The 112482-nt window shown below is 68.0% G+C and carries 113 protein-coding genes, 1 tRNA gene and 2 pseudogenes (2 of these 116 running past the window's edge); 59 read left to right on the top strand and 57 right to left on the bottom strand.

Annotated elements, in window-relative coordinates:
• Together MXB53_RS07180 and MXB53_RS07175 are read left to right on the top strand one after the other, a co-directional pair.
• Positions 1-309: the 3' portion of a phosphohexomutase domain-containing protein gene (locus MXB53_RS07180; RefSeq protein ID WP_248896703.1), read on the top strand. It extends 1041 nt beyond the left edge of the window; 309 of the gene's 1350 nt are visible here — the last part of the coding sequence; the start codon falls outside the window, past its left edge; its stop codon occupies positions 307-309.
• Positions 310-387: 78 nt separating this feature from the next.
• Entirely contained in the window at positions 388-1755 is a 1368-nt protein-coding gene (locus MXB53_RS07175) for a geranylgeranyl reductase family protein (protein WP_248896702.1), read from the top strand.
• A 91-nt stretch (positions 1756-1846) separates the two neighbouring features.
• Here the strand turns inward: MXB53_RS07175 and MXB53_RS07170 are convergent, their stop codons facing one another.
• Both MXB53_RS07170 and MXB53_RS07165 read right to left on the bottom strand, forming a co-directional pair.
• Positions 1847-2197 (bottom strand): DUF4234 domain-containing protein, encoded by a 351-nt coding sequence (locus MXB53_RS07170; RefSeq protein ID WP_248896701.1) that lies wholly within the window; start codon positions 2195-2197, stop codon positions 1847-1849.
• Positions 2198-2291: 94 nt separating this feature from the next.
• On the bottom strand, positions 2292-3578 hold the full coding sequence (locus tag MXB53_RS07165; RefSeq protein ID WP_248896700.1) for an amidohydrolase: 1287 nt from the start codon (positions 3576-3578) through the stop codon (positions 2292-2294).
• Positions 3579-3670: 92 nt separating this feature from the next.
• On the opposite strand from MXB53_RS07165, the gene MXB53_RS07160 reads away from it, so the two are divergent.
• Both MXB53_RS07160 and MXB53_RS07155 read left to right on the top strand, forming a co-directional pair.
• Entirely contained in the window at positions 3671-5209 is a 1539-nt protein-coding gene (locus MXB53_RS07160; protein WP_248896699.1) for a Na+/H+ antiporter NhaC family protein, read from the top strand.
• Positions 5206-5466 carry a DUF7513 family protein gene (locus tag MXB53_RS07155; protein WP_248896698.1) on the top strand — a complete coding sequence of 87 codons (261 nt, stop codon included), beginning with the start codon at positions 5206-5208 and terminating at the stop codon, positions 5464-5466. The genes MXB53_RS07160 and MXB53_RS07155 overlap by 4 nt, the downstream gene beginning before the upstream one ends.
• 36 nt (positions 5467-5502) lie before the next feature.
• Here the strand turns inward: MXB53_RS07155 and MXB53_RS07150 are convergent, their stop codons facing one another.
• Positions 5503-5835 carry an uS10/mL48 family ribosomal protein gene (locus MXB53_RS07150; RefSeq protein ID WP_248896697.1) on the bottom strand — a complete coding sequence of 111 codons (333 nt, stop codon included), beginning with the start codon at positions 5833-5835 and terminating at the stop codon, positions 5503-5505.
• A gap of 218 nt (positions 5836-6053) precedes the next feature.
• Between MXB53_RS07150 and MXB53_RS07145 the strand changes: the two genes are divergently transcribed.
• Both MXB53_RS07145 and MXB53_RS07140 read left to right on the top strand, forming a co-directional pair.
• On the top strand, positions 6054-6524 hold the full coding sequence (locus MXB53_RS07145) for a bis(5'-nucleosyl)-tetraphosphatase (protein WP_248896696.1): 471 nt from the start codon (positions 6054-6056) through the stop codon (positions 6522-6524).
• A 45-nt stretch (positions 6525-6569) separates the two neighbouring features.
• Complete coding sequence (locus tag MXB53_RS07140) at positions 6570-7559, top strand: DUF5787 family protein (protein WP_248896695.1); 990 nt, start codon at positions 6570-6572, stop codon at positions 7557-7559.
• Here MXB53_RS07140 and MXB53_RS07135 read toward each other — a convergent pair whose 3' ends face one another.
• On the bottom strand, positions 7560-8051 hold the full coding sequence (locus MXB53_RS07135) for a DUF5797 family protein (RefSeq protein ID WP_248896694.1): 492 nt from the start codon (positions 8049-8051) through the stop codon (positions 7560-7562).
• A gap of 150 nt (positions 8052-8201) precedes the next feature.
• Between MXB53_RS07135 and MXB53_RS07130 the strand changes: the two genes are divergently transcribed.
• The 4 genes from MXB53_RS07130 (at position 8202) to MXB53_RS07115 (ending at position 10082) form a co-directional block, all read left to right on the top strand.
• The gene (locus tag MXB53_RS07130; RefSeq protein ID WP_248896693.1) at positions 8202-8975 is read left to right on the top strand and encodes an enoyl-CoA hydratase/isomerase family protein; all 774 of its coding nucleotides are present in this window, start codon (positions 8202-8204) and stop codon (positions 8973-8975) included.
• Positions 8976-9129: 154 nt separating this feature from the next.
• Complete coding sequence (locus MXB53_RS07125; RefSeq protein ID WP_248896692.1) at positions 9130-9387, top strand: DUF5789 family protein; 258 nt, start codon at positions 9130-9132, stop codon at positions 9385-9387.
• Positions 9388-9436: 49 nt separating this feature from the next.
• Entirely contained in the window at positions 9437-9754 is a 318-nt protein-coding gene (locus MXB53_RS07120) for a transcription factor S (protein WP_248896691.1), read from the top strand.
• Positions 9755-9779: 25 nt separating this feature from the next.
• Positions 9780-10082 carry a DUF6517 family protein gene (locus MXB53_RS07115; protein WP_248896690.1) on the top strand — a complete coding sequence of 101 codons (303 nt, stop codon included), beginning with the start codon at positions 9780-9782 and terminating at the stop codon, positions 10080-10082.
• A gap of 18 nt (positions 10083-10100) precedes the next feature.
• Here MXB53_RS07115 and MXB53_RS07110 read toward each other — a convergent pair whose 3' ends face one another.
• The 6 genes from MXB53_RS07110 to MXB53_RS07085 all read right to left on the bottom strand — a co-directional run bounded on the left by MXB53_RS07110 (position 10101) and on the right by MXB53_RS07085 (position 13130).
• Positions 10101-10457, bottom strand: a complete 357-nt coding sequence (locus tag MXB53_RS07110; protein WP_248896689.1) for a peptide ABC transporter ATP-binding protein — start codon at positions 10455-10457, stop codon at positions 10101-10103.
• Positions 10454-10669 (bottom strand): hypothetical protein, encoded by a 216-nt coding sequence (locus MXB53_RS07105; RefSeq protein WP_248896688.1) that lies wholly within the window; start codon positions 10667-10669, stop codon positions 10454-10456. Before MXB53_RS07105 ends, MXB53_RS07110 begins: the two co-directional genes overlap by 4 nt.
• 58 nt (positions 10670-10727) lie before the next feature.
• Positions 10728-11453, bottom strand: a complete 726-nt coding sequence (locus tag MXB53_RS07100; protein ID WP_248896687.1) for a methyltransferase domain-containing protein — start codon at positions 11451-11453, stop codon at positions 10728-10730.
• The gene (locus MXB53_RS07095) at positions 11450-11848 is read right to left on the bottom strand and encodes a nascent polypeptide-associated complex protein (protein WP_248896686.1); all 399 of its coding nucleotides are present in this window, start codon (positions 11846-11848) and stop codon (positions 11450-11452) included. Before MXB53_RS07095 ends, MXB53_RS07100 begins: the two co-directional genes overlap by 4 nt.
• A gap of 96 nt (positions 11849-11944) precedes the next feature.
• Positions 11945-12715 carry a creatininase family protein gene (locus MXB53_RS07090; protein ID WP_248896685.1) on the bottom strand — a complete coding sequence of 257 codons (771 nt, stop codon included), beginning with the start codon at positions 12713-12715 and terminating at the stop codon, positions 11945-11947.
• A gap of 64 nt (positions 12716-12779) precedes the next feature.
• Complete coding sequence (locus tag MXB53_RS07085) at positions 12780-13130, bottom strand: SHOCT domain-containing protein (protein ID WP_248896684.1); 351 nt, start codon at positions 13128-13130, stop codon at positions 12780-12782.
• 150 nt (positions 13131-13280) lie between these two features.
• Here MXB53_RS07085 and MXB53_RS07080 point away from each other — a divergent pair, with 150 nt between their 5' ends.
• The 4 genes from MXB53_RS07080 to menE all read left to right on the top strand — a co-directional run bounded on the left by MXB53_RS07080 (position 13281) and on the right by menE (position 17269).
• Positions 13281-14957: an acyl-CoA mutase large subunit family protein gene (locus MXB53_RS07080; protein ID WP_248896683.1), complete on the top strand. Its 1677-nt coding sequence runs from the start codon at positions 13281-13283 to the stop codon at positions 14955-14957.
• Between the two features lie 102 nt (positions 14958-15059).
• Positions 15060-15359 carry a hypothetical protein gene (locus MXB53_RS07075; protein WP_248896682.1) on the top strand — a complete coding sequence of 100 codons (300 nt, stop codon included), beginning with the start codon at positions 15060-15062 and terminating at the stop codon, positions 15357-15359.
• A gap of 39 nt (positions 15360-15398) precedes the next feature.
• On the top strand, positions 15399-15785 hold the full coding sequence (gene mce / locus MXB53_RS07070) for a methylmalonyl-CoA epimerase (RefSeq protein WP_248896681.1): 387 nt from the start codon (positions 15399-15401) through the stop codon (positions 15783-15785).
• Positions 15785-17269, top strand: a complete 1485-nt coding sequence (gene menE / locus MXB53_RS07065; RefSeq protein ID WP_248896680.1) for an o-succinylbenzoate--CoA ligase — start codon at positions 15785-15787, stop codon at positions 17267-17269. The genes mce and menE overlap by 1 nt, the downstream gene beginning before the upstream one ends.
• On the opposite strand, the gene MXB53_RS07060 is transcribed toward menE, so the two are convergent.
• Together MXB53_RS07060 and MXB53_RS07055 are read right to left on the bottom strand one after the other, a co-directional pair.
• Positions 17266-18531, bottom strand: a complete 1266-nt coding sequence (locus MXB53_RS07060) for an MFS transporter (protein WP_248896679.1) — start codon at positions 18529-18531, stop codon at positions 17266-17268. The genes menE and MXB53_RS07060 overlap by 4 nt on opposite strands.
• A gap of 143 nt (positions 18532-18674) precedes the next feature.
• Positions 18675-20972, bottom strand: coding sequence for a nitric-oxide reductase large subunit (locus tag MXB53_RS07055; RefSeq protein WP_248896678.1), 2298 nt, complete (start codon positions 20970-20972; stop codon positions 18675-18677).
• A gap of 149 nt (positions 20973-21121) precedes the next feature.
• Between MXB53_RS07055 and MXB53_RS07050 the strand changes: the two genes are divergently transcribed.
• On the top strand, positions 21122-21790 hold the full coding sequence (locus MXB53_RS07050) for a helix-turn-helix domain-containing protein (RefSeq protein ID WP_248896677.1): 669 nt from the start codon (positions 21122-21124) through the stop codon (positions 21788-21790).
• Between the two features lie 73 nt (positions 21791-21863).
• Here the strand turns inward: MXB53_RS07050 and MXB53_RS07045 are convergent, their stop codons facing one another.
• Entirely contained in the window at positions 21864-22190 is a 327-nt protein-coding gene (locus MXB53_RS07045) for a DUF5789 family protein (protein ID WP_248896676.1), read from the bottom strand.
• A gap of 92 nt (positions 22191-22282) precedes the next feature.
• On the opposite strand from MXB53_RS07045, the gene MXB53_RS07040 reads away from it, so the two are divergent.
• Positions 22283-22495 (top strand): ribbon-helix-helix domain-containing protein, encoded by a 213-nt coding sequence (locus MXB53_RS07040; RefSeq protein ID WP_248896675.1) that lies wholly within the window; start codon positions 22283-22285, stop codon positions 22493-22495.
• Here the strand turns inward: MXB53_RS07040 and MXB53_RS15795 are convergent.
• The 5 genes from MXB53_RS15795 to MXB53_RS07015 form a co-directional block, all read right to left on the bottom strand.
• Complete coding sequence (locus tag MXB53_RS15795; RefSeq protein WP_248896674.1) at positions 22492-23367, bottom strand: bifunctional 5,10-methylenetetrahydrofolate dehydrogenase/5,10-methenyltetrahydrofolate cyclohydrolase; 876 nt, start codon at positions 23365-23367, stop codon at positions 22492-22494. The two genes, MXB53_RS07040 and MXB53_RS15795, sit on opposite strands and share 4 nt — an antisense overlap.
• A gap of 37 nt (positions 23368-23404) precedes the next feature.
• The gene (locus tag MXB53_RS07030; protein WP_248896673.1) at positions 23405-23845 is read right to left on the bottom strand and encodes a JAB/MPN domain protein-containing protein; all 441 of its coding nucleotides are present in this window, start codon (positions 23843-23845) and stop codon (positions 23405-23407) included.
• Complete coding sequence (locus tag MXB53_RS07025) at positions 23842-24522, bottom strand: hypothetical protein (RefSeq protein WP_248896672.1); 681 nt, start codon at positions 24520-24522, stop codon at positions 23842-23844. Before MXB53_RS07025 ends, MXB53_RS07030 begins: the two co-directional genes overlap by 4 nt.
• A gap of 58 nt (positions 24523-24580) precedes the next feature.
• The gene (locus tag MXB53_RS07020) at positions 24581-24874 is read right to left on the bottom strand and encodes a DUF5779 family protein (RefSeq protein WP_248896671.1); all 294 of its coding nucleotides are present in this window, start codon (positions 24872-24874) and stop codon (positions 24581-24583) included.
• Positions 24875-24985: 111 nt separating this feature from the next.
• Positions 24986-25357: a cupin domain-containing protein gene (locus MXB53_RS07015; RefSeq protein WP_248896670.1), complete on the bottom strand. Its 372-nt coding sequence runs from the start codon at positions 25355-25357 to the stop codon at positions 24986-24988.
• A 207-nt stretch (positions 25358-25564) separates the two neighbouring features.
• Here MXB53_RS07015 and MXB53_RS07010 point away from each other — a divergent pair, with 207 nt between their 5' ends.
• The 8 genes from MXB53_RS07010 to MXB53_RS06975 all read left to right on the top strand — a co-directional run bounded on the left by MXB53_RS07010 (position 25565) and on the right by MXB53_RS06975 (position 33890).
• Complete coding sequence (locus MXB53_RS07010) at positions 25565-26794, top strand: LeuA family protein (RefSeq protein WP_248898084.1); 1230 nt, start codon at positions 25565-25567, stop codon at positions 26792-26794.
• A 318-nt stretch (positions 26795-27112) separates the two neighbouring features.
• Positions 27113-28876, top strand: coding sequence for a biosynthetic-type acetolactate synthase large subunit (ilvB, locus tag MXB53_RS07005; protein ID WP_248896669.1), 1764 nt, complete (start codon positions 27113-27115; stop codon positions 28874-28876).
• The gene (ilvN, locus tag MXB53_RS07000; protein WP_248896668.1) at positions 28873-29463 is read left to right on the top strand and encodes an acetolactate synthase small subunit; all 591 of its coding nucleotides are present in this window, start codon (positions 28873-28875) and stop codon (positions 29461-29463) included. Before ilvB ends, ilvN begins: the two co-directional genes overlap by 4 nt.
• A 2-nt stretch (positions 29464-29465) precedes the next feature.
• Positions 29466-30500, top strand: coding sequence for a ketol-acid reductoisomerase (gene ilvC, locus MXB53_RS06995; protein ID WP_248896667.1), 1035 nt, complete (start codon positions 29466-29468; stop codon positions 30498-30500).
• A gap of 74 nt (positions 30501-30574) precedes the next feature.
• A complete protein-coding gene (gene leuC / locus MXB53_RS06990; protein ID WP_248896666.1) occupies positions 30575-31993 on the top strand; it encodes a 3-isopropylmalate dehydratase large subunit in 1419 nt (472 codons plus the stop codon).
• Positions 31990-32610: a 3-isopropylmalate dehydratase small subunit gene (leuD, locus tag MXB53_RS06985; protein WP_248896665.1), complete on the top strand. Its 621-nt coding sequence runs from the start codon at positions 31990-31992 to the stop codon at positions 32608-32610. The genes leuC and leuD overlap by 4 nt, the downstream gene beginning before the upstream one ends.
• Positions 32607-33593, top strand: a complete 987-nt coding sequence (locus tag MXB53_RS06980) for an isocitrate/isopropylmalate dehydrogenase family protein (protein ID WP_248896664.1) — start codon at positions 32607-32609, stop codon at positions 33591-33593. The genes leuD and MXB53_RS06980 overlap by 4 nt, the downstream gene beginning before the upstream one ends.
• A 147-nt stretch (positions 33594-33740) precedes the next feature.
• Positions 33741-33890 (top strand): DUF7557 family protein, encoded by a 150-nt coding sequence (locus MXB53_RS06975; protein WP_248896663.1) that lies wholly within the window; start codon positions 33741-33743, stop codon positions 33888-33890.
• On the opposite strand, the gene MXB53_RS06970 is transcribed toward MXB53_RS06975, so the two are convergent.
• Positions 33887-34327 (bottom strand): DUF5799 family protein, encoded by a 441-nt coding sequence (locus tag MXB53_RS06970; protein WP_248896662.1) that lies wholly within the window; start codon positions 34325-34327, stop codon positions 33887-33889. The genes MXB53_RS06975 and MXB53_RS06970 overlap by 4 nt on opposite strands.
• Positions 34328-34578: 251 nt before the next feature.
• Here MXB53_RS06970 and MXB53_RS06965 point away from each other — a divergent pair, with 251 nt between their 5' ends.
• Together MXB53_RS06965 and psmB are read left to right on the top strand one after the other, a co-directional pair.
• Positions 34579-34752 carry a hypothetical protein gene (locus MXB53_RS06965; RefSeq protein ID WP_248896661.1) on the top strand — a complete coding sequence of 58 codons (174 nt, stop codon included), beginning with the start codon at positions 34579-34581 and terminating at the stop codon, positions 34750-34752.
• 56 nt (positions 34753-34808) lie between these two features.
• Positions 34809-35540, top strand: a complete 732-nt coding sequence (psmB, locus tag MXB53_RS06960; protein ID WP_248896660.1) for an archaeal proteasome endopeptidase complex subunit beta — start codon at positions 34809-34811, stop codon at positions 35538-35540.
• A 19-nt stretch (positions 35541-35559) separates the two neighbouring features.
• Here the strand turns inward: psmB and MXB53_RS06955 are convergent, their stop codons facing one another.
• Positions 35560-37104, bottom strand: coding sequence for a glutamate-cysteine ligase family protein (locus MXB53_RS06955; protein ID WP_248896659.1), 1545 nt, complete (start codon positions 37102-37104; stop codon positions 35560-35562).
• A 419-nt stretch (positions 37105-37523) separates the two neighbouring features.
• Here MXB53_RS06955 and ligA point away from each other — a divergent pair, with 419 nt between their 5' ends.
• Entirely contained in the window at positions 37524-39191 is a 1668-nt protein-coding gene (gene ligA / locus MXB53_RS06950) for an ATP-dependent DNA ligase LigA (RefSeq protein ID WP_248896658.1), read from the top strand.
• A gap of 1 nt (position 39192) precedes the next feature.
• On the opposite strand, the gene MXB53_RS06945 is transcribed toward ligA, so the two are convergent.
• Positions 39193-40281, bottom strand: a complete 1089-nt coding sequence (locus MXB53_RS06945; protein WP_248896657.1) for a DNA topoisomerase IV subunit A — start codon at positions 40279-40281, stop codon at positions 39193-39195.
• Positions 40278-42692, bottom strand: a complete 2415-nt coding sequence (locus MXB53_RS06940) for a DNA topoisomerase VI subunit B (RefSeq protein ID WP_248896656.1) — start codon at positions 42690-42692, stop codon at positions 40278-40280. Before MXB53_RS06940 ends, MXB53_RS06945 begins: the two co-directional genes overlap by 4 nt.
• A gap of 205 nt (positions 42693-42897) precedes the next feature.
• Here MXB53_RS06940 and gyrB point away from each other — a divergent pair, with 205 nt between their 5' ends.
• Together gyrB and gyrA are read left to right on the top strand one after the other, a co-directional pair.
• Entirely contained in the window at positions 42898-44814 is a 1917-nt protein-coding gene (gene gyrB, locus MXB53_RS06935) for a DNA topoisomerase (ATP-hydrolyzing) subunit B (RefSeq protein WP_248896655.1), read from the top strand.
• The gene (gene gyrA / locus MXB53_RS06930; RefSeq protein ID WP_248896654.1) at positions 44811-47270 is read left to right on the top strand and encodes a DNA gyrase subunit A; all 2460 of its coding nucleotides are present in this window, start codon (positions 44811-44813) and stop codon (positions 47268-47270) included. Before gyrB ends, gyrA begins: the two co-directional genes overlap by 4 nt.
• Here the strand turns inward: gyrA and rocF are convergent.
• Both rocF and MXB53_RS06920 read right to left on the bottom strand, forming a co-directional pair.
• Complete coding sequence (rocF, locus tag MXB53_RS06925) at positions 47267-48154, bottom strand: arginase (protein ID WP_248896653.1); 888 nt, start codon at positions 48152-48154, stop codon at positions 47267-47269. The genes gyrA and rocF overlap by 4 nt on opposite strands.
• Positions 48155-48253: 99 nt before the next feature.
• A complete protein-coding gene (locus MXB53_RS06920) occupies positions 48254-49204 on the bottom strand; it encodes an NAD-dependent epimerase/dehydratase family protein (RefSeq protein ID WP_248896652.1) in 951 nt (316 codons plus the stop codon).
• 121 nt (positions 49205-49325) lie between these two features.
• On the opposite strand from MXB53_RS06920, the gene MXB53_RS06915 reads away from it, so the two are divergent.
• Positions 49326-49859 (top strand): Rrf2 family transcriptional regulator, encoded by a 534-nt coding sequence (locus MXB53_RS06915; protein WP_248896651.1) that lies wholly within the window; start codon positions 49326-49328, stop codon positions 49857-49859.
• Here MXB53_RS06915 and MXB53_RS06910 read toward each other — a convergent pair whose 3' ends face one another.
• From MXB53_RS06910 to cdd, 4 genes are all read right to left on the bottom strand, one after another.
• Positions 49860-51038 (bottom strand): NAD(P)/FAD-dependent oxidoreductase, encoded by a 1179-nt coding sequence (locus MXB53_RS06910; RefSeq protein WP_248896650.1) that lies wholly within the window; start codon positions 51036-51038, stop codon positions 49860-49862. It abuts the gene before it with no gap.
• Between the two features lie 59 nt (positions 51039-51097).
• On the bottom strand, positions 51098-51904 hold the full coding sequence (locus tag MXB53_RS06905; RefSeq protein WP_248896649.1) for a nucleoside phosphorylase: 807 nt from the start codon (positions 51902-51904) through the stop codon (positions 51098-51100).
• 64 nt (positions 51905-51968) lie between these two features.
• A complete protein-coding gene (locus tag MXB53_RS15625) occupies positions 51969-52100 on the bottom strand; it encodes a hypothetical protein (protein ID WP_283102241.1) in 132 nt (43 codons plus the stop codon).
• A 45-nt stretch (positions 52101-52145) separates the two neighbouring features.
• Positions 52146-52604: a cytidine deaminase gene (cdd, locus tag MXB53_RS06900; protein WP_486606376.1), complete on the bottom strand. Its 459-nt coding sequence runs from the start codon at positions 52602-52604 to the stop codon at positions 52146-52148.
• A 71-nt stretch (positions 52605-52675) separates the two neighbouring features.
• Here cdd and MXB53_RS06895 point away from each other — a divergent pair, with 71 nt between their 5' ends.
• Positions 52676-52891: a DUF8142 family protein gene (locus tag MXB53_RS06895; protein ID WP_248896647.1), complete on the top strand. Its 216-nt coding sequence runs from the start codon at positions 52676-52678 to the stop codon at positions 52889-52891.
• A 92-nt stretch (positions 52892-52983) separates the two neighbouring features.
• On the opposite strand, the gene MXB53_RS06890 is transcribed toward MXB53_RS06895, so the two are convergent.
• On the bottom strand, positions 52984-53568 hold the full coding sequence (locus tag MXB53_RS06890) for a GNAT family N-acetyltransferase (RefSeq protein WP_248896646.1): 585 nt from the start codon (positions 53566-53568) through the stop codon (positions 52984-52986).
• Positions 53569-53666: 98 nt separating this feature from the next.
• Here MXB53_RS06890 and MXB53_RS06885 point away from each other — a divergent pair, with 98 nt between their 5' ends.
• Entirely contained in the window at positions 53667-53867 is a 201-nt protein-coding gene (locus MXB53_RS06885; protein WP_248896645.1) for an FmdB family zinc ribbon protein, read from the top strand.
• Here the strand turns inward: MXB53_RS06885 and MXB53_RS06880 are convergent, their stop codons facing one another.
• A complete protein-coding gene (locus tag MXB53_RS06880) occupies positions 53868-55049 on the bottom strand; it encodes a hypothetical protein (RefSeq protein ID WP_248896644.1) in 1182 nt (393 codons plus the stop codon).
• Between the two features lie 156 nt (positions 55050-55205).
• Between MXB53_RS06880 and MXB53_RS06875 the strand changes: the two genes are divergently transcribed.
• Positions 55206-56045 carry a M14 family metallopeptidase gene (locus MXB53_RS06875; protein ID WP_248896643.1) on the top strand — a complete coding sequence of 280 codons (840 nt, stop codon included), beginning with the start codon at positions 55206-55208 and terminating at the stop codon, positions 56043-56045.
• On the opposite strand, the gene MXB53_RS06870 is transcribed toward MXB53_RS06875, so the two are convergent.
• The 3 genes from MXB53_RS06870 to sucC all read right to left on the bottom strand — a co-directional run bounded on the left by MXB53_RS06870 (position 56042) and on the right by sucC (position 58791).
• A complete protein-coding gene (locus tag MXB53_RS06870) occupies positions 56042-56674 on the bottom strand; it encodes an RNA 2'-phosphotransferase (RefSeq protein ID WP_248896642.1) in 633 nt (210 codons plus the stop codon). The two genes, MXB53_RS06875 and MXB53_RS06870, sit on opposite strands and share 4 nt — an antisense overlap.
• A 19-nt stretch (positions 56675-56693) precedes the next feature.
• Positions 56694-57563 carry a succinate--CoA ligase subunit alpha gene (gene sucD, locus MXB53_RS06865; RefSeq protein WP_248896641.1) on the bottom strand — a complete coding sequence of 290 codons (870 nt, stop codon included), beginning with the start codon at positions 57561-57563 and terminating at the stop codon, positions 56694-56696.
• Between the two features lie 82 nt (positions 57564-57645).
• Positions 57646-58791, bottom strand: coding sequence for an ADP-forming succinate--CoA ligase subunit beta (sucC, locus tag MXB53_RS06860; protein ID WP_248896640.1), 1146 nt, complete (start codon positions 58789-58791; stop codon positions 57646-57648).
• Positions 58792-58909: 118 nt separating this feature from the next.
• Here sucC and MXB53_RS06855 point away from each other — a divergent pair, with 118 nt between their 5' ends.
• From MXB53_RS06855 to MXB53_RS06825, 7 genes and pseudogenes are all read left to right on the top strand, one after another.
• Complete coding sequence (locus MXB53_RS06855; protein WP_248896639.1) at positions 58910-59872, top strand: NADPH:quinone reductase; 963 nt, start codon at positions 58910-58912, stop codon at positions 59870-59872.
• 42 nt (positions 59873-59914) lie between these two features.
• Positions 59915-60622 (top strand): SDR family NAD(P)-dependent oxidoreductase, encoded by a 708-nt coding sequence (locus MXB53_RS06850; protein WP_248896638.1) that lies wholly within the window; start codon positions 59915-59917, stop codon positions 60620-60622.
• A gap of 146 nt (positions 60623-60768) precedes the next feature.
• Entirely contained in the window at positions 60769-62106 is a 1338-nt protein-coding gene (locus MXB53_RS06845; protein WP_248896637.1) for a sodium-dependent transporter, read from the top strand.
• Positions 62106-63518 (top strand): sodium-dependent transporter, encoded by a 1413-nt coding sequence (locus tag MXB53_RS06840; RefSeq protein WP_248896636.1) that lies wholly within the window; start codon positions 62106-62108, stop codon positions 63516-63518. The genes MXB53_RS06845 and MXB53_RS06840 overlap by 1 nt, the downstream gene beginning before the upstream one ends.
• A gap of 78 nt (positions 63519-63596) precedes the next feature.
• Positions 63597-65141 (top strand): acyl-CoA carboxylase subunit beta, encoded by a 1545-nt coding sequence (locus MXB53_RS06835; protein WP_248898083.1) that lies wholly within the window; start codon positions 63597-63599, stop codon positions 65139-65141.
• Between the two features lie 10 nt (positions 65142-65151).
• Positions 65152-65397: pseudogene (locus MXB53_RS06830) on the top strand (DUF8022 family protein); the annotation flags it as partial.
• 53 nt (positions 65398-65450) lie between these two features.
• Positions 65451-67001: an ATP-binding protein gene (locus MXB53_RS06825; protein WP_248896634.1), complete on the top strand. Its 1551-nt coding sequence runs from the start codon at positions 65451-65453 to the stop codon at positions 66999-67001.
• 57 nt (positions 67002-67058) lie between these two features.
• On the opposite strand, the gene MXB53_RS06820 is transcribed toward MXB53_RS06825, so the two are convergent.
• The 7 genes from MXB53_RS06820 to cofD form a co-directional block, all read right to left on the bottom strand.
• A complete protein-coding gene (locus MXB53_RS06820; protein ID WP_248896633.1) occupies positions 67059-67256 on the bottom strand; it encodes a 30S ribosomal protein S17e in 198 nt (65 codons plus the stop codon).
• 169 nt (positions 67257-67425) lie between these two features.
• Complete coding sequence (locus tag MXB53_RS06815; protein ID WP_248896632.1) at positions 67426-68586, bottom strand: ABC transporter substrate-binding protein; 1161 nt, start codon at positions 68584-68586, stop codon at positions 67426-67428.
• A 49-nt stretch (positions 68587-68635) separates the two neighbouring features.
• Entirely contained in the window at positions 68636-69529 is an 894-nt protein-coding gene (locus MXB53_RS06810; protein ID WP_248896631.1) for an NAD(P)/FAD-dependent oxidoreductase, read from the bottom strand.
• 60 nt (positions 69530-69589) lie between these two features.
• A complete protein-coding gene (locus MXB53_RS06805; RefSeq protein WP_248896630.1) occupies positions 69590-70201 on the bottom strand; it encodes a DUF447 domain-containing protein in 612 nt (203 codons plus the stop codon).
• On the bottom strand, positions 70198-71049 hold the full coding sequence (locus tag MXB53_RS06800) for a triphosphoribosyl-dephospho-CoA synthase (RefSeq protein WP_248896629.1): 852 nt from the start codon (positions 71047-71049) through the stop codon (positions 70198-70200). Before MXB53_RS06800 ends, MXB53_RS06805 begins: the two co-directional genes overlap by 4 nt.
• Positions 71046-71819 carry a tRNA-dihydrouridine synthase gene (locus MXB53_RS06795; RefSeq protein WP_248896628.1) on the bottom strand — a complete coding sequence of 258 codons (774 nt, stop codon included), beginning with the start codon at positions 71817-71819 and terminating at the stop codon, positions 71046-71048. Before MXB53_RS06795 ends, MXB53_RS06800 begins: the two co-directional genes overlap by 4 nt.
• Positions 71819-72811, bottom strand: coding sequence for a 2-phospho-L-lactate transferase (gene cofD / locus MXB53_RS06790; protein ID WP_248896627.1), 993 nt, complete (start codon positions 72809-72811; stop codon positions 71819-71821). Before cofD ends, MXB53_RS06795 begins: the two co-directional genes overlap by 1 nt.
• Before the next feature lie 172 nt (positions 72812-72983).
• On the opposite strand from cofD, the gene MXB53_RS06785 reads away from it, so the two are divergent.
• The 9 genes from MXB53_RS06785 to MXB53_RS06745 all read left to right on the top strand — a co-directional run bounded on the left by MXB53_RS06785 (position 72984) and on the right by MXB53_RS06745 (position 85402).
• Positions 72984-73727: a proteasome assembly chaperone family protein gene (locus tag MXB53_RS06785; RefSeq protein WP_248896626.1), complete on the top strand. Its 744-nt coding sequence runs from the start codon at positions 72984-72986 to the stop codon at positions 73725-73727.
• A 48-nt stretch (positions 73728-73775) separates the two neighbouring features.
• Complete coding sequence (locus tag MXB53_RS06780; protein ID WP_248896625.1) at positions 73776-74378, top strand: nucleotide exchange factor GrpE; 603 nt, start codon at positions 73776-73778, stop codon at positions 74376-74378.
• A gap of 176 nt (positions 74379-74554) precedes the next feature.
• The gene (gene dnaK, locus MXB53_RS06775; protein ID WP_248896624.1) at positions 74555-76462 is read left to right on the top strand and encodes a molecular chaperone DnaK; all 1908 of its coding nucleotides are present in this window, start codon (positions 74555-74557) and stop codon (positions 76460-76462) included.
• A gap of 53 nt (positions 76463-76515) precedes the next feature.
• Complete coding sequence (gene dnaJ, locus MXB53_RS06770; RefSeq protein WP_248896623.1) at positions 76516-77670, top strand: molecular chaperone DnaJ; 1155 nt, start codon at positions 76516-76518, stop codon at positions 77668-77670.
• A complete protein-coding gene (locus tag MXB53_RS06765; protein WP_248896622.1) occupies positions 77671-78375 on the top strand; it encodes an AMP-binding protein in 705 nt (234 codons plus the stop codon).
• Positions 78376-78529: 154 nt separating this feature from the next.
• Positions 78530-78793, top strand: coding sequence for a hypothetical protein (locus tag MXB53_RS06760; protein ID WP_248896621.1), 264 nt, complete (start codon positions 78530-78532; stop codon positions 78791-78793).
• Between the two features lie 64 nt (positions 78794-78857).
• Positions 78858-79913, top strand: coding sequence for a sensor histidine kinase (locus MXB53_RS06755; protein ID WP_248896620.1), 1056 nt, complete (start codon positions 78858-78860; stop codon positions 79911-79913).
• A gap of 33 nt (positions 79914-79946) precedes the next feature.
• Positions 79947-82532 (top strand): PD-(D/E)XK nuclease family protein, encoded by a 2586-nt coding sequence (locus tag MXB53_RS06750; protein ID WP_248896619.1) that lies wholly within the window; start codon positions 79947-79949, stop codon positions 82530-82532.
• Positions 82529-85402 (top strand): UvrD-helicase domain-containing protein, encoded by a 2874-nt coding sequence (locus MXB53_RS06745; protein WP_248896618.1) that lies wholly within the window; start codon positions 82529-82531, stop codon positions 85400-85402. The genes MXB53_RS06750 and MXB53_RS06745 overlap by 4 nt, the downstream gene beginning before the upstream one ends.
• Positions 85403-85530: 128 nt before the next feature.
• Here the strand turns inward: MXB53_RS06745 and MXB53_RS06740 are convergent.
• Positions 85531-85605 (bottom strand) — tRNA-Arg (locus MXB53_RS06740).
• Positions 85606-85710: 105 nt separating this feature from the next.
• On the opposite strand from MXB53_RS06740, the gene MXB53_RS06735 reads away from it, so the two are divergent.
• From MXB53_RS06735 to MXB53_RS06725, 3 genes are read left to right on the top strand one after another with little or no spacing between them, the layout of a single operon-like run.
• Positions 85711-85944 carry an Rdx family protein gene (locus tag MXB53_RS06735; RefSeq protein WP_248896617.1) on the top strand — a complete coding sequence of 78 codons (234 nt, stop codon included), beginning with the start codon at positions 85711-85713 and terminating at the stop codon, positions 85942-85944.
• Positions 85945-85994: 50 nt separating this feature from the next.
• Positions 85995-86942, top strand: a complete 948-nt coding sequence (locus MXB53_RS06730; RefSeq protein WP_248896616.1) for an ABC transporter ATP-binding protein — start codon at positions 85995-85997, stop codon at positions 86940-86942.
• The gene (locus tag MXB53_RS06725; RefSeq protein WP_248896615.1) at positions 86939-87691 is read left to right on the top strand and encodes an ABC transporter permease; all 753 of its coding nucleotides are present in this window, start codon (positions 86939-86941) and stop codon (positions 87689-87691) included. The genes MXB53_RS06730 and MXB53_RS06725 overlap by 4 nt, the downstream gene beginning before the upstream one ends.
• Here the strand turns inward: MXB53_RS06725 and MXB53_RS06720 are convergent.
• The 4 genes from MXB53_RS06720 to MXB53_RS06705 all read right to left on the bottom strand — a co-directional run bounded on the left by MXB53_RS06720 (position 87638) and on the right by MXB53_RS06705 (position 91655).
• Positions 87638-89227 carry a PH domain-containing protein gene (locus MXB53_RS06720; protein WP_248896614.1) on the bottom strand — a complete coding sequence of 530 codons (1590 nt, stop codon included), beginning with the start codon at positions 89225-89227 and terminating at the stop codon, positions 87638-87640. The two genes, MXB53_RS06725 and MXB53_RS06720, sit on opposite strands and share 54 nt — an antisense overlap.
• Positions 89224-89685 carry a PH domain-containing protein gene (locus MXB53_RS06715; protein WP_248896613.1) on the bottom strand — a complete coding sequence of 154 codons (462 nt, stop codon included), beginning with the start codon at positions 89683-89685 and terminating at the stop codon, positions 89224-89226. The genes MXB53_RS06720 and MXB53_RS06715 overlap by 4 nt, the downstream gene beginning before the upstream one ends.
• A 74-nt stretch (positions 89686-89759) precedes the next feature.
• Complete coding sequence (locus tag MXB53_RS06710) at positions 89760-90860, bottom strand: aminotransferase class V-fold PLP-dependent enzyme (protein ID WP_248896612.1); 1101 nt, start codon at positions 90858-90860, stop codon at positions 89760-89762.
• A 45-nt stretch (positions 90861-90905) separates the two neighbouring features.
• Entirely contained in the window at positions 90906-91655 is a 750-nt protein-coding gene (locus MXB53_RS06705) for a DUF7260 family protein (protein ID WP_248896611.1), read from the bottom strand.
• A gap of 163 nt (positions 91656-91818) precedes the next feature.
• Between MXB53_RS06705 and MXB53_RS06700 the strand changes: the two genes are divergently transcribed.
• Positions 91819-92718 (top strand): DUF4349 domain-containing protein, encoded by a 900-nt coding sequence (locus MXB53_RS06700; RefSeq protein ID WP_248896610.1) that lies wholly within the window; start codon positions 91819-91821, stop codon positions 92716-92718.
• A gap of 6 nt (positions 92719-92724) precedes the next feature.
• On the opposite strand, the gene MXB53_RS06695 is transcribed toward MXB53_RS06700, so the two are convergent.
• Positions 92725-94623 (bottom strand): DEAD/DEAH box helicase, encoded by a 1899-nt coding sequence (locus MXB53_RS06695; RefSeq protein WP_248896609.1) that lies wholly within the window; start codon positions 94621-94623, stop codon positions 92725-92727.
• Positions 94624-94672: 49 nt separating this feature from the next.
• Entirely contained in the window at positions 94673-96031 is a 1359-nt protein-coding gene (locus MXB53_RS06690) for an NtaA/DmoA family FMN-dependent monooxygenase (protein WP_248896608.1), read from the bottom strand.
• Between the two features lie 146 nt (positions 96032-96177).
• Between MXB53_RS06690 and MXB53_RS06685 the strand changes: the two genes are divergently transcribed.
• The gene (locus MXB53_RS06685) at positions 96178-97734 is read left to right on the top strand and encodes a BCCT family transporter (RefSeq protein WP_248896607.1); all 1557 of its coding nucleotides are present in this window, start codon (positions 96178-96180) and stop codon (positions 97732-97734) included.
• A 46-nt stretch (positions 97735-97780) separates the two neighbouring features.
• Here MXB53_RS06685 and MXB53_RS06680 read toward each other — a convergent pair whose 3' ends face one another.
• Positions 97781-98986: a pyridoxal phosphate-dependent aminotransferase gene (locus MXB53_RS06680; RefSeq protein WP_248896606.1), complete on the bottom strand. Its 1206-nt coding sequence runs from the start codon at positions 98984-98986 to the stop codon at positions 97781-97783.
• The gene (gene ribH / locus MXB53_RS06675; protein WP_248896605.1) at positions 98983-99393 is read right to left on the bottom strand and encodes a 6,7-dimethyl-8-ribityllumazine synthase; all 411 of its coding nucleotides are present in this window, start codon (positions 99391-99393) and stop codon (positions 98983-98985) included. The genes MXB53_RS06680 and ribH overlap by 4 nt, the downstream gene beginning before the upstream one ends.
• 109 nt (positions 99394-99502) lie before the next feature.
• Here ribH and MXB53_RS06670 point away from each other — a divergent pair, with 109 nt between their 5' ends.
• From MXB53_RS06670 to psmA, 5 genes are all read left to right on the top strand, one after another.
• Positions 99503-101290: a flippase activity-associated protein Agl23 gene (locus MXB53_RS06670; RefSeq protein WP_248896604.1), complete on the top strand. Its 1788-nt coding sequence runs from the start codon at positions 99503-99505 to the stop codon at positions 101288-101290.
• Positions 101291-101362: 72 nt separating this feature from the next.
• Positions 101363-103822, top strand: a complete 2460-nt coding sequence (gene folP, locus MXB53_RS06665; protein ID WP_248896603.1) for a dihydropteroate synthase — start codon at positions 101363-101365, stop codon at positions 103820-103822.
• A gap of 40 nt (positions 103823-103862) precedes the next feature.
• The gene (locus tag MXB53_RS06660) at positions 103863-104645 is read left to right on the top strand and encodes an NRDE family protein (RefSeq protein WP_248896602.1); all 783 of its coding nucleotides are present in this window, start codon (positions 103863-103865) and stop codon (positions 104643-104645) included.
• Between the two features lie 57 nt (positions 104646-104702).
• On the top strand, positions 104703-105053 hold the full coding sequence (locus MXB53_RS06655) for a helix-turn-helix transcriptional regulator (protein ID WP_248896601.1): 351 nt from the start codon (positions 104703-104705) through the stop codon (positions 105051-105053).
• Between the two features lie 282 nt (positions 105054-105335).
• On the top strand, positions 105336-106097 hold the full coding sequence (psmA, locus tag MXB53_RS06650) for an archaeal proteasome endopeptidase complex subunit alpha (protein WP_248896600.1): 762 nt from the start codon (positions 105336-105338) through the stop codon (positions 106095-106097).
• Between the two features lie 57 nt (positions 106098-106154).
• On the opposite strand, the pseudogene MXB53_RS06645 reads toward psmA, so the two are convergent.
• From MXB53_RS06645 to dapA, 8 genes and pseudogenes are all read right to left on the bottom strand, one after another.
• Positions 106155-106502 (bottom strand): annotated as a pseudogene (locus tag MXB53_RS06645) (Rpp14/Pop5 family protein); the annotation flags it as partial.
• A gap of 12 nt (positions 106503-106514) precedes the next feature.
• The gene (locus MXB53_RS06640; protein ID WP_248896599.1) at positions 106515-107198 is read right to left on the bottom strand and encodes an RNase P subunit p30 family protein; all 684 of its coding nucleotides are present in this window, start codon (positions 107196-107198) and stop codon (positions 106515-106517) included.
• Positions 107199-107236: 38 nt separating this feature from the next.
• Positions 107237-108364: a M20 family metallopeptidase gene (locus MXB53_RS06635; protein ID WP_248896598.1), complete on the bottom strand. Its 1128-nt coding sequence runs from the start codon at positions 108362-108364 to the stop codon at positions 107237-107239.
• Positions 108361-109242 carry a diaminopimelate epimerase gene (gene dapF, locus MXB53_RS06630; RefSeq protein WP_248896597.1) on the bottom strand — a complete coding sequence of 294 codons (882 nt, stop codon included), beginning with the start codon at positions 109240-109242 and terminating at the stop codon, positions 108361-108363. The genes MXB53_RS06635 and dapF overlap by 4 nt, the downstream gene beginning before the upstream one ends.
• Positions 109239-110486 carry a diaminopimelate decarboxylase gene (gene lysA, locus MXB53_RS06625; protein ID WP_248896596.1) on the bottom strand — a complete coding sequence of 416 codons (1248 nt, stop codon included), beginning with the start codon at positions 110484-110486 and terminating at the stop codon, positions 109239-109241. The genes dapF and lysA overlap by 4 nt, the downstream gene beginning before the upstream one ends.
• Entirely contained in the window at positions 110483-111316 is an 834-nt protein-coding gene (locus MXB53_RS06620) for a 2,3,4,5-tetrahydropyridine-2,6-dicarboxylate N-succinyltransferase (RefSeq protein WP_248896595.1), read from the bottom strand. The genes lysA and MXB53_RS06620 overlap by 4 nt, the downstream gene beginning before the upstream one ends.
• The gene (gene dapB, locus MXB53_RS06615; protein ID WP_345779697.1) at positions 111313-112068 is read right to left on the bottom strand and encodes a 4-hydroxy-tetrahydrodipicolinate reductase; all 756 of its coding nucleotides are present in this window, start codon (positions 112066-112068) and stop codon (positions 111313-111315) included. The genes MXB53_RS06620 and dapB overlap by 4 nt, the downstream gene beginning before the upstream one ends.
• Positions 112065-112482 carry the end of a 4-hydroxy-tetrahydrodipicolinate synthase gene (gene dapA / locus MXB53_RS06610; RefSeq protein ID WP_248896594.1) on the bottom strand. It continues 485 nt past the right edge of the window, so 418 of the gene's 903 nt are visible here — the last part of the coding sequence; its start codon lies off the right edge, out of view; its stop codon occupies positions 112065-112067. Before dapA ends, dapB begins: the two co-directional genes overlap by 4 nt.

The following is a 112482-nucleotide window of genomic DNA, read 5'->3' as shown; positions in this document are numbered from 1 at the left end:
GAGGGCCTCGACGCCCTGCGTGCGCCGGTGACGGAACGGCCGTACCGCAAGGTGAGTGTGTCCTGCCCGGACGAGGCGAAGACGGCGGCGATGGAGCGACTACGGACGACGCTCCCCGAGGCGTTTCCGGACGCGACGGTCGACACCGACCACGGGGTGCGACTCGAACGCCCCGACGGGTCGTGGGTGCTGGTCCGGCCGAGCGGGACGGAGCCGTACGTCCGCCTGTACGCCGAGAGCGAGGCCGTCGACGACCTGGTGGCGACCGTCGAGGCGGTCATCGAGGACGCCGTCGAGGCGGTGTCGTAGGCAGTCAGTCGTTTCGTCGACCGCCGAACGACAGGACAGGGATAAAGAGTTTTGCCACCGCGGGAGCGACACCCACCAATGACCACCCACGAGTGCGACGTCGTCGTCGTCGGCGCGGGGACCGCCGGCTGTTACGCCGCGGCCACCGCCGCTCGCGCCGGCCTCGATGTCGTCGTCGTCGAGCGGAAAGACGAGTCGGAGGCGGGCCACATCGCGTGTGGCGACGCCCTGAAGGGGGCCGACGCCTTCCCCGATGTCATCCCGAAATCGCAGATCGAAGCCTCGTTCACCAACACGGGCGTCGACCACGGCCGGTTCGAACTCCCGGCCCACGACACGGTGCTCGACATCCCGGTGCCGGGCGAACTCGCCGTGATCGACCGCTGGGAGTACGGCCGCCGCATCATCGACGGCGCGGAGGGGGCCGGCGCCGACTTCCACTACGACACCGTCGTGCAGGACGTGTTACAGGACGGCGCCCAGGTAACCGGCGTCCGCGGCATCCGGAAGGGCGACCCCGTCACCTACGAGGCGCGCGTCACCGTCGACGCGGCGGGCGCGCTCTCCATCCTGCAGGACAAGGCCGACCTCGGAGAGACGACCTTCGACACAAACGTCTCCTACTCGCAGTTCTGTTCGGCCTACCGCGAAATCGTCGAGGTGCCCGAACCGGTCGAGTGGGACGACGCCCTCGTCTTCAAGCCAACCGAGCGCGCGGCGGGCTACCTCTGGTATTTCCCGCGGACGAGCACGACCATCAACGTCGGTCTCGGCTTCCAGATGACCGAGGAGCCGATGAAACTGGTCCACGACCTGCGGCGGGACCTGGAGAACCGTCCGGAGTTCGCGGGCGCGGAAGTGACGGACAAACTCGGCGCGGCGCTGCCGACCCGCCGCCCCTACGACTCGGCCGTTGCGCCGGGCTTCGTCGCCGTCGGCGACGCCGCCGGCCACGTCAACCCGACGACCGGCGGCGGCATCGCGGGCGCGGCCTACGCCGGCACCTACGCCGCCGAGGCCATCGTCGACGCCCTTGACGACGGCGGCCCCACCGAGGCGGCGCTCTGGGAGTACAACGAGCGCGTCATGGACCACTTCGGCGCGCGGTACGCCGGCCTCGACGTCTACAACGTGCTCTCGACGGCGGTGGACGTCGACGATCTCATGGGACTCCTGGCGTCGCTCCCCGGCGAGAAACTCGCCGAGGCGCTCTACTCCGGCTCCACCTCGATGGGGCTCGGTCTGAAGCTCAAGAGCGCGGTCAAGAGCTTCGGCTACTGGGGGACGATCCTGGATTTCTACCGGACGAAGCAGCTCGCGGAAGAACTGATGGGTCGCTACGACGCGTATCCGAGCGATCCGTCGGGGCTGGACGCGTGGCAGCGCAACCGCGATTCGCTGATGGAACGGGTCTACGAGACGACGGGCGCGGAGCCGAAGTACTAGTCGGAAGTATCGGAAGTCACCATAGATTCTCGCCGTGACGGGTCGGCGAGAATCTATCGACAGTTACGATAAGCCCTATAGCGCCGCCCGATCAGCCCCGTTCCGCGACGTCGTTGATCCCGGACTGGACCAGATACCAGAAGGCTGGCACGAAGACCAACCAGAGGAGGAACAGGACGACGCCGTCCTGATCGGTCACCGCTTCGCAGTCCTGGCTCGTTTTCCACATGACGACCAGATTGTATATCGGGACGAACAGCCCGACCGTCCGCAAGGTAGGGTTGAACTCGGCGTCGGTCCCGGCGGCGAGCTGTTTGTGGGTCACGTGAACCCAGTAGATGCAGTACAGGGAGAGCGTGACGACCGAGAGGATGACCTGTTTCGCGAGCGAGCGGGGCTGGAACGCCGCGGGATCGGAGACCTGTGGCGGGCTGTCAGCCATACGCCCAGATGTAATCAGTATAACAAATAGGTCCCGGCGACGGTGTCGCCGCCCACAGGTGGCAACTCGCGCTGGTGACGGACAGCCGGCGGTATCACGCGATACCGGCCGGGTCGTCGTCGAGAGTCCGTATCGTCCCGGACAACACGTCGACGGCGATACTGATCGTCTCCTCGTCGACATCGAAGGCGGACGTGTGGTGGCCGCCGGGATGGTCGGTGCCGACACAGACGTAGGTGGCGAGACCGCCGCGTTCCTGGACGTGTCGCATGAGATACGTGGCGTCTTCGCTGCCGCCCAGGTCGTCGCTGTCGAGGATGGAATCGACGCCGGGCGTCGACGCCGCGGCCGCGGCGACGAGCGAGGCGAGTTCCGTATCGCTCTCGGCGCTCGGGGCTCGACCCGCGTATTCGACCGCTACCTCGCAGTCGTGCATGTCGGCGGCCGACCGGAGGATGCGCTGGGCGTGGTCGTCCATGTACTCCATCAGTTCGGTGGTCTCGCCCCGCACCTCGCCCTCGATGAAGGCGTCCTCGGGGACGATGTTCGAGGCGGTGCCGCCGCCGACGCGGCCGGCGTTGATCCGCGTCGCGCCGTCGTCGTGGCGTGGGATGGAGTAGAGGTTCTGGACGGCGGTGGCCATCGCCTGCACCGCGTTGCGCCCGCGTTCTGGATGGCCGCCGGCGTGGGCGGAGTCGCCGCTGAACGACGCGTCGAAGTGACTCACCGCGAGGAAGCCGTCGACGCCGGCCACCACCTCGCCGGTGGGGTGGTCGAGGCCAACGTGAAGCGCGAGCAGGTAGTCGACATCGTCGAGGTGGCCGCCCTTGGCCATCGGTTCGCCCCCCGAGACGGCCTCCTCGCTCGGCTGGAAGAACACCTTGAGCGTGCCCTGGAAGTCGCTCTCGGCGATGGCGTCGATGACGCCGACGCCGATGGTCGCGTGGGCGTCGTGGCCGCAGGCGTGCATGTACCCCTCGTTTTCGGACCGGAAGCCGGCGTCGGCGGGGCGGTGCTCCGGGTCGTCGGCCTCGGTGATAGGCAGGGCATCGATGTCGACACGGAGGCCGACGGTCGGGCCCTCGCCACGCCGGAGAACGGCGACGAGGCCGGTGTAGCCACCGCGGAGGCGGTCGACCATGTCCTCGCGCGCGCCGGCGTCGATAGCCCGCTGCGCCCAGTCGTCGAGTTCGTCGTCAGGGGGGACACCCCGGCGGTCCGCGGCCAACACTTCGGGGCCCACGTGGAGTTCGTCGAGCGGCCGCGTTTCGAGTTCGTCCACGAGGCGGGCGGTGGTGTAGAACTCCCGCCACGCAGGCTCGGGGTGCCGGTGGAGATCACGTCGCAGTGCGAGCAACTCGTCGGTACCATCCGCACTCATACCGGAGCGATACGCGGCGGAGACGATAAGTTGTCGGGCGCGAGCGGCGCGTTTCGAGTGGTTTAATCGGCCGTCCCCCGGACATAGGGGCGATGAGCGACCACGATCCACCGGAGGCACCACCCGACGCGTCCCGAATCGACTTCTACGGCGGCCGCGCGATGAGCGCTCTCCCACTCGCCGTGTTCGTCGTCTGGGCCATCGTTCAGAGCGGGCTGCTCGGCATCGGCGACACCGCCGGCCTCGTCGTCGGCATGCTCGTCGGGCTCATCGTCGGCATGCTGTTCGTGCGCGGCGACTGGAAGACGTACGCCGATGTCATCTTCGAGGGGATGACCCAGCGGGTGGCCGCGACGGCCGTCGTGGCCTGGCTCTGGGCCGGCATGTTCGCCGAAACCATCCAGGCCGGCGGGTTCGTCGACGGCCTCGTGTGGGCGTCGAGCGCGGCGAACGTCGGCGCGGCGCTGTTTCCGGCGCTCACCTTCCTCTTTGCCGGCCTGCTGGCGACGGGCATCGGCACGGGCTACGGCACCGCCGTCGCCTTCACCAGCCTGGTCTTCCCCGCCGGCATCCTGCTTGGCGCCGACCCCGTGCTCATGTTCGGCGCCATCCTCTCGGGCGCCGTCTTCGGCGACAACCTCGCGCCCGTCTCCGACACGACCATCGTGAGCGCGGTGACACAGGACGCCGACATCGGCGGCGTCGTCGCCTCGCGATTCAAATACGCCCTCGTCGCCGCGGTGCTCGCGCTCGCGAGCTACCTCGTCGCCGGGAGCGCCATGGCGGGCGAGCCGCTCGACGTGACCACTGAAGCCGCCTCCAGTGTCGGCCCGCTCGGTCTCGTTCACCTCGCCTCTATCGCCGTCGTCATTGGCACCGCCATCCAGGGCCGGCACATCATCGAGGCCATCTCGTGGGGGCTGCTCGTCTCCGCGGCTCTGAACCTCGTTCTCGGCCTCGCGCCCGCGTCGGCGATGCTCGTCTTCCGGTCCTCGGCCGAGTCGGGCCTCGCGGCGACACTCGACGGCCTCCCCCTGATCGGTGCCGTCGTCGAAGTGTCGCCCGACGCGACGAGCGCGGTCGGCGGCAGTCTCTATACGGGCGCCGTCGGCTTCTTCCCGCTCATCGTCCTCGTCCTCCTCATCGTCGGCGCGGCGCAGGTGATGCGGGCCGGCGGTGGCTTCGCCGCCATCGAGGAGTGGCTGCTCGAACACGTCGCCACGACCGTTCGGCGGGCGGAGACGACGATGGTCCTCGGCACGGCCATCGTCAACGCCACTATCACCATCAACACCGCGGCCGAAATCGCCATCGCGCCGTTCATCCGTACGCTCGGCCAGCGGTTCAACATCAACGGCTACCGCCGGGCCAACATCCTCGACGCCAACACGTCGGCGCTCGGCTACATCTTCCCGTGGGGCGGTGGCGTGCTGGCCGGATACGCTGCAATGTTACAGCTCCCCGACCAGTTCGGCTGGTTCACCGAGGCGATGCTCGTCAACCCGGCGGCGGTGTGGCCCTACGTCTTCCACGGGTGGTTCCTGGTGGCCGTGTTCCTGCTCGCCGCGTGGAGCGGCTACGGCCTCGAATACGTCCCCGACCGGCAGAGCGAGGAGGTGGCGCGCGTATGACCCTCAGCAAACTCCTCGCGGGGTGGTCGTTCCGGACGAACAAACCGACCTACGACGCTGGCGACGAACTCACGGCGTTCGTCACGGGCTACGAGGACGGCGAGGCGCGCGTGCGCATCGGCGATACGATCATCACGCTCCCGGACGCGGAACCGGGACTCGTCGACCGACGCGTGCGACTGCGGGTGACGGAGTTCGATACGGAGACTGCGGTCGGGCAGGGAGAAGTGCTGGAGATCGTCGATCCGGCGGCGTGAACGGTGGCTTTCGCCTCGCTACCGCTGTAACGCGGCCTACGTGTTCCCCTGACCGAGCGGTTTCTTGCGGTCGACTTCGATTTCGACGTGGACGCTCTCGGGGAACTCCATGTGACCGACACGGCGGGCGACATCGTCGTTGCCGTGGATTTCGAGGCGGCGCGAGTAGACGGTGTAATCCCAGGGGGTGAACTGATCGCCCGGCTGGAGGGTGCGATACTGCGGGACGCTGAACCGCTCGGGCGGCGAGGAGTGGGGTCCCTTGCATTCGGCGCCCTTGCGCTCGACCATCCGCTTGATGTCGGTGACGAGCGACTCCAGCGCTTCGCGGTCCCCGCTCTGGAACGTGAGTTTGGTGACGAAGGCCATCGGTTACTCATCCCTGCGCGCTCGACGGGCAAAAACGCATCTCTCCATCGGCCGGCCTCGATCCGGATCTGTCACGCCCGTTCGGTGGTGTGAATTATAGGGGGTGACACCTGTCGAGCGGTTCTCGCCGGGCCATTTTGGCGAGAATCCCTGCGGACGGCCGATGCCCCCTACACTCCCTCGAAGACCCTATAACCCATGACCGCTTACTGCGGGTAATGACGGTTGAAGCGACCAGTGCTGGAGCCATCCTCTTCCGCGACACCCGTGGCCATCGGGAGTACTTGCTCCTGAAGAGCCGACCGGGGGACTGGGAGTTCCCCAAGGGCGGGGTCGAAGGCGACGAGGAACTCCAGCAGACTGCGATCAGAGAAGTCACCGAGGAGGCCGGCATCGAAGACTTCCGGCTCATCGACGGCTTTCGCGAGGAGTACGACTACGTGTTCGAGGCAGGCGGCAACACCATCCACAAGACGGTCCACCTGTTCATCGCCCGGTCGTTCGAGGCGAGCGCCGAGCTCTCGAACGAACACCGCGACCTGCAGTGGCGCGACTACGACCAGGCGATCAACACGATCACCCAGGACGGCCCCCGCCAGATCCTCGAGGACGCCCACGACTATCTCGACGACCTCGTGACCGAGGTCGATGCGGAGGAAGCGGACCGCGAACGGACCTATCTCGGGTAGGCCGCCACCGACACGCATTAGCCCCGCGGTCGCGGAGCGACGGGTGTGACCGGCTTCCCAGGCGACGCCGAGTTCGGCTTCGAACTCGTCACCTGCCGGTGGGCCGAGCGCGCGTGGCCACCCCACCGCGAGGCGGACACCGTCCCGATCGTCGCCCGCCAACTCGGCACCCGGAAGCGACGCTGGGACACCGTCGTCGTCGAGGCCGACCCCGAGGGGCTCGCGGCCCGGGCCGCCTTCGGCGCGGAGACGCTCGACTCGGACCGCCTGCATATCGTCCGCAACGCCTCCGACGAGTGGGCGTGGTACCGCGACGCGCTGCCCGACCCGGGCTACCCCTGGCGGTACGTCCGCGAGGCGATCCACCGGGCCGACGCGCGGGGCGCCGTCGAGACGCGCCGCGACGGCAACCGCATTCAGATCCGGCAGGTCGCGCCCTACCCCGACTGGGTGCGCCGCATCGTCGCCATCGAGAACAAGCCCGACCTGTCGGCGAGTGCGGCCCGTCGCCTCGGCGACCAACTCGACCACGACGTGTCGACGGCGCTGGCCGACGAGGTGTGGGTCGCCACCGCCGCGACGGGCGAGACGGTCGAACCCGCGCTGCTCGAAGACCTCCCCGTCGAGGCGGGCGTGCTGGCGCTGTCGGCCGACGGCGACCACCCGATTCCCGACGCCGACGTGACCTGGTTGCCCGCGACCCTCGACCCGACGACGGATACCACGCTGCCGGCAGCGGAGAAAGCCGAGAAACGGTTACGGCTGGCGGAGCGGGCCTACGGCGCCGGGTGGCGGTCGTACGTCGAAACGATGCGCCCCGACTGTCGGTCGTTCGAACTCCGCGAGCGCGCGAGTGCGTTCGTCCCCTGGTGTGACGCGAAGGACTGCCACCAGACGGCGGCGGAATGTTCCGGCTCCTGTCCGTCGTTCGCACCGGAGCCGCCGGCCTGGCGCACGCGTGGCTGGCCCATCGAGGGCGGGCCGGGCAAGGCGATCCAGCGACTGCTCGCGCGTCGCCGTCGCCGGCACCGCTGACTACAGCGTCTCGACGTCGACGCTGTCGCGCTCGACGGCGAGTTTGAACGTCGGCACGGTGCGGTAGACGACGTCGACGACGCCCTTCTGGCGCAGGCTTTGGAGCGCCTCCCGCACCGCGTCGACATCGGGGTCGGCGTCGAACCGCTCGCGCACCTTCTGGAGGACACTCACGACGCTCTCGGAGCGGTCATCGGGACCCGCCACGACCGCGAACACCTGCGCTTCGAGTTCGGGGACGCGGATGACCTGTGGGCCGTCCTCGCCACCCTCAAGACCTGGTTCGACGCCCGTGATATCCGCCGCCTCGGGCGTCGCGCAGATGTAGCTGTTCTCGTTGCGGTAGTAGTAGTCACTCAGATGCTCTTCGAGATACGAGTGGACCTCGCTGCCGCTGTCGAGCCCCCAGCGCTCCTGGAGTTCGCTGTTTTTCGTCGGCTGGAGACGGACGATGTCCGCCAGTCGGTCGCGTTCTGCTGCTGACAGCGTCATCGCCCCGCGATTCGAGGGTCTCCCATATGCGTGTTCCGTTCGACTACGGCCGTCGCGGGCGAGGGCGACGCCCGTGGGGTTCGACTCGGGCCAAGCATGGGAACCGCCCCCAACCGAACGATTAACCACTTGGCTGTCGTCGGCCCGGGCATGTCATGGAACACCGTTACGCTGGATATCTCCGATGGTGTCGCACGCCTCACGGTCGACCGCCCCGACGCGCTGAACGCGATGAACCCCGAGACGCTGGAGGAACTCGAAGCCGCCATCAGGGAGGCAGAACGCGAGTCGGCGCGCGTTCTGGTCCTGACGGGGGCCGGCGACGATGCGTTCATTGCCGGCGCCGACATCGACTACATGCGGGAGTTCTCGACGCCCGAGGCCCTGGCGTACGCCGAGCGCGGGCAGAACATCGTCCGGAACCTCCAGGAGTTCCCGGGTGTCACCATCGCGGCGATCAACGGCTACGCCTTCGGCGGCGGCTGCGAGTTCTCCCTCGCCTGCGACCTCCGCGTCGCGAGCGAGCGGGCCATCATCGGGCAGACGGAGATCGACCTGGGCATCATTCCGGGGTGGGGCGGGACACAGCTCCTCCAGCGTCTCGTCTCCGACGAGGTGGCGCGCCGTTTGGTCTTCTTCGGCGAGCGCCTCGACGCCACCGACGCCCACGAGCACGGACTGGTCGGCGAAGTCGTCGCCCACGACGAACTGTACGACCATGTCGACGAGATGGCGGCGGAACTCGCGTCCAAACCCCGCCACGCGCTCTACGCGGCCAAGGAGGCGCTCAACGCCTTCCACGAGACGGGCGGCGAAGGCGGCCTCACCGTCGAACGCCGGGCCTGGAGCGGGCTGTTCGGCACGCCGGACCAGCGCGAAGGGATGGCGGCGTTCGTCGAGAAGCGCGAGCCGGACTTCGAGTAGGAGGGGTTATCGGAAGTCGTCAGCGGTCCTCGCGGGACCGTCCCTGCGAGGATCGCCGGGCAGTGACGATGATCCGAGGCGCCGGGTCGCTGTCGCCGACGAAGTTCCGGGTCGGTCAGCCACCACTAAGTACCGAGGGGCCGTAGACTGTGTTATGAGTGAACGCGTGAAACTGAGCCGCGTCGAGTCGGCGTTCGAGCGGCTCGATTATCCGGTGACCCGCGACGACGCCGCCGCCGAATTCGTCGACGTGACCGTGACCTTTGCCGACGGCGAAGCGAACCTCGGCGAACTCGTTTCGGAACTCGGCAGCGACTCGTTCCACGGCCCAGAGGAACTCCGCGCCGAACTGCAGAACGTCCTCCCGGTGGAGGCCGTCGGCGAACCCGGGCAGTCGGACGGAGACGCCTAGTCGCCTATCCGTGGGTTAAAGACGGTCGACCACCTTTCTTAAGGCCACTATGGAGTTTTGCGACGAATGCGGCTCGATGATGCAGGCAGAAGACGGGATGTGGACCTGCACCCAGTGCGGTCACGAGAAACCGCGCAATGCCGAGACGGAGGCACAGATGGTGACGACCCAGTCCCAGGAGGAATCGGAGATCATCGAATCCGGCGGCGGCTCTAGCGGTCTCCCGACGACCAGCGCCAACTGCCCGGAGTGTGACAACGACACGGCGTACTGGTACATGCAACAGATTCGGGCGGCCGACGAGTCGGAGACACGATTTTTCGTCTGTACCGAATGCGAACACAAGTGGCGCGAAGACGACCACTAACCGCGTCGCCGAGAGGGTGTGAGCGATGGTCGCGCCGCCCGCAGTTCCGAGCGAGCGACTGACCGACTGGCGTCAGGCGAGCGACGGGACCGAGACGCCGTTTTCGGCGGCCGGCGTCACCGTCACTGCCCACGTTCTGGTGTGCGAGGACGACACCCTCCGCGAAGCCATCGAACGGCGGACCGGCGTCGACCGCAGTTGGCGCTTCTTTCTCGCCCCCGTCTCGAACTCACCCCCTCGCCACCCATCACCGACGCGCTCCGGCGACCGGATCGATCCGTCCGGCTTTCGGTCGGCATTGCTCGCGCTGATCCGGCAGACGCGGTAACGAGACGGCCGGGCGGCGTTACGAACGCGTCGCCAGCGCCGCGAGAAGGAGGCCGCCGACGCTGAGACGCGCTGGCGCGAGACCGAGCGTTCGGGAGAGCGGACCGGGGCCGTCGCCGGGCACCACGCGGGCGATACTCCGTCCCTGCACCCGGCAGTCGAGGGTCACGTCGGCCGCCGATAACTGGTCGAGCAGGGGACCGGCAGTGCGGGCGAGCGACCACGCGACGCCGACCGACGGCGCCGAGACGACGATCAGATCGCCGTAGCCGCGGATCGACACTGTCTCGCCGTCGACATCGAGCGTCAGATCGGCGTCGATGTCGAGCGGACGATCGGTCGGCGGTCGGTCGCCGGCGGACGGCGCGTCGGTCACTCGCGGTCGGACTCGCGGGTTCGGATGCGGACGGTCCCGTCGAGTCGCCACCGCGCGTGGTCGGCGTCCGCCCCCATTCGATCCGGCACGCGCACCTCCAGGTCGTCGAACTCGTACGTGATCTCGGCGCCGCGACCGGTGAGTCGCTCGTAGAGACCGACTGCCAGTTCCGGCCACGTCTGCACGTCGTCGACGCCACGCTCCCGGCTCATATCTCAGGGTTCGCTCGCCACCCACTTATACGGTCGGACGGGGTGACCGGCGAGAAAGTTACCGGCGCGCGACGGTCAGATACCCCGTGTGGCCGACGCCGCGCGTGTCGGGCCGGGAGCCGCGGTCGTCGAACTGCATCGATCGCTGGATGGTTTCGTAGGTCGTCACGTCGGTCAGACCCGTCTCCTCCGCGGCCGCGACGGCGTCGCGCGAGCCCTCGATGAAGGGGGAGTAAACGACGACGAACCCGCCGCTGACGACCAGGTCCGGCGCGCGCCGGACCACCGTCGACGCGTCCTCGGTGTCGAGCGTCAGCACGTCGAAGCCCGGGCCGTCGGCGAGCGCGTCGAGTTCGTCGGTCACGTCGCCGGTGTGAACGTCGACCGCGTCCTCGACGCCCGCGAGACGCATGTTCTCGCGGGCGACGTCGGCGAAGTCGGGATCGCGCTCGTAGGTGTGGACGGCCGCGCCGATGCGGCCGAGATACGCCGCGAGGACGCCCGTGCCGGTGCCGGCGTCGAGGATGCGGTCGTCGGCTGCGGCGCCCGTGAAGCCCACGATGAGACCGACGTCACGGGGCATCATCGGCGCGCCCGTGCGCTCGAAGTGGTCGAACAGGTCGGGGCCGCGTGGCTCGCGGACGACGAACTCCGTGCCGAGATGGGTCTCCAGGCGGTCGCCGGGTTCGACGTCCTCCGGCACCGTCAACACGCCGAGGTCGGTCTGGAGCTCCTCACCGGGCGCGCGGAGATACTCCCGGTCGTCGTGGACCAGGAGGATCACTCGAGGCTGGCGATGGCCGCCGCCAGATCGCCGTCCGCGTCCTCGAGCGCCTCGCGGGCCGCGTCCTTGCCCACACCGGCGCGCTGGGCGACGAGTTCGACATCCTCGTCCGGGATGCCGCCCGATTCCGTCGATTCCTCGGCTTCCGCCGCTTCCTCACCGGCCTCGACGGCGCCCGCTGCTCCGCCCGCTTCGCGGTGTTCGGGGTCGCCGACGACCTGGTACGTCTCCTGACCCTGGGCGTCCATGCGAGTCACCTGGACGTCCGAGAAGACGAGTTCCTCGTCTCCGGTCCGGATCACGACCTCTTCGGCATCGAGTTCGGTCACGTCGATGCCCATCTGTTTCATCATCTGTTTCATCTTCCGCGGATTCATGCCGCCGCCACCAAACATAGCCGAGGAGAGGGTGTGTGACGGCAAAAGGGTGGCGAAGCCGGGTCTATCATCTCCCCGGGTGCTGACTCCGAAACGAGACCCCCACGACCGTGGTTAGACGTGCGATTTCGGCATGAGGTCCTCGAACGCCTGTGCATCGAGCCACCCACAGAGCTGACAGAGCTGGTCGACCGCCGCATCGAACAGCTCCTCGCCTTTCGCTGCGGTCGCGTCGGTCTGATCGCCGAGGACGCCGTTTTCGGTGTTGTCGATGGCGTCGTAGAACGTCCGGGAGCCGTGTTTGACGGTGCCCGCCGCGTTGACATCGGAGACGCCGCCGTCACGCGCATCGTCGAGGCGGTCCTCCCGGACCAGTTCGGGCCGGAGATGCTGGATCATGGCCGTCTCCTTCGGCCCGCCGTGTGGCCCGTTCTGTGCGAACAGGTCGTCGACGAGTTCGGGGATGCTCTCGTCCCACATCCACTCGATGGCGTAGAGGGTTTCGTCGTCGCGGAGGCGACGGCCCACCTCGCGCAGGTGGTCGACGTTGCCGCCGTGGGCGTTGACGTAGACGACGCGGTCGATGCCGTGGTACGCGAGATTGCGAGTAACTGACTCCACGTAGTCACGGAAGGTGGGGGCGTCCGCCCACATCGTGCCGTGGAACTGCTTGTGGTGCGGACTGACGCCGACGTTGATCGTCGGCGTGCAGAGAGTGCCGGTTCGGTCGGCCGCCTCGCGAGCGAACGCCTCGGCGATCAGGTGATCCGTCGCCAGCGGCAGGTGCGGCCCGTGCTGTTCGGTCGATCCCAGCGGGACGAGCGCTAGCGACTCGTCGGCGAAGTAATCCTCCAGTTCCGGCCAGGTCTCGTCTGCGAGATACATGTTGTCTGCATGGCGGTCGGGCGGCCCCTTGAATCTGTGTTCCGTCGCGAAAAAGAGGATCGGGTCACCCCGTCTTCTGGAGTCGAGTCAGCCGACGCTCGAACTCCTCGTCGTCGACCTCGCCGGTCGCGTACCGCTCACGGAGTGTATCGAGCGCTCGGTCTCCCTCCTCGTCGGCGCCGACATCACGGGCGTCCACGGTCCGGACCGCGTACAGGAGCACCGCTGCGACGACGACCAGGAGGAGGACGACCAACAGGAGGGTGAGCAACCAGCCGCCGCCAACACCGACACCGGCCCCGGTGCCCATTCCCGTTCCGGCACCGCCCCAGTGCGGGCCGTGTGGACCGGGTCCGTGGGGGCCGGGATGCCACTGTGCGAGGGGTGCGAGACCGGACAGCGTTGGGAGTTGCATCGTTCTCACCTCTATCTAAAGGGAGGGGCGCTCACGGCATGAGTGCCGCGCCGATTCTCCGTTTCCGGGAATCGCGGTCGGGCGTCGTGACTCAACGTCACGCGGACGCACAGCCAACAGTATAAGTCGGCGGCGTACCTCGAGTCGGCCATGTTCGACCCCGACGACCTCGAAGCGATCCGCGAGGGCAAAGCCCAGTGGGAGGCCGAGACGTACGGCCCCACCGTGGACCGCTTCGGCGAGCGAAAGGAGGCGTTCACGACCGACACGGAGGGGCAGTCGGTCGACCCGCTCTACACGCCGGCGGATGTTGCTGACCTCGATTACGACGAGGACGTGGGTTTCCCGGGCGAGGAGCCGTACACGCGCGGCGTCTACTCGACGATGTACCGCGGGCGGCTGTGGACCATGCGCCAGTACGCGGGCATGGGCACCGCCACCGAGACCAACGAGCGGTTCAACTACCTGCTCGACGAGGGCCAGACCGGCCTCTCGATGGCCTTCGACCTGCCGACGCAGATGGGCTACGACTCCGACGCCGCGATGGCGGCGGGCGAGGTGGGGAAGTCGGGCGTCGCCATCGACACCCTGCGCGACATGGAGACGGTGTTCGACGGCATCCCGCTGTCCGAGGTGTCGACCAGCATGACCATCAACGCGCCCGCGGCCATCCTGCTCGCGATGTACGTCGCCATCGGCGACCAGCAGGGTGTCGACCGGACCGAACTCCGGGGGACGATCCAGAACGACATCATGAAGGAGTACATCGCGCGCAACCTCTACATCTACCCGCCGGAACAGTCGATGCGGCTCATCACGGACATCTTCGAGTTCTGTGCGGACGAGGTGCCGAAGTTCAACACCATCTCCATCTCCGGCTACCACATCCGCGAGGCTGGCTCCACCGCCGCCCAGGAGATTGCGTTCACCCTGGGCAACGGCATCGAGTACGTCAACGCCGCCCTCGACGCCGGCCTCGCTGTCGACGAGTTCGCCCCACAGCTCTCCTTTTTCTTCAACGCGCACAACAACATCTTCGAGGAAGTGGCGAAGTTCCGCGCCGCCCGCCGGATGTGGGCGACGATCATGACGGAGCGCTTCGGCGCCGAGAACCCGAAATCCAAGCAGTTGAAGTTCCACGCCCAGACGGGCGGGTCGACGCTGACGGCCCAGCAGATCGAAAACAACGTCGTCCGGGTGTCCTACCAGGCGCTCGCGGCGGTCCTGGGTGGGACCCAGAGCCTTCACACCAACGGCAAGGACGAGGCGCTGTCGCTCCCGACCGAACAGAGCGTGCGGACGGCGCTGCGCACCCAGCAAATCCTCGCCCACGAGTCGGGGGCGGCCGACACCATCGACCCCCTCGCCGGGAGCTACTACGTCGAATCGCTGACCGACGACCTCGAACGGGAGGCGTTCGACCTGCTAGACGAAATCGACGAGCGCGGCGGGATGCTGGACGCGGTGAAATCCCAGTGGGTCCAGGGGCAGATCCAGGACGTCGCCTTCGACCGCCAGCAGGAAATCGAGGAGGGCGAGCGAATCATCGTCGGGGTCAACGAGTATCAGGTCGACGAGGACCCCGAGGTGGAGTTGGAGGAAGTGACCGAGGAGGACGAGCGCCGGCAAGTGGATCGCCTGGAGACGGTTCGCGCGGAGCGCGACGACGAGGCGGTGGAGGCGGCGCTCGCCGCCCTCCGCGAGACCGCGCGCGGCGACGACAACCTCCTCCCGCCCATCGTCGACGCCGTCAAGGCGTACGCGTCGGTCGGCGAGATATCGAACGTGCTCCGCGACGAGTTTGGCGAGTACCAGCCGGGTCGGTAGCGGCTCGGCACGGTCAGTCGCGACGGCCATCGACGAAGGGTATGAATTGTGGTCTGACACGACAGGGACACTGTTTAGTGACCCCCATCCATTCTCCGGGTGATGAGCGAGTCCGACTTCCCGCACGAGAAACTGGACCGGGACACCGTGACCGGTGACGAACTAGCCAACTGGCTGAACAAGTATGGATCGGAGTGGGCTCTCAAGATCGAGCCGCTGGGAGAGGATCCCGAGTACGTCGGCGTCGTCGACGGCCGGTTCACGAATTCGACCGAACGCGGCCTCAATCACGTCGCGCTCGGCTACCTCGCCGACATCGCCGAGCGGGCGCGACGGATCGACTACGTGCCACGTGAGGACTCCCCCTTCGCCGCCGACGAGAACGACGAGGACGACGCGTAAGCTCGAAAGTATATAGGCGCGCGCGCCGCGACTGGACGTATGCGCTTCGATCATCTCGGCGTCGCCACGCGTGACGGCGACGCGCTCGCGGACCTGTTCGGGCGGTTGTTCGACGCGTCGGTCGCGCACCAAGAGACGGTCGACGACCTCTCGGTCACGTTTCTGGACCTGGGGAACGGCTATCTCGAGCTGCTCGAGCCGCTCACCGACGAGGGACCGACCGCACGGTTCCTCGACCGTGACGGCCCGGGCATTCATCATGTCGCCCTAGCGACAGCGGACGTGGCGGCCGCCCTCGACGCAGCGCGCGAGTGTGGCGTCAAACTCATAGACGACACACCCCGTCCGGGTGCCTGGGGACACGACGTCGCCTTCCTCCACCCCGAATCGACCGGTGGCGTCCTCGTGGAGTTCGTGGAGCACTGATGGACGACCCGCTCACGTACCGGGCGGACAGCACCCCGGACGCGACGGCGCTGATCGCCGCCGACCGCGACGACCGCTGGTCGGTCGCCGACCTCGATGTGGCCGTCGAGCGAACCGCCGGTCGCCTCGCCGCCCTCGGCGTCCGGCCCGGCGACCGCCTCGGCATGTGCCTCCCGACGCGTCCCGCTGCCGTCCGGATCGTTCACGCGGCGCTCCGACTCGGGGCCGTCCTCGTGCCGCTCGGCCCCCGGCTCACCGCGCCGGAACTCGCTGACCGGCTGGATCGGGCAGATGTCACGACGCTCGTCTGTGGCGCCTCGACAGCGGCGACGGCGGCCGAGGCGACGGCCGACGAACCGTCACTCCCCGTCGTCTCCGTCGACGACGCCGACAGCGACCGCGTGACTGCGCTGGGATCGCGGACGCCCGACGCGGTCGTTCCTCACGACTGGCGCCTCGAAACGACGCTCGTCGCCCCGTTCACGTCGGGGACGACGGGCGCGCCGAAGGCGGTGGCGCTGACGCTTCGCAACCTCCTCGCGAGCGCCGTCGCGGCCGCGTTCCGCATCGGGTTCGCCCGCGACGAGACCTGGCACGTCGCCCTCCCGATCCACCACGTCGGCGGTCTCACGCCGCTCATTCGGATGCCGCTGTACGGCATGACGGTCGTCCTCCGCGAGTCGTTCGACGCCGACGCCATCGCCGACGACATCGAGGCGTACGACGTGACGGCCACGTCGCTCGTCCCGACCACCCTCTCGCGACTCCTCGATGCGACGAGCGGATCGCTCGGCCCGTCGCTCCGGGCGGTGTTGCTGGGGGGCGCGCCCGCGTCCGAGGCCCTGCTCAACCGGTGTCGGGATCGCGACGTGCCGGCCTTCCCCACCTACGGCATGACCGAGACGGCCTCCCAGATCGCGACGGCGACGCCGGCGGAGGCGGCCGCCCGTCCCGGCACCGTCGGTCGGCCGTTGCTCTGGACCGACCTCTCCGTTCGCGACGATGCGGGCGACGAGTTGCCGCCCGGCGACATCGGCGAGTTCGTCGTCTCGGGGCCGACGGTGTCGCCGGGCTACCTCGACGCGGAGCGGGACGTGTTCGGCCCGCACGGCCTGCGGACGGGCGACGTGGGCTACCGCGACGAGGACGGCTACGTGTGGGTCATCGGGCGCACCGACGATCTGATCGTCACCGGCGGAGAGAACGTCGCGCCCGACGAGGTGACGGACGCGCTCCTGAGTCATCCCGACGTGGCCGACGCGGCCGTCGTCGGACTCCCGGACGACGAGTGGGGCGAGCGGGTCGCCGCCCTGGTCGTGCCACGTGCCGGCGCGGCGCTCTCGGCGGGGGATATCGAGTCACACTGCCGGGAGCGGCTGGCGGGGTACAAGTGTCCACGGACGATCCGTCTTGCCGACGCTGTGCCCCGCACCGATTCAGGGACGGTCGACCGCGACGCAGTGCGGAAGCGACTCGTCGATTAGTCGACGCCGCCGTTCTCGGCGGGCGACACGCGGCGTTCGAGCGCCAGCAGGCCGACCGCGAGGCCGCCACAGGCGACGATGAGCGTCGGCCAGAGCAGGCCAACGAGGCCGAAATCGAAGAAGGCGCCGCCGAGGGCGGCCCCGAGACCCATCCCGAGGCGCTTGGCGATCTCGATGAGCGAGAGGCGTGACCCGCGGTCGTCGGCGGGGCCGAGGTCGCTCGCGAGCGACGTGACGAGCGGCGAGTGGAGCACTTCGCCGACGGTCCGCAGGACGAGGAAGGCGCCGACGAGGCCGACACCGACGGCCATGGGTTCCCAGTCGAGCGCGAGTCCCGAGGCGGCCTGGCTAAGTGGATCCAGCGCGAGGATCGCGCCGAAACTGACGGCCCAGAACGCCGTCGAGGCGACGAGCCCGCGGGTGCGCCGCCAGTCGTCGACGGCGGCGAGGACGGGCATCTGGAAGAGCACCAGCACGAGCGGGTTCAACACGTAGAGCGTGCCGATCTGAGCGGAGTCGAGGCCGAGCGTCTCGCTGGCGACGACGGGGACCGTCGCCTGCATCTGGGCGTACATGACGGCGAAGCCGACGTTGAGGAGGGCGAGGGCAACTAGACGGGGACGAGAGATGGCCCGGCTCCAGTCGCCGACGCTCTCGGAGAGCGTGGCGTCGGCCCGCCCGTCGTGGATCTCGGGCAGGGCAACGAGGAGGACGCCAGCGACGACGGCGGAGGTGAGGCCGTCGGCGACGAAGACGGCGGTGTTGGCGAACTCGTAGAGGACGCCGCCGACGACGAACCCGGAGCCGAAGCCGACGTTGCTGGCGACTTTCAGCAGACCGTAGCCGCGTTCGCGCTCCGCGGCGTCGGTGAGGTCGGCGATCATCGCTTGACTCGCGGGGGCGTACAACCCCATCGTCAGGCCGGCGGCCGTCGCCACCGCGACGAATCCCGCGCCGGTGGTGACGAGGGCGTAGGCTGCGAGGGTGACCGCCGAGAGGGCCATGCTGCCGACCATCACCGACCGTCGGCCGTAGCGGTCGGCGAGGTAGCCGCCGACGGCCGTCCCCGCCGCCGTCGCGACGTTGTTGGCGAGGAGGCCGAGGCCGACGATACTCAGCGGGATGCCGACCTGAAGGTGGAAGTGGATGCTGGCGAAGGGGTAGACCAACCCGGACCCGAAGACGTTGATGAGGCGGCCACCCGCGACGGCGTAGACGGGGCGCCGAAACCCGCGGACGGCGTCGAGCGTCGACCCAAACACGCCAGTGAGTCGGTGTCGCCCCTCCGTCAACGGTTCGTTTCGGGGCCGGTGTGCGAGCCGGCCTCAAGGGATTATTGTAACTGTCCATAGATTCTCGCCGGACCGTCACGGCGAGAACCGATGATGGCTTCCAATAATCCCGATCAGTCGTCGTCCTCGGCGAGGACGCGACTGGAGACGATGCTGGAGCCAGGAATGCTCGACGGCGCGGTGGTGTCACGGAGTGCGAACCGCTGTTTCACCGTGTCGTAGGCGAAGACGGCGGTGCCGAGGATGAGCATGGTGTCCCCGGGCAGCCGCGCCCAGAACAGGAACTGGATGAGGTCGCGGTTGTAGAACGCCAGGCTGCGGGCGGCGTCGTAGCTGACGGTGAACGCGGTTTCGAGTTGCAGGAAGCCCACCGGCAGGACGGAGCCGAACACCATCACCGCGAGGCCGACGTTCCAGAGCCAGAACGACCATTTCAGGCGCGTGGGGTTCCACTGGGCGGGGTCGACCGCGATGCGGAGCATGTAGGTGACCATCCCCAGTGCGAGGAAGCCGAAGGCGCCGAACATGGCCGCGTGGGCGTGGCCGACGGTCAGGTACGTCCCGTGCTCGTAGTAGTTGATGATGGGGAGGTTGATGAAGAACCCGAGCACGCCCGCGCCGACGAAGTTCCAGAAGCCCGACGCGATGATGAACGCGAACGGGAGCGAGTAGGGGAAGGATTCGCCGGCCGTCGCGAGCGCGCGGTACTCGTTGAGGGCCTCGAAGAGGATGAGCACGAGCGGGATGAGTTCGAGCGTGGAGAACACGGAGCCGAACGGAATCCACACGTCGGGCTGGCCGATCCACCAGTAGTGGTGGGAGACGCCGATGACGCCCGACCCCATCACGAACAGCGCCTGGAACATGACCGCCTTCTCGGCGGAGCGGCGCTTGAGCAGGTTCATCGACACTAGCGTGATACCGATTGTGGCGACGATGAAGAACTCGAAGGCGCCCTCGACCCACATGTGAACCACCCACCAGCGCCAGAACTCGGTGACGACGATGTTGGTCTGGGGGGTGTAGAACAGCCCTGCGGTGAAGAGCAGGGCGATGGAGCCACCGGCGTAGAGGATCATGTGAGCGAGGCCGTAGGGCTGCTCACGGTCGAGCAGTGGCTTGAAGCCGCGGGCGACGAGCGCCGCCCAACCGACGAACCCGGCGAGGAGGCCGAGTTGCCAGACGCGGCCGACCTCCAGATACTCCAGGCCCTCGTTGCCGAGGAGCCACCAGAGCGGGCCGTCGATGTAGCCGTTAGCGCCGAGCCAGATGCCGGCGAACCCGCCCACGACGACGACGAGCAAGGCGCCGATGAGCGCGTGGATGTACCGCGTCTGGTTCGCGGGCTCCGTCCCCGTCAGGAGCGGCGGGAGGAACAGGCCGGCGCCCAGCCACAGCGTCGCGATCCAGAGGATGCCCAGATCGAGGTGGTACGTCTTGGCGAGGGCGAAGGGAAGGATGCCCAGCACGTCGACGCCGAGGAGTTCGCCGACGCCGAAGAAGCCGTCACGCTCGACGTAGTAGTGGGCGAGCAGTCCCCCGAGTAACACCTGCGCGAGGAAGAGGGCGGCCGCGACGGGGATAAAGCGCGTCGCCGCCCGCTGGCTCGGCAGGAGGTCGATGTCGTCGGGATGGGGCACCGAGACGCCGTGGGTCTCCGGTTCGGGGAGTTCGACCGAGCGGTAGAGCCAGACGCCGATGCCCGCGCCGGCGACGAGCAACACCATCGCGACGACGCTCCAGGTCATCGTGCCAGCAGTGGGTTCGTTGCCGGCGAGGGGAGCGTACGGCCAGTCGTTGGTGTAGGTGTGGTCGGTGCCTGGGCGCTCGGTGTGGGAGATCCAGGCGGTCCAGAGCGCGAAGTCGGCGAACAGCCGGGCCTCGTCGGCGGAGTCGATGGTGTTCGCCGGCAGACCGTGTTCGCGACTCCCCTCGTGGTACAGTTCGACGTAGTCCGCGCGGACCTGCTCGTGAGCGTAGACCTCGGCCGCGGAGTATTCGACCGGCTCCGTGGTGTCCGTCGACGCGAGGTCCTCCTCGACGAGGCTATCGACGGCGGCCTGTTGGGGGCCGTCGAGCGCGTCGTACTCGCTCCCGTACCGCTCCTGGGCGTAGTACGACTGCATGTACCGCGTCTTGCGATCCAACGCGTCGGCGGTGTAGTCGCTTCCGAAGTACGCGCCGTTGCCCAGGATGGAGCCGTGGTTCATCAGCGCGTCCGACTGGAAGACCGTCTTGCCTTCGCGTATCTCATCGCCCGTTACGACCGTCTCCCCGTCGGGTCCGACGAACTCCTGGGGGATCGGCGGTGCCTGCTGGTAGGAGTACCAGGCGCCGGCGCCCATCACGATGAGGTTGCCGACGAAGACGACGAGCAACAGTTTCGCGAGCGTCTGTCTGCGTACTTTCATACCAGTTTGGTGTCGCGCCAGCGTCCTGTTGGGCGTTGGTCCGAACGTGTTCGGGGACGTTCCCGGCGTGTGGGGACTTGACAGCGCTGATACGAATATGTTCGGGGGAATCCCCGTGCAGGAGGCTCCCATAGGATCGTTCACGCGCCATGCCCTACGCCAAACTCACCATCGAGCTGCCCGCAGCCATCTGGATCGGGGAGGTGTCCCGGGAGTTCCCGGAGACGACGTTCCGGGTGCTGTCGGCCGTCCCCACGGGCGATTCGGGGTTCGGGCTGCTCGAAATCGATGGGGACTCGCTCCCCGCCGTCGTCGAGGCCGTCCAGGAGCGACCGGACATCTCGTCGCTAGAGGTGATGCAACACACCGACGGCGCCGCCATCGTCCAGTTCGAGACGAGCGAGCCTCTGCTCCTGCTGTCGATTCAGGAGTCGGGCGCTCCGATCGAACTTCCCGTGACCATCCGTGACGGGGACGCCGTCATCGAACTCACGGCCTCGCGGGACCGGCTGTCGGAGTTCGGCCGTCAACTGGAGGCGTTCGGCATGTCGTACACGCTCAACCGAGTGTACGACCAGGCCGACCAGTCGGATCTCCTCACCGACCAGCAGCGAGAACTGCTCGTGACGGCCGTCGAGATGGGGTATTACGACACGCCACGGGAGTGTACCCTCACCGAACTCGCAGAGGAGAGGGCGCTCGCGAAGTCCACGGCGAGCGTCACGCTCCACCGTGCCGAGGAGTCGGTGATCAAGGAGTTCGTCGCCGAGCGCCTCGGAACGACGACGGAGGAGCCGATGGGTGTCGTTCCGGAGTGACTATCATAACTGTCCAGAGCTTCTCGCGGGGACCCTCACCGCGAGAATCTCTGCCGACTTCCAACACCCCCTCTCAGAAGGGGAGGATCGACCGGAGACGACCGAGTAGGCTGCCGCTGGCGGAGACGCGGTACTCCTCGAACACCGGGTGGAGGAGGTCGAGCAGTTCCGATTCGGACTCGAACTCCTGCTTGGGGAGCGCCTCCATCGCCTCCGAGAGCGCGACGGTGTTCCCCGCGGCGTCGTAGGGCACCTCCGGGTCGCCGAGCGCGCGGACGATCTCCTCGCGGGTCGCGGGATACTCGATATCGGCGCGGTCGAGATTGCCGACCAGCGCGGCGATACCGAACTCGATCGCGTCCGGAGACGACGAATCCTGCTGCGGCGGCCTGGCTGCCATTACCGGGCGTTGTTACTGCACCACTAAAAACGACCGCCATTCGCTCGCCGTTGTCACCGAGCATATTTCCGCCCACACCGCCTGTGGCCGGTATGACCGAATACACGACCGTCTCGATCCCGAAGGAACTCGGCGACCGCGTCGAGGACACCATCGAAGGCACCAGTTTCTCCAGCACCAGCGACCTCGTCCGGTTCCTGCTTCGGAGCATCGTCATCCAGTACCAGCGCCGCGGCGAGTTGACCGAAGCGGAGTTCGAAGAGATCACCCGCCAGTTGACCGATCTCGGGTATCTGGACGACTAGCCGTTCGTCGCGCCCGCCGCGGTGACGGCGACGACGTTCCGCAGGAGCATCGCCATCGTCAGCGGGCCGACGCCGCCGGGGACGGGCGTCATCGCCGCCGCCTTCGTCCCGACGCTCTCGGCGTCGACGTCGCCGACGAGGGTCGTACCGTCGTCGTCCTCGACTCGGGTGACGCTCACGTCGACGACGACGACGCCCTCGCTGACCATCGATCCGTCGACGAGGCCGGGCGTGCCGGCGGCGGTGAGCAGTAGGTCCGCCGTCCGGGTCTTGGCCGCGAGGTCCCGCGTCCGCGAATGGCAGACGGTGACCGTGGCGTCGCGGCGACAGCAGAGGTGGGCGAGCGGAACGCCGATGGTGGGCGTCCGGCCCACGACGACGGCGTCGCGGCCGGCGACCGTGACGTCGTGCGCCGAGAGTAGTCTGTCGACCGCCTGTTCGGTGACGGGACGGACGCGCGGGTCTCCCCGGAGCAGTCGGCCCAGGTTCTCGGGGTTGAAGCAGTCGACGTCCTTCTCGGGCGGCACGCAGCGACGCACTTCGGTCGCGTCGACGTGATCGGGGAGCGGTACTTGTACGAACAGCGCCGTGACCGCCGGGTCGTCGCCGAGATCGGTGACCGTCCGGTAGACGCGTTCGGCGGGCGCATCGGCCGGGAGGTCGACGCGTCGGGTGTCGATCCCCACCTCGGCACACAGGTCGTGTTTGCGATCCATGAACCGCTCGTCGTCGGAGGCGTCGCTGACGAGCACCGTCGCCAGCAGCGGGTCGACGCCCGCGCGGCGGCAGTCCTCGAGGCGGTCGAGCGCCTCCCGACGGACGGCGGCCGCGGGGTCGTCACCGGCGAGTCGCCGGGGCGATGACTCGGACACAGGCCCACGGACGGGCGGGATCGATAAAGCGGTTCGGTCACTCCGGCAGCGACTCCACCGGGGGTTCGGCGTCGAGGACGGTGAGCGGAAGGCGCCGCCCCTGTCGGTCGAAGGCGGTGAGCGTCTCCGTGCCCCAGGGCGGCACTGCGAGCAACACGACGCCGGCGAGGTCGTCCCGCCGCGTGAGTTCGGCGGGGCCCTGCGGATGGGTGAGAAAGCGGGCGCGCCCCCGGCCCGCGGGCGTCCCGAGGTCGACGCCGAAGACATCGCTGACGGCGCGCCCCGCGGGGAGATAGAAATGCGTCAACACCGGCGTCGCGGGGTCGACACCGAGATCGGCGTCGAACTCACCGGCCGGCGTCGCGTCGAGGACGACGTTCTCGCGGGCGGGATCGGCCGCGGCGGCCCGTTCGAGGAGCAGGTCGATGAGTCCCTGGGTCGCGTAGACGCGCCGAGACTCGTCGTCGGAACGGGTCACCCGAACACCAGCTCGCGGAGCATCTTCGCGTACGCGGCCGGCAGGCGGCGGCGCGCCCCCGCGAGCGCGTCGTCGAGGGCCGCGGTCGCGTCGTCGGCGATGCCCTCCCCGTGCCCGACCAGAATCCGGTCGGGCGAGCAGTCACCGAGCGCATCCCGGGGCGGGATGGGACGGAGCATCGGATGGACGCCGAGGCGTTCGTCGCCGGCGCGGAAGAACGAGGCCGTGCCCACCGCTTCGGGAACGAGCAGCGTCTCGTCGGGGCGATAGAGGGCGGCCTCCTGCCACGGCGGGATCGACGTATTGCGAACGCGCCGGACGCGGTAGCCCGAGTCGCCGAGTTCGTCGCCGAAGCGTTCGACCGGCGCGTCGAGGTTCGCCGCCACGCCGTCCATCCAGTCGGGGACGAACGCGGGAACGTCGTGACGGGTCGCGACCGTCGCCGCGTCGCGTTCGTGTCGGTCGAGACAGACCGCGACGCCGGCGACGGCACCGAGGTCGGCCAGCAGGTCGTCGACGCCGGGCGCGTCGACTGGATCGACCACCCAGACCCCGTCGTCGCCGACGAGGGCGTGGCTCGCCCGTTGCATCCGTTCGTCGGGATGGGCGATCCAGCCGACGCCGCCGCCCCAGCGGTCGATCTCGCGCAGGTCGGCGCGGCCGCCTTTTAGTGGCATGCTCACAGGTGGGGCGGAAAGCGCATAAAACCTCGACGCGGGAGGGCAGGAAACGCCGTCAGGCGAGGCGGTCGGTGTCGATGCCGACGCCAGGTGGGGTCACGACCAGGAATCCGCGAAACCGCATGAGGGTTCCGCCCTCGTCCCGAACCTCGCGGGCAAAGCCCGCGGCCAGTCGGTTCAGGTCGCCCTCGACGTTCAAGACGAGTATCTTGCCGGCCTCGATGCTCTCGATCCACTCGGCGGGATCGGTGCTGCCGTCGAGAACGCCGAGGACGACTTCCGACCCGCCCTCGCTCGTTCCCTCGAGTTGTTCCTCCGCGTTCCGGAGGTCGAGGTCGAAGTCGCTCATGGCGTGATGGTCGCGCGGCCGAGAGAAAAGCGTTCGGGGCTCCTGACAGCGGGGAGTGGAACGCATCGGAGGTCCTCGCCAGGGGGCCCGGCGAAAATCTCTCGACAGACCCTATTCGGGGTCGAACGTCCCCGTCCGGAGCCCCCGCCGCACCGGGTCGTGTTCGGCGTCCGTCGGTGGCGGCGCCGTCACCAGCAGGGCTTCGAGACGGGCGGCGGCGGCTTTGACGCCGCGGTCGACGCCCGCCGGCACGACGACCACGTCACCGGGTTCGACGTGGTGGGTCGTCTCGCCCTCGCGGACGACGCCGGTTCCGGACTGCACCGCGACGACGACGTCGCTGTCCGGGCCGTGGACGGGGATGAACTGGCCGGGTTCGAAGTAGCCACAGACGACTTTCGTCCGGTCGCTCTGAAAGATGCCGTGGGCGGCGAACTGGTCGTCGTCGTAGGCGCGCTCGGCGTCGAAATCAGTCGCGGGCATACGCGGAGGTCGGTGACCGGCGGCCCAGAGGGTTGTCCCGAACGTGTTCTTCGGGGCGCACCGAAGGGCCCTCTCGACAGAAGTTGCACGTGTTCGGTGGCCGATAGCTAGAAACCGGTGGGTGGTGGTTCAGTTCGAACATTCTTTCCACCTGTCTGACACTGACGGCGACAGGGATAGTTTTATATATAACGGAGGTACTCTGCTATTGTACAATGTCTCACGACATGGAGGATTCGTCGGATACCCCGGCGGATCGAGTTCTTCCAGGGCACGTTGGCCCGCACCGGCGAAATTGACGGTGTACGAATTTTCGACACGACGCTCAGAGACGGCGAGCAGTCGCCACGCACGTCGTTCAGTTACGACGAGAAGCGAGACATCGCCGAAGTACTCGACGACATGGGCACGCACGTCATCGAGGCGGGGTTCCCCGTCAACTCGGACGCGGAGTTCGACGCAGTGCGTGACATCTCGAACGCCACCGACACGACGGTCTGTGGCCTCGCCCGTGTCGTCGACAAAGACGTCGAAGCGGCGCTCGACTCGGGCGTGGGACTGGTCCACGTCTTCGTGAGCACGAGCGACGTGCAACTGCAGGACTCCATGCACGCCTCCCGCGAGGAAGCGGTCGAGCGCGCGGTCAGTTGCGTGGAGCGCATCAAGGAGGCGGGTGTGGAGTGTATGTTCTCGCCCATGGACGCCACCCGGACCGACGACGACTTCCTCGTCGAGATGGTGGAGGCGGTCAGCGAGGCAGGCACCGACTGGATCAACATCCCGGACACGTGTGGCGTGGCCACCCCGACGCGGTTCATGGACCTGGTGCAGATGGTCCGTGAGAACACCGACGCACGGGTGGACGTCCACGCCCACGACGACTTCGGCCTGGCGACGGCGAACGCGATGGCCGGCTTCGAGGCCGGCGCCGCGCAGGCGCAGGTGTCGGTCAACGGCATCGGCGAACGCGCCGGCAACGCCGCCTTCGAAGAGGTGGTCATGGCCTCCGAAGCGCTGTACGATGTCGACACCGGTATCGACACCACCCGGATCACGGAGCTGTCCCGGATGGTCGAAGAGTACAGCGACATCCCCAACCCGCCGAACAAGCCCGTCGTGGGACGCAACGCGTTCTCCCACGAGAGCGGCATCCACGCCGCGGGCGTCATCGAGAACTCGGACACGTTCGAACCGGGCGTCATGACGCCCGAGATGGTGGGTGCGACTCGCGAGTTCGTCCTCGGGAAACACACCGGGACGCACTCGGTTCGCAAACGCCTCGAAGAAATCGGCTACGATCCGACCGACTCCGAGGTCCGTGCAGTCACGCGTCTCGTCAAGGATTACGGTGCCGACAAGGAGCGCGTGACGATGGCCGACCTCCGGCGGTTCGCCCGCGAGGAGAACGTGACTCGCGAGGAGGAGGTCCGGGCCTGATGGGAGCGCCTCCGTCCGCTCCACCCGGGGCGCGGCGGGTGGCGCTTCCGACGGCCGGCGGCGACGGAAACAGTTATACGCCAGGAGTGGCACCCAACGAGTACGATGCGAGGGCTCGATCCCATCCGCAGGACGACCGCGAGCGCCGCCCCAGCGGCGACGATCCGCGGAGTCGACGGTTCGATCGGCCCGATTGTAGGGGCGCTATAGCCCCTCACTCCATCCTCCTCGAATCCGACCGTACCACACACATAGGGAGTCAGACGACCACGCAACTATGACCCATCCACACCGACAGCGACCGAGGTATCACAGCCCATGAGTGAACGCACGACCCAGCCACCGGAGGCCGAGGAGTCGACCGACAGCGACGAGTCCGCATCGGAACCGACGGCGGTGTCGTCCGGCGCCACGTCGACGGTTCGCGCGCTCGAAAACGCCGGCATCGACGTGATGTTCGGCGTGCAGGGCGGCGCGATCATGCCCGTGTACGACGCCCTCTGGGGATCGGACATCAACCACGTCATGATGGCGCACGAACAGGGCGCGGCCCACGCCGCCGACGCCTACAACGTGGTATCGGGCGACCCCGGCGTCTGTCTGGCAACGTCCGGACCCGGCGCGACCAACCTCGTGACGGGTATCGCCGACGCCAATATGGACTCCGACGCCGTCGTAGCGCTGACCGGACAGGTGCCCCAGAGCATGGTCGGCAGCGACGCCTTCCAGGAGACGGACACGACGGGGATCACCGCTCCCATCACGAAGAACAACTACTTCGCGAGCGACCCCGACACCGTCGGCGACACCGTCGGCGAGGCGGTGGCGCTCGCGAGCACCGGTCGGCCCGGACCGACGCTCGTCGACCTCCCGAAGGACGTCAGCAACGCGGAGACGGAACGCGAGCCCGGCCCGCCGCAGACCCCGGAGACGTACACGCCACAGGACGAGGCCGACGACGACGCCGTCGAGACGGCGGCCCGCACTATCGAGTCGGCCGAGAAGCCGCTCCTGCTGTTCGGCGGGGGCGTCGTGAAGGCGGACGCGTCCGAGGAGGCGCGTCACTTCGCGACCGAGTACGAGATTCCAGTCGTGACGACGATGCCCGGCATCGGCACCATGCCCGAGGACCACGACCTCTGCCTGTCGTGGGCGGGCATGCACGGCACCGGCTACGCCAACCTGGCGATTAACCACACCGACCTGCTGATCGCGGTCGGGACGCGGTTCGACGACCGCCTCACGGGCGGTATCGAGACGTTCGCGCCCGGCGCGGAGGTCATCCACATCGACATCGATCCCGCGGAGATCAGCAAGAACATCCACGCAGACTACCCGCTCATCGGCGACGCCGGTCGCGTCCTCGAACAGCTCGACGACGAGATGACCGAGGCGCCGGACGCCGCCGCGTGGCGCGAGCAGTGTGACACCTGGGTCGAGGAGTATCCGATGGACTACGCCGCCCCGGACGACGAGCCGCTCAAACCGCAGTTCGTCGTCGAGGCGCTGGACGAGGCCACGAGCGACGAGGCGATCGTCACCTCGGGCGTCGGCCAGCACCAGATGTGGGCGTCGCAGTACTGGACGTTCCGCGACCCGCGGAAATGGATCTCCTCGCACGGCCTCGGGACGATGGGCTACGGCCTGCCCGCGGCCATCGGCGCGCGCCTGGCGGCCGACGACGGCGAAGAGGTCGTCTGCGTCGACGGCGACGGCTCCTTCCTGATGACGGTCCAGGAACTCTCGGTCGCGGTGCGCGAGGACCTGGACATCACCGTCGCTATCCTGAACAACGAGTACATCGGGATGGTGCGCCAGTGGCAGGACGCCTTCTTCGAGGGCCGACACATGGCCGCCGGCTACAGCTGGATCCCGGAGTTCGACAAACTCGCGGAGGCGTTCGGCGCCCGCGGCTGGCGCGTCGACGACTACGACGAGGTGGCCGACGCCATCGAGGAGGCGCTGGCGTACGACGGCCCGTCGGTCATCGACTTCCATATCGACCCGTCGGAGAACGTCTACCCGATGGTGCCCAGTGGCGGCGCAAACGACAAGTTCGCACTCTCGGAGGAGCAACTATGAGCGGTGGACTGGAAGGCCCAGAACCAGAGGAACGCAAGACGCCCGAGGGGCGACGCAACGCCCAGGGCATTCGTATCGACCCCGAAGTCGAGGCGGAGCCGGAGCGCAAGCGAGCCGTCCTCTCGGTGCTCGTGAAACACGAACCCGGCGTGTTGGCCAACGTCTCCGGTCTCTTCCGGCGGCGTCAGTTCAACATCGAAAGCCTCACCGTGGGGCCGACCACTGATCCCGACCGGGCACGAATCACCCTCGAGATCGAGGAAACCGAGCCGGGTATCGAACAGGCGAAAAAACAGCTCCAGAAGCTCGTTCCGGTCATCGCCGTGACCGAACTCGAATCCACCGCGATCCGGCGCGAACTCGCGCTGATCAAGGTGGACGGCACCGCACCGGATCAGGTCGGCGCCGTCGCGGAGATGTACGACGGCAAGACCGTCGACGTCTCGCGCGAGTCGGTGACGGTCGAGATTACGGGCAGCGAGCAGAAGATCGACGCCGCCGTCGAGACGTTCGGCCGATTCGGCATCCACGAGATCGTTCGGACCGGGACGGCAGCGCTCGAACGCGGAACCCAGAAGACGACATAACCATGACAGACGAATTCACCACCCCAGTGTACTACGACGACGACGCGGATCGTGACGCAATCGCCGGCAAGACCGTAGCCGTCCTCGGCTACGGCAGTCAGGGCCACGCCCACGCGCAGAACCTCGCGGACAGCGGGATCGACGTGATCGTCGGTCTCCGGAAGGATTCCGACTCCTGGTCGCAGGCCGAAAACGACGGCCTGCGCGTGGCGACGCCGGACGACGCGGCCGCCGAGGCCGACATCGTCTCGATGCTCGTCCCCGACACCGTCCAGCCGGCGGTGTTCGAAGCCATCAGCGACGGGCTTGAGGCCGGCGACACCCTCCAGTTCGCCCACGGCTTCAACATCCACTACAACCAGATCCAGCCGCCCGAGGACATCGACGTGACGATGATCGCCCCCAAGACGCCGGGGCATCTCCTCCGCCGGAACTACGTCGAGAACACGGGCACGCCGGCCCTGCTCGCCGTCTACCAGGACACCACGGGCGAGGCACAGGAAGAGGCGCTGGCGTACGCCCAGGCCATCGGCTGCACCCGCGCGGGCGTCGTGGAGACATCGTTCCAGGAAGAGGTCGAGACGGACCTCTTCGGCGAGCAGGCCGTCCTCTGTGGCGGCATCACGTCGCTCATCAAGAAGGGCTACGAGACGCTGGTCGACGCGGGCTACAGCCCCGAGATGGCGTACTTCGAATGTCTGAACGAGATGAAGCTCATCGTCGACCTGATGTACGAGGGCGGGATGGCCGAGATGTGGAACTCGGTCTCCGACACCGCCGAGTACGGCGGCCTGGCCGTCGGCCCCGAGATCGTCGACGAGGGCGTCCGCGAGAACATGGACGAGGCGCTGGAAGCGGTCCAGAACGGCGAGTTCGCCCGCGAATGGATCGCGGAGAACCAGGCCGGGCGACCGTCCTACACGCAGCTCCACCGCGCCGACCGGAACCACGAGATCGAGGAGGTCGGCGAGCGCCTGCGAGCGCTGTTCTCCTGGGCCGAGGAGTCCCAGGAAGCAGAGGCACCGGCGGATGACTGAGCGGATGGACGTAGAGAGCTACGCCGGCGCCGCCAGCGCCGCCGCGACATCCGCAGTACGAGGGCCGAACGACGATGAGTGAGGGCACGCTCTACGACAAGGTGTGGGACCGACACAAGGTGGCCGACCTGCCCAACGGGCAGGACCAGCTGTTCATCGGCCTGCACCTCATCCACGAGGTGACGAGCCCCCAGCCGTTCTCGGAGCTGCGCGAGCGGGGCATCGAGGTGCCGTACCCCGAGCGCAACATCGCGACGGTGGACCACATCGTCCCGACCCGTCCCGAGGGCCGCCAGCGCCCGCTGGCCGACCAGTCGGCAGAGGGGATGCTCACGGCCCTAGAGCAAAACACCGAGGAGGCCGGCATCCAGTTCTACGGCCTCGACTCGGACAAGCAGGGCATCACCCACGTCGTCGCGCCCGAGCTCGGCCTCACCCAGCCCGGGATGACCGTGGTCTGTGGCGACTCTCACACCGCCACCCACGGCGCCTTCGGCGCCATCGCCTTCGGCATCGGCACGAGTCAGGTGCGCGACGTGCTCGCCTCGCAGTGTGTCGCCGCCGACAAGGCAGCGGTTCGGCGCGTCGAGGTCGACGGCACGCTCGGCGAGGGGGTCCACTCGAAGGACCTCATCCTGAAGATCATCGCCGAACTCGGCGTCGACGGCGGCGTCGGCTACGTCTACGAGTACGGCGGCGAAGCGGTGCGCGACCTCTCGATGGAGGAGCGGCTCGCGGTGTGCAACATGTCCATCGAGGGCGGCGCCCGCGCGGGCTACATCAACCCCGACGAGACCACCTACGAGTTCCTGGAGGGCCGCGAGTTCGCCCCCGAGGGCGACGCCTTCGAGGAGCGCAAGGCGTACTGGGAGTCCATCCGGAGCGACCCCGACGCCGACTACGACGACGTGGTCCATCTCGACGCGAGCGACCTGGACCCGATGGTCACCTGGGGGACGAACCCCGGGCAGGCCGTCGGCATCTCCGATCCCGTTCCCGCGCCAGAGGACCTGCCGGAGGACGAACGCGACGCCGCTCGGACCGCCCAGGAACATACGGGCGTCGAACCGGGCGAGACGATGGCGGGCTACCCCATCGACGTTGCCTTCCTCGGCACCTGTACGAACGGCCGCGTGAGCGACTTCCGCGAGGCCGCCGCGGTGCTGGACGGTCGCGAAGTCGCTGACGACGTGCGCGCGCTCGCGGTCCCCGGCTCTCAGACGGTGAAGTCGAAACTGGAAGCCGAGGGTATCGACGACGTGTTCCGTGCGGCCGGCTTCGACTGGCGCGAAGCGGGCTGTTCGATGTGTCTGGCCATGAACGACGACTCCCTGGAGGGCGACGAGCGGTGTGCGTCCTCGTCGAACCGCAACTACGTGGGCCGACAGGGGAGCAAGGAGGGCCGCACCGTGCTGATGAGTCCGGCGATGGTCGCCGCGGCGGCCGTCGAAGGCGAAGTGTGTGACGTGCGCGACCTGGAGGGAGACGTATGAGCGACGACAGCGTCGGCGTCGAGGAGATGAAGGTGCGCCGCGTGGCCGGCACGGGCGTCCCCCTCCGCGGCGACGACATCGACACCGACCAGATCATCCCCGCCCGGTTCCTCAAGACGACGACCTGGGAAGGGATGGACAAGTACGCCTTCTACGACGCGCGACGCGACGAAGACGGCGAACTCAACGACCACCCGTTCAACGAGTACAAGGGGGCGAACATCCTCGTCGTCAACGAGAACTTCGGCTGTGGCTCCTCGCGTGAGCACGCACCGCGCGCGCTCGCTCGGTGGGGCGTCGAGGCCATCATCGGCGAGTCCTTCGCCGAAATCTTCGCGGACAACTGCAAGTCGCTCGGCATCCCGGCGGCCACGACGGACGCCGAGACGGTCGAAGACCTGCAGTCGTTCATCGAAGAACACCCCGACGCGGGCATCGAACTCGACGTGGTCGATAAGACGGTCACGTACGATCAGCGGACCGTCGACATCGATATCGACGAGGCGATGCACGGCGCGCTCGTGCAGGGCATCTGGGACACCGTCGCGCTGCTCCGCTCGAACATGGACGCCATCGACGAGACGGCGGCGGACCTCCCGTACGTCGAGTCACGATGAGCGGCGACGAACGCATCGCAGTGATCCCGGGCGACGGCATCGGCCACGAAGTCGTCCCCGCAGCCCTGCGCGTCCTCGACGAAGTCGCCGACTTCGAGTACGACCACGTCGAGGCGGGCGACGCCGTCGCGGAACGGACGGGGGACCCCCTCCCGGCGGAGACCCTAGAGGCGGTCACGTCGGCCGACGCGACGCTGTTCGGCGCGACCGGCGAGACATCAGCCGATGTCATCCTGCCGCTCCGCGAGGCGGTCGGCTCGTTCGTCAACATCCGCCCCGCCCGGACGTATCCGGGCGTCGACGCCGTCCAACCGGAGACCGATCTGGTCATCCTGCGCGAGAACACGGAGGGCGTGTACGCGGGCATCGAGAACCGCCTCTCCGAGGACGTGTCGACGCTGACGCGACTGGTCACCCAGACGGCGTCCCGTCGCCTGGGCGAGTTCGCCTGCGACTACGTCGCGGCGGACGGGACGAACGAGTTCACCATCGCCCACAAGAACAACGTGATGCGCGTGACCGACGGTTTGTTCGTCGACACCATCAGCGAGGTGGCGGCCGACCGCGGCGTCGACATCGACACCGCGTACATGGACGCGATGGCGACCCATCTCGCGATGGATCCCGCGCAGTACGACGTCATCGTCTGCCCCAACCTGGCCGGCGACGTGCTGTCAGACCTGGCGGCGGGCCTGGTCGGCGGGCTCGGCCTCCTGCCGAGCGCGAACGTCGGCGCCGAGCGGGGCATCTTCGAACCCGTCCACGGCTGCGCGCCCGACATCGCGGGCGAGGGTATCGCCAACCCGGCGGCGACCATCCTCTCGACGGCGATGCTGCTGGAGTTCCTCGACTACGACGACGCGGCGGCGGACGTGCGAACGGCCGTCGAATCGGTGCTGGCCGACGGGCCGCGGACGCCCGATCTCGGCGGGTCGGCCTCCACCGAGGCCGTCGCCACCGCGGTCGTCGACCGGCTCCCCTGATGCGGGTTGAGTGGCTTTTGTCAGACAGTGTACGCCCGATCGCTGGACGGTGTGCAAACATTCCAGACGCGACGATACCGAGTTCTCGGCGGTCGCCTTACAACCCTCTGCATGAGTGTTAAGGGGGTGCGGCGCCCTTCTTCGAATATGCCGCAAGTGCATCTCGACGAGGGGACGCTCGAACGCCTCGATGGCCTGCGACAGGACGACGAAGAGTACGACGAGATCATCACGGAACTGATCAATATCTACGAGGCCGAAGAGCTCACGCTGTTCCACAGCGGCGACGAAATCTAGTCCTCGTACGCGTCGCGAACGTCGTCCCATTTGCCGGTCTCTTCCAGACGCTGTTGTAACGCGTCGGCGTACTCGTCGACGAGCCGCTCGGCCGCGTCGAGTTTGTCCTCGTCGTCCGAGCCGCCCATCCCGAGCGCGCTCCGGATGGTGTCGAAGACGCCGCCGCCACTCCCGCCGCTGTTCCCACCTTGTGTCGGACCACCGGGACCCATCTGCCCGCCCACCTTCTCCAGCTCCGGAATCATCTGCGGAAGGTTCTCGGTGTCGGGGACGATACGGGCCTGCTCCGGGTCGTCGGCGTGTTCGATTTCGAACTCGACGGCAGTCATGATCAGACCCCACTCCTGGTTCGTGAACTCGGAGGCACGGACCCGATCGCTGAACTCCCGGTCGACGGCCATCCGGTCGCTGACGATCCTATCGGTCCAGTTCGACATGGGGGAGGCTATGATGAGACGACGTATGATCCTGGCGGTTCGACCGATGTGCGTACGTCCCCTCGACGATAGCCATAACGTATGCGTAGGACGCCGGGAAGCCACGTCCAGTATCGGCGTGGGTCGCCGGACGGCGGGTGTGCGGAGGTCGCAGGTGAGGTGTTGGGGTGATCGATGGATGGCGTCGGGATGATTCGCACCCGGAAGCAGGAAAGCTTATATACACCGACCACCCGTGCTCGGCTACGCAGATGTTCGGGTCACTGTATCGCGCTGGCGTGTTCACCCTGTATCAGACGACCCTGGTCCTCGGCATCGTCCTGATGCCGTTGGTCCTGATGGCCCGCCATCTCGGCGTCCGCATCCCGCTTGGCGACCTCGTCGAGGCGACGACTCGGGCCTACGAGAACGCGAAGGCGAAGTGATGGGCTGACGCAGGGGAAGGGTTGCATTTATCAGCGACCCTCTGTAAGGGCAGGTGATGCGTACCCCTACGAACGAGGACTTTTCACGAACGCAGGAACGGCTTGACGGCGATCAGCCGGTGTTCGGGCCGGAGATCGGCGAATTCACCGACACCGAGCAGCGCCGCTCCGCCGCCGCCGGGGACGAGGAGATGAAAACCGGCACCACGACGGTCGGTCTCTCGACCGAGAACGGCGTCGTGATGGCGACCGACATGCGCGCGAGCGCCGGTCACATGGTCTCCAGCAAGGACGTCCAGAAGGTCGAACAGATCCACCCGAACGCCGCGCTCACCATCGCCGGCTCGGTGTCGGCCGCCCAGTCGCTCATCCGGTCGCTCCGCTCGGAGACCAGCCTCTACGAGACCCGGCGCGGGAAGGACATGAGCATGGAAGCGCTGTCGACGCTCACGAGCAACTTCCTCCGCTCGGGCGCCTTCTTCATCGTCTCGCCGCTGCTCGGCGGCGTCGACGAAGACGGAGCGCACGTCTACAGCCTCGACCCCCTCGGCGGGATGATGGAAGAGGACTACGCCGTCTCCGGCTCCGGGAGCCAGTACGCGCTCGGTGTCCTCGAACAGGAGTACGACGTGGACCTCTCGATCGACGAGGCGAAGTCCGTCGCCGCCCACGCCATCCAGAGCGCCGTCGAGCGCGACCTGGCCTCCGGCAACGGGATCAACGTCGCCGTCGTCACCGACGAGGGCGTCGAGATTACGAAGCACAAGGACTTCGAATCGCTGCTGTAAGCCGGTCTCTCTCTCTTCTCTACGATTCCCAGTCGACGAACGCCCCGTCGAGCAGCGTCTCCGTCTGGTTGGCGACGTATTCTCGTTGCATTGCGGGGATTGCCCGCCCCAGCGGCTCGCCCGCGTCGATCCGGGTTCGGACCCGGTCGCGTTTCCACGCCGCCGGCGTGACGCCCGATTCGGCGCGTGCCCGCAGTGGTGCGACGTACGCTTCCGCCTGCTCGGTCGAACAGCCGGCGCCGCGGAGTCCTTCGACCGCGTGTGAGAGCAGGTCGTCGTAGATCCGCTCCGGATCCGTGGTCTCGTGACCCGCGTTGGTGATCCAGCGCTGCTCGCTTTCGGCGCCGTGGCGAGCGGCGGCGTAGAAGTTCTCCTCGGCGATATCCCAGTCCAGGCCGATGACGGGGTGTTCGTGTTGCGGGAGGCTCTCCATCAGGCCGGCGAAGGTCGCCATGAACGCCATCGAGTCGCGGACGGTCGGCTGAGCGGCGATCGGCCGGAACTCGATACGGGCGTTGGCCGACGAGCGATCGGCGCCGTCAAAGACCGGCCGGACCCACCGCCAGAACGTGCCGTGTTTGCGCCGGAGCGTCGCGAACTTGTCGTCGAAGCGGTCGCCCTCGCTGACCGGCATGGGGACGACCGTCGGATCCCGCGCGACCCGGTCGACCGCTTCTTCGACCGTCTCGAGGTCGCGCGGGAAGCGCACTTTCTCCGCGTCGTCGTCGTTGAGGACGGACTCGAAGACGAAGATGCGGTTCTCGGCGCGGGCGTCGTCGACGACGGCGGTCGGATCGACGTCCTCGTCGTAGAGGTCGGGCGGGAAAAACGGGGAGTTGACGCCGAGCGCGAGTAGCGGGCCGGCGACGCGCAGCGCGTAGTTGTGGTAGATGGGCAGGTCGGAGGCGTGGGGGACCTGGTAGTGGGGCTGGATCGAGGTGATGAGGCTCTCGGGCATCACGGTGTCGGCCTCGAGGCTCACGTGTGGCGCGTCGAGGACGAACGGCGTCGGCGCGTTCTCCCCGTTGGCCATCGCGTGATACCGCACCGCGTCGGTCATGTTCGTCGCCACGCGCACGCCCTGATCGGTGATACTGTCGGTCAGATAGCGTCGCGCCGTCTCGCCGGAGGGCGGGATGGTCCACATGCCGTCGCTGACGAGACGCATCCCCTCGATGCGGGTCGTCTGGAGGGCGGATTCGAGATGCGAACGGACGCCCGCCGCCTGCGCCCGAAGCCCTTCGGCGTTCAGCGGTTGCGGACTCGTCGTCAACTCGGCGTTGTGGAGGCCGAGTTCCTTCTCGAAACGGATGAGTTCGAGCAGTCGGCGCGGCACCCGCACCAGCTCCGCACCCGCCTCGTCGGTGTCGCTCTCCTGTCGCCAGCGGCCGTCGGCGACGGCGTAGAACTCGTACTCCAGACCGACGATCGAGCGGTGGTTGTCGAAGGTGCCGTCTCTGAGTTCGGTCTTGACGACCTCGGCATCGGCCTGTGCTTGCGCGCGAAACTCCTCGACATCCACGTCGAGTACGTCCCGGACGCGCGCCGCCAGGTCTCCGTCCATACCCCTCCCTGGACAACACATCGTCTTCAATCCGGTGACTCCGACACGGGTAGTATTCAGATAAGCAGATGAGGTTGGGACCACCTCGAAAGCCCCCGTCGTCTCGGCGAACCTGGACGACGCAAGCACCGCAACGAAGTGAGGAGCGCAGCGAGTCCCGGGAGCCGAGACGACGGCCCCTTTCAATCCCACCCAGCGGCGGCCGGTCGGTCAGTCGATATGGGTGGGACTGAAAGGGGCGCTTCGCTGGAGGAAGGCGGCCGACGCAAGCACGCGAGCGAAGCGAGCGCGCACAGCGAGGCCCCCGACTCCAGCGAAGCGGGGCTTTCGAGATGTTTTCAATTCAATCGTCCCAATCTGAACGGTTTTCCGACACGAACCCGTCGCGCTTAACCGGACCGCGAACGCACCCCGAACCGATGGACTTCGCCGATTTCGCCGACCGCGTCGCCGACATCGAGGCCGAGACGGCCGACCTCGAAATCACGACGCTGGTCGCGACGCTGTTTGCCGACGCGGACGACGACCTGCCGGTCGTGGCTCGACTGCTGCTCGGGCGGGTGTTCCCCGCCTGGGACTCGACCACGCTCGACGTCGGGCCGGCGCTCTGTCACGCGGCGCTCGCGCGCGCCGCAGGGCCGAACGTCACCCCCGACGACGTGGCCGATCGCCTCGCCGATGCCGGCGAAATCGGTGCGGTCGCGGAGTCGCTCGACCTGGGCGGCCAGCAAGGACTCGGCGCGTTCGGCGCCGGGGGTCGTGACCCGCTGACCGTCGCCGAGGTGAACGACCGCCTCCGGGACCTGGCCGCCGCCGACGGATCGGGGAGCCAGGACCACAAGGTCGACGTGCTCTTCGACCTGTTCAACCGAGCCGACCCCCCGGCGACGCGGTATCTCGCGCGACTCGTCCTCTCGGAGATGCGGATCGGCGTCGGCGAGGGAACCGTCCGCGACGCCATCGCCGAGGCGTTCGACGTGCCCGTCGACGCCGTCGAACGCGCCCTGCAGGTCGAAAACGACTACGGCGCGGTCGCGGTCCGGGCCCGCGACGAGGGCGTACCGGGACTGACGGACGTGACCCTGACCGTCGGGCGGCCGGTACGGGCGATGCTCGCCCAGACGGGGACCGCCGCCGACGCCGTCGACGCCTGGGGGACCGTCGCCGTCGAGACCAAATACGACGGCGCGCGGGTGCAGGTCCACCACGACCCCGCTGGCGAGACGCGGATTTTCTCCCGGAACATGGAGGACGTGACCGACGCCCTCCCGGAAGTCGTCGAGTTCGCCGAGACCGAACTCGAGGTACCCGTCATCCTCGACGGAGAGGTGGTCGCGGTCGACGACGACGGCGACCCCCTGCCCTTCCAGGAGGTGCTGCGGCGCTTCCGGCGCAAGCACGACATCGAACGGATGCGCGAGGAAGTCGCCGTCGAACTCCGGACGTTCGACTGCCTCCACGTCGGCGGGACGGACCTGCTGGACGCCTCGCTTCGCGAGCGCCGCGAGCGGTTGGCCGACACGCTCGCGACACACGTCTCGCCGCTCACCCTCACCGACGACGTGGACGACATCGCCGACCGCGAGGCGGCGGCGCTGTCGGACGGCCACGAGGGCATCATGCTCAAGAACCCCGAGTCGGCGTACACGCCGGGCAAGCGGGGGCAGAACTGGCTGAAGCGAAAACCCGACGTGGAGACGCTCGACCTCGTCGTGACGGGCGCGGAGTGGGGCGAGGGCCGGCGGGCGAACCATCTCGGCACCTTCCTCCTGTCGGCCCGCGTCGAGGACGGGGGCGGAAGCGGAGACGGCGGGTTCGCCACCATCGGCAAGGTCGCGACGGGGATCACGGACGAACGATTGGCCGAACTGACCGACCTGCTCGAACCGCGGATCGAGGGACGGGACGGCACCGAGGTCGACATCGACCCCGCGGTGGTGTTCGAGGTCGGCTACGAAGAGATTCAGGAATCGCCCACCTACGAGTCGGGGTACGCGCTCCGGTTCCCCCGGTTCGTGGCCGTCCGTGACGACAAGTCACCCGCGGACGCCGACTCGCTGTCGCGGATCGATCGCCTCGTCGAGTGACCTACAGAACGCCCATTTCGCCCAGCCGTTCGGGCAGGTACTCGTCGGTAACGAAATCCAGGCCACGGGAGGCGAGCGCCTGCTGTTCGGCCTTCTTGCCGATGTCGAGCTGGAGTTCGATCTGCTCTTTCCAGTAGTCGGTCGTGAACCGGGGGTCGTCGAGTTCGGATTCGAGGGCGTTCACGTCCGAATCCGCGAGCGGGTCGGTCGGCAGGTCGTACTCCACGATGTCCTCGGGCTGGATACCGACGAACTGCGCCTCGGGCGTGGCGAGGTATTTCGAGAGGTGGGCGCTCTTGATGGAGCCGTAGGCGACGGAGCCGTAGATGCGGTACGACCAGGGGTCGCCGTCGGTGAAGACCACGACGGGCAGGTCGAGTTCGTCGTGGAGACGCTTGACGATGCGGCGGGTTGCCCGTGCGGGCTGACCCTTGAGGTGAACGACGAGGGCGTTGTGGTCGGTGTCGAAGCCGTTCTCGACGAGGCGGTCCCGCATCCCACCGGTCTCGACACAGAGGATGAAGTCGATGTCGTGGTCGAGAAAGTCGATGGTGTCGGGGTTGTTCGGAATCTGGTAGCCGCCCTCGCCGACGTCTTTCTGACAGTGGATTTCACGCTCGCCGCGCCGGGTCTGCTCGCGCAGCTCCAGGGGCCCCATCAACGTCGCGCCCGACTCCTCGGGGCGCATGTGGAAGTCCTCTCGGGTCACGTCGGAGACGATTTCGAGGTCCTCGATCAACTGGTTGGACTCGTCCTGATCCGAGAAGCCGGCCTCGTCGGCGTCCCACGACTCCGAGAGGTAGTAGAGTTCTCGGAGCGTCGAGGAGCGCCCCTCCTCCAGTTGCCGGACGAGGAAGTCGATGGTGTAGGTCGCCTTGAGCAGTTTGCGGGCGCCCCGCACCGAGTTGGCAGAGCGGGTCGAGGTGCGGTCGCCGTAGACCCACACGCCGCTTTCCTCGTCGTACTCGATGTTGCTTTTCGTCCGGGTGGGGAGCGTCATCTCGGGGACGTCGCCCCGTTCGAACTGCTCGTAGAACTCCGCCGCCAGGTCGATCAACTGCTGTCGTGCGCGCTCGTCCTGTGTGCTCATGTATCCACCGTGAGTTTCTCCGCCTCGACGCCCTCGACATCGATGTCGAAGGTCGTCTCCGTGCTCACCTCGTAAGTGAGCGTCGCCGTTTCACCCGCCGACACCGACGGGGACCACTGCACGAACCATTCGCCGTCGAGGTCGACGACCGACGCGCCGTCGCTCACGGCCGTCGGTTCCGCGGTGACGATGTCCGTCACCTCCAGCGTCTCCGTGCGGTCCGAATGGTTCCGCACCGCAAGTGTGACCGTCCCCGCATCGACCGACCGTTCGACGACCACGTTGTTCATGATGCGTCCGAGGGCACCGTCGATGTTCGGGCGCTCGCGGTCCGTCACCTCGGCGAGTTTGTCGGCCATCTCCGGCAGGATCTGTCCGAGGACGTCCTGCTTGCGCCGGCGCTTCTCCAGCGAGCGCCGCCGGTTGAGATACGACTTCAACTCGCGGGCGGCCTCGCGGATGGCGAGTTCGATCTCGTCCTCGATTGCCGGGACGTTGGCCACCGCGTCCTTCGATTCGCTGGTGAAGGGGACGTTCGTCGAGGCGACGTGTACCATCACGACGGCGGGACCGGAGGGGAGGCCACTTCCGCCCGGTTGGTCGAGGCCGTAGTTGCGCCAGCCGATGTCTTTCACCACGTCGGTGATGGCACACGCCCCGCGCTGGTAGACGAGGGGGACGCGGTTGGCAAAACGCATCACCTGGGCCGATCCGTCGCTCGGCAGGTCGCCGCCGTAGGCGATGCCGGCCTCCACGATGAAGGGGTCGCCACCGTGGACCTCGGCGTCGCGGGTCGCTGCCGCAAAGAAGTCGGCGTCGAACTCCTTGCGCAGGCCCGCCTCGACCAGGTCGGCGGTGATGGGCGAGAGGGAGTCGGTCGGGGGCGCGAGGATGTCCGTCTCGCGCATCGCCTCGAGGAGTTCGGAGGCGGTGTCGCGGTCGCCGGCCGCCGCTTTCACCTTGGGAAGGTCGTCGGGGACGGTCCACATGACCGCCCAGAGCGACTCGACGACGTTCTCGCGGGCGGTGTCGCCGAAGGTGGCCTCGGTCGCCTCCGCGACGCGGTCGGCCGAGCGGTCGACGTAGCCGGCGAGTTCGTCCCGGGTCGCCCGGTGGCGCGGGTCGTCGGCCTCGGCGAACTTCTCGGCCACCCGTTCGGCCAGGCCCTGAATCGCCGCGTCGTCCTTCCGCGTGCTCGTCGCGTCGTCGATGCGTTCGTAGAGCGACGCCGTCAACAGGTCGGGGTGGGTGAGTTCGTCCCAGGCCGCGGCGACGGCGTTCTCGCGAACGGTGTCGCCGAACGTCTCGTCGAACTCGTCTTCGGCCGCGTCGGCGACGTTGCCGACGATTTCCACGAGGACATGGTGGGCGATGCGCTCGCGGTCACCGACCGTTTCGGTCACCTGCTCGGCGAACCAGTCGGTCGCGTCACTGCTCTTGTTGGCCACGGCGTCGACGAGGGCGTCTTCCACGTCGATATCGTCCACGGTGCCAGGGGCCACGCTCGGCGTCGCCCACGCCATCTCCCGGCCGTAATGCCGGTCGCGGAACCGGTCACAGACCTTGGTCGACGTCTTGCCGCCGACGCGGGTGAACTCCCCCTGCAGGAACCCGGACACCGAGTACGACTCCGTCGCCTCGAGCATCTTCAGCAGGGTGCCGAGTTCGACGCCGTGGGGGTGGGGGCGGATCTCCTCGGTTTCGGCGGGCAGCTGGTCGGTGCCGCGCTCGAACTTCAGCGGTTCGTCAAGTCCGGGTTCGCGGAGTTCGACCCGGGCGTGCGGGTTGACGACCGCCGTGTGCTTGATGTAGTCGTGGAGTTGAGCGCGCGCCCGCATGTTCGCCTCCATCTCGAGTTCGATGCGGGTCCCGTGGGGACGGTCCCACGAGGTGGTTTGCTCGCTCCTGATTTCGGGTTCGTTGTCGTCGGTGTCGACGACGAGTTCGAAATACTGCGCCTCGTCGCTGCCACGGGTTCGGCTGGTGATCTTCGCGGGTTTGCCGGAGGTGAGTTGAGAGTAGAGAACCGCCGCGGAGATACCGATACCCTGCTGGCCACGGGACTGTTCGCGGGCGTGAAACCGGGAGCCGTACAGCAGTTTCCCGAACACACGAGGGATCTGTTCCCGCGTGATGCCGGGGCCGTTGTCCTCGACGATGAGCCGGTAGTAGTCGCCCGCCTCCGCGATCTCGACGTAGATGTCGGGCGCGATGCCGGCCTCCTCCGTGGCGTCGAGGGCGTTGTCCACCGCCTCCTTGACGGCGGTCACCAGCCCCCTGGCCCCGGAGTCGAAGCCGAGCATGTGTTTGTTCTTCTCGAAGAACTCGGCGATGGAGATGGCCCGCTGATTCTCGGCCAGCTCCTCGGCGATGCCGGCCTCCTCGCCGAGCGTCGACTGGAACGATGTCATCCTGTGGTAGGCGTACCGGGACGACGTTTAAAAGGCCACCGCCAGCAGGGTGGAAGTGAAGCGTGGCGAGGGGCGTGAGCCGTCGAACCGAAAGTCGGCTTGGTGAACGCCGAGCGGAAGTTTCCGTTTCGGGAACTCAGTCTTTTCGTCGCGCGCACGCGTGCGAGAGTTTAAGGGGGGCGGCCTACTAGAGCGAATACGTTCTATGGCTGACGAACAAGAGTACGGAGCCGGGCAGATACAGGTTCTGGAAGGCCTCCAGGCCGTCCGGAAACGCCCGGCGATGTATATCGGTTCGACGGACGATCGCGGACTTCACCATCTCGTCTACGAAGTCGTCGACAACGCGATCGACGAGGCACTAGCGGGCTACTGTGACGCCATCGGGGTAACCGTCCACGACGACGGGTCCGTGAGCGTCACGGACAACGGGCGGGGGATCCCCGTCGACATCCACGAACAGTACGACCGGCCGGCGGTGGAGGTCATCATGACCGTCCTCCACGCCGGCGGGAAGTTCGACAGCAAGTCCTACCAGGTGTCCGGCGGCCTGCACGGCGTCGGCGTCAGCGTCGTCAACGCGCTCTCCTCGACGCTCGAAGTCACCGTCAAACGCGACGGCGCCGTCTGGGAACACCGGTTCGACCACGGCGAACCCGTCCCCGACGCCTTCGAGCGAGTACGTGACCTCGAGGACGACGAGGAGACGGGGACCACCATTCGCTTCTGGCCCGACGAGGACATCTTCGAACACACCGACTTCTCCTTCGAGACGCTCGCGACCCGGCTCCGCGAACTCGCCTTCCTCAACTCCGGCGTCGAGATCTCTCTCGACGACGAACGCGACGGCGAGTCCGTCGAGTTCCGCTACGAGGGTGGGATCCGCGAGTTCGTCGAGTATCTCAACGAGACCAAGACCGCCCTCCACGACGACGTGATCTACTTCTCGGACGACGAGCAGGACATCACCGTCGAGGTGGCGATGCAGGCCACCGACGAACTCCAGGGGTCGATCCACGCCTTCGCCAACAACATCAACACGCGCGAGGGCGGGACCCACCTCACCGGGTTCAAGACGGCGCTCACGCGCGTCGTCAACGACTACGCCACCGACAACGGCTTGCTGGGCGACATCGACGGCACCCTCAAGGGCGAGGACGTTCGCGAGGGGCTGACGGCCGTCATCTCCGTGAAACATCCCGACCCGCAGTTCGAGGGACAGACCAAGACTAAACTCGGCAACTCGGAGGTCCGCGGCATCGTCGAGAGCGCGGTCCACCAGGAGCTCGGGACCTTCTTCGAGGAGAACCCTGACACCGCGCGCGCCATCGTCGGCAAGGCCGTCGAGGCGGCGAAGGCCCGGAAAGCGGCGAAGAAGGCGGAGGAACTCACCCGCCGCAAGAGCGCCCTGGAGTCGACGGCGCTCCCCGGCAAACTCGCCGACTGCCAGTCCAAGGATCCCACCGAGTCCGAACTGTTCGTCGTCGAGGGGGACAGCGCCGGCGGCAGCGCGAAACAGGGGCGTGACCGCAAGAATCAGGCCATCCTCCCGCTCAAGGGGAAGATCCTGAACGTCGAGAAACACCGGCTCGACCGAATCCTCGAGAACGACGAGATTCGCGCCCTCATCACCGCCATCGGCACGGGCATCGGCGAGGAGTTCGACATCGACGACGCGCGCTATCACCGCATCATCCTGATGACCGACGCCGACGTGGACGGTGCCCACATCCGAACGCTCCTGCTGACGCTTCTCTACCGGCACATGAAGCCGCTGCTGGAAGCGGGCTACGTCTACGCGGCCAAGCCGCCGCTCTACCGGGTTCGCTACCGTGGCGAGACGTACGACGCCATGAGCGAGGCGGAGCGCGACCGCATCATCGAAGAGAAATGCAACGGCAACCCCGATCAAGTCCAGCGATTCAAGGGACTCGGCGAGATGAACCCCGATCAGCTCTGGGACACGACGATGAACCCCGAAAACCGGATCCTGAAGCGCATCACCGTCGAGGACGCCGCGGCCGCGGACCGCATGTTCTCGGTGCTGATGGGTGACGCGGTCGAACCGCGCAAGCAGTTCATCAAAGAGCACGCCGGCGACGCGGAGTGGGTCGATATATGAGCTCTGACGCTCCCGACCACGACCAGGACGTCCCGGCCTCGCGCGTCGAGACGGCGCGCATCGAACAGGAGATGGAGCAGTCCTACATCGACTACGCGATGTCCGTCATCGCGGGACGAGCGCTCCCGGACGCACGGGACGGCCTGAAGCCCGTCCACCGGCGCATCCTCTATGCGATGCACGAGGCTGGCGTCACCGCGCGCGCCTCCCACCGGAAATCGTCGTCCGTCGTCGGCGAGACGATGGGTGACTTCCACCCCCACGGGGACAGCGCCATCTACGACGCCCTGGCGCGGATGGCCCAGGACTTCTCGATGCGCGAACCGCTCGTCGACGGCCAGGGCAACTTCGGCTCCATCGACGGCGACCCGCCCGCAGCCATGCGCTACACCGAGGCCCGGATGTCGCCCATCGCCGAGGAACTCCTGGCGGACATCGGGAAAGACACCGTCGACTTCTCGCCGAACTACGACGGCCGCAAGCAGGAACCCGACGTGTTGCCGGCGGCGTTCCCCAACCTCCTCGTCAACGGATCGTCGGGCATCGCGGTGGGCATGTCGACGAACGTCCCGCCGCACAACCTCGGTGAGGTGATCGATGCGACGATCCACCTCATCGACAACCCCGACTGCACCGTCGAGGACCTGATGGAACACGTCGTCGCACCGGACTTCCCGACCGGCGCGAACATCGTCGGCCGCAACGCCATCTACAAGGCGTACAAGACGGGGCGCGGCCGCCTGCGCGTGCGGGCGGAACTCGAGACGAGCGAGGACCGCATCGTCATCACGGAACTGCCGTACCAGGCGAACAAGTCCCGCCTCATCGAGCGCATCGCCGACGACGTGAACGACGGCAAACTCGACGGCATCCGCGACCTGCGCGACGAATCCGACCGCGACGGCATCCGCATCGTCGTCGAACTCAAACGCGGGGCGAACCCGGACGTGGTCGAGAACCAACTGCTCGAATCCCACCTCGAAACCACCTTCGGCGTCATCAACCTCGCCCTCGTCGACGGCCAGCCGAAGGTGCTCGACCTCAAGGAGACCCTGGAAGTCTACCTCGACCACCGCCGCGAGGTGGTGCGCCGCCGCAGCGAGTACGACCTCGAAGAGGCCGAGGACCGCGCACACATCCTCGAAGGGCGGCTCACCGCCCTCGAAAACGCCGACGACGTGGTCGAACTCATCCAGGACGCCGAGGACCGCGACGCCGCGAAAGCGGCGCTCAAGGCCGCGTACGGCTTCTCGGACGATCAGGTCGACCACATCGTCGCGATGCAGCTCGGTAGCCTCACGTCGATGGAGACGGCCGCCATCGAGGAGGAGTACGAGTCGGTCCAGGAAGAGATCGACCGCCTGGAAACGATCCTCGAGAACGAATCGGAGCTCCTCGGCGTCATCAAAGACGAACTCCGCGAGATCAAATCGTCCTACGCCGACGAGCGCCGCACCCGCATCATCGAGGACACGGGCGAAGTGACCGACGAGGACCTCATCCCCCAGGAGGACACCCTCGTCGTCGTCAGCGAGGACGACTACATCAAGCGGATGTCGCTGTCGACGTTCAAGGCCCAGAACCGGGGCGGCAAGGGGATCATCGGCGCCGACCTCAAGGAAGACGACCGCGTCTCCTCCGTCTTCCTCGCGAACACCCACGACTACCTGCTCTGTTTCACCAACCAGGGCCAGGTGTACAAGCTCAAGACGTACCAGGTGCCGGAGATGAGCCGCACCGCCCGCGGCAAGTCGGCGGTGAACCTGCTCGATCTCGACGAGGGCGAGGAGATCGAGGCGGTCGTCGACTGCGACGACCTCGAAGCCGGCACGGGGCGCTATCTCACGATGGCGACCCGGAACGGCCGGGTGAAACGCACCGCCGTCGAGGAGTTCGGCAACATCCTCTCGACCGGCATCCGGGCCATCCGCCTCGCCGAGGACGACGCGCTCGTCGACGTCGAGTTGACCGACGGCGACACGGATCTGGTCGTCGCCAGCGCCGGCGGCATGAGCATTCGCTTCGCGGAGTCGGAAGTCCGGTCGATGGGCCGGGACGCCCGCGGCGTCGGCGGCATCAAACTCGCGGCCGACGACCACGTCGTCGGGATCGCCGCGATCGGTGACGACCACGACTGGTTGCTCACCGTCACCGACAACGGTTACGGGAAGCGGACGCCGGTCGACGCCTACCGCCAGCAGTCACGGTACGGCAAGGGCCTGATCGACATCAAAACGTCCGATCGCAACGGTCCCGCCTGCGCCATCGACGCCGTGACACCGGGCGATCAGCTCGTCGTGATGAGCGAGGACGGCCAGATCATCCGCACGCCCGTCGAGGATATCTCGACGGTCGGCCGCAACACGATGGGCGTCATCGTGATGTCGCTCGACGCCGGCGATTCGGTCGCCTCCGTCGCCGTGATCCCGTCCGACCGCGCGGAGAGTAGCGACTAGAGGATCCGTTTTCCGAGCGCGCTCGCGGCGAGGTCCACCGCGAGTGCCGCCGTCCCGTTGTGGTCGTCGAGGATCGGATTCACTTCCACCAGCTCCAGCGAGCGCACTTCGCCCGCCGTCGCGACCCGTTCGAGCGCCGCGTGCGCCTCGCGGTAGGTGACGCCGCCGCGCACGGGCGTTCCGACGCCCGGCGCTTCGGTCGGATCGAGCCAGTCCAGATCCAGACTCACGTGGACGCCGTCGGTGCCGCGGATGGTGTCGAGGGCGTCGTCGACGACGGGGGTGATCCCCCGCTCGTCGATGTCGCTCATCGTGAACGCGGTGACATCGCTCTCCCGAATCGCCGCCCGTTCCTCGGTATCCAGGTCGCGGAGTCCGACGAGGGCGACCTGCTCGGCGTCGAGTCCCGGGGCCTGCGCCCAGGGCAGCGACGCGAACTCGCCGCGGCCGAGCGCCGCCGAAAGCGACATGCCGTGGACGTTGCCACTCGGCGTCGTCGCGGGCGTGTTGAAGTCGCCGTGGGCGTCGAACCAGAGGACGCCGACGTCGGCGTCGCGGGCCGTCCCGGCGAGCGTGCCGATGGCGATGGAGTGGTCGCCACCGAGGACGAGCGGCGTCTCGCCGTCGGCGATGGCGTCGCTCACGTCGTCGGCCAGACGGGTACAGACCGATTCGATGGCCGGGAGATACTTCGCGTCGGGCCGGCCGGGGTCGGTGCGCTCTGTCTTCGGGACGGCCAGGTCGCCCGCGTCCCGTGCGTCGATACCGAGGTCGGCGAGCGTGGCCGCGAGACCCGCGTAGCGGACGGCCGACGGGCCCATGTCGACGCCGCGGCGACTCGCGCCGTAGTCGGTGGGGACGCCAATGAGGCGAACGGAGGTCACGGGCGTCGGTTGGATCGGACGCGGTAAAAAGCCGCCCGGGCGTCGGGCGGTCGGAAGGCAGTAATGTCGGTTGGACGCCGAGGCCGGGGTGGCGAACGGTCAGTCCGTGTAGGGCGCACACACCCGCGAAACGCCGTCCTCGAAGTCGATTTGGGGCTCCCAGCCCGTCGCCTCGTGCAGTTTCGAGGCGTCGGCCATGGTGTCGTGGACGTAGACGGGGAGCGGGTTCTCGATGTACTCGGGATCGATGTCGGTGCCGAGTGCGTCGTTGATCATCTCGACCATCGTGTTGAAGTCGTAGCTCTCGCCGGTGCCGACGTTGTACACCTCGTCGAGTTCGTGGTCGGCCGCGAGTTCGATGGCCCGCACCACGTCGCTGACGTGGGTGAAGTCGCGGGTCTGCGTGCCGTCGCCGAAGAGGACGGGTGCCTCGCCGTTGGCGATGGCGTCCGCGAACTGCGCGACGGTGTTGGCGTACTCGCCTTTGTGTTCCTCGGCGCCGCCGTAGCCCTGGTACACCGAGAAAAAGCGCAGGCCGGCGGCGGTGATGTCGTAGTGGTTGCTGAAGTATTCGGCGTAGCGCTCGCGGGCGAGTTTCGACGCCTCGTAACAGGTGTGGGCCTCGACGGCCATCTCTTCGGGCGATGGTTCGGTTCGAGAGCCGTAGATGGAGGACGTCGAGGCGTAGACGACGGTGTCACAGCCGTCCTCGATGGCCTGTTCGACCGTATTGACGAACCCCTCGACGTTGACGCGCGTCGCCTCGCGTTTGTTCTCCTCGGCCATCGTGTATGAGGAGTAGGCCGCGAGGTGGAAGAGCACATCAACGTCGGTGGGCAGGTCGTCGTCGAGGACGCTTCCGTCGACGAACTCCACGGCGTTCTCGGCGTCGGTTGGGTTGCCGTCGGCGTCGACGCCGTCGAGATTCTCCGGCGTACCGAGGTGGCAGTCGTCGAGTGCGATAACCTCGTTGTCGGCAGCGAGATGGTTCGCGAGGTTCGACCCGATGAACCCCGCCCCACCCGTGACGAGGACGCGCTTGCCGTTCATACCCACGTCGAATCCCGACGGATGCAAAGTCGTATCGCTTTCGTATCGACACGAAGGATGGAATTACGGCGTGTTTCGAACATCCATCGATTTTAATAATGCGAGACGCCAACTCGAACGTATGTCATCAATCGAACTGACATCGAGTCAGAAAACGATCCTGACGGCCCTCATCAATCTCCATCGCGAAACCGAAGACGCGGTCAAGGGTGAGGACATCGCCGAAGAGGTCGACCGAAACCCGGGAACGATCCGCAACCAGATGCAGAGTCTGAAAGCACTCCAACTGGTCGAAGGTGTACCGGGGCCGAAAGGCGGCTACAAGCCGACGGCCAACGCCTACGAGGCGCTCGACGTCGAGCGGATGGACGAACCCGCCGCCGTCCCGCTGCTTCACGACGGCGAGCCCGTCGACACCGCAAACGTCGACGAGATCGACCTCTCGTCCGTCCACCACCCTGACCTCTGCCGCGCCGAGATCCACATCCAGGGCTCAGTCAAGGAGTTCCACGAGGGCGATAAGGTGCGCGTCGGGCCGACGCCGCTCTCGAAACTCGTCATCGAGGGGACCGTCGACGGCAAGGACGACACCGACAACGTCCTCATCCTCCGCATCGACGACATGAAGGCGCCGGCCGAGGAGCCGACCCACTGATCACATATCGGACCAGGCGTCGATCGCCCGGCCGACAGAAGAAACGTCCGCGATCCACCGCGCCGCAACGAACTTTTTGAGGGTCGTCGCGCCGACACCCCCGAACGTATCGATTGGTAGTGGATCGACGCCGTGGGCGACGGCCTTCTCACCGACCGAGACGAGCGTCCCCTTGTCGTCGTACGTCCACGTCCGGAGCGACTGCCCTTTGGCCGCACGCACCAGGTTTTCGCCGGCGACATCGGCGGCCTGCCAGGCGGCCTGGGCGGTCGGCGGCGCGAACTCCTCGGGACCCTGTTCGACGAGCGCCGTATCGCCGATGGCGAACACGCGGTCGTCGCTCGTCCGGAAGTCGCGATCGGCGTACACCCGGTTGCTCCGGTCGTCCTTGTCGACGCCCGCGTCGTCGAGTTCGTCCTGGCCCGTGATGCCGCCGGTCCAGATGAAGACATCGTAGTCCAGTTCCGTCGGCTCGTCGTCCTCCCCGCCGCCGATGAAGATGGTGTCCTCATCGACGCGGGAGACGAACTCGCCGCACATGATGTCGACATCGGCGTCCTCCAGGCGTTGCCGGAGCGCGCCCTGGAGTTCGGGGTCCTGTCCGGGCAACACGCTGTCGAGACCCTCGACGAGCGTGACATCGATGAGGGCGCGGTGTTCGTCGCGGTAGGCGGCGAGTTCGCCCGCCGACTGGATACCGGAGAGGCCGGCGCCGCCGACGACGACCTGTGCGGGTTCGGACTGGGTGGCGTCGGTGGCCGCCGCAGCCACGTCGTCGTGGATCTCGCGGGCGTCGTCGAGGCCTTTCAGCGTGTGTGAGTACGCTTCGAGTCCCTCGATCCCGTAGAACGCGGTCCGGCTTCCGAGGGCGATGAGGAGGTAGTCGTAGTCGACGGTCTCGCCGTCTTCGAGGTGAACGACACGGTCATCGACATCAAGGCCCGCGACGCGCCCCTGGCGGAAGGTGGTCTCGGGTGACTTGATCTCGTCGACGGGGATGGTGATCTTGGAGGCGACGCTCGTATCGCGGATGACGCGGTGGGACTCGTGGAGGACGAGATGATAGTCGTGCTCGGAGATCCAGGTCAGCTCGGCGGCGTCGTCGTTGGCTTCCTCGAAGCTCTTGACGGCGCCGGCGCCCGCGTACCCGGACCCGAGAACGACGACCTGAGAGGTCATGCCCCCACTCAGCCATCACCCGTTATAGAGGTGTTGGAAACCAGTTACCGCCGCCGGCTCTATAGGGAGAGGTCGGCGTGCCAGGCGTCGGCGCCGGCCTCGGTGCGCCGGGCGTTCATCTCGTGGAGAATGTTGGCCGCGAGACTCCCGACTTCCGCAGCGCGCGCCTCGCCTTCGGTCCGGAACTCGCCAGTCGTCCGGTTGGCGAAGACGGTACACACCGCACCGGCACGGAGGGCGTGGATGTTCGCCAGCGTGAGCACGGCGCTCGCCTCCATCTCGACGTTCGCGACGTTCACGTTGCGCAGATCGCCGAGCAGCGACTCGCTCGCGCTGGCCGCGAACCCGTCGAACCCGGGGCGCGCCTGCCCGGCGTAGAAACTGTCGGTGCTCATCGTGATACCGCAGTGGTAGTCGTAGTCGAGGCGTTCGGCGGCAGCGACGAGCGCCGAGACGACGGCGTGATCCGCGACGGCAGGGTAGTCCCCGCGGACGTACTCGTCGCTCGTCCCCTCGCCCCGGACCGCGCCCGTCGTGATGACGAGGTCGCCGACATCGATTTCGGGGCGGATCGCCCCACAGGAGCCGACCCGGATGAACGTCTCGGCGCCGACGCTGGCGAGTTCCTCGACGGCGATGGCCGCTGACGGACTGCCGATTCCGGTCGATGTGACCGACACCGGCGCGCCCTCGAACGTGCCCGTCGCCGTGCGGTACTCGCGGTGGTGGGCCACGGTCTCTGCCGTGTCCCACTGGTCGGTCACGATGTCGACGCGTTCGGGGTCGCCGGGGAGCAGCACCGTCTCGGCCACGTCGTCGGGGGACACTTCGAGGTGATACTGCTGGCTGTCGGCCTCATCGGTCATGCGCAGGCGTACGCGGACGGCAGTGAAATAGCGACGGGGTGCTGTCCAGGCCGGAGCGACGCGGCTACCGGTGGTCCGGGTCGATCCAGCGACAGGCCGAACAGGCGTGGATCCCCTGAACGTTCAACACGTCAGCCCCACAGGACGGGCACGTCGCTGGTGCCGTCGGGTCCGCCGAACCGGTGAGCGGTACCATCGTATCGAAACAGTGTCATCGGTCCCACAAAAAGATTCGGGGTCGTCAGGAAGAGTCCCCGACAGAGCGCTGCTGCGCGGCGTTGGCGAGGGTTTCGGGGCCGATAGCGGCCGGGAGCAGTTCGCCGAGCGTGTACTCGCTCGTCTCGTCGCCGCCCTCGTCACAGACGATCCGAAGGTCGTCGTCACAGAACTCCGAGAGCGTCTGTCGGCACATGCCACAGGGGGTGATGCCGTCGCGGGCGCCCGACGTGACCGCGAGGCGGTCGAACTCGCGGTAGTCGGTTTTGATCGCCTCGCTGATGGCGACTTCCTCGGCGTGGAGGCTGTTGCTGAAGTTGGCGTTCTCGATGTTACAGCCCACGAAGACGGTGCCGTCGGCGGCGCGGAGCGCCGCACCGACCGTGTACTCGGAGTAGGGGACGTACGCCGCGTCGAGGGCGTCGCGAGCGCGCTCGATGAGTTCGTCGGTCACGCTCGTCGCGTACGCTCGGGTCGGGTATATACTCTCGGCCGTGTCGCGATTCCCCTCTGTACACCCGAGGGGCTTTTACTCGCGGCCGCCACAGGTCGAGTATGGCACTCTCGCAGGGCGAGGAAACGACGCCGAACCGGCGACGCGCACTGCTGGCGGTGACGCCGTTTCTGTTGCTGGGGCTGGCGGACGTGCTCTTGCTCCTGTTCTGGGGGATCGAACCGCTGTGGGCCTTCGCCATCCTCCCGCCCATCCTCTTCTGTTCGGTGCTGGCGTGGCTCGCGTTCAGCACCGACTTCCTCGACGACCGGACCTGATACGGCTTAGTGTAACTGTCTGCGGGTGAGTGGCCAAGACGGATCGGCGAGTCACCGGTACTGACTTCCACTAATCCGTATAAGCGAGGGGTTCAGCTCCCGGTGTCGTACTTGTAGGTCGCGCTCTCGGGGTCGATGCCGAAGTCCTCGGCGTCCTCCGGTCCCGACTCCTCGGTCGTCTCGTGTGGCGTGGCGGCCTTGAACCGGTCGCGCAGTCTGTCGGGCATCGTGAAGTCGTCGACGGCGAGTCGCATCGCCACGGCGTCGGGCTGGACCGTCTCGCGTTTGGTCTCCACCCGATCGCGGATCTTCTCGGGGAGGTCGTCGGTGTCGACGGGGTCGAAGCCGAACTGCGCGAGGTAGTTCGGTCGGTCGGTGATCGAATACACCGTGTCGAACCCGTCGGCAGCGGCCGTCTCGACGAGGCGTTCGATCACGTGGGCGCCGACGCCCTGATCCCGCCACGCGGGCAAGACGCCGACGCCCGTGAGTTCGCAGTAGTCGCCGTCGTCGGTCTTGTGGATGCGCACGCGGCCGAAGCCGGCCCGCTCGTTCGTCTCCTCGTCGACGGCGATGACGTAATCCCGAGAGCGGAACGCGGCGTCGTCCAGGGCCATCTCCTCGATGTGGTCGAGCAACCAGACCTCGTCTCGGTTCTTGGCATCCCGGACGTACATGGTCCGACGTAACGAGCGGGGCACCAAAAGGATTTGCTGGCCCTCGTAACACGAACAATTATGGATGATTATCGATAACGTCCATCTGGTGGTAGTGTATGAGCCTCATGGACAAGGTGAAGGAACTACTGGCGCCTGACGAAGAAGAGACCGTCCTCTACGACTACGAATGTACCGAGTGCGACACCACGTTCACGACCAGCGACGGGCCGGACGAAGTGTCGTGTGACGGCTGTGGGTCGACGGATCTGGAGGAAGTGGGTCGGATGTACGCCGGCGGCGGCGGCGGCGTCGCGTAACTACGTCCCGCTTCCCGGTAGCCGCGACGGATCCCCTGACCGCAGAATATATTCGATGGCGATGCCGTTGAGTGGCGACCCCGCCTCGTCGGCGTACTCCCGAGCCAGGTCGAAATACCGCGTCGTGATGTCGACGACGTTCTCGTAGGCGACCTCGTCGCTCGGTGCGAGTACGTACTCCGCAGTGACCGGCGTGAGTTGCTCCTCGGCCACGTCGTCGGCGTAGTCGTCGATGTCGTCCAGCCAGATCTGTGCGCCGATGATGGCGAGGACGATGGACCGACCGAACGCCTCGGGGATGTCGAAGCCGATGCCGCGATAGGCGTCGAGCATCCCGTCGTAGATGACGCCGACCCGGTCGTACTGGGTTTTCAGATACGGCAGGTCGCGCTCCGGGCCGGTAAACGGCGCCTCGTCCGACACCGGCGCGAACTTGTACTCCGTCTCGATCCGCTCGACCGCTCGCTCGTCGCCCGCGAGGGCGTCCGCGAACATGGCCCGAAACTCCGCGTCGCGCTCCTGGTGGGCCTCGGAGCGTTCGACGGCGTCGTCGTAGGCGCCCCGAACCGCGTCGGGCGCGCGGTCGAACGCCGCCTCCACGACGCCCTGAAGGTGTGTCTGGGCACACGTCGCGACGCGTCGTGGCGCTGGATCGGTCTCCGGTATCGACACGTGGAAGTCCTCGAACTCGTCGTCGTTGATCGCGTCGCGCATGTCGCCGTCCAGCAGCGCCTGGACGATGAGCGCCGTCGCCTCCTCGGCGCGTTCGACGTACGTCCGTGCCTCGCGGTTGGCGGGGGCATCGGCGTCGCCGTCGCCGAGGAGAGCGCGGATCCCCGTCTCGTCGTCGATGGGGTCGTAGCCCGCCGTCGACCGCGAGAGCGCCCGGCGATAGAGGTACCCGAGCGTCAGTTCGGCGGGGAGCGTGAGTTTCGTCTCGTAGCGAAAGTCGATCGCGTCCTCGGCGACGCCGAACTCGTCTGCGAGCGCCGCCTCGATGTCGGCGTACACGTCGTCGAGGATGGCGTCCATCCGGTCGTCGACAGCGGATTTGATCCGGAGCGCGCGGTAGTCGAACTCCCCGGAGTCGGCGTAGTGGCCGAGGATCGCGCGCGGCGCGGTCGGCAGCGGCTCACTGGCGGCGAGACGGCGAGCGAGCGCCCGCAGCGGTGACCCGCTCACCGGCGACGACGGCCGCGCGTCGCGCCGGCCGTCCTCACCTCCGGCCTACTGGATCGAATCCTCATTAGGCGTGGTGTCCCCGGCGACGGCAATCAACCTTGTTATCGTCCACGGCGATGGGACAGATTTTCGGGGGTGGGCCGACCACCGATATATATGCAGGTCCACACGATCGGTGATGGGGCCCCCGAGGTCGCCGTCGTGGGTGCCGTCCACGGGGACGAACCCTGTGGCGCCCGGGCCATCGATCGCTTTCTCGACACCGATCCCGACGTCGACCGGCCGGTGAAGTTGATCGTCGCCAACGAACGGGCGCTGGATCGGGGCGTCCGGTATATCGACGCCGATCTGAACCGATCGCTGCCCGGCGACCCCGACAGCGACCAGTACGAGGAACGACTCGCGGCCGAGCTGATGGCCGAAGTCGAGGGCTGTACCGCCCTCGGCATCCACTCGACGGTGTCGTACGACCGCGCCTTCGCCAACGTGGCGTATCTGAACGAGCGAAAACGCGAACTGGTCGCTCACCTGTCCGTCGAGGCCGTCGTCGATTTCAGCGTCGTCTCCGACGGGCGGTCGGTCGAACTCCCCCGGTTCGTCGACATCGAGGCCGGCAAGCAGGGCTCAGAGGCGGCCGTCGACAACGCCCACGACTGTCTGCTCGCCTTCCTCCGAACGACCGACGTGCTGCCGGGCGACCCGCCGGCGCCCGACCCCGACTTCTACCAGGTGACGGCACCGATCCACAAGGAGCCGACGCGAACCTACCGCTTCCTCGGCGAGAACTTCGAGCGCGTCGAACCGGGCGAGACGTTCGCCACCGTCGACGGCGGCCCACTCACCGCGGACGAGGAGTTCTGGCCCGTTCTCATGTCCGACGAGGGCCACCGCGTCCTGTTCGGCTACCGGTCGCAGTACCGCGGCCCGCTCTCGGCGGTCCACTCGACGACCGACAGCCACACCGAGCGCATCGCCGACGACGTGACGACCGACTAGCCGTCCAGCCGCGATAGATACGCCGGCGGCACGCGGTCGACGGTGTACGTCTGACGGCCGCGTTTCGTCACCCGATGGCCGTCGGCGACGAGCGACGCCGCGTCGACCGCGAACACCACGGGGTCGGGAGCGTGTCGCCGCCCCACCTCGCGGGCGTCCTCGACCGACGCCGAGAGGTGAACCTGCTGGCGACCCATCGGCTTCAGTCCCTCGTCCTCGATGGCGTCGGCGTTCTCCGTCGCCGTCCCGTGATACAGGCAGTCCGGCACCGGCGCGTCGGTCGGTTCGAGCGTCACGTCGACGGAGTGGCCGTAGGCCGCCCGGATTCGGTCGCCCTCGCGCTCGAACCGCCCCTTCGGGTCCGTCGCCACCACGGCCGCAACCGCATCCGCGTCGGCCCACGAGTAGTGATCACGGACGGCCGCCACCAGATCCGCCCACGCGACCCAGCCCTGGTCGTCGAGCGAGAGACCCACGTCGTCCGGAAAATGCCGAAGCGCGCCGCTCAGAAACTTCGAGAGACGGGTGCGGCGGTCGGCGGAAAGCACCGTCTCGCCGGCAGCCCCGCAGTCGGGACACGCGCCGGCGACGTAGCCGTGATCGGGACAGCGTCGAACGGGGTCGGTCACGGTCGGCGTCGGGCGCGGACTACAGGTAGCCCTCGATGTGGTCCGCGACCTCTTCGGGCGTGTCACCGACGGGGACGCCGGCGTCGTTGAGCGCGTCGATCTTGCTCTGGGCGGTGCCCGTTCCGCTCCCGGAGACGATAGCGCCGGCGTGTCCCATGCGCTTGCCCGGTGGTGCCGTCCGCCCGGCGATGAAGGCAGCGACGGGGGTGTCCATCTCGGTGGCGATGAACTTCGCGGCCGCCTCCTCGTCTTCGCCGCCGATTTCGCCACACATGGCGACGGCCTCCGTCTCCTCGTCGTCCTCGAAGAGTTCGAGGGCGTCGATGAAGGAGGTGCCGATGATGGGGTCGCCGCCGATGCCGATGGCGGTGGTCTGCCCGATGCCGCGTTTGGTCAGGTTGTCGACCACCTGGTAGGTGAGCGTCCCGGACCGGGAGACCAGCCCCACGTTGCCGTCGGAGAAGATGTTGCCCGGCAGGATGCCGAGTTTCGCCTCGCCCGGGGTGATGAGACCGGGGCAGTTCGGCCCGACGAGGTGGGTGTCGGTTTCCGATAACCGGCGGTTCACCGTCGCCATGTCCTGCGTCGGAATGCCCTCGGTGATGGCGACGATCAGGTCGAGCGAGGTGTCGAGCGCCTCGAACAGGGCGTCGGCCGCGAACGCCGGCGGGACGAGGACCACGGAGGCGTCGGCGTCCTCCTGGCGCACCGCCTCGTGAACCGTGTCGTAGACGGGGACGCCGTTGACCGCCTGGCCGCCCTTCCCCGGCACCGCGCCGGCGACGACGTTCGTGCCGTAGTCCATCATCTGTTCGGCGTGGAACTCGCCCTCGCCGCCCGTGATGCCCTGCACCACGACGCGGGTGTCGGAATCGACTAAGACGCTCACGCGAACCACCCCACGGTGGCGAGGGTGAGGTCGTCGGGCGCAGTCTCGCGAGCACCGCGAGCGAGGAAGCGATCGACGGAACTCATTCCGCCACCTCCTCGGCCTCGGCGACGGCACGCTGAACCGCGCCCTCAAGCGTCCGTTCGACGAGCACGAGGTCGGTGTTCAGAATCTCCATGCCCTCTTCCGCGTTGGTGCCCGCGAGGCGGACGACGACGGGTTTCGGGATGCCGTCGAACTGCTGAAGCGCCTCGTTGATGCCGCGGGCCACCTCGTCGCCGCGGGTGATGCCTCCGAAGATGTTGAAGACGACGCTGTCGACGTTGTCGTCGGAGAACACCATATCGAGCGCGTTGGCAACGCGTTCGGCCTTCGCGCCGCCGCCGATGTCGAGGAAGTTCGCGGGCTCGCCGCCGTAGTAATCCACCAGGTCGAGCGTCGTCATCACCAGACCGGCGCCGTTGCCGATGATTCCGACGTTGCCGGAGAGGCGAACGTAGTCGAAGCCGTACTCGCCGGCTTTGCGTTCGAGTTCGTCCGTGTACGACTCCTCTTCCATCTCGGCGAGGTCGGGGTGGCGGAAGAGCGCGTCGTCGTCGACGTTCATCACTGCGTCGGCGGCGACGACGTCGCCCCCGTCGGTCACCATCAGCGGGTTGATCTCGGCCTCGCTGGCGTCGTTGTCCTCCCAGAGATCGTAGAGCGTCTCGAGGACGTTCGAGACGGCGCGGGAGACATCACGCGGGATGCCGGCCTCGTACACCGCCTTTCGCGCCTGGAACGGATGCATCCCGAACGCGGGGTCGATATGCTCGCGGGCGATGGCTTCGGGCGTCTCCTCGGCCACCGTCTCGATGTCGACGCCGCCCTCGGAGGAGACCATCGCGACGGGGTCGCCCTCGCTCCGGTCCATCGTCACGCCGAGATAGAGTTCGTCGACGAAATCGACCGCCGACTCGACCAGGACGCGGTCGACGTGATAGCCCTTGAGGTCCATGCCCAGGATCGAGTCGGCGGCCGCGCGGAGGCCGTCCGCGTCGGTCACGATCTCGATCCCACCGGCCTTGCCGCGGCCGCCGACGTGCACCTGCGCCTTGACGGCGACGGGGTAGCCCAACTCGCCCCCCGCGTCGACGGCCTCGTCGACGCTCGTCGCAAGCCGGGACTCCGGCGTCGGAATCCCGGCGTCGGCGAAGACATCCTTCGCCTGGTACTCGTGGAGTTTCATCGTGAACGATCGGAGGTTTCGGCGAACGGGAGTTAGTAGTATCGATCGTTACAGTCGTCACCAGTACTCGACGCCGCAGTCGACAGTATTTATCCCGTCCTGTACCGACGGTTCGGCTATGCGCGCAGTCCGATACCACGAACACGGCGGCCCCGAAGTACTGCAGGTCGACGACATCGAGCGACCGGAACCGGCCGAGGATGAGGTGCTGATCGAGGTCGCGGCCGCGGGGATCAACCCCGTGGACACCTACTTCCGCGAGGGGGCGTATCAGCCCTTCACCCGCCCGATGATTCCCGGCGTCGACGCCGCGGGCGAGGCAGTCGGCGTCGGCGACGCCGTCGGTTCCGTGAGCGTCGGTGACGGCGTGGTCGCCACCGGTCTGGGCAAGGACCACTACGGCGCCTGCGCGGAGTACGTCGCCGTCCCGGCGGATCGCCTCGCGCGCCTTCCGGCGGGCGTCGACCCCGTCGCAGCCGGCGGCGCGGGCGTCGCGACGGTCACCGCGTGGCGCGCGCTCATCGACCACGCGGGCCTCGAACCCGCCGAGAGCGCGCTGATTCACGGCGGCAGCGGTGGCGTCGGCCACGCAGCGGTACAAGTCGCCGCCGCGACCGGTGCCCAGGTGGTCACCACCGCCGCGCCCGAGTACCACGACCGCCTCGAGGCGCTCGGCGCCGACACCGTCCTCGACTACGCCCGTGACGACCTGCAGGCGGCGGTCACGGAGTCGAGTGCGGGCAGCCCCGACGTGATCCTCGACCACCGCCTCGACGACTACCTGCAGTTCGACGCCGACGTGGCCGCCCAGGGCGCCCGCATCGTCGGCATCGGCGAGAACGACCCCGAAGTCGGCTTCACGAACGACGGCGTCGCCCGGAGCAAGGAGCTCTCCTACCAGTTCATGAGTATGTTCAACACGCCGGCCCTGGCTCGGCCGCTGGAGCGCGTGGCCCACCTGCTCGGCGAGGGCGACATCGAGATCGCCGTCGACCGCACGTACGACCTGGACGAGGTGGCCGACGCCCACCGCGACGTGATGGAAGAGAGCTTCCTCGGCAAGCTCGTCGTGACGCCGTAGGCCCCGCCGCGCTTATCCGTTCGTGTCACCCATTGGCACCGTATGTCAGCTAGTTTCGACTTCTCCGATCGCGTCGTCCTGGTGACGGGCGCGAGCGGCGCGCTCGGCAGCGCGATCGCCGCGGCGTTCGACGACGCCGGGGGAACCGTCTGTGGCGCCGACATCGTCGCGCCGGACGACGAAGACGCTCACGTCGACCCAGGCGTCATCGACTACTACCGCGGCGATTTCACCGACGAAGACGACGTGTCGCGGGTCATCGAGGCGGTGGTCGCCGACCACGGCGGCCTCGACCACCTCTGTAATATCGCCGGGACGTGGCGCGGCGGCGACCCCATCCACGAGACCGACCTCGAGACGTTCGAGTTCCTGTTCGACGTGAACCTGAAGACGATGTTCCTGGCGTCGAAACACGCCCTGCCACACCTCCAGGAGCGTGAGGGCACCGTCGTGAGCGTCGCCTCGCGGTCGTCGCTCTCGGGCGGCGCGGGCGACGGTCCCTATCGGGCGTCGAAAGCGGGGGTGCGCCTCCTGACCGAAACCATCGCCGAGGAGAACGAGGGCGAGGTGCGCGCGAACGCGATCATGCCGAGCGTCATCGACACGCCGATGAACCGCGAGATGATGCCCGACGCCGACCACGACGCGTGGGTCGACCCCGCCGACATCGCGCGGACGGTGCTGGCGCTCTGTTCGGACGCAGCGCCGGTGACGAGTGGCGCCGCCATCCCCGTCTACGGCGAGGCCTGAGACGGCCTGGCGGAGTCAGTTCCGGCAGCCGGCACCTCCGTGTTGCCGACCGCCGGAATGCCGGTTCAACGGAGCCGTATACTGCGGCGCGTCAGCAGTGCGACCGGACCGTGAGCCTTTTTTCCGCGGAGTGATACGTCTCACCAATGTCACAAAGAGAGACGTGGGCAACGAGGGTGGGGTTCATCCTCGCGGCCGTCGGCAGCGCGGTCGGACTGGGTAACGTCTGGCAGTTCCCCTTCCAGACGGGAGCAAACGGAGGGGCGGCGTTCATCGTCGTCTACCTCCTCGCCGTCTTCCTCATCGGCTTTCCCGCCATGCTCGCGGAGTTCGTCATCGGACGGCGGGCCGAGCGGAATCCGATCGACGCCTTCGCCCGCCTCGGGCACCGCAACTGGCGCGTCGTCGGCATCCTCGGCACGCTCTCGGCGTTCTGGATCCTCGCGTTCTACAGCGTCGTCGGCGGATGGGTCATCCGGTACATCATCGGCAGCGTTCGCGGGGCCTACTTCTCCGGCTCCGAAGCCTACTTCGGTGCCGTCTCCGCCGGCCCCGAAGCCGTCGCCTTCCACGCGCTGTTCATGGCGATAACCGTCGGCATCGTCGCCTTCGGCATCGCCGGTGGCATCGAGCGGTCGACGAAACTGATGGTGCCGAGCATCGTCCTCCTGCTCGGTGGCCTCGCCATCTGGGCGACCACGCTCGACGGCGGCGGCGCCGGCTACGCCTACTACCTCTCGCCCGATGTCGACACCCTCGTGTCGAACATCGGCTCGATCCTCCCGGCTGCGGTTGGACAGGCCTTCTTCACCCTCTCGCTCGGCATGGGGGCGATGATCACCTACGCCTCCTATCTCGGCCGCGACGACTCCCTACCGATCGACGGCGCGACCATCGTCGTCCTCAACACGTTCGTCGGCCTGCTGGCCGGCCTCGTCGTCTTTCCCATCCTGTTCTCGCTGGGAATCGAACCCGGGAGCGGGGGCCTCGGCGCCGCGTTCATCACCCTCGCCGGCGCGTTCGCGCAGTTGCCCGCGGGGCGTCTCCTCGGCGCCGTCTTCTTCATCGTCCTGCTGCTCGCCGCGCTCTCCTCGGCGATCAGCCTCCTCGAAGTGGTGACGTCGTATCTCGCCGACAACACCTCCTACTCGCGGCCGGCGCTCGCCACCGCCCTCGGGGGCGCCATCTTCGCGCTCGGCATCCCGAGCGCGTTCGGCCTCTCGATTCTGGCGTGGTACAACGCCATCGCCTACAACCTGCTCCTGCCGCTGTCGGTCCTGACGCTGCTCGTCTTCGTCGGCTGGGTCGACACCGGCGACGCCGTCGCCGAACTCCGGCGCGGCACCGGCCTGAGCGAGTCGGGCGCCGTCGCCTGGCTCTGGTTCGTGCGAACGATCGTTCCCCTCGGAGTGCTGGTGACGCTCCTGTTGGGTCTGCAGACCCTCGCTGTCGACGCCGGACTCCTCGCTGAGGCCATCGTCTGATGGGCCGGGAGACGTGGGCCACGCGAACGGGCTTCATCCTCGCCGCTGCCGGCAGCGCCGTCGGTCTGGGGAACATCTGGCGATTCCCCTGGATGACCGCCGAAAACGGCGGGAGCGCCTTCCTGGCGGTCTACCTGCTGGTCGTCCTCGCCGTCGGCGTGCCCGGCCTGCTCGCGGAGTTCGTCATCGGGCGGCGCGCCCGCCGCGACCCCGTCGGCGCCCTCCGCTCGCTCTCCGGGTCCCGCTGGTGGGGCGTCGTCGGCGGTCTCACGGTCGTCACCGCCATCTCCTTGCTCTCCTTTTACAGCGTCGTCGGTGGGTGGATCCTGCGGTACCTGCTCGTCTCGGTCACGGGGCCGTTCACCGGCGGCGCAGCCTATCTCGGTGCGCCGGGAGCCTACTTCGAGACCGTCTCCTACGGCGTCGCCGCGGCCGCCTTCCACCTCGGCTTTCTCGCCCTGACCGGAGCGGTCGTTCTGGGCGGCGTCCGCCGCGGCATCGAACTCGGGACGAAGGTGATGATGCCCGCCATCCTCGCGCTCCTCGTCGGGATGGCCGCCTGGGTCGCCACGCGCCCCGGCGCCGCCGCGGGCTACGCCTTCTTCCTCGGATTCGAACTCGACATCCTCCGGGCAAACGCCCTCTCGGTCCTCGGTCCCGCCGCCGGCCAAGCACTCTTCACCCTCTCGCTCGGCGCGGGTGCGATGATCACCTACGCCTCCTACATCGGCGAGGACCGCTCGCTGCCGTTCGACGGGTCTGTCATCGCCCTGTTGAACACGGGCGTCGGCGTCCTGGCCGGCCTCGTGGTGTTCCCGCTCCTGTTCTCCCAGAACATCGATCCGGGCACCGGCGGCCCGGGCGCGCTCTTCGTCGGCGTCGCCGCCGCGTTCGGCGCGATGCCCGGCGGCGAACTCCTCGCGATCCTGTTTTTCGCCGTCGTCGCCCTCGCCGCGCTCTCCTCGGCGATCAGCATGCTGGAGATACCCGTCGCCGTCCTCGCCGGCGAATTCGGGTGGCAGCGACGACCGGCGGTCGGGGTCCTGCTCGGGGGTATCGCGGCTACCGGCAGCGTCACCGCGCTCCGACCGTCGCTGTTCGCGTTCGTCGCCGGACCGCTCGTCGATTCGCTGCTCACCCTCGGCCTCATCGCCTTCCTCCTGTTCGTCGCGTGGGTCCTCGGCCGCGACGCCATCAGTGAGTACGCCACCGGCGCCGGACCGCTGGCGGCCCGCCTTGCCGTCCCCTGGCTCGTCGCCGTCGGCGTGGTGATTCCGGTCGTGCTGGTGGTGACGCTGCTCTCGACGTTCGGCGTGACCGCCTCGGTCGGTGGGCCGGTGACCGTCGCCGTCGCCGCAGCGGTCGTCGGTCTCGCCGCCGTCGGTCTGCGGTGGGGCCGTGGCGCGGTCTGAGCCGACATCCTGCGGCGGAACCCTTTTGCCAGTCGTCCGACCTTCTTAGGAGACGATGCAAGGTGGTCGGCCATGACGATGGAGGACCGCATCGAGGAGCTTCGCGAAAAGCGGGAGCGAGCGCTCCTCGGCGGCGGCGAAGACCGGATCGAGGCCCAGCACTCGAAGGGGAAGATGACGGCCCGCGAGCGGATCGACTACTTCCTCGATGACGGGACGTTCACCGAGTTCGACCAGTTCCGCACCCACCGAACCCACAAGTTCGGCATGGAGGAGAAGCAACTCCCCGGCGACGGCGTCGTGACGGGCTACGGCCAGGTGAACGGCCGCAAGACGTTCGTCTTCGCCCACGACTTCACCGTCTTCGGCGGGTCGCTCGGCGAGGTGATGTCCGAGAAAATCTGCAAGGTGATGGATAAGGCGATGGATGTCGGCGCGCCCATCGTCGGCCTCAACGACTCGGCAGGGGCGCGCATCCAGGAGGGCGTCCGCAGCCTCGCCGGATTCACCGACATCTTCCACCGCAACGAACAGGCGAGCGGCGTCGTCCCCCAGATCTCGGGCATCATGGGACCGTGTGCGGGCGGCGCGGTCTACTCCCCCGCCATCACCGACTTCGTGTTCATGGTGAACGACACCAGCCACATGTTCATCACCGGCCCGGATGTCATCGAGACGGTGACGGGCGAGGAGGTGACCTTCGAGGAACTCGGCGGTGCCGTCACCCACTCCTCGAAGACGGGCGTCGCCCACCGCGCCTTCGAGGACGAGGAGACGGCGCTCGACAACATCCGCCGCCTGCTCTCCTATCTCCCGCAGAACAACGTCGAGGATCCGCCGCGCGTCGACCCCTGGGACGACCCCGACCGCCCGGCCGACGCGCTCACGAGCGTCGTCCCCGACCAGCCACAGAAACCCTACGACATGACCGACGTCATCGGCGACGTGGTCGACGAGGGGTCGTTCTTCGAGATTCACGACAACTGGGCGAAAAACGTCGTCGTCGGCTTCGGTCGCCTCGACGGCCACTCCGTCGGCGTCGTCGCCAACCAGCCCCGGTCGAACGCCGGCACGCTGACCGTCGACGCGAGCATGAAGGCCTCGCGGTTCGTCCGTTTCTGTGACGCCTTCAACGTCCCCATCCTCACCTTCGTCGACGTGCCCGGTTACATGCCGGGAACCGACCAGGAGCACCGCGGGATCATCCGCCACGGCGCGAAACTCCTCTATGCCTACTCCGAGGCGACGGTGCCGCTGCTGACGGTCATCACGCGCAAAGCCTACGGCGGCGCCTACTGCGTCATGGCGTCGAAACATCTCGGCGCCGACGTGAACTACGCGTGGCCGACCGCCGAACTCGCCGTCATGGGGCCGGAGGGTGCGGTGAACGTTCTCTACAGCGACGAACTCGAGGCGGCCGACGACCCCGAGGCGCGGCGGGCGGCTCTCGTCGAGGAGTACCGCGAGGAGTTCGCCAACCCCTACACGGCCGCGGACCGTGGGTTCATCGACGACGTGATCGAACCCCAGGACACGCGCACCCGGCTGATCGACGACCTGCACATGCTCAAGACCAAGCGAACGTCGAACCCCGAGAAGAAACACGGCAACATCCCCATCTGAGATGACCCGCACGCTCGAACTCCCCGACGTCGCCGACGACGCGGAGGCGGCCGCGATCGCGGCGGCCATCGGGGCGCACCTCAACGACCAGGACGCGGCGGCCGCAGCAGCGGCCGAGGCGGACGGCGACGACTGGTGTGACCGCCGGTGGACCTTTGCCGGCCGCATCGACGCGCTCCAAGCGCGGTCGGTGCGCGTCCCCGACGGCTCCCCGACCGATCAGTGGACTGCGTCGGGACGCACGGAGCGGTTCTGACGCCGCGGCGGCGCCCCGTACGCATATACACCTTCCGTGCGTACTGTGAGGCCGTGAGTGAACAACGCAGGGAGGCCCCGCTCGGCCGCCCCGTTGGTGATGACTTCGTCGACCTGTTCGACGAGCAATCCCGCCGGGTCGGACTCTCGGGATGGCTCGAAGCACAGGCCGACACCGTCCAGTTCGTGTGGCGCCGGCGAATCGGGAGTACCGTCATCGCCAGTCTCGGACTCGTCATCGTGAGCATCCCGCTGTATCACCTGCTCCGCCATTCGATGTCGCTGGACGCGCTGTTCGGTGACGCCCTTCCGATGCTGTTCGGGAGCATCCTGCTCTACGCCGGTAGCTGGACACACTGGCGAAGCGATCCCGACACTGCGATGCCACTGGTGTCGGCGTTCTGGGTGTCGGCCGGATTTCTCGCTGCCGGCACCGTTTCACTGTACTTTCTCACGCTGCACACCGTCCACGGACACGTCGTCGAAGCCGCCTGGTTTCTCGTGTACGACGTGGCCGCCACGGGGTCGATCGGTGGGCTACTCATCAGCCGCTATGACCTGCGCGCCCGCCGTCGGAACGAACGCCTGAGCCGTCGAGAACGGCAGTTTCGCGCGGTGTTCGAAGGCACGCTCGACGCCCTCGTCATCACGGACGGCGACGGGGAGTACGTGGCCGCGAACCCGGCAGCAGCCGATCTGTTCGGCCTCCCGCGCGAGGAACTCATCGGCAAACACGTCGCCGACTTCGCCACCCGCGATGCGGACATCGGCACCACCTGGGAGGCCTTCCTCGCCGACGGCAAACAGCGTGGCGAGTTCCGCCTCCACCGTCCCGACGGCGAGGTGCGCACCGTCGCCTTCGCCGCCACCGCGAACGTCCTCCCCGGACACCACCTGTCCGCGCTGCGCGACGTAACCGAACGGACCGAGCGCGAGCGGGAACTCGCCGAGGAGCGCGCCCGCATCGAATTCCTCAACCAGCTCCTCCGGCACAACATCCTCAACGGGATGAATCTCGTGTTGGCGAAACTCGACGCCGTCGACGCCGCGCTCCCGCCCGAGGCGGACGACGACCTGACCGTCGCCCGTCATCGAGGCGAGGAGATCGTCGACCTCGTTCAGACCGCCCGACGTCTCGCGACCGACGCACCCGCCGCCACCGAGCGACGCGTCGACCTGATCGCCCCCGTCTCGGAGGCCGTCGAAGCGGTGCGCCGGACCGACCCCGAGGCGACGATCAGGTTCTCGCCGCCTGCAGAGGCGGTGTTCGTGCGCGCGGACGACATGATAGGGACCATCTTCGATCACCTGCTGACGAACACAGTCGAACACAACGACACCGCGTCGCTCACGGTCACCGTCGACGTGACAGTCGACGCCGAAACGGTCACCGTCACCGTCGCCGACGACGGCGTCGGCATCTCGGCCGAGCGACGCGAGGAACTGTTCGGCGACAGCGGGTTCGTCCACACCCGCAGTTGGGGCGGGTTCGGTCTCTCTATCGTGGACGCCCTCGTCGACGAGTACGACGGGCGCGTGTGGGTCGAAGCCAACGAGCCGACGGGCGTCGTCTTCGTCGTCGAACTCCCGCGCGCAGCGGAGTGACAGCCGTCGCTACGCGGTCGAATATCGAATATCGAACGCGACGTACAACAGTCCGTATCAGGAGGCCTGGGCCGCGGCGCTCGCCTTCTTGCGCGTGATGTAGCCCGCGATGCGGTTGCGGACGCCCTTCGACTCGACGTTCGTCAGTTTGGAGACGCTCTCCTTGTTGGTCTCGAACTCGGTGTTGAACGCCTCGGGGTACCGATCAAGGAGGATGGTCCCGAGCTGTTTGACGTATTTGGGTTTGATGGCCATGTGTCTGTGTCCTCGCGGAGAGTTTAGTAAAGTTTCGTCTTCGTAGCACCGCGGTATCGTGCTACCGGTGTGCACGCGCTGGGTGCCGCGCCCAGTGGATGACGTCGGTACCCACTGATTCGCCGAAACGGTCCGGCGAGCCACCAGTGAACAGTGACACGCCCCCGGATCAGACGTCGCCAGCGGCGATGTCCGCGACACGCTGGCGGTCGAACAGCTGGACGTCGTCGGTCACGCCGCCGAACTCGTCGGGATAGAGCTGTTGGGCGGCGCGTTCGGTCAGGAACAGGTTGTGGATGGGGCCCTGGTAGAGATAGCCGCCGCGGTAGACGCGGCCGTTCTGAACGGCCGTGAGTTCACTGCCGGCCGGGTGGTCCCGCATGTACGCGAGGACGGTGTCGCGGAACTCGGTCGGCGATTTGCGCTCGTGTCCACGGATCAGAATCACCTCGGGGTCGATTTCGAGGAGGTTCTCATAGTCGAGTTCGCCGCGGTTGGTCGTGCTGAGATTCTCGATGTCGGTCTCCGCGAGGGCGTCAGTGACGCCCAGGTCGCGCCACTGCTTCTTGCTCGTTCCCCCGTCGTCGAGTCGGTACGGCGAGAACGTCTCCGGTTCGGTCGTCCCCTCGTACGTGAGGAAGACTTCGGGGCGGTCCTCGGCGGGAGGAAGTCGCGACTGCACGTCCGCGATGAACTCGTCGTGGAGTCGCTCGAACGCCCGGTAGCGCTCCTGTTCCTGAAACACCGCAGCGACCTTCTCGAACGCCTCGTACAGCGTGTAGTACGGGTAGTCGTGCCACTCGTCGGAGCGCCGGAAGATGAGGTTGCCCACGAACGGCGCGACGTTGCTCGCCACCTCGTCGACGTCGGCCTGATCCCAGTCGAACCAGTTGACGAGCATCTGCGGGTCGTACAGGTGGATGTCGCTGTCGAGCGCGTAGAACTGCTCCTTGGACCGAACCTCGGGGTTGGCCTCGATGCGACTGCGGTCGACGCCCATGCCCGGAAGTTCGTCGTAGACGTACGTGTAGTAGCGGTCTGCACCGCCGACGCCGGTCAGACCGTCGCCGTGACCGAGTGCGACGGCCATGTCGGCGTAGCCACCGTCGTAGGCCGCCCACCGCTCCGGCACCGAATCGAAAGCGACCGTTCCGACGGGCTCCATCGATACCGAGTAGGACCCGCTCGATGACTCCGTCGGCGTCGCCGCGTCGCCGCCACTCCCCGAACTGGTACAGCCGGCGAGGAATCCGGCCCCGGCGACGGCGCCACCGTACGTCACGAACGCTCTACGTGTCGGTCCCGTCCGCGTCTCGTCGTCGCTTGCCATATTTTTAGGCTCGCCTAAAAACTTATAACTGCACCGGTTTCCGGAACGCTCACTCCGACGACCGTCGGTCGGCTTCGATGTCGCGCGCCGCCGCGAGGATACGGTCGTCGTCGACGTGGTCGAGCAGTCGGTCGTGGGCGCGTTCGGTCCGGCGGTCGACCTCGTCTTCGGAGAGGTACGTCTCGCGCCGGCGCGACAAGTCCCGTTCGCACAGGTCGGCGAGGCGGTCGTCGTCGAGGCCGTGGTCGTCGGGCAGGCGGTCGTGGAACCACTCGCGCCAGCTCTCGAGGTCGCCGTCGTCGAGCGACGCCTCGCGGCGCCGCCAGTCGTAGTAGTTCGCCAGCGGATCGGGATACCCCCGCTCCCGGCGGACGTGTTCGACGAGCGTGATGCCGACCCGGGCGCCGCGACCGGCGGCCATGGTCGCCTGATAGCCCGTCTCGCCGTACGGCGACGCGATGAAGAGCCCGTCGACCGGCGTCGTGCCATCGCTGTCGGCGTAGCTCTTGTCGAACCGTTCCTCGCCGCCGTGTCCGCGAACGTGGAACATCGCGTCGCCGTCGAGCGGGCGGAGATACTCGCCGCCGTAGCGCGTCGCCGCGACCACCCGTCGGGCGGTGCGCTGGGAACCGTCCGCCGGGGTGACGACGAATCCGTCGCCGTCGACGGCCCGCTCGACCGACTCCACGTGGTCGTCGACGATGGAACAGCCCGCGGCCTCGGCGTGGTCGTGTAGCAACCCGTACAGCGTTTCGATGTCGACGCCGCCGGGGAATCCGGGGAAGTTCTCGAGGAAGGCACACCGCTTGATCGAGGAGCGGCCGCGGTCGAAGAGTACCGTGTCGAGACCGTACCGGGACGTGAAGACGCCCGCCGAACAACCCGCGGGGCCGCCGCCGACGACGAGAACGTCGTGGTCGTACTCGGTCGCGTGTCTGGGCATCGTCTTTAGGCTGGCCTAAAATCATTAAGCCGTTTCGGTCCGCGGTGTCCACGGCGTGGGCTACCGCGAGTCGTTCCGTCGCTCCCGCCAACCGGTCAACTCGTCGATGCGGGCGAAGGCCTCCCGTTCCGGGGGTCCACCACATCGCGCCACGGTCTCCGCGAAGTATTCGAGGCGATCCAGCAGGGCGTCGGTGTCGTAGGCGGGGACGTCGAGCCGAGAGGCCGCGACGGTCGCGTCGATGACGGCGTAGAAGCCGCGGTTGATGGTCGGTACCGTCCGCTCGCGGACCGTCGCCGATTCCGGCGTGAGCGCCCAGCGCACCCACCCCGTCCCTGACTCCTCGCCGTCGGCCACGCGCTCGGCGCGCACCTCGACCCACGCGGCCGCGCCGTCGCGGACGGGGTCGTCAGTTTCGGTCACGTCGAGCGCGGCGTCGACGAACTCCCGCGGGTCGGTCACGAACTGGACGACGCCCCGACCACGCCGCTCGAAGTTTCCTCGCGTCCGGGTGCGCCCCCACGTCACCGCCGTCACGGGATCCGCGGGGTCATCCGGCGCGTGAAGCCCGAGTGCCGCCTGGTTCCAGCGCTCGTTGGGACCGAGCGTCGCCACTACGGACTCGGTGACGCCGCGGAGGTCGACCGGCCAGCCGGCGTCATCGTCGTTCACACCCGCACCCCCCGTTCGAGCGCAATGAACGCCGCCGCGGCAGTGAGGTCGGCAGTCGTCCCGGGATTGATGCCAGCCTCGTGGAACTTCTCGGCCAGGTCCTCGGCGGCGGCGAGGTCACCCCGGACCGCCTCAGCCTGTCGGCTCACCTCTCGGGCGCGCTCCATTCCGTGGTCGACCGCGACGAGCGTGTCCGGCCGTTCGGCCAGCAGGTCGAGGAAGATGCGCGCCAGGCGGTCGGTGATCGGCCCCTCGTCGGCGGCGATGCGCTCCGCAGCGGCGAACGTCCGCTCGAAGCCGGTCGTCCATTCGCGGGCGTTGCCGTCGCGGTCGGCGCTCAGATGCATCACGTCGGCGAGGGTCACCCCCTGCTCGCGGAGCGCTGGGATGGCGTCTGCCCCCCGCCGGACATCGAGCGCGTCGGCCTCCGCGGGCGGGTCGTCCACCGCGACATCGACGTGTTCGAACGCGCGGTAGAACCCCGCGGCGTCGTCGACGGTCGTCGACTCGACGACGCTGGTGACGCCTTCGGGGGAGAGATCGCCGCGCGCGGCTGTTCGCACCAGCGGCACGAGCAGGAGCAGACAGCCGAACTGGGTGTTGCCGCCCTCCTGGTGACTCATGCCGTCGACCGCGCGATCGAAGGCGTCGCCGATCGCCACGTCGCTCTCGGCGGCAGCGAGGCCGGGCCGGGAGCCCACGGCGCCCGCGAGGAAATGCTCGAACCGGAGGTCGTCGTGGTCGCGCGTGCGATCCACATTCCCGGGTTTCGGCGTACTCGCGACTTCTAGCAACAGAGCGAGTTCGGCGTGATCGGTCGGCGTCATGTCGGGACGGGGGTGTGTCATCCCGACACCTCCGCGCCGAGACGGGGCGACGGATCGTCCGCGGCGCGACGACGCTTCCACCCCTTGACCGCTCGGGCGACGCGCCGGCGGACATCCGGGTCGTCGCTCGGCCGCCCGACGCTGACACCGTCGGCACCGTAGGCGAGATACTCCCACGCCGTCTTGCGGTCACGGACGCCGTTGTTGGCGAGGAGAAAGCAGTCGGGGGCCGCGGCGGCGACGCTAGCGACGACGGGTTCGGCATCCATCGCGTCGACGTGGATGGCGTCGGCGCCCGCGGCCGCGATGCGGCGCGCCGTCGCGGGCAGGTCGACGCCCTCGACTTCCGCCCGAACCTTCACGCTCACCGTCGCCCCGGCGGCGTCCGCGGCGGCGACGTAGCGCGCGAGGCGGTCGGTGTCCCGGAGCAACGTCTCGCCACACCCGACGGCGCGGAGTTCGTCCTGTCGGCAGTGGGCGTTGATTTCGAGGACGGCGTCGTGCTCGGTGCAGATCGCCGCCGCCTCGCGAATCGGCTCGACCGTCGCGCTCCGGACGTTCATCCCGGGGCGGATCGGCGCGTCGGCGAGCGCGGCGAGTTGGTCGTCCACGAAGGCGAAGGGGTCGGCGGGGAGGAACTCCTCGCGACCACGAGCGACGAGGTCACAGGCGGCCGCCCGGGAGTCGGCGTCGAGCGCGATGCCGCCGAGAACGGCGAGGTCGGCCTCCGAAGCGCCGGCCCGCGCCCACGCCGCGTCCGAGGCGCCGCTGAGGCTGGCGAGCGCGAACATCACTGCACCTCCCTGAGCGCGTCCGCGACGGCGTCCACGACGCGTTCGGCGTCCGCGGGATCGTCGATCCGCGTGTCGGTACGGATCACGGGTCGGTCGAGGTCGGTGTCGTCCGCGTCGTCGAGGACGAACGCGTCGACGAAGGGAAAGGCGTCGGCGACGCCAGCGGTCGAGGGGTCCCAGCCGACGCCACGCATGAGGTCGGCGGCCGGGCCGGAGAACACCCGGTCCTCGACGAAGGGCGAGACGGCGACGACGGGCGTGTCGTCGAGCGCGGCGTCGACGCCGTCGAGGGCGCGGATGGGGCCGATACTGGTGACGGGGTTCGAGGGGCCGATCACCACCGGATCGTCGAGCGCGTCGCGGACGGCGGGCGTCGCCTCGGCGGTCGCGGCGCCGCGGAACTCCACGTCCTCGACGGCCGGTTCCGCGCGGCGCGCGACCCAGTACTCCTGGAAATGCATCATCCCGGCGTCGGTGTGGACGATGGTCGCCACGGGATCGTCGCTCATGGGGAGCAGCGTCACGTCGAGGCCGAAGGCGTCGGCGAGGGTTCGCGTGACCTCGGTGAGCGTGTGTCCCTCGTCGATGAGGCTGGTGCGCGTGAGATGGACCGCCCGGTCGCGATCGCCGATTTCCATGAACTCCGCGACGCCCGAGAACCGCCGCCAGCGGGCGAGTCGCCGGCCCGCAGTCTGCCGGTCGGCGGGGAGATAGCGCGGCCCGGATGCCAACTCGGCGGCGGCCGCCAACCGACCGAGTTCGTCGTGGGTCGCGGTGGTGTCGCCGTCGATCCCCCACCACGTCTCCCGGTCGAGCACGTCACCCTCCTGAAAGAGGACGGTGTCGAGGTCGGGACAGACGAGGTGGCCGCCGAGTTCCACGTCGTCACCGGTGTTGGCGACGACGGTCACCGCAGCGGGGTCGAAGGCTGCCCGAACGCCGTCGAGCAGTTTCGGCGTACCCGTCCCGCCGGCGAGAAACGTGACCATGCCGGCCGTTGCACGCGGTCCGATTTGTGCCTTTGGAACCGGGGTGGGTGTATAGTAGCGTTTGGAACTGTCCGCACACCTGATCGGCGGATGGCATGTGAGCAGGTGTGCGATGGCTTACAAAGGCTACTATAGGCTATGGGCTTTTTGACGACGGCCGACAAGAGCCGGTATGGAGCGCATCGAAATCCTCCGGGACGACGTGTCGCTCGACTCGCCGACGCTCATCGAGGGGTTGCCGGGCGTCGGGCTCGTCGGCAAGCTCGCGACCGACCACCTCTCGGAGACGCTCGATATGGTCCACTACGCCAACGTTCACTGTGAGCGGTTGCCGCCGGTAGCGACGTATCAGGAAGAGAGATACGATCTCGCGACGCCGGTTCGGCTGTACGCCGACCCCGAGCGAGACCTGCTCGCGCTGCGGAGCGACGTACCGGTCTCGCCCGAGGCCGCCCTGGAGTTCGGCGACTGCTTCGAGGGCTGGCCGGCGAGCGACGAGACGTTACCCATCTACCTCAGCGGACTCGGCGAGGAGCGAGAGGAAACGGCGTCGCCCAGCATGTACGGCATCGGGACGGGCGGGATGGGCGAGCGCCTCGAAGCGGAAGGGATCGCCCCGCCGCCGGAGTCGGGACTGGTCTCCGGGCCGACGGGCGCGCTGCTGAGTCGGGCGGTCCGCGACGACGACGAGGCGCTGGGACTGGTCGTCGAATGCGACCCCCGCTTTCCGGACCCGGAGTCGGCAGCGAAACTGATCCAGGAGGGCATCTCGCCGTTGCTCGGTATCGACGTGCCGGTGACGGAACTGACGGAGCGCGCCGAGGAGATCCAGCAGGCCAAACACCGCCTCGCCCAGCAGATGCAGGAGGCGGACGAGACGAGTTCGCAGGCGCGGCCACTCGGGATGTACCAGTAGTCACCGCGTTCTGCAAGTCTTAAGCGATCCGAGGCGCTTCTCTCGACCATGCACGAGGATGCGGCCGACGGGGCGACGGGCGACGTCGCCGCGGACGACGACGAATCGGCGGCTGGCGAGGCGACTGACCTCGCCGACCGGGTCGGAGAGTACGACGAGGAACTCGGCGCGGCCGTGGCGAACCTCGAAGAACGCATCGACGCGCTGAAAGCCCATCTCGACGAGGAAGAGGAACGAGCCGACGACCTCGAATCTCGGTTGAAGCGGAAACAGGCCGACTTCCAGAACTACAAGAAACGCGCCGAGAAGCGCCAGGAGGAGATCAAAGAGCGCGCGACGGAGGACTTCCTCACGCGCCTCGTTCCGGTCCGCGACGACCTGGTCCGGGCGCTCGATCAGGACGAGGACGTAGACATCCGCGACGGCGTCGAATCGACGCTCGAAACGTTCGACCGCGTGCTCGAAGAGGAGGGCGTCGCCCCCATCGAACCCGACCCTGGCGACGCGGTCGATCCGACGCGCCACCAGGTGATGATGCGCGTCGAGAGCGACCACCCCGAGGGGACGGTCGTCGACGTCTACCGTCCCGGCTACGAACTGGCAGGCTCCGTCATCCAGGAGGCACAGGTGACGGTCAGCGACGGCAACTGAACTCTCGCAACAGCTTCCTGACACGACGCCGGAGCGAATTGCAGTTCTATATAAATATGGTCGGTGTGAGTCGATACCACGATCGCTAATCAGCAGACGGGGTCGACCCGTCCGTCGGCGGTGATGCTCCCTGTCTAGTAACCTTTAACCGACCTAAACCGGTAATCACGGACAAGATGGCGAGCAACAAGATTCTCGGAATCGACCTCGGAACCACGAACAGCGCGTTCGCGGTGATGGAGGGAGGCGATCCGGAGATCATCGTAAACGGGGAGGGCGACCGAACGACGCCCTCGGTCGTCGCGTTCACCGACGACGACGAGCGTCTCGTCGGGAAACCGGCGAAAAACCAGGCCGTCCAGAACCCGGAGAACACGATCCAGTCGATCAAGCGCCACATGGGAGAGGAGGAGTACACCGTCGATGTCGGCGACGACGAGTACACGCCGGAGCAGATTTCGGCGATGATCCTCCAGAAGATCAAGCGCGACGCCGAGGAGTATCTCGGCGACGACGTCGAGAAGGCGGTCATCACGGTGCCGGCGTACTTCAACGACCGGCAGCGCCAGGCGACCAAGGACGCCGGCGAGATTGCCGGCTTCGAGGTCGAACGCATCGTCAACGAACCGACCGCGGCGTCGATGGCCTACGGCCTCGACGACGAGTCGGACCAGACCGTCCTCGTGTTCGACCTGGGTGGCGGCACCTTCGACGTGTCCGTCCTCGACCTGGGCGGCGGCGTCTACGAAGTCGTCGCGACCAACGGGGACAACGACCTCGGTGGCGACGACTGGGACCAGGCGATCATCGACCACCTCGCCGACGAGTTCGAGGCCGACCACGGCGTCGACCTCCGCGAGGACCGCCAGGCGCTCCAGCGCCTGAAAGACGCCGCCGAAGAGGCCAAGGTGGAACTCTCCTCGCGCAAGGAGGCAGACATCAATCTGCCCTTCATCACCGCGACGGACGACGGCCCCATCCACCTCGAAACGTCGCTCACCCGCGCGAAGTTCGAATCGCTGACGAGCGACCTCCTCGAGCGGACCGTCGGCCCGACGAAGCAGGCCCTCGACGACGCCGGCTACGCGACCGACGACATCGACGAGGTCATCCTCGTCGGCGGGTCGACCCGCATGCCGCAGGTTCAGGAGAAAGTCGAGGACCTGATCGGCAAGGAACCGAAGAAAAACGTCAACCCCGACGAGGCCGTCGCGCTGGGCGCGGCCATCCAGGGCGGCGTCCTCGGCGGCGAAGTCGACGACATCGTCCTGCTCGACGTGACGCCGCTCTCGCTCGGTATCGAGGTGAAGGGTGGGCTGTTCGAGCGCCTCATCGAGAAGAACACGACCATCCCGACCGAGGAGTCCAAAATCTTCACCACCGCGGCGGACAACCAGACATCGGTCCAGGTCCGCGTCTTCCAGGGTGAGCGCGAAATCGCCGAGGAGAACGAACTGCTCGGCGAGTTCCAGCTGACGGGGATTCCGCCCGCGCCCGCCGGCACGCCCCAGATCGAAGTCGGCTTCAACATCGACGAGAACGGCATCGTCAACGTCGAAGCCGAGGACAAGGGCTCCGGCAACGCCGAATCCATCACCATCGAGGGCGGCGTCGGCCTCTCGGACGAGGAGATCGAAGAGATGCAGGAAGAGGCCGAGGAACACGCCGAAGAGGACCAGCAGCGCCGCGAGCGCATCGAGGCCCGCAACGAGGCCGAGAGCGCGGTCCAGCGCGCCGAGACCCTCCTCGAGGAGAACGAGGAGGAGGTCGACGACGACCTGCGCGAGTCCATCGAGGACGCCATCAGTGAGGTCGAGGCGGTCCTCGACGACGAGGACGCCGAGACCGAGGAGATCCAGGACGCCACGGAGGCGCTCTCGACGGAACTCCAGGAGATCGGCAAGCAGATGTACCAGGAGCAGGCTCAGCAGGCCCAGGCCGGTGCCGGCGGCGCGGGCGCCGGACCGGGCGGCATGGGCGGCGCGGGTCCGGGTGCCGGTCCCGGCGGTGCAGGCGCTGGCGACGGCGACGAGTACGTCGACGCCGACTTCGAAGAGACGGACGACGGCGACGACGACGAGTAACGCCGGCGAGCCACGTTTTTCAAATAGGTAGGGACGGTAACTCACAGTAACTGATGACTGAGGATTTCTACGACGTGCTCGGGGTGTCCAGGGACGCCTCCGAAGACGAGATCAAACAGGCGTACCGAGAGAAAGCCACCGAGTACCATCCGGACGTGAGCGACGACCCCGACGCCGAGGAGAAGTTCAAGAAGGCCAAGAAGGCCAAAGAGGTGCTCACGGACGAGGAGAAACGGCAGGCGTACGATCAGATGGGCCACGAGCGCTTCGAACAGGCCGAGAAGCGCGGCGGCTTCGACGGCGGTGGCCCCGGCGCGGGCGCCGGTGGCGCTCGAGGTAACCCGTTCGGTGGCGGCGGGGGCGGCGGCTTCGAGGACATCTTCGAGCAGTTCTTCGGCGGGGGCGGCAGCGGCGGCGGCAGCCGACCCCGACAGGGGCAGGACCTCCGCACGTCGCTCCAACTCGACCTCGAAGAGGCGTACGAGGGGGTCGAACGCGAGTTCACCGTCACGCGCCCGACCCGGTGTTCGGACTGTGACGGCGCGGGACATCCGCCCGACGCCGACGCGGAGACGTGTCCCAACTGTGACGGACAGGGACAGGTTACGCAGGTCCAGCAGACGCCGTTCGGGCGGATGCAACAGACGGGAACCTGTCGCCGGTGTGGCGGCGACGGGACGCTCTACAGCGAGACGTGTGACACCTGTGGCGGCGAGGGGCAGGTCCGCGAGGAGTCGACGCTCTCGGTCGACATCCCGGCCGGCATCCGCGACGGCCAGACCCTCCGGATGGAAGGCGAGGGCGCGCCCGGGTCGAACCGCGGGCCGAACGGCGACCTCCTCATCGAGGTGTCCGTCGCCGACCACTCCGACTTCGAACGCGAGGGCGACGACCTCCACTACCAGCACCCCATCTCCTTCCCGCAGGCCACCTTCGGCGACACCGTCGAAGTGCCGACGCTCGACGGCACCGTCGAGATGGACGTCCCCGAGGGTACCCAGAGCGGCGAGACGTTCCGCCTGAAGAACAAGGGCATGCCGCGCCTCCGACGCCGAGGTCGCGGCGACCTCTACGTACAGGTGCAGGTCGTGACGCCGGACAGCCTGAACGACGAACAGCGCGAAGCCTTAGAGCAGTTCGCGGAAGCCGGCGGCGAGGAAGTCGAGGTGAACGAGGGCTTCTTCGAGCGGATCAAGAGCAGTTTCTAGATGCGCGTCCTCGGCGACCTGGTCGCCCGTGACCGGCGGAGCGACCGACCCGCGCTGCGGATCGACGCCCGTGACCGGACGTTCAGTTACCACGAGTTCTGCACGACCGCCTGGAAAGCCGGTCACGCGCTCACCCACCTCGGCGTCCACCGCGGCTCGCGCGTCGCGCTCGCGACCGATCCGTCGCCACCGATCCTCCAGACCTGCGTCGGCGCCGCGTCGCTCGGCGCCCGAGTGGCGTTCGACACGTCCGCCGAGAGCCGGGTCGTCGTGGTGCCCGCCGACCGCGAAGCCGAATTCGACGCCGCTGCGTCGCGAGTCGTCGTCTACGGTGACGCGCCGGCGTCGACGGCGGCGACCCACTGGGAGGGCGTGGTCTGGAGCGAGAACCCGTCGGTCCCGCCGGCCGAGCCCGACCCGGCCGATCCGGTGCTCGACCGACCGGCCGACGACGCACCGCTCACGCACTGCGATTTCCTCTCGCGGGCGGAGCGTATCGTCGCCGACGCCGGCCTCGATGCCGAAACGTCGGTCGCGCTGCGCGCGTCGCTCGCCGACCCGCACGCGGTGATCGCTGGCGTGGTGGCGCCGCTGGTCGCGGGTGGCACGGTCGTCATCCCCGACGGCGGCGGGGCGTCGGCGGACGTGGCCGTCGGCAGCGATCCGGCCCCCGAACCACGGCGGATCGATCCGGACACGGTCTGATACGGAGTATTGTAACTGTCTATCGGTGGGTCGTCAAGACGATTCGGCGAACCACCGGTACTGACTGACAATAAACCGTATGCGAGCCCCTCCCGACCGACGGGTCGGCACGGCCGGCCGCTACTGTATTCACGCGCCAGGTCGTAGCCCCGCTATGGAACTCGACCCGGACGCGCTCACGTGTTCGCACTGCGGCGAGCCGATCACCGATTCGGGATATCTGCCGGCGACCGACGCGTCGGGGACGTATCAGCCGATACCCGAGGCGGCCGTCTGCGGCGCGTGTGGCTTCAACGAACTCGGGATGACAGGCTGTGCCCCCGAACCGACGGACGTGTTCGACTCCGACACCGCCGACGTGTTGTTGTACGTGACGGTGTCCGACGAGGGCGTGGAACGCGTCTCGGTCAAGGAGTGACGGTCACCGACCGAAGACATGTCTATAAGCGAAGAGATTTAACGGTTAATTCACACGGTTCACTATGCGGGTTTCAACCGAATCGATTCACCCACGGTACGGATTCTACGCCGTCGGGTGGATCTGTTTCGGACTCGGACTCATCCATTACCGAATAGAACCCGGCGGGCTGGAGTCGGTTCTCGAACTGGTCATGATTGTCGGGCTCTCGGTCATCGTGCTTTATACGGGGTATGAGCTCCCGGATCAGTCGATATCCGCGGCGGGGCAGTGGCGGGCGCTACTGTTAGGGATTGGCGTCGCGGTCTCGTTTACCACACTGGCGTTTGCCGTCTGGCTGACGTGGTCGATCGATGGGACGCATCGGAAGTTCTCCTTTCTCCTCTCGTTTGCCGCGTCACTCGGTGCAGCGGTCGGCACGCGGAGCAGCCTCTATGCAGTGCAGTCGAAAGAACGACTCGCCAAAACGCAAGAACTCACGAAACTGCTCCGGATCAATCAGCGGGTGCTGCGACACAACCTTCGGAACGAACTCTCGATCGCACTCGGCTATCTCGGAAACATCGAGAACGAAATCGATTCGGACGATCTCAGTGCCGACCTCGAACTGATCCGAGACCACCTCGAAGCGCTCCTGGAAACCACGGACCGGACGCGGAAGATCGTCTCTATCTGGGACACCGACGACCGCAGCGAACTCGATCTCACGGCGATACTCGAAAAGCAGCTACACCAGCTACGGCAGGAACACCCGGACGTAGATGTCACGTCGACGCTCCCGGCGGAGTGTCGGGTGGTCGCTCACGTCGCGTTACCGCTCGCGATCCGCGAGGTGCTGACGAACGCCATCGAACACAACCCCCGCGACGTCTCCGTCCACGTCACTCTCGATCGTCGAAATAACGGCACGGTGGCACTCGAGGTGGCTGATACGGGGACGGGGATCCCGAAACCCGACCTCGAAGCGATAACCATCCCCGAGGAGACGCCGCTCGCCCACACGCAAGGTCTCGGTCTGTGGATCCTCTACTGGACCGTCAGGATGTCCGACGGAACGGTCGAGTTCCACGCGAACGAACCGACCGGGACCGTCGTCAGCATAACGCTGCCGGCGCTATGAACATTTATTAGCCGACAGCCGGCTCGTTCCGCCGTGTCATTTCCTCGGGCCAAGCCAATCGACGACCTCTACGAGGACGTCGCCGGATACGACCTCGTCGTGGTACCGGACGCGCCACTGGCCAGCGCGTTGAACCGTCGCATCGACCGGCCACATCTCGGATCGTTCGCGATCACGCCCCGTCGTCTCGCGGCGGGCCGTCGGGAAGAAGCCGAGGACCGCATCGCCTTTCTCGAACTCGTCGAGCAGACCGACCTCGACTGGAAGCGCGGTGCCTACGCCATCGGGAACATCCTCCAGTGCTGGGAACACCGTGGCCGTCTCGAAGCCATCCTCGACTACGATGCGTACGTCGACGGCGCCACGCGCCAGGCGGTCGAGTACATCGCTGGTCTCGATACGACATCGCGGCGACTCACCGAGTACCGCATCGACGGCGATCAGGATATCGCCGTCGTCGGACACGACCAACTAACGCAGCTGGAGCGATCGATCCTCCCCGACGACTACGAGACGTACGACACGTTCGGTGAACGGGAGTTCGACCGGCCGCCGTTCCACATCTTCGACTCCGCCACGGCCATCGTCGACACCGTCGTCGATGCCGTCACCGAATCGAACGCCGACGACGTTGCTGTCGTGCTCGACCGAGGGAGCGAGTTCTCCGCGCTCATCGAGTCCGCGCTGGAGGCCGACGACATCCCGTTCTACGGCGGTCCCGGCTTCATCGACGACCCCGACCACCGCACGTTCGTCCAGTTGCTCCGTGCGGCACACGGCGGCACCGAGACGCGCGTCGGTGAGATACGGCCGCTCCTCTCGCGACTCGGTATCTCGCTCGACGTCGAGCACGACGAGAAGCGCCTGTACGAACTCGACGACCGCGAACTCGACTGGCTCGTCGACTTCTGTGGGCACATCGAAACCCGGACTTTCGCTGAGGCGCTCGGCCGGTTCGAGGACAGGGTGGACCGCCGACTCGACGGGTTCCGTGCCGAACTGGAGACGCTCGGCATCGCCGACACGCGCGCGACCGAGTCTGCCGTGGACCAGCTTGTGTTCTACCTCCAGAGTTACGAGGTGCCCATCGACCGGGACAACGAGGGAGTGTTGCTCGCCGACGCGAAGTCGGCCGCCTACGTCGACCGCCCGGTCGTCTTCTACCTCGGACTGGACGAGGACTGGACGCATTCGGCGCCGCGCCGTCCGTGGGTCGATCAGGGTCCCCAGTACACGCGCAACATCCAGCAGTTCCAGCTCCTCCTCCAGAGCGGAGCGACGCAATACTACCTCGTCCAAGACGCGAAAGGCGGGTCGCCGGTGACGCCGTGTCTCTACTTCGAAGAACTGCTCGACGAGGAGTTCGAGCGCTTCAGCGACCTGGATTCGGCGACGCACGCACCCCGGATCGACCGTTCCGGTGACGGCTTCGAGAAGAAACCGGTCGAGGCCACCACCTCCCAGATGTCGACCATCAGCCAATCCAGTCTCGGCACCTACGTCAACTCGCCCCGAGACCACTTCTTCGACCGACTCGTCGACGACCCCGACAAGGACTACTTCAAAGAAGGGAACCTCTTCCACGACTTCGCCGAGTTCTACGTCACCCACCCGGAGTTCGTCGACGAGGGCGTCATCGACGACGTGGTGGAGTATATGCTCGCGGAAACGCGGCCGTTCGTCCGGTCGGTCGACGAGGCGACGCGCCGGACGAAATACCGCGCTGGCGTGGAGACCATCGTCGCGTTCTTCGATGAGAACACGCCAGTCGACGGCGAATTTCTCACCGCCACGAGCGACTGGGGGAGCAACGTCTTCGCCGAGCGCTTTGATCGTCCCATCGACTCACCCATCACCGAACGGTGGTTCGAGAACGAGGACCTGGGGGTGAAAGGGAAAATCGACCTGGTTCACTCGCCGTCCCGACTCCTCGACCACAAGAGCGGCCGGCGCAAGAGCGCCGCTCAGATCGTCAAACGTTCGGCGCTCGACCCACCCAGCGACTCGCCGAACTTCCAAGCGCTCCTGTACCTCACGCACTGGCGCTCGCAGTACCCCGAACAGCGACTCGAATTCGCCTTCTTCCACTTCCTCGATACGCTCGACGATGTCGTCGCCGGTGAGGTCGATCTCGACGACACGCTGACGACGGTCTCCTACCATCCGATGCCGTTCGAGGCGCACGCGCGCTCCGAGGCGTTCTTCGACGAGTTGGTCGAAGACGGCGCGAACGACTGTCAGAAGACGCTCTCCCAGGTCGACTACGAGGACTACGCGGCGGTCTTCGACGAGACGGACCTTCCGGACACGACCGACAGCGGCGAACTCATCGACTCGGCGTTCGGCGAGACGCTGACGGCCCGACTGAAAGACCGCGTCGGCGACTACAAGTACGTCGAGTCGGGCTGCAAGCAGGCGATGCGCCAGTTGGCGCGCGTTCGCGGGCGGACGTTCTTCGAAGACGATCTCGACGCGTTCGAGGCCTTCGTCGACGAGCGCCTCGGGGAACTGAACCGCCGACGCGCCGGGGTGGAACGCTTCCCGATCGGGGGACTCGGCGGCGAGCCGAACTACCGCTACGTGGACAACCGCGACCTGCTCCTGGAGGGTGAGCGATGACCGACCACGGCCCGAACGACCAGCAACGGGAACTCATCGACGGAACGGACGGCCTCTATCTCGTCGACGCCGGCGCCGGGACGGGCAAGACGTTCACCGTGACGCGCCGGTACGCCACCATCGTCTCGCAGGATGCCGTCGATCCCGACGATGTCCTGCTGGTGACGTTTACGAACAACGCGGCCGCCGAGATGAAAGAGCGCATCGTCGGGAACTGCCACTACGGGATGCGCGAACTCGCGGACGCCCCAATTCAGACGTTCCACTCGCTCTGTCACGACATCCTCGAGGAGCACGGGCACGCCGCCCCGACGTATCTCGGCATCGACGACCGCATCACCGGGTCGACGCGCATCGTCGAAGACGAACTCGTCGAAGAGGCGCTGTTCGGCGAGTTCATCGACCGATTCAGCGACGAGCATCCCGAGTACGACGATTTCTTCCGCGCGCTCTCGAATCCGGACGAGTTGCTCGGCCTGCTCAACCAGCTCGCGGCGAAGGGCGTGTTCCCGGACGCCGACGGGTGGTACCGCGACGGCGAGCGCCATCTCGACGGCGACTTTGCGGCGTTCAAAGCGGTGTTCGACGAGCTGAACGAACCGCGAAACGGCGGGCGCAAACAGTCCGTGCTGCGGTCGAAGCTCGGTCGCTACGGGCGGAACAAGTGCTACCTCCCCGACGCCCCCGAGAAATCGGCGGTTCGTGGGGACGGCAAACAGGTCCCCGACGACCTCGCCAGGCGCGTCCTCGAGGAAGACCGCACGGATCTGAAGGCGTTCGTCCACGACATCTACCACGCGTACCTGCAGTTCGCGCTGCGGCGCAACTACCTGAACTTCGGGATGCTCCAGCTGTTCGCGTTCGTCCTGCTCTGTGAGAACCACGATCTGCGCGACGACGTGGCGTTCGAGTATGTGATGATCGACGAGTTTCAGGATTCCAGCGAGATACAGTTCAAGCTCGCGCTCCTGCTCGCGGGCACGAACAACGTCTGCGTCGTCGGCGACTGGAAACAGAGCATCTACAGCTTCCAGTACGCCGACGTCGACAACATCGTCGAGTTCGAGAGCCGGCTGGATCGCTTCGTCGACCAGTTGAACCGCGACCACGAACGCGTGTCGTTCCCGACCAGCCCCGTCACCACCATCGAACTCGTCGAGAGCTACCGCTCCACTCAGGAGATACTCGACTTCTCGGAGCACGCCCTGCGAGCCCCCGCAGCGAATCTGGATGACGTAGACGAAGAGGCCGTCGACGACCGTATCGTTTCACTTCGGTCGAACTCGGACCACGAGAACACCACCATCGAGGCGATTCGGAGCGACGAGGAGCAGGAGGCGGTGCTGGCGAAGATCCAAGGGATCGTCGGCAACGAGAACTACCGCGTCGAGGACGAGGACGGCACTCTCCGAGCGCCGCAGTATGGCGACATCGCGGTGATGACGCGCACGCGTGACTTCGGGAGAGAGTTGCTCGGCACCGCCGAGGCGTACGGGCTCCCGATGGCCTACGAGGGCGGGATCGAACTCTTCCGGACGGACCAGGCAAAGCTCCTGCTCGCCTGGCTGCGCATCCTGGAAGACGACATCGACCGCGGGTGGGCCGTCGTCCTCGAGCGAGCGGGCTACACGCTCGACGAGATCGACGCGATCCTGGAGCGCGAATCGTACCCTGAGAACGTGGTGGCGTTTCGCGAGGAGCTGCGGGCGATGGAGACGCTCGGCAGCGTCGCGCGGCGCGTGTTCGCTCGCTACGGCTACGACGGGCCGACGGCGGACGTCGTCCTCCACACGCTCCAGTCGGTCCACAACGCGACCACGCAGACGCGTGGCGATCTCATCCGATTCATCGAACGCGGTGTCGAGGCCGGAAGTACCCGCGAAGTCCACGCCGGCGCGGGGACGAACTCCGTGACCGTCCAGACGATTCACGCGACGAAAGGCCTCGAATACCCCATCGTCATCCTGGCGAACATGAACAGCGGGCGGTTCCCGCCGGGCGGCGGTGGTGGCGGCGTCGTCACCTACGACGACCCCGTTGGCTTGCGTCAGCGGAAAGTGTACTCGAAAGACGCACACGGGCTGCCCCACGTCTACGACAACTGGCGAGCCGATGTCCTCCGGGCGTGTCTGCCTCGCGAGTACGACGAGGAGCGCCGGCTCCTCTACGTCGCCATCACGCGCGCCGAGAGCCACGTCGTCTTCACCGCTGGCGAGGATCCGAACACCTTCATTGAGGAGCTCCCGGTCGCGGTCGAGTCAGTCACGCCCGACGTTGCGGAGCACACGCAAGAAGAGTCGGACCAGACCGCGCTCCAGGTCAAGATGCCGGTCCCGGAGGGACCACGCGGACACACCCCGCATACGCTCATGCGCGACGAGGTGTTCGAGGACGTCGAGGGGGGTCGCGGGACCGAGTTCGGCACGCGAGTCCACGACTTCGCCGAGGCGTACGCGCTCGGTGAAGATGTCGAACCACGTGACTCAGAACCGGACGAGGCGCACGTCGCGCAGTTCATCGACGGCCTCGACGGGGCGTTACTGATCGAGGAAGACGCGTACCTGCCGCTCACGGTCGATGGCGAGCGCGTGACCATCTCGGGCGTGGTCGACCTCGTTCACGTGACGCCGGACCGCGTGGACATCGTCGACTACAAGACTGACCGCGGCCGGCACGGCGAGTCGGAGTACCGCAAGCAGTTGAGTGTCTACTACCACGTCGTCAGCGACGCCTACCCGGATCGGGAGATCACGGCCAGTGTTCTGTATACGGAGACGGGGGTTCGTCGGGACATCGAACCGCTCGACATGACCGAGATTAAGGCTCTCGTCAGGGATTCCGACATATCGTCGACGGAAGTCACCGAGTAACGGCGCGACTGGTATTCCGGGCGGGGCGCTGCAGGATTTGAACCACGGTCGCTCGCTACGCTCGCTCCCTGATTCAAATCCTTCGCGGTTCCATTGCTGCCGCTCACGGGGTTGTTCGCGGCAGCAAGTGGGCGCTGCAGGATTTGAACCCGCGACAATCTGGTCCGAAGCCAGACACTCTGTCCAGGCTGAGCTAAGCGCCCCGTAGTGTGTATTCGAACGTCCCCGGCCAATAAACCAACCGATCGGGGCGACGCGCCACCGGACCCACGCTCAGATTTAACTGTTCGTTCGTCCAACCAGTACGTATGACAGATGTCGAAATCGAATACTGCGTCCCGTGTGGCTTCCTGGAACGTGCTGAAGACGTCCAACACGCGCTGCTCACGTCGCTCGGCGAGGACCTCGACTCGGTCGCGCTGGTGACCGGCGAGAAGGGCGTCTTCCGCGTCAGCGTCGACGGCGAGACCATCTACGACAAGGACGAGAACGGCGACTACGACACCGACGCCCTGGTCGACGCGGTGCGGGAGCGCGTCTGAGCGGTCGCGGAAACGGAATCCTTACTTCGGCACCGCCGCGACCCTCGGGCATGGCAGAGGCACTCGTCGCCGAGGGCGTGCGCAAGCAGTACGGCGACACCGTCGCGCTCGACGGCGTCTCGCTATCGATCCCCGCAGGCGAGGTGTTCGGACTGGTCGGCCCCAACGGCGCGGGCAAGACCACGCTCGTCCGGGCACTCACGGGGACCACTCGCTACGAGGGGGCGATCCGGGTGCTCGGCGAGGAGCCGGGGGGCGTCGATCCGTCCCGGATCGGCCTCCTCCCGCAGTCGTTTCACCCGGCAGATCGGCTCACGGCCCGCGAACTGATCGCGTACTACGCCGGCCTCTACGACGAGTCCCGCGCCGTCGACGATGTCCTCGACGACGTGGGACTGACCGACGCCGCCGACACCTGGTACGAGAACCTCTCGGGCGGCCAGCGGCGGCGAGCCTGTGTGGGCACGGCGCTCGTCAACGATCCCGACGTGCTCTTCCTGGACGAACCGACGACGGGTATCGACCCTGCGGGCCGACGGTCGCTGTGGGAACTGATAGAGAACCTGGCTGCGGGCGGCACGACGGTGTTGCTCACCAGCCACTCGATGGGCGAGGTCGAACGACTGGCCGACCGCGTCGGTCTCCTCCGTGACGGGAGTCTCGTCGCTGTCGGCACGCCGTCGGAGTTGGTCGCGGACCACGGCGGCGACAGCCACCTGCTGGTGGACGTGGACGACCCCGCGGATGCACGGGTGGCCGCAGAGGCCCTCGACGCCGACATCGACGAACGCGACGGCCATCTCGTCGTCCACGATGTCGCGCTCGCGGACGTGGGCCGTGTCGTCGCGGAGCTGGAAGCCGCCGGCGTCGACTTCGATTCGTTCACCTGGGCCGAACCCGATCTCGAGGACATCTACCTCCGCCTGACGGGTGAGTCGCTGACGGCGGGGATGGACCGGAAGCCAGCGACGGAGACGGAAGGGGAGGCGTCGCGATGAGCCGCCAGCGGCGGATCCGGTCGACGTTCGTTGCCGCGGCCCGCGCGTTCACCCGGCGGAAGACGGCCGTCTTCTTCACGTTTTTCTTCCCCATCCTGCTCATCCTGATCTTCGGCGCGCTGGTGCAGACCCGACCCACCGGCGGCGGCCTGTTCGCCCGCGAACCGGCGTACTACCTCCCCGGCTACCTCGGCATCGTCGTGGTGTTCACGCCGCTGTCGCGGGTGGGAAGCACCATCGCGCGCCACCGCGACGGCAACCGCTTCGAGAAACTGGCGACGACGCCGCTTCGCCGCTGGGAGTGGCTCTTCGCCCACACGCTGGTCAACGCCGTCGTCATCGGCCTCGCCGGCCTGCTGCTGTTCGTACTGGTGTTGTTCGTGACGGGCGCCGAGGTGGTCGTCGGCCCCGGACTGCTCGCGCTGGTCCCGCTCGTGGTCGTCGGCGTGACGTTGTTCTGTGGACTGGGGGCGATCATCGGCCGCGTCGCCGACTCCCAGGACGGCGTCATCGCCGCCAGCAACTCCGTCGCGCTCCCGGTGTGGATGCTCTCGGAGACGTTCGTCCCGCCCGCGATGCTGCCCGCCTGGTTCCGCCCCGTGACGGACGTTTCGCCGCTGACGTACTTCTCCCGTGGCGTCCGCGCGGCGACCGAAGGCGGCGATCCGATGGGGTCGCTGCTCGTGTTGGCGGTGCTAGCCCTCGGGATCTTCGTCGCCGGCGCCGTCGCCGTCCCGCGAACGGAGTGATCGAGCGTCCGTGTCGGTGGAATCGTCGGTAGCGGCCACCGATCCGTCGCCCGCGCCGGCGTTCGCGCCCGGTTCGATCCAGCCCCGGCGTGCGGCGAGCGATTCCCGGAGACGGGTCGCGAGCGTCGCCCGGAGGTCGTCCGCCGTCGCGTCGTCAATGTCGACTGCGGCGGCGTCGCTGCCGACGATCGAGAGGGAGCCAGCAGTGTCGGCGGTCACCGTCGCGACCCCCCAGCGTCGCTGGAAGAACGTCCGCGAGTCGATGACCGTCTGGATGCGGTAGTAGGGAACGATCTTTATCTCTCGGCGGAGGACGCCGTTTCGCGTGACGAGATGGTGCTCCCCGAGCCAGTACCCCCGGTGTCGCCATTTGAAGTGGGCAGCGACGGGGACGAGCAAAACGAGCGCCACGGGACCGTACCAGGGGAGCGACCGCGCCACGAGAAGGTCGACGCCGTAGAGGAGCGCGACGACGACGCCGAGACCGAGGCAGTAGCGGAGGGCGTAGCGACGGCGGACGCGTTTCGGCGGGCGGTCGAACGCCGGCGTGCCGAACGACTCGATGCGCGAGGCGAGGTCGAACACCCGCTCGCGGCTGGCGAGCGGGACGGCCGCCTCCGACCCGCTCTCGCCCGATCCGGGGGTGTACCCCGCCGTTTCGATGCGGAGCGACGCGTAGCCGAACAGCCGCTTCAGCGGGTCGTCGGTCACGGTCAACGTCTGCACCTTGTCCAAGGGGATCGACCCGTCGTATCGCCGCAGGAGGCCGCGCTCGTACTGCAGTTCGTCGCCGACGCGCGCGAGGCGGAAGTCGTAGTAGTTGAGGACGGAGACGAGCGCGCCACCGAGCCACGAGACGAGGACGATGACGAGCGCGACGGCGACGACGCCGGCCGCGAGAACGCCGATCTGCGTGGCGAGCATCGACGACAGCGCGGGGAGGCTCCCGGAGAGCAACACGAACAGGAGGCCCGGGATCCGGAAGTCGAACGACAGCGCCCCCACGAGCAGGAGTTCGCGCCCCGACAGCGCGAACAGGGCTTCGCTCTCTCGGTCCGGCGCGGACGCCTGGTCGCTAGTCTCTCCAGCCGCCGCGTCACCCCGTTTCAGTCGGCCGATATCCTGCTGCAGCCGTTTGGCCACCTCGAAATCGACGAACCGAAGCGACGCCTCCGTCTCGCTCCCGCCGGCCGTCTCGAAGTCGACGGCGGCGATGCCGACGAGTCGCTGGACGATGTTCCGGCTGATGTCGACGTTCTGGATCCGTCGGATGGGGATTTCGCGGTTGCGTCGCGAGACGACGCCCGAGCGGATGTCGAGCGTCTCGTCCCCGAGTTCGTACTCGAACCGGCGGTAGTAGGTCACCTCGTAGCCGACGAGCAGGAGGATCGCCAGGCCGACGAGGGCGGCGCCGACGACCCCGCCGATGGGGCCGAGCGCGGCCGACGCGCCCGAGGAGATGACGACGGCGGTGAACACGAGGCCGGCCCCGCGTTCGATCACGCGGTACGGCACCGAGAGCGGCGAGAGCTTCATACGGCGTCGTCGCCCTCGGCGCCGATCGCGAGGCGTTTGAGTCGCTCGCGCAGGTCGTCGGCGCCCGTCGGCGTCAGTCCGGGAACGGTCACGTCGGCCCCGCGCGAGCCGGCGGTGTAGACGACGGTGCTCGCGAGGCCGGCGAGCCGTTCGACCGGCCCGCGCGACGAGTCGACGTGCTGGATGCGAACGAAGGGGACGACCGTCCGAACCCGCGTAAAGACGCCGCGTTCGAGGTAGAGCGCGTCGTCGCGCACTTCGTATCGCCAGACGCGGTAGCGGGCCGTCGCAAGCCCCACACCGACGACGAGGGCGACGACGAAGACGGCGGGCGGTACCCACGCTGGCAGGGTAAGGAGAAACCGGCTGACGACCAGCGTAACGGCGGCGAGAACGGCGGCGAGAACGGCCGCCTGCCCGGCCCAGACGGCGCGGACGCGCGGGTGAAGCCGATTCATGTCGGCGGTGCCCTCCGCTGACGATGGGACATGCCACCCGCTTGCGGTCGGCACGGCAAATAGGTGCTGGCTGGCTACAGCGCGTCGAGGAGGGCGTCCACGTCCGCGGCCGTGTTGAAGACGTGGACCGACGCCCGGACCGCCTCGGGATGCGAGAGCGACCGGATGTGAATCCCCTCGTCGGCGAGTCGGTCGACCAGCGCCGCGGGATCGTCGGCGGTGAAGGTGACCAGTCCGGACTCGTACTCGCGGGGGCTCAGCAGGCGGTCACCGAGGCCCGCTTTCAGCCGGTCGGTCAGGCGCTCGATGCGATCGGTGATCGTATCGTAGCCGATCGCCTCGATGGTGTCGATGGCTTCGACGAGACCGCGGTACGGCGCCGGGGACGTGGTGCCGACCTCCAGGCGCGGGGCGCCGTCGACGAGTTCCAACTCCTGGGCACCGGGGTCGTCGACGCTGCGGTAGCCCGCGAGACCGGGCGTGAGGCGGTCGGCCACCTCGCGGTCGACGTAGAGAAAGCCGGCGCCCCACGGCCCGAGCAGCCACTTGTGGCCGGCGGCGGCGACGAAGTCCGCTTCCCACGCCCCGACGTCGACGGGGACCTGTCCCGGCGACTGGACGGCATCGACCAGAACGAGCGTGTCGTGTTCGTGGGCGATTTCGACGACATCGGCGATAGGAAGTCGCGTCCCGTGACTCCAGGTGATGGAGTTCAGACAGAGGAGGCGCGCGTCGGCGACGGCGTCTTCGACCGCGTCGAGGTCGATCCGGCCGGACTGAGTTTCGAGGACGCGAACCCGGACCCCCCGTTCGCGGAGGTTCCACCACGGGACGACGCCGGCCGGGTGTTCGAGGTCGGTGCGGACGACCACGTCGCCGGGGTTCCAGTCGACCGTCGCGGCGACGCGCGCGATACCGTCGGCGGTGCTGTTGGTGAGCGCGATCTCCGAGGGTTGGGCACCGACGAAGTCGGCCACGGCCTCGCGCGCCACCTCGAAAATCTCGTAGGCGGCGGGGTACGCCCCCTCCTCGACCGGGGCGACGTACTCATGGTGTTCGAGACAGTCGGTCGTCGCCTCGACGACGGGGCGGGGTGCCGGCCCCGAGGCGCCGGTGTTGAAGTAGACGCCCCGTTCACAGACCGGAATCGCCGCCCGGAGGTCTTCGGGTCGCATACCACCCTGTCAGCGGGCGGGCCTCCTCAACGTTTCCCGTCGCGATCAGGCCGTCGCGGTCAGCACTCGTTCGATCCGGCCGCGGACGGTATCGATCCGGGTTCCGAGAGCCCCGACGGCGTCGAGGACCGGGTACGACACCGAGAGGTCGGCGTAGAGATACTCCGTCAGATCCGTCGGGACGCCCGGTAGGTCGCCCCGATAGCCGCGGATCGTCTCCTGTCGTCGCGCGCCGAGGTCCGCCACGCGGGCTTCGAGATCGTCCAGCGTCGACCACCGATCACGCAGGGTGTCGAACCCGTACCGGGTGTGCGAGTCCACGTCGAGCGACCGAAGCGTCGCACACAGGTCGTCGATGTCGTCGGCTGCCCGGGCCAGTGCCGACCGCTCGTGGTCCAGGACATCAAGAAAGGCCTCGCGCTCGTCCCGGGCTGCCGTCGCCGCCGACCGCACCGCGCCGCGGATCTCCGGTGTCAACACCGCGTCACTCACGATGGCGGCCGCCAGCGTGTCGCCGAACTCCACCGCGAGGCTCTCGGGGACGGTGTCACCGTACTCCGCGCCGTAATGGGCCACGTCCATCACCGTCTCGACGTACGCCGTGCGGACGGCGTCGGTCGTCCGGTCTGGGCGGTCGAACCCGGGGACTGCGGGCGGAGACGCCGAGACCGACGCCGTCGGCAGATCCGCCACACGGCGGTTGAACGCGGCGAAGGCGTCGCGTTCGGCACGCACACACGCCCGTTCCTCGTCGACCGCTGCCCTGGCAGCGTCGATCGTGCCGTCTACGGCCATACTCGTCCCGAACGGCCGAGCCAGCATAAATGTATATTATATAATATATATCGGAAGCTGAGGAGTGTTGTGACACATATTCACGATGGGAGGCGTCGCTGGTTGATCAAACAGTCGTTTGTGCTTCACCCGATGTTATAGCCGTCCACGGAGTAGGCGACGTATGGTACGACGACTTGGAGTAGTACTGCTCGCGGCGCTGGTAGTACTATCCGGATGTAGTGGCGGGGCAAGCAGCGGCGCCCAGGTCAGCGGTGGTGGCGATGCGACGACCCTCGCGGAGACGGCCGCCGTCGACCAATCCGGGGCCGAAGAGCGGGCAGCTAACGACGAGGGCGGCGGAGGGGACGGCGGCAGCGCCGACGCGACCGCCAGGGCGGGACGCTCCATCATCCGCACCGGCCAGGTGCAACTGCGGGTCGACGACTACGAGACCGCACGGTCGAACCTGACCGCCGCCGTCGAGGCGCGGGGGGGCTACGTCAGCGGGTCGTCCCAGCAGGTCCACGAACGCGGCGACGACGCCTGGACCTCGGGTCGGGTCGTCCTCCGGGTCCCCGCCGAGGACTTCGCCGAGATGATGACCGTCGTCGAGCGCCAGGGCCACGTCCGCGAGTCACGGACGTCGACCCAGGACGTGACCGACCAGGTGGTCGACTTAGAGGCGCGACTGGAGAATCTGCGCGCCGAGCGCGACCGACTGCGGACGCTGTACGATCGCGCCAACGACACCGAGGACGTTCTCGCCGTCGAGCGTCGACTCTCCGAAGTACAGACCGAAATCGAGCAAACCGAAGCGCGGTTGCAGAGCCTCCAGCGGCAGGTCGCGTACTCCACGATCACGGTCGAGATGAGCGAACCCCGGCCCGACCGCCCCGCCCCCGATCACTGGTACGACACGCCCATCCTGTCCGCGTTCCTCGAGTCCGTCCACGGGGTCGGCGTCGCGCTCCGCGCACTGGCCGTCGGCGCCGCCTTCGTCGCACCCTATCTCCTCGTCTTCCTGACGCCCATCGCCGTCGTGGCGGGGCTCCTCTACCGGTATCGGCGCCGGATCCTCTAACCGGCGTTAGAGGCGCGCCCGCACCTTGCGGAACGGGACCGCTGCGTCGGCGTCGACCACCTCGGCGATGGCGTCGGCTGCGCCGAGCAACCACTCCGCGCGTTCGATGCGTGACTCCAGGTCGCCGGGACCGATGCGGAAGCGCTCGACCAGGTCGGCGGCGCTCGCGCCTTCGGTCCACTCGTGCAGGATACGTGCCGTCTTCACTGCCGTCAGCCACGCCTCGAACGCGTCCGTCTCGCCCATCGCCGTCGTGAACTCGGCCGCGTGTGACTGGGCGAAGCGGTACATCTCCGCACGCTCGCGGTTCCCGAGATACGTGTCCTGCATGTCGGGCGTGTCACAGACGATTTCGAGCGCCGTCAGGCCGGTCACCGTCTCCATTCCTGCCGCCGTCCGGAGGCCGGCGACGACGCGGGCGCCCGTCTCGGGGGCGACGTACTGTCGGGAGACGCGCTCGCCGAGGTCCGTCGCCGCCAGGCCGCCGTCGTCGCGGATCATCTCCATCGAGACGAGGTCCGCGACGGCCGTGTCGACGACGCCGCTCAACTCGATCGTCGGCGTCCCGTGAGCGTAAAACGTCGCGTCGAGGACGTCGAGGACGCCCTCCCGCGACGCGGCGAAGTCCGAGGAGACGATGGAGAGGACGTGCGTCCGGAGCGCGTTCGGATCGGCCAACTGCGACTCGACGCGCTCCGGATCCGCCTCGACGTAGCGCGCCCGGAGTTCGTCACGGGTGTCGCCGTCGCCCACGAGCACCGCCTCGCCGTAGGGGTCGAGATGGGGGCGCCCCGCCCGCCCGCACATCTGATGGACTTCGAGGACGGGGAGCCACTCCATCCCGGACCCGGTGTAGCGCTGCTGGTCGCGGATCACGACCCGCCGTGCGGGGACGTTCACACCCGCGGCGAGGGTCGGCGTCGCGCAGATGACGCGCAGGTCGCGGTCACGGAAGGCGCGTTCGACGGCGACGCGGTGATCGCTCCGGAGGCCCGCGTGGTGGAAGGCGACGCCGCTCTCGACACAGTCGGCGAGTCGGCGTCCCGTCTCGGTGCCGTCCGGGTCGCGAATCTCGCCGGCGATGTCGGGCGCTGACCCCAGCCCCGCGGTAGCGAGGCGGTCGGCGAGGGATTCGGCCTCGCGGCGCGACCGAACGAACGCCAGCGCTTGCCCGCCGCCGTCGACGGTGTCCGACACCAGCGCCTCGGTCGCGTTCGTGGCGTCGGCCGGATCGCCCGCGACGGCGATATCGAGCGTCGTACCGTCGTCGAACGACACCGCGTTCCCGGCGTAAACGCCGGTGCGGAGGTCGACGGGGCGCCAATCGGACTGCACGAGACCGGCGTCGAGCCAATCGGCCAAGTCCTCGGGGTTGGCGACGGTGGCCGAGAGCGCGACCACCTGGACGCCCGGAGCGCGCCGCTGGAGCGTTGCGAGCGTTACCTCCAGCGTCGGGCCGCGCCCCTCGCTCCCGACGAGATGTACTTCGTCGACGACGACGCAGGCGAGGTCGGCGATCCAGTCGGCGCCGTTGCGGATGGCCGAATCCACCTTCTCGCTGGTGGCGACGACGATGTCGTTGTCTCCGAGTTGCTCGTCGGTAGCGTCGTAGTCGCCGGTCGAGATGCCGACGCTCACGCCCGGTATGTCCGAGAACGTCTCGTATTTCTCGCGGGCAAGCGCCCGAAGCGGGACGATGTAGAGTCCGGGACCGTCGGCGGTGAGCATCGCCAGCGTGGCGATGAACGTCTTGCCGCTTGCGGTCGGCACGGCGGCGACGAGTCGCCGTCCCTCGGCGACGCCGGCCTCGACGGCCGCCACCTGGGGCGGGTAGAGTTCCTCGATGCCCCGCGACTCGAAATGGTCGATGACCGCCGTCGAGAGGGGCAGGTCCCGGACGCGCATGCTCCTTCTGGGCCGTCACCACACCTAAACCCACGGTCGAGGCGGGGATTCATCCGTCCGGCGCACACTTCCACGCGGGGTGGGACGCCGCGAGTGTGGCGTCGTCGCGGCGGTCGAAGAGGCGCTCCCGAAGCGTGAGCGACTCGGCCGGCGGCGCGTCGGCGAGCGATCCGCGGGCGCGGAGTTCGGGGACGAGATGCTCGCAGACGGCCTCGAACGAACGAGGGACGAGCGGTGCCAGCACGACGAACCCGTCCGCGCCGGCGGCGTGCCACCGTTCCAGTTCGCTCGCGACGGTGTCACCGTCGCCGACCAGTTCGACCGCCGGGTATCTGGCGTACCGCTTCGCCGCCTCGCCGACGGTCCACTCGTGATCGTCCTCGATGAACACCTTCAGCGCGCCGCGGATGCCCTCGACGGGCAGGTCGGCCAGGGGCGCATCGCGGTCGTACTGGCTGTAGTCGTGATTGAAGTGATTCGAGAGGCGAACGAGCCCCGTCTCGGGGTCGATGTAGTCCAGAACGCGGTCGTACAGCGCTTCGGCGTCCGCTGTGGTCGGGGCAACGTACGGCGTGACCGCGGGATAAAAGCGGATGTCCGCGCGGGACCGCCCGTAGTCGGCCGCCCGGTCGACGACATCGGCGGCGTACGTTTCGAACCCCTCACGACTGAGATGGAAGGAGAAGGTCGCTTCCGCGTGGCGCGCGGCGAACTCGCGGCCGCGCTCTGACTGTCCCGCCTGAAACAGCATCGGCGTCCGCTGTGGCGACGGCGCGCACATGTGCGGCCCCGGAACCTCGAAATACTCGCCGTCGTGGTCGATGAAGGAGACGGCGTCCGGATCGGCGTAGGTGCCGCTCTCGGCGTCCGTGACGACGGCGTCGTCGTCCCAACTGTCTTCCCAGAGCCGATAGCAGACCTCGAGAGACTCGTCGGCGATTTCGTAGCGTTCGTCGTGGGGGACGTACTCGCCGGCGACGTTGCGAAACTCCAGCTCGCCCGACGACGTGACGATGTTCCAGCCAAGCCGACCGTCGGTGAGGTGATCGATCGTCGAGAGTTTCTTCGCGAGGAGGTAGGGCGGATAGAACGACGTCGACGCGGTGGCGACGAGGCCGAGACTGTCGGTCGCCGCACCCAGCGCCGACAGCAGGGGCAGGGGGTCGTTCTCGGGGAGTTGCTCGCCGTGGCGGACCGTCGGGCGGATGCTGCCCTGATACTGCGACGCCACGTTGAACGCATCCGCGAAAAACAGCGCCGAGAATCCGCCACGCTCCAGTCGCCGCGCGAGATCGGTCCAGAAATCGACATCGCAGTAGCCCGCCGCCTGGCCGTGATCCGAGGCTTTCCAGGCGTCCTCGACCGCCGGCGAGTGCGAGCAGTTCGTGTACGCGATGAGGTCAAGCATATCACCCACGATAGGTCATCAAGCGGTTAAATCTTCGTCTACTGACCGACGGTTGCGAATACTGAAGAAATAATCTCTTCATATATTGCCTTCGAAGGGTGACTTTAACTCGGTTGGGCGTTGTGGTCACCGACACCTCGATCACAATGTCACTTCGATCCTCCATCGGACTCGCGGACGCGACGCGCAGTGAGGTGGCCCTGTTCGGCGTGCCGGCGCTGCTCTCTATCGGCCTCGCAGCGGCCGGGATTCGGTACCCGGCGGCCGTCGGTGACGCGTTCAGCCGGAGTTTCGATCTGGTGTTGAACTACTTCGGCTGGTGGTTCATCCTGTTGAGCTTCCTCCTGACGGTCGGTCTCACGGCCTTCTCGCTGTCACGCTACGGACACCTCCGTATCGGCGGCCCGGACGCGACGCCAGCGTTCGGCCGCTTCTCCTGGCTCTCGATGGTGTTCACCGTCGGTTACTCCATCGCCGTCCTCTTCTGGGGCGTCGCGGAGCCAGTGTACATCCTCCAGTCGCCGCCGGAGCCGTCGCCGGTCCCGGGGGCTTCCCCCGAGTCGCTGGCGCTCGCGTTCACCTATCTCCACGACATCCTTCCCGGGTTGATCGCGTGGTACCTCCCATTCGCCATCGCGTTCGGTGTGATCGTCTGGGGCACCGGCGACTGGCGCGTCAGTACGGTCCTCACCCCGATTCTGGACCGCGAGCGGTACGCGAGCGTCTACTGGCTGGTCGATCTGCTGTCGCTGGTCGCCATCGTCGGCGGGCTGGCCACCTCCCTCGGCTTCATCGGTCGCCAACTCTCTTCCATCGTCTCGGTCGTCTACGGCGTCGACTCGCGACTGCTCACGGTCGGTCTGTTCGCCGGCGTCGCCGCGCTCTTTCTGGCCGACGTGTGGCTCGGCCTCGAACGCGGCATCCGCAACGCCGCGCGCGTCGCCGTCGTCGCGAACGTCGTCGCGTCAGTCGTCCTGTTCGTCCTAGGGCCGTCGCTGTTCATCGTCGAACTCGGCCTGGACGCGATGGGCGTCTGGCTGAACAACCTGCCGCGGCTCATGCTGTACACCGACCCGGTCGAGCGGAGCCTCTGGCCCCAGAACTGGACGAGTTTCTGGTGGGCGTGGTGGGCCGCGTGGGGCGTGTTCGTCGGCAGTTTCGTGGCCCGCGTCTCGCGGGGCCGGACCGTCCGCGAGGTGTTCGTCGGCCTGTGTATCGTCCCGACCACCCTGCTCGTGTTCCAGCACGCGGTGCTCGGGGGGCTGGCGCTCGCGCCCGGAAACGCGGCCGTAATCGGGGACGCACTCGCCGAGGGCGGCAACGCGGCGGCGCTGAGCACGGCCATCACGCTCGTCCCGTACGCTCCGCTCGTGGGGGCGCTGCTCATCGTCGCGCTCGTCGGCTACATCGTCACGTCGCTCGACTCGGCGGTGTACATGCTCGCTGCGATCAACACCGGCGATCGGGCGCCCAACGCCCGCATCCGCGCGACCTGGGGCGTGTTGATGCTCTCCATCGGCGTGATGACGACCTATCTCGGCGGCGGCACGCGCGTCCTCGAATCGTTCTCGACGACGCTCGCGCTCCCGTTTACCGTCCTCTACGCGGTCGTTCTCTACGCGGCCTACGTCTACGTCCAGCAGGACGTGGACTGGAGCGAGTACGCGCCACGGAGCCAGCGCGACGAGCAGATGCAGGACTGACCGACGCTCGAACGGGCAGAAAGCGAACGATTCCTTGCGAAGCCGATCAGAGGAAGCCGCCCTCGGCGAGGCGGTCGACCGCCTCACGGAGTCGGTCCTTGTCAGCGGCGTAGGAGATGCGGGCGTAGCCCGGCGTGCCGAACGCGCTGCCGGGCACCGTCGCGACGTGGGCCTCTTCGATGGCGGCCTCACACCAGGCCTGGTCGACGGGTCGCGGCTCATCGCCGCTTCCCCAATCCGAGGCGACAAGCGCCTCGCAGTCCTCGTCGACGGGCAGCATCATGTAGAACGCGCCGTCGCCGACGGGGACGTCGACGCCGTGGTCGGCGAAGAGGTCCACGAGCATGTCGCGGCGCTCGCGGAACGCGTCGCGCATCTCGACGACCGCCTCGTCGGTGTTTCGCAACGCCTCGATCCCCGCGTGCTGGACGAAGTTGACCGCACAGGAGACGGAGTGTGACTGGAGTTTGCCCGCCTGCGAGACGAAGGAGTCGGGGGCACAGAAGTAGCCGAGCCGCCAGCCCGTCATCGCGTAGGCCTTCGAGAAGCCGTTGACGGTGATCGTCCGGTCTTCCATGCCGTCCAGCGTGGCCAGACTCGTCGGGTCGATGTCGTAGGTGATCTGCTGGTAGATTTCGTCCGAGATGACCGTCACGTCGTGCTCGACCGCGAGGTCGCGGACGCCTTCGAGGGCCGCGTCGGAGTAGACGGCACCCGTCGGGTTCGACGGCGAGTTGACGACTAGCAGTTCGGTGTCGTCGGAGACGGTGTCGGCCAGGTCATCGAGCGCGGGTTCGAGCTGGAAGTCGTAGGGCGAGAGGTCGACCCGCGAGAGGTCGGCGCCCGCCATCTTCGCCTGCGCCTCGTAGGACACCCACGCGGGGTCGAGGAGGACGACTTCGTCGCCCGCATCGATGAGCGTGTGGAAGATCTCGTAGAGCGCCTGCTTGCCGCCGGGAGTGACCAGGACGTTTTCCGCGTCGGCGTCGATGCCGTCCTCGCGGAGTTTGGCGGCGATGGTCTCGCGGAGTTCCGGGACGCCGTTCGAGGAGGTGTAGCCCGTGTGGCCGGCGTCGAGGGCCGCTTTGCCCGCGTCGACGATGTTGGCGGGCGTATCGAAGTCGGGTTCCCCAACGGAGAGGTCGACCACGTCGACGCCGTCGGCTTCCAGTTCGTTCGCGAGGTTGCTGATGGCGAGGGTCGCGCTGGGTTCGACGCGCTCGACTCGCCCGGCGAAATCGAAGTCGATCATGGTAACGTTCGTACCATCTGCACCGCCGCGTTTACCGCTTCCGCTCCCTTCTCGACGCGCTCCCGGGCTTCGGCCCCGCTCATGCCCGGGCCGCTGACGCCGAACGTTACCGGCGTATCGCGATCCAGACTGACGCGCGTCAGCGCCTGTGCGGTCGCGTCGCCGATGACGCGGTCGTGGTCCGTATCGCCGGTGACGATAGCGCCGACGACGGCCACCGCGTCGATGTCGTCCCGCCGGGCGAGTCGATCCGCCGCCAGCGGCGCGTCGTACACTCCCGGCACCGGCACCGTTTCGCCGATTTCGGCGTCGGCCTCGGCCTCGGCGGCCGCCGACCGCGCGCGCTCCGCCATCGGTTCGGTGACCGACGCGTTGAACTGCGCCACCACCAGCCCCAGTGTAACCATAGTCGGCGCGTCGGCGCCGGGTGGGAAAGGCCTTACTGTGCGGCCGAAGGCGAGGACACCCGGAGCCGAAACAAAAGAGTTGTTACCGGCGAGATGGCAGGGGTTAGCGATGCGTTCTGACGACGGCCGCGCCCTTCGGGCGGTCCTGCTGGTCACCGCCCTCGCCCTCGCCGTCCGTGTCGTCGGCCTCGGCACCCGAATCTTCCACTGGGACGAGGGTCGCGTCGGCTACTGGATCCTCCGGTATCACGAGACCGGCGAGTTCGCCTACCGGCCCATCGTCCACGGGCCCTTCCTCTTCGTCGTCAACGACTGGCTGTTCGCCGTTCCCGGCCTCGGCGCCTCCGACTTCAGCGCTCGCCTGATCGTCGCGGTCGTCGGCGGACTCCTCCCGCTCTCTGCGTGGTTGCTGCGCGACCGATTGGACGACGTAGAGATGACTGCGCTCGCGCTCCTGCTCGCGCTCAACCCACTCCTGGTCTACTACTCGCGGTTCATGCGCAACGACGTGCTCGTCGGGGCGTTCGCGTTCGTCGCCCTCGCGCTTGTCGTCCGCGCCCTCGACCGAGGCGACGCCCGCCTCGTCTACCCCGCGGCGGCCGTCTTCGCCCTGGCGTTCACCACCAAGGAGAACGCCGTCGTCTATCTGCTGTGTTTCCTGGGGGCCGGCACGCTCCTGGTCGACCATCGCCTGTTCCGATCGGCGCGCGCCGGACGGTCGGTCCGACGGGTCGTCACCGAGGATTGGCGACTGGCCCTGGGCTATCGGCTCCAGCGATTCGGCGGCACCGTCGGCCGGGGAGCGGCGCTCACCGCGGCCCACGCCGTGGGGGCCGTCGCCGTCTTCGTCGCCGTCGTCGCCTTCTTCTACGCGCCGCGGCCCGACCTCTGGACGGCGCTCGGTGCGCCCGCCCGGCTGCCGGGCGTCCTCGAATCGGCCACCGTCGGCTCCTGGAAGTCCTTCTACGGCCTCTGGGTCGCCGGCAGCCACCAGAACCACGACTACCTCCCCTTCCTCTACGACTACCTCGAAACCCTGCTCTACGGGGCGCTGTTCGTCTGCCTGTTCGCCGTCATCGGGGTCGTCGCCGACGGCTACGAGGGGAGCGACGGCACCCGGGCGCTCGTCGCCTTCGCGACCTACTGGGGCGCGGTGAGCATCCTCGGCTACCCCATCGCGACCGACATCCGGGCACCGTGGGCCGTCGTCCACGCCGTGATTCCGCTCGCCGTGCCGGGGGCCGTGGGCGTCGCGACGCTCGTCCGCCGGGTCCGGCCGGCCGTCGCTGACATCTGGGAGTCGATCGGTGAGAACCCCGACGCCGACGCATCCGGCACCTGGACGCTCCCGGTGGCGCTCGCGGCGCTGGTACTCTGTGGCGCCGTGGTCGGCGTCGTCGGCGCCAACCTCACCTACACGAACGCCGCCTCGGAGGAGGAGGCGGGCGAAATCATCCAGTGGGCCCAGCCCGAAAACGAACTCAAGGGAACGCTCCAGCGCGTGCGCGCCGTCTCGCAGGTCACCGAGGGCACCGACGTGCTGTTCGTCGGCACGCACGCCCCCGGTAACCCCAGCGACGTGCAGTTCTACGTCGAGAACGAGAGTTCGCTGCGCCAGCCACGGCCCGGCGGCCCCGCCTGGCATACGCGCCTGCCTCTCCCCTGGTATCTCGAGCGTTACGGCGCGAACGTCACGAGCACGGCACCCAACGAAACGATCGGCGCGGATCCGCCGCCGGTCGTCATCGCCGCGGGGTGGGACGAGGATCGCGTGGCGAGCCAGCTGTCGGGGTACGACCGCCACCGCCACGACTTCCGTCTCTGGAGCGAGGAGATCGTCGTCTTCATCGATCGCGAGGCGCTTGCGACGGCGCGAGAACGCGGCGCGCTGTCGTAGACAGGCGGTCTCCCGACCGCAACGCTCGTCGCGACCCGTGAGACTAAAACCCTCGCCGAACGGAGTCGAGTCATGAACTATCACGCCGCCGCGGATTTTCTCTCGGACCTCCGTCGGTTTGCGGTCGACCCGGGGACGGAGTCGATCCGGGCGCTCCTCGGAGAACTCGGCGATCCCCACGAGGACGTCGCGTTCGTCCAGATCGCCGGCTCGAACGGGAAGGGCAGTACGGCACGCATGACCGAGTCAGTGCTCCGGGAGGCGGGCTACCGCGTCGGCCTCTACACCTCGCCGCATTTCGACGACCTGCGCGAACGCGTCCGCGTCGACGGCCGGAAGATCACCGAGTCCGCCGTCGCGGAGTTCGTCGAGCGCGTCCGACCCTTCCTCGTCGACCGAGCGGTCGAGGGCGATCCGCTCACCTCCTTCGAGACGCTCACCGCGATGGCGCTCTGGTATTTCGGGCGGTCGGACGTCGACGTGGCGGTGCTCGAAGTCGGCATGGGCGGGCGTCTCGACGCAACGAGCGTCGTCGACCCCGTCGCCGCCGCGGTGACCGCCGTCAGCCTCGAACATACGGATATTTTGGGCGAGACGCTCGGCGAGATCGCGGCCGAGAAGGTGACCGTCGCCCCCGACGACGCGCCCCTGGTGACGGGCGCGACGGGCGAGTCGCTCGCCGCTGTCCGCGACCACGCGCCCGACGCCGTCGCCGTCGGCGTCGCCGAGGAGTCGCCCGACGTGACCGTGCGCTACGACGGCCTCGTCAACCACACGGAGGCCGGCGTCGGCATCGAAGGACGGGACTGGGGCGTCGAGACGCGCGTCCCGATGCCCGGATCGTATCAGGCACGAAACGCTGGCGTCGCGGCCGTGCTGGCGCGACAGGTGGGCGGCGACCGCGTGACCGAGGCCGCTCTGGAACGCGGCCTCCGGAGCGCCCACTGGCCCGGTCGGTTCGAGGTGATGGCGTGTGACCCACTGGTCGTCCTCGACGGCGCGCACAACCCCGGCGCCTGTGCGGCCATCGCGGAGACGGTCGGCGAGTACGACTACGACGACCTCCACCTCGTCTTCGGCGCCATGCACGACAAGGACCACCGCGAGATGGCGGCGGAACTCCCCGACGCGGCGTCGGTGCGGACCTGCGCGCCCGCTCACGAACGCGCGGCCGATCCCGCCGTCCTCGCCGCCGCCTTCGACGCGGCCGACGGCGCGGACGTGACGACGGCACCGACGGTGTCGGCGGCGCTCGACCGCGCCCGTGGGGACGCCGCCCCGGACGACTGCGTGCTCGTCGTCGGCTCGCTGTTCGCCGTCGCCGAAGCGCGGCGCACCTGGTCCCGGCTCGCGGTGCCCCGCGATGTCGATAGCCAGGGCGACGCGCGGGCGGTCCTCGAACGGGCAAACGCCGACGCCAGCGATGTCACCGACGCCGCCGCCGAGAGCGTCCACCGCGTCGTCACGACGCGCCTCGACCGGCGCGAGGCGCGGGCGCTCGATCGCGCCGTCGGACGAACGGCTGCGACGGCCGTCACTGCCGACTACCGTACCGATCGCGAACTCCGGTCGGCCGTGGTCGCGGGCACCGACGGCGAACTCCGAGCGCTGCTCTCGGCGCTCGACGGACGCGACGAGGAGGTGGCGAACGTCGCCGCGATCCTGCGGGAACGGATCGACGAGGAGGACGGACTCCCCTCGCACGGCTACCCCTGGGAGGCGCGGCCGTCCGTGATGGGCATCCTGAACGTGACGCCGGACAGTTTCCACGACGGCGGCGACTTCTTCGATCCGACCGCGGCGGTCGAGCGCGCCGAGGCGATGGTCGAGGCCGGCGCGGACGTTATCGATGTCGGCGGCGAGAGCACGCGACCGGGCGCCGACACCGTTCCCACCGAGACGGAGATCGAACGCGTCACGCCGGTCATCGAGGCGATCGCGGATCTCGACGCGCTCGTCTCCATCGACACCCGGAAGGCCGAGGTAGCGCGGGCGGCCCTCGACGCCGGCGCCGACATCCTCAACGACGTGACGGGACTGGCCGACCCCGAGATGCGCTTTCTGGCCGCCGAGTACGACGTGCCCGTCGTCGTGATGCACAGCATCGACGCGCCGGTGGTGCCGGGCAAGACCGTCGCTTACGACGACGTGGTGTCGGACGTGATCGACGAACTCGCCGAGCGGATCGCCCTCGCGGAGCGCGCCGGGCTTCCTCGCGAGAAGGTGATCGTCGACCCCGGTCTCGGCTTCGGGAAAGACGCCGTCGAGGAGTTCACCCTGCTCGATCGCCTCGACGAGTTCCGGGCGCTCGGCTGTCCGATCCTCATCGGCCACTCTCACAAATCCATGTTCGGTCACATCGGGCAGGACCCGGACGAACGCCTGCCGGCGACCGTGGCCACCTCCGCGCTGGCGGTCGACCGCGGCGCCGACCTCGTGCGCGTCCACGACGTGCCCGAGAACGTCGCCGCCGTCCGCGCCGCCGTCGCGACGGCCGACCCCGACGGCGTTCCCGAGGACTGGCAGGCGTGAGGACGGCGCGTTTAACCCAGCGGCCGTCCTACGTCGCCGCGTGTGCACTCTGACGCTCGCGTGGCAGGTGTTTCCTGACGCACCGGTCGTCGTCGCAGCCAATCGCGACGAGCGCCGTGACCGCCCCTCCGAACCGCCGACGCGGCGTGGCTCGGATCCGTGGATCGTCGCGCCCCGCGACGCCGAGGCCGGTGGCACCTGGATCGGCTACAACGAGGCGGGACTGTTCGTCGGCATCACGAACCGCTGGCGCGCCGAGGCGCGGGCGGAACGCTCGCGCGGCCGCCTCGTCGACGACGCCCTGCAAGAGACCGACGCGGAGGCGGCCGCTCGCCTGGTCGAGCGGTCGGTCGCGGACCACGACTACGACGGGTTCAACCTCGTCGTCGCCGACGCCACGGGCGCCTATCTCTTCGAGTGGGACGGGGACCTGCGGAAGATACGGCTCCATCCGGGCGTCCACGTCGTCGTCAACAGCGGCGCGGCGCTCGGCGGGGGCGGCGCCGTGACGGATCGCTTCGTGACGCCCGAGGGCGACGGCGCCGAGCGCGCGGCCGAACAGATGGCCAACGCTCGAGCCGTCCGGGCCGAACTGACGCCGGAACCGGGGGAAGACGCGGCGTCGTGGCTCGACCGCGCGGGCGATGTCCTCGCGGACCACGAGTACGGCGTCTGTATTCACGAGGACGGCTACGGCACGCGGTCGTCGTCGCTGATCCGTCTCGGCGACGAGCCGACGTTCCGGTTCGCTCCGGGGCCGCCCTGCGAGACGGCGTACCGCACGGCCGACGCGAACGCGGACGCGGACGAAAGTCAACTTTAAACACGCGCCCCCGGTTTGTGAGTGTATGTACCGGATCGCCGATGCGGAGGTGAGCCGATGAGCGCCGCCGAGGACGCCGACCTCTCGGAGGTCGAACGCGCGGCGCTCGATCTCGTCCTCGAGACGCGTGGTATCCACCAGAGCGAACTCTGGAAGGAACTCGACATCTCCTCGCGGAAGGGGAGTCGGGTCGCCGAGTCGCTGGTCGACAACGACCTCATCCGACGGGAGGAGACGGTGTATCAGGGGCACAACACCTACTTCCTGATGCCGACCGCCAGCGACCTCGATTTCTCGTTGCTGATGGCGGGCGACATGCTCTCGCCCTTCATCGGCGAGGAGGAGGTCGACCCGCGAAGCGACGCCTTCTCGCAGTGGCTGATGAACCTCGCCTACGAAGAGTACTGAGACTGTCTCAAAATATTCGCCGCCTCGGCATCTGTATCGACTTACAGCCGGCAGTATGAGACGCGGAGCGGGCCGTTCGCGTGGCGTGCGGCGGCGGCGATAGCCGCCGAGCGGGCGGTGCCGACAAGAAAGGTATTTAGGACGCCGGGCCGGAGTGCCGGCCGAGAGACGCGTCGTGCGCGGGACGTCCGTCGGCGGGGCACCACGTGCCGTCCGGTGAGCCCCAGTCTGCCGACGGCGTCTCGGTCGCGACCGAACTCGATTTCGAGTCAACGTGATACAATGCAGGGACAAGCGCAACAACAGGCCTACGACCGTGGGATAACGATCTTCTCGCCCGATGGCCGCCTCTATCAGGTCGAATACGCCCGAGAGGCCGTCAAGCGAGGGACAGCGAGTATCGGCGTCCGAACCGAAGACGGGGTGGTACTGGCGGCGGACAAACGCTCCCGCTCGCCGCTGATGGAGCCGACGAGCGTCGAGAAGATCCACAAGGCGGACGACCACGCCGGCATCGCGAGCGCCGGCCACGTCGCCGACGCGCGCCAGCTGATCGACTTCGCTCGCCGCCAGGCGCAGGTCAACCGCCTCCGCTTCAGCGAACCGATCGGCATCGAAGCCCTCACCAAGGAAGTCACCGACCACATCCAGCAGTACACGCAGGTCGGTGGCGCCCGCCCGTTCGGTGTCGCCCTCCTCATCGGCGGCATCGAGGACGGCGAACCACGTCTCTACGAGACCGACCCCTCGGGAACGCCCTACGAGTGGAAGGCGGTCTCCATCGGGGCGAACCGTGGTGACCTCCAGGACTACCTCGAAGAGAACTACGGCGACGACCTCGACCTCGACGGCGGAATCGAACTCGCGCTCCGCGCGCTCGCCTCCGCCAACGACGGCTCGCTCGAACCCGCCGGTGTCGACGTGGGGACCGTCCCGGTCGACACCGAGGAGTTCCACGAACTCGACAACGACGAGATCGAGACCCACCTCGCCGACCTCGACCTCCTGCCGTCGGAGGACGAGGACGACGAAGACGAGGAGTAACGCCCGACTGTCGGGGGTCGACTCCCGACGCTTTTGCGGCCGGCCGTCACCCGCTCAGCGGTGCGAAAACCGCTCTTCGCAGGCCCGGATCGTCCCCGAGACGCCCCGGACGTAGAGACCGATCGGGTGATCGTCGACCTCGTGAACGCAGGCCAGTGCCGCTCGCGCCGGCGACACCTCGCCGTGACGGACGCGCACGACCGCTTCGCCGTGCCCGTCGTCGACCCGGAACCGGAGCACGCGGAGGTCGGCGTCGGCGCTCCCGGCGTCGCCGAGCAGGTTCCCCGCCGCGTACCACACCGCCCGCTGGAAGGCGTGTCTGGTGAGGTCGGCGCCGGCCGGCGCGTCGAGTTCGACTGCGAGATACCGCCACCGCGGCCGGAGATATTTTGGCAGGTGTTTCACGCCGACCCCACCTCACGCGTCCGGATCATACGGCCCCCGTTCGACGCCCGGCGAGATGAACGACTCGGACTGTCGGTGGCGGTTACGCGCCGCGAGCGCCCCCCACTCGCGGAGACCGTCCCGCACCATCTCGGCGTCGAACCCCACGGCCTCGCCGACGGCGACGAGCTCCCGCGGCGCGCGGAGCTGCCGGTGGGTCGTGGCGTTCGCGCTGACGACGGCGGGCGCGTCGCAGGCGTCGACGAGTTCGCGGAGTTTCCGCAGGTCGCGAAGCGCGCGAACCCGTTCGCCGCCGGTCGCCCGGAGGACGGGGCCGAAGTCGAACTCGATGCGGACGCCGTTCTCGGCGGCGCGGTTCGCGAGGACGTGATTCACGTCGCCGTCGTCGGCCATCGGTCGGGTGAGCACGTCGATGCGCTCGTTCTCCACCGCGAAGCGGTTGAGCCGGTCCGTGCCGCCGCGGACACAGAGGAGGGTGTGGTCGGGGCGCTCTCCACCGACGGCGCCGCTCGCCGTCTCGGGGTCGTCGGCGACGATTTCGAGGGCGTCGACGATGTCGATGGTCACCCCCTCGCGGAGGGCGTCGTAGTCCGGCGTCGCGCCGGTGGCGCGGAGCACGACGCCGTCGTAGCCCAGCCGCTCGGCGGTAGCGACAGCGTCGGCCGCCCCGTCCGGGGCGTGGACCGCCTCGTACATGCTCGTGAGCAGACCCCCCGGGCGCTTGGGGGTTGCGGTTACCCGACCAGCGCGTCGAGGGCGTCGGAAAGCGCCGTCGCCGCCCGCTCCACGTCGGCGACGCGGACGTACTCGCGGTCGGCGTGCGCGACCGGTCCCTCGTCGTCCGCGAGGACGCCGGGGCCGAAGACGACCGTCGGCGCGGGCGCGAAATACGACGCCTCGGTCGCAGCGGTGAAGGGCCGCACGGCGCCGCCCGCGCCGTCGGTGACGCGCTCGGCCGCCGCGGAGAGATGGCGGACGACCGGTTCGTCGGCGTCGGTGGCGAAGGCCTCGAGGAAGGGGGTCGGCCGCTCGGTGAGGTCGAAGGTGACGCCGACGTCGTCCGGGACGGCGTCGGCGACGGCCGTCTCCAGGGCGTCGCGGAAGCCGGCGGCCGACTCCGGCGGGACGCTCCGCCGGTCGACGGTGATGGCGCAGTCGGCGGGCACCTGGTTTGTCGCGTCGCCGCCCTCGATGACCGTCGGCGTGAGCGTCGCCGGGCCGAGGTCGGGGTGCGGGTCGCGGTCGGCGTCGAACCCGCGGATGGCGGCGAGCGCGCCCTCCGCGGCGGCGACGGCGTTCACCCCCGACTCGGGTTCGGCGGCGTGGGCGTTGGTCCCCGAGAGGGCGACCGTCCCCTCGAACCGCCCCTTCGCGGCGGTGCAGACGTCGAGTCCGGTGGGTTCGCCGACGATGTAGGCGTCGGCCGTGTCGGCGTCGACGCCGGGCAGGACGGTGAGGTCGAGCGCCGCGGCGCCCGTGGAGTACACCTCCTCGTCGGGCGTGACGGCGAGCGTCAGGCGGCCGTCGGGGTCGGTGGCGAAGAAAGCCGACAGCAGCGCCGCGAGCGGTCCCTTCGCGTCACAGGACCCCCGTCCGCGGATGATGCCATCGTCGCGTTCGTAGGGGACGTGTGGCGAGACGGTGTCGATGTGGGTGTTCAAGACGACGTGGGGTGAGCCCGACCCCTTCGTGGCGAGGGTGTTGCCCGCGTCGTCGACGGTCGGGTCGTGGCCGTGGGCGGCGAGCGTATCGACGAGGAACGATCGCATCTCGGTCACGTCCGCGTGGGAGTCGATCCGCACCGCCGAGTCGAGGAAGGCGATGGGGTCGAAGCCGTCGCTGTCCGCTCCGCTCGCGTTCATACCTCGGGGACCTCCAGATCGATCGCAAACTCGTGTTCGACTGGCCCGGTCAGCGTCGCCGGACCGTCGTCCGGGACGACGATGACGAGGTCACCGCCCGGCGGCGACACCCGGACCGGACCGTCGGCGTCGAGACGGCCCGTGCGCTTCGCGGCGGCGACGACGGCCACCGCGCCGGTGCCACAGGCGAGCGTCTCGCCCTCGACGCCGCGTTCGTAGGTTCGCTGCCGGAAGGCGACCGGGTCGCCCGGCGCGCCGTCGGTGGCCCCGTCGTCGAGGACGGCCCGAGCGGCGAGGGTGACGTTCGCCCCTTCCGGGAAGACATCGGCGTGGCGAACGGGCGGCGCGACGGTCTCCAGATCGACGGCGTCCACGTCGTCGACGAAGGCGACGGCGTGGGGGACGCCCGTGTCGACGGCGGTGACGGAGAGACCGTCGACCACCTGATCGATCAGGGGGCCGCCGGCGTCGTGCGTAAGGGGCACGTCGGCGGGGTCGAAGGAGGGACGCCCCATCTCGACGGTGACGCCCTCGGACTGGACGACGGCACGGCGGTCGCCGGCGGGCGTCTCGATGATCACCTCGCGGGCGCCGGTTTCGCGGGCCGCCCACGTCGCGGTGACGCGGGCGCCGTTGCCACACATCTCGGCGACGGAGCCGTCGGGTTGGACGAGCGTCATCGTCACCCGGACGGGCGAGGCGGTCGGATCGAGGTCCAGAAAGAGGACGCCGTCGGCACCGATCCGCTCGCCACGGACTCCCGTCTCCCGGTCGCAGTGCGTGGCCGCGAAGGCCGCGCGGTCCGCGACGGAGGCGTCGGCGGGGACGACGAGGAAGTCGTTGGCCGTGCCGTGGTACTTCTCTGCGCGAATCGTCATTCGTCTCCCTCTAAGGCGGTCAACGCTTCTAACCCTTCGCGTTCGCGAGCGAGGCGCACCCCGTCGGCGTCGCGGACGACCTCCGCGGGGCGCGGCCGCGAGTTGTACGTGTTCGCCATCTCGTAGCCGTAGGCGCCGGCGTTGCCGACGGCGAGCAGGTCGTCGCGGCGCGGGTCGGGCAGGGGGCGCTCCTCACAGAACAGGTCCGCCGTCTCGCAGACGGGGCCGGCGACGGTGACCGGGCGCTCCCGACGGCCGTCGGCGTCCAGATTGCGGATGGCGTGGTAGGCGCCGTACATCGCCGGGCGCAACAGGGTCGTCATGCCGGCGTCGACGCCGGCGACAGCGACACCTTCCGCCTCTTTCACCGTGTTCACCCGCGTCAGGAGGACGGCCGCGTCGGCGACGACGTAGCGCCCGGGTTCGACCGCGAGTCGGGCGTCGACATCGCCCAGCGCCTCGCGGGTGGCGTCGGCGACGGCGCCCAGATCGAGTGGGGGTTCGTCCTCGTGGTACGGGACGCCGAAGCCGCCGCCCACGTCGACGAACTCCAGGTCGCCCACGTCGCGGGCCAGGTCGCCCATCCGGGCGACGAGTTCGCGGTGGGCGTCCAGATCCTCGCCGGAGATGCCGCTGCCGGCGTGGGCGTGGATGCCGACCACGTCGAAGTCGTCACGGGCGTCGGCGAGGAGGTCGGCCGCGCGGTCGTAGGGCACGCCGAACTTGGCGTGGCCGCCCGTCGTCACCTTGGCGTGGTGGCCGGCGCCGACGCCGGGATTGACGCGGATGGCAATGCGGCCGTCGAAGCCGCGGTCGCGGAGGCGGTCGAGGGTGTCGCGCGCTCCGGCGACGACGGTCAGGCCCGCCGCATCATCGCGCCACCGCTCGACGACAGTGTCGAGGTCGGTCGCGGGCGGGTTGACCGCCGTGTACTGGATCTCCCGCCCCTCGAAGCCCGCTTTCAGGGCGCGCACCACTTCGCCGGCGGAGGCACATTCGGCGCCGAGACCGGCCGCACGGACCGCCCGGAGGACGGCCTGCCCGGTGTGGGCCTTGACGGCGTAATGCACGTCGGCGTCGGGGAACGCGGCCCGGAGACGGGTCGCGTTCGCCTGCACCCGTTCGAGGTCGGTGACGTACAGCGGCGTGTCGTACTCGGCGGCCAGGTCGGCCAGGTCGGCGGCGGCCCAGTCGCCGAGGCGGCGCACTTGCGGCCCGGTCGCCTCGACCGCCTCCTCGCTCATTCCCGGAGCGCCTCCTCGCGGCGCGTGGCGTCGCGCGTCTCGGCCTCGATGTCCATCGCGACGACGGCGGGCTTGTAGGCGCCGCCCGCAAAGAGGTCGTGGTCGCCGATGGAGGACTCCACCATCCGGGTGAAGGCGCGTCGCTCCGGCGGGAGGTGTCCGTAGATGACCTCCTCCTCGACGAGGTCGTAGACCGGAATCCGGGGCGAGAGCAGCGTGTTCTCGCCGACGACGGTGTTCTCGCCGACGACGAAGCCCGAGGTGACGCGACAGCCAGCGCCGAGCGAGACGCCGTCCTCGACGATGACGGGCGCGTCCTCGACGGGTTCGAGCACGCCGCCGATGAGCGTGTTCGCGCCGAGTTTCACGTTCTCGCCGATTTGGGCACACGAGCCGACGGTGTCACAGGAGTCGACGAGCGTGCCGTCGCCGACGTGGGCGCCGATGTTGACGAAGGAGGGACTCATCATGATGCAGTCGCTGCCCAGGTAGGCGCCGCGGCGGATGGTGGTGCCGTCGGGCGTGTTGCGGGTGCCTCGGTCGCCCAGGTCGCCCGTCTCCCGCAGGGGCAGGACGTCGTGGTAGTCGACGCCGCCGTAACTGCGGGCCTCCGTCTCGCGCAGGCCGAAGTTGAGCAGGATGCCCTGCTTGACCCACTCGTTCGCCTCCCATTCGCCGCCCCGCTTCTCGGCGGCGCGGACCTCGCCCGCCTCGAGGGCGTCGAGGAAGGCGTCGAGCGTGTCGTAGTCGTCGGCGGTGGCCGTCTCGGCGGCGACGGCGTCGTCGTCGTAGCGGTGCCACAGGTCGGATACGTCGGATTGGAGCGTCATAGTACGTCCTCGAAGTCGTATTCACCGGCCGGACGACCGGCGAGCCATTCTGCGGCATCGAGCGCGCCCTCGGCGAAGACGCCGCGGGACTCGGCCCGATGCGTGAGCGTTAGTACCTCGTGGTTCCCCGCAAGTAGTAGTTCGTGTTCGCCGCGGATGTCGCCGGCCCGGAGCGCGTGGACCCCAACCTCGTCCCCCTCCCGGGGCTGGTCGCCCTCGCGGCCGTGGACGCGGTCGAACTCGCCGCGGATCTCCGCGATGTCGTCGAGGATGTCGTTGGCCGTCCCGGAGGGGGCGTCGCGCTTGCGGTTGTGGTGGGTCTCGCTGAGTTCGATGTCGTAGTCCGGGAGCGCGGCAACGGCCTCCCGAACGACGCCCCGAAACGCCGTCATGGCGCGAGAGAAGTTCGAGGCCCGAAGCACGGGAATCTCCTCGGCGGCGTCGGCGAGGAGTTCCAGTTGCGGCTCCGAGAAGCCGGTCGTTCCGATGACGGCGGCGACGCCCGCGTCGGCACAGGCCTCGACGTAGCGCGTGCTCGAGTCGGAGACGGTGAAATCCACCAGCACGTCGGGGTCGCGCTCGGGCAGGAGGATCGGCAGGTCGGCCTCGTCGTCGACGGTGGTGCCCGCGACGGGCGGGATGGGCGTGCGGTTGACCGCGAGGACGACTTCGACATCCTCGCGGTCGTCGGCCGCTTCGAGCACCTCGCGACCCATCTGCCCGCCGGCGCCGGTGACGGCGAGGTGGATCACTGTTCGGCCTCCAGCGGATCGAGGGCGGCGAGAACCGAGGCGAGTTCCTCGTGGTGCTCCTGCGAGAGCCGCGTGAGCGGGAGACGGACAGTGCCGGGGCCGTAGCCCCGCATGGCCATCGCCTCGTTGACCGGGATGGGGTTGGTCTCGACGAAGAGCGCGCGCATCAGCGGGCCGAGTTCGTGGTGGCGCTCGCGGGCGTGTTCGAAGTCGCCGTCGAGCGCGGAGTGAACCATATCGACCGTCCGCGCGGGTTCGATGTTGGCGACGACGCTGATGGTTCCCGTCCCGCCGATGGAGAGGGTCGGCAGGATGAGGCCGTCGTCGCCGGCGAGGACGTGAAAGTCCTCGTCGCGAGTGCGCTCGACGACCTCCGACACCTGGTTCAGGTCGCCGCTCGCCGCCTTGTAGCCC

The organism is Haloplanus sp. XH21 (genome assembly GCF_023276355.1).
Lineage (GTDB): Archaea > Halobacteriota > Halobacteria > Halobacteriales > Haloferacaceae > Haloplanus > Haloplanus halobius.
This window is presented reverse-complemented; position numbering and strand designations above follow the sequence as displayed.

Bases quoted from the DNA above. Each gene is read 5' to 3' on its own strand.
- MXB53_RS07165 (WP_248896700.1), bottom strand. From the start codon at position 3,578: ATGAGTGCGGATGGTACCGACGAGTTGCTCGCACTGCGACGTGATCTC.
- MXB53_RS06975 (WP_248896663.1), top strand. From the start codon at position 33,741: ATGCCGCAAGTGCATCTCGACGAGGGGACGCTCGAACGCCTCGATGGC.
- MXB53_RS06760 (WP_248896621.1), top strand. From the start codon at position 78,530: ATGGAACTCGACCCGGACGCGCTCACGTGTTCGCACTGCGGCGAGCCG.
- ligA (WP_248896658.1), top strand. From the start codon at position 37,524: ATGGACTTCGCCGATTTCGCCGACCGCGTCGCCGACATCGAGGCCGAG.
- MXB53_RS06620 (WP_248896595.1), bottom strand. From the start codon at position 111,316: ATGACGCTCCAATCCGACGTATCCGACCTGTGGCACCGCTACGACGAC.
- MXB53_RS06800 (WP_248896629.1), bottom strand. From the start codon at position 71,049: ATGACACACCCCCGTCCCGACATGACGCCGACCGATCACGCCGAACTC.
- MXB53_RS06965 (WP_248896661.1), top strand. From the start codon at position 34,579: ATGTTCGGGTCACTGTATCGCGCTGGCGTGTTCACCCTGTATCAGACG.
- MXB53_RS06690 (WP_248896608.1), bottom strand. From the start codon at position 96,031: ATGCTTGACCTCATCGCGTACACGAACTGCTCGCACTCGCCGGCGGTC.
- MXB53_RS06635 (WP_248896598.1), bottom strand. From the start codon at position 108,364: ATGAACGCGAGCGGAGCGGACAGCGACGGCTTCGACCCCATCGCCTTC.
- MXB53_RS07170 (WP_248896701.1), bottom strand. From the start codon at position 2,197: ATGGCTGACAGCCCGCCACAGGTCTCCGATCCCGCGGCGTTCCAGCCC.
- MXB53_RS06820 (WP_248896633.1), bottom strand. From the start codon at position 67,256: ATGGCCATCAAACCCAAATACGTCAAACAGCTCGGGACCATCCTCCTT.
- MXB53_RS06725 (WP_248896615.1), top strand. From the start codon at position 86,939: ATGAGCCGCCAGCGGCGGATCCGGTCGACGTTCGTTGCCGCGGCCCGC.
- MXB53_RS06905 (WP_248896649.1), bottom strand. From the start codon at position 51,904: ATGACCGATGAGGCCGACAGCCAGCAGTATCACCTCGAAGTGTCCCCC.
- ribH (WP_248896605.1), bottom strand. From the start codon at position 99,393: ATGGTTACACTGGGGCTGGTGGTGGCGCAGTTCAACGCGTCGGTCACC.
- MXB53_RS07040 (WP_248896675.1), top strand. From the start codon at position 22,283: ATGACCGAATACACGACCGTCTCGATCCCGAAGGAACTCGGCGACCGC.
- MXB53_RS06885 (WP_248896645.1), top strand. From the start codon at position 53,667: ATGAGCCTCATGGACAAGGTGAAGGAACTACTGGCGCCTGACGAAGAA.
- MXB53_RS07085 (WP_248896684.1), bottom strand. From the start codon at position 13,130: ATGCAACTCCCAACGCTGTCCGGTCTCGCACCCCTCGCACAGTGGCAT.
- lysA (WP_248896596.1), bottom strand. From the start codon at position 110,486: ATGAGCGAGGAGGCGGTCGAGGCGACCGGGCCGCAAGTGCGCCGCCTC.
- MXB53_RS06715 (WP_248896613.1), bottom strand. From the start codon at position 89,685: ATGAATCGGCTTCACCCGCGCGTCCGCGCCGTCTGGGCCGGGCAGGCG.
- MXB53_RS07125 (WP_248896692.1), top strand. From the start codon at position 9,130: ATGAGTGAACGCGTGAAACTGAGCCGCGTCGAGTCGGCGTTCGAGCGG.
- MXB53_RS06730 (WP_248896616.1), top strand. From the start codon at position 85,995: ATGGCAGAGGCACTCGTCGCCGAGGGCGTGCGCAAGCAGTACGGCGAC.
- MXB53_RS06940 (WP_248896656.1), bottom strand. From the start codon at position 42,692: ATGACATCGTTCCAGTCGACGCTCGGCGAGGAGGCCGGCATCGCCGAG.
- leuD (WP_248896665.1), top strand. From the start codon at position 31,990: ATGAGCGACGACAGCGTCGGCGTCGAGGAGATGAAGGTGCGCCGCGTG.
- MXB53_RS06745 (WP_248896618.1), top strand. From the start codon at position 82,529: ATGACCGACCACGGCCCGAACGACCAGCAACGGGAACTCATCGACGGA.
- MXB53_RS06780 (WP_248896625.1), top strand. From the start codon at position 73,776: ATGCACGAGGATGCGGCCGACGGGGCGACGGGCGACGTCGCCGCGGAC.
- MXB53_RS06840 (WP_248896636.1), top strand. From the start codon at position 62,106: ATGGGCCGGGAGACGTGGGCCACGCGAACGGGCTTCATCCTCGCCGCT.
- mce (WP_248896681.1), top strand. From the start codon at position 15,399: ATGCGCTTCGATCATCTCGGCGTCGCCACGCGTGACGGCGACGCGCTC.
- MXB53_RS07050 (WP_248896677.1), top strand. From the start codon at position 21,122: ATGCCCTACGCCAAACTCACCATCGAGCTGCCCGCAGCCATCTGGATC.
- MXB53_RS07015 (WP_248896670.1), bottom strand. From the start codon at position 25,357: ATGCCCGCGACTGATTTCGACGCCGAGCGCGCCTACGACGACGACCAG.
- MXB53_RS06695 (WP_248896609.1), bottom strand. From the start codon at position 94,623: ATGCGCGTCCGGGACCTGCCCCTCTCGACGGCGGTCATCGACCATTTC.
- MXB53_RS06855 (WP_248896639.1), top strand. From the start codon at position 58,910: ATGCGCGCAGTCCGATACCACGAACACGGCGGCCCCGAAGTACTGCAG.
- psmB (WP_248896660.1), top strand. From the start codon at position 34,809: ATGCGTACCCCTACGAACGAGGACTTTTCACGAACGCAGGAACGGCTT.
- MXB53_RS06640 (WP_248896599.1), bottom strand. From the start codon at position 107,198: ATGTACGAGGCGGTCCACGCCCCGGACGGGGCGGCCGACGCTGTCGCT.
- MXB53_RS06655 (WP_248896601.1), top strand. From the start codon at position 104,703: ATGAGCGCCGCCGAGGACGCCGACCTCTCGGAGGTCGAACGCGCGGCG.
- MXB53_RS06875 (WP_248896643.1), top strand. From the start codon at position 55,206: ATGCAGGTCCACACGATCGGTGATGGGGCCCCCGAGGTCGCCGTCGTG.
- MXB53_RS06910 (WP_248896650.1), bottom strand. From the start codon at position 51,038: ATGACCTCTCAGGTCGTCGTTCTCGGGTCCGGGTACGCGGGCGCCGGC.
- MXB53_RS06955 (WP_248896659.1), bottom strand. From the start codon at position 37,104: ATGGACGGAGACCTGGCGGCGCGCGTCCGGGACGTACTCGACGTGGAT.
- folP (WP_248896603.1), top strand. From the start codon at position 101,363: ATGAACTATCACGCCGCCGCGGATTTTCTCTCGGACCTCCGTCGGTTT.
- gyrB (WP_248896655.1), top strand. From the start codon at position 42,898: ATGGCTGACGAACAAGAGTACGGAGCCGGGCAGATACAGGTTCTGGAA.
- MXB53_RS06700 (WP_248896610.1), top strand. From the start codon at position 91,819: ATGGTACGACGACTTGGAGTAGTACTGCTCGCGGCGCTGGTAGTACTA.
- MXB53_RS06705 (WP_248896611.1), bottom strand. From the start codon at position 91,655: ATGGCCGTAGACGGCACGATCGACGCTGCCAGGGCAGCGGTCGACGAG.
- MXB53_RS07175 (WP_248896702.1), top strand. From the start codon at position 388: ATGACCACCCACGAGTGCGACGTCGTCGTCGTCGGCGCGGGGACCGCC.
- ilvC (WP_248896667.1), top strand. From the start codon at position 29,466: ATGACAGACGAATTCACCACCCCAGTGTACTACGACGACGACGCGGAT.
- MXB53_RS07155 (WP_248896698.1), top strand. From the start codon at position 5,206: ATGACCCTCAGCAAACTCCTCGCGGGGTGGTCGTTCCGGACGAACAAA.
- MXB53_RS06970 (WP_248896662.1), bottom strand. From the start codon at position 34,327: ATGTCGAACTGGACCGATAGGATCGTCAGCGACCGGATGGCCGTCGAC.
- cofD (WP_248896627.1), bottom strand. From the start codon at position 72,811: ATGGTCACGTTTCTCGCCGGCGGGACGGGTACGCCGAAACTGCTCGAC.
- gyrA (WP_248896654.1), top strand. From the start codon at position 44,811: ATGAGCTCTGACGCTCCCGACCACGACCAGGACGTCCCGGCCTCGCGC.
- dnaK (WP_248896624.1), top strand. From the start codon at position 74,555: ATGGCGAGCAACAAGATTCTCGGAATCGACCTCGGAACCACGAACAGC.
- MXB53_RS06835 (WP_248898083.1), top strand. From the start codon at position 63,597: ATGGAGGACCGCATCGAGGAGCTTCGCGAAAAGCGGGAGCGAGCGCTC.
- MXB53_RS06895 (WP_248896647.1), top strand. From the start codon at position 52,676: ATGGCACTCTCGCAGGGCGAGGAAACGACGCCGAACCGGCGACGCGCA.
- MXB53_RS06685 (WP_248896607.1), top strand. From the start codon at position 96,178: ATGTCACTTCGATCCTCCATCGGACTCGCGGACGCGACGCGCAGTGAG.
- MXB53_RS06810 (WP_248896631.1), bottom strand. From the start codon at position 69,529: ATGCCCAGACACGCGACCGAGTACGACCACGACGTTCTCGTCGTCGGC.
- MXB53_RS06680 (WP_248896606.1), bottom strand. From the start codon at position 98,986: ATGATCGACTTCGATTTCGCCGGGCGAGTCGAGCGCGTCGAACCCAGC.
- MXB53_RS07055 (WP_248896678.1), bottom strand. From the start codon at position 20,972: ATGAAAGTACGCAGACAGACGCTCGCGAAACTGTTGCTCGTCGTCTTC.
- MXB53_RS06710 (WP_248896612.1), bottom strand. From the start codon at position 90,860: ATGCGACCCGAAGACCTCCGGGCGGCGATTCCGGTCTGTGAACGGGGC.
- ilvB (WP_248896669.1), top strand. From the start codon at position 27,113: ATGAGTGAACGCACGACCCAGCCACCGGAGGCCGAGGAGTCGACCGAC.
- MXB53_RS06785 (WP_248896626.1), top strand. From the start codon at position 72,984: ATGGAGCGCATCGAAATCCTCCGGGACGACGTGTCGCTCGACTCGCCG.
- MXB53_RS07095 (WP_248896686.1), bottom strand. From the start codon at position 11,848: ATGTTTGGTGGCGGCGGCATGAATCCGCGGAAGATGAAACAGATGATG.
- MXB53_RS06815 (WP_248896632.1), bottom strand. From the start codon at position 68,586: ATGGCAAGCGACGACGAGACGCGGACGGGACCGACACGTAGAGCGTTC.
- MXB53_RS06980 (WP_248896664.1), top strand. From the start codon at position 32,607: ATGAGCGGCGACGAACGCATCGCAGTGATCCCGGGCGACGGCATCGGC.
- MXB53_RS07150 (WP_248896697.1), bottom strand. From the start codon at position 5,835: ATGGCCTTCGTCACCAAACTCACGTTCCAGAGCGGGGACCGCGAAGCG.
- MXB53_RS06735 (WP_248896617.1), top strand. From the start codon at position 85,711: ATGACAGATGTCGAAATCGAATACTGCGTCCCGTGTGGCTTCCTGGAA.
- leuC (WP_248896666.1), top strand. From the start codon at position 30,575: ATGAGTGAGGGCACGCTCTACGACAAGGTGTGGGACCGACACAAGGTG.
- MXB53_RS07025 (WP_248896672.1), bottom strand. From the start codon at position 24,522: ATGCCACTAAAAGGCGGCCGCGCCGACCTGCGCGAGATCGACCGCTGG.
- ilvN (WP_248896668.1), top strand. From the start codon at position 28,873: ATGAGCGGTGGACTGGAAGGCCCAGAACCAGAGGAACGCAAGACGCCC.
- MXB53_RS06755 (WP_248896620.1), top strand. From the start codon at position 78,858: ATGCGGGTTTCAACCGAATCGATTCACCCACGGTACGGATTCTACGCC.
- MXB53_RS07130 (WP_248896693.1), top strand. From the start codon at position 8,202: ATGTCATGGAACACCGTTACGCTGGATATCTCCGATGGTGTCGCACGC.
- MXB53_RS06845 (WP_248896637.1), top strand. From the start codon at position 60,769: ATGTCACAAAGAGAGACGTGGGCAACGAGGGTGGGGTTCATCCTCGCG.
- MXB53_RS07045 (WP_248896676.1), bottom strand. From the start codon at position 22,190: ATGGCAGCCAGGCCGCCGCAGCAGGATTCGTCGTCTCCGGACGCGATC.
- MXB53_RS07090 (WP_248896685.1), bottom strand. From the start codon at position 12,715: ATGTATCTCGCAGACGAGACCTGGCCGGAACTGGAGGATTACTTCGCC.
- MXB53_RS07105 (WP_248896688.1), bottom strand. From the start codon at position 10,669: ATGAGCCGGGAGCGTGGCGTCGACGACGTGCAGACGTGGCCGGAACTG.
- sucC (WP_248896640.1), bottom strand. From the start codon at position 58,791: ATGAAACTCCACGAGTACCAGGCGAAGGATGTCTTCGCCGACGCCGGG.
- MXB53_RS06945 (WP_248896657.1), bottom strand. From the start codon at position 40,281: ATGAGCACACAGGACGAGCGCGCACGACAGCAGTTGATCGACCTGGCG.
- menE (WP_248896680.1), top strand. From the start codon at position 15,785: ATGGACGACCCGCTCACGTACCGGGCGGACAGCACCCCGGACGCGACG.
- MXB53_RS06720 (WP_248896614.1), bottom strand. From the start codon at position 89,227: ATGAAGCTCTCGCCGCTCTCGGTGCCGTACCGCGTGATCGAACGCGGG.
- MXB53_RS07080 (WP_248896683.1), top strand. From the start codon at position 13,281: ATGTTCGACCCCGACGACCTCGAAGCGATCCGCGAGGGCAAAGCCCAG.
- MXB53_RS06795 (WP_248896628.1), bottom strand. From the start codon at position 71,819: ATGTTCGCGCTCGCCAGCCTCAGCGGCGCCTCGGACGCGGCGTGGGCG.
- dapF (WP_248896597.1), bottom strand. From the start codon at position 109,242: ATGACGATTCGCGCAGAGAAGTACCACGGCACGGCCAACGACTTCCTC.
- MXB53_RS15625 (WP_283102241.1), bottom strand. From the start codon at position 52,100: ATGGTACCGCTCACCGGTTCGGCGGACCCGACGGCACCAGCGACGTGC.
- dnaJ (WP_248896623.1), top strand. From the start codon at position 76,516: ATGACTGAGGATTTCTACGACGTGCTCGGGGTGTCCAGGGACGCCTCC.
- MXB53_RS07115 (WP_248896690.1), top strand. From the start codon at position 9,780: ATGGTCGCGCCGCCCGCAGTTCCGAGCGAGCGACTGACCGACTGGCGT.
- MXB53_RS07020 (WP_248896671.1), bottom strand. From the start codon at position 24,874: ATGAGCGACTTCGACCTCGACCTCCGGAACGCGGAGGAACAACTCGAG.
- MXB53_RS07120 (WP_248896691.1), top strand. From the start codon at position 9,437: ATGGAGTTTTGCGACGAATGCGGCTCGATGATGCAGGCAGAAGACGGG.
- MXB53_RS06765 (WP_248896622.1), top strand. From the start codon at position 77,671: ATGCGCGTCCTCGGCGACCTGGTCGCCCGTGACCGGCGGAGCGACCGA.
- MXB53_RS06920 (WP_248896652.1), bottom strand. From the start codon at position 49,204: ATGAACGGCAAGCGCGTCCTCGTCACGGGTGGGGCGGGGTTCATCGGG.
- MXB53_RS06890 (WP_248896646.1), bottom strand. From the start codon at position 53,568: ATGTACGTCCGGGATGCCAAGAACCGAGACGAGGTCTGGTTGCTCGAC.
- MXB53_RS07145 (WP_248896696.1), top strand. From the start codon at position 6,054: ATGACGGTTGAAGCGACCAGTGCTGGAGCCATCCTCTTCCGCGACACC.
- psmA (WP_248896600.1), top strand. From the start codon at position 105,336: ATGCAGGGACAAGCGCAACAACAGGCCTACGACCGTGGGATAACGATC.
- MXB53_RS07075 (WP_248896682.1), top strand. From the start codon at position 15,060: ATGAGCGAGTCCGACTTCCCGCACGAGAAACTGGACCGGGACACCGTG.
- MXB53_RS07135 (WP_248896694.1), bottom strand. From the start codon at position 8,051: ATGACGCTGTCAGCAGCAGAACGCGACCGACTGGCGGACATCGTCCGT.
- MXB53_RS07160 (WP_248896699.1), top strand. From the start codon at position 3,671: ATGAGCGACCACGATCCACCGGAGGCACCACCCGACGCGTCCCGAATC.
- MXB53_RS06850 (WP_248896638.1), top strand. From the start codon at position 59,915: ATGTCAGCTAGTTTCGACTTCTCCGATCGCGTCGTCCTGGTGACGGGC.
- MXB53_RS06670 (WP_248896604.1), top strand. From the start codon at position 99,503: ATGCGTTCTGACGACGGCCGCGCCCTTCGGGCGGTCCTGCTGGTCACC.
- MXB53_RS06915 (WP_248896651.1), top strand. From the start codon at position 49,326: ATGTCATCAATCGAACTGACATCGAGTCAGAAAACGATCCTGACGGCC.